The sequence below is a fragment of the Tardiphaga sp. genome (assembly GCF_041424195.1).
GTDB lineage: Bacteria > Pseudomonadota > Alphaproteobacteria > Rhizobiales > Xanthobacteraceae > Tardiphaga.
Map to the genome: position 1 here is coordinate 1 of NZ_JBGMOE010000044.1, position 115343 is coordinate 115343.

The following is a 115343-nucleotide window of genomic DNA, read 5'->3' on the forward strand; positions in this document are numbered from 1 at the left end:
ATTCGCCGATGAACCGGAATCCCTCCAGATTCAATAAATTCGTGAACCGCTCTAGGACCGGTCTTTGGCGCGGCTAGCATAGAGCCCGCGCAGCATGCCGTTCAAACGGCTCGCCAGAACCTGCCAGTTGCGTTGCGCTAGCCATGTGGCCGCATTGGTTTGCATTTCTTTCCTCACGTCGTGATCGCCCAACAATTGCGCGATGCCGCGGTCGATGGCGTCCTGCTCAAATCCATCGAATCGCACGACTGCGGTCCCCAACTCGTCGAAGATGGCCGCGGGCGTGACAACGACCGGAGTGCCGCTGGCCAGCGCAATGCGCACGGCGCCGCTGGCGGATTCCGGGCTCTCATCATAGGGGAGGATCAACAGGTCGCACTCAGTGAGCTGGGCAAGGCTGCTGTTGTCGGTCTGGAATTCCGTCTTCCACTCGATCAGTTCGAACACGCCGAGCGTTTTTGCCAGCGCCTTGCAGTGCGCGATTTCGTCTGTGGATGTCGGCGATTCATACTCGGCGTTGATGAGCCGCAGCCGAATGTTCGGCCATTTCTGTCTGAGGCTGACCAAAGCGTGGATGAGTTTCGGCAGCCCCTTGCCAGGCAGGAAGAAGCCATAGGAGCCGATGACCGGTGCGCTGCTCCCAGTCAGTTGGCGAGCTTCGGAAGCGTTAAGACGCTCCGGCGCGCCATGCGGGAAGTATGTGACGTTGGCGATCAGGCCCCAATCCTTGAGACGATTGAGGTCGGCGATTTGGTGAACGAGAACGCGCGTCGAGCGGCGAAGCGCCGCGATGATCGAATTTCGTTCGTCTTCAGGGAGCTTTGCGAGGGTCGGGACAGAGTGCAGCACGACGACCGTGAGCCGCGTGGCGAGGCGTCTGTCCCGGAGCAGCTTCGCGAGGTCTTGCCATGATATCAGGCCGGGCTGGTGCTGAATGACAAGAACCTCAGGATCGCTGACTGACACGCTGCGCGCCAGACGATCCATGACGCCGCTCTCTTCGAGTATGGTCCATGCGGGAACGGTCTGCGGTCCGGTGGCGCCGTCTTTGATCCGTGTCCGGTCGTCGCTCAGTATCGTGAGCTTGATCGCGTCCGGAGCGGTCTTCTCAATCATTCTGTCGAGCAGGAAGCGCGAATACTCGGCCACGCCGCATTTCACGTCCCAGGTCGATATCCAGCCGACGCGCAGTGCTTTGGAGCGTGTGGAGATGACGTCCACGGCGCCGTTCACCAGACGTTCGACCCAAGGGGCCTGCGCCAGCGAGCGTTTGATATCGGTGGCGGCGCGCCGGGCCTTCTGCCTTGACGCACTGTTGCTGTTGAGACGCTCCCGGTGGATTTCCCGGAAGGCGGCTGTCAGGTCGTCGAGGTCCGGTTCGACCCACAAGGATGAATTGTCGGCGACGTGGCTTGCCGAGCGTGCGAAATGGAATGCCACGAAGCGGCAATTATCCGGTGACGTGAAGTCCACGTGGCCGCCATAGCCGGTGACGATCAAAGGCATGCCCGCCGCCATGGCTTCCGCGGCCGGAAGGTTGAAACCTTCGCCGCGGGTCGGCAGCACCATGGCATCGGCGTCGCGAAACAGCGCGAGCATCTGATCGTCGTTGAAGTCCTGTTCGATCACGGTGATATCCGCGATCTCCGGGTCTTCGCGTCTCAGTCTGGCGACCTGTTCGACGATGTCGTTATGAGAATTGGGGAAGGTCTTGATGACCAGCCGCACCGCGTCTTCCCGGCGAAAAGCTTTCGCATAGGCGGCGATGAGGACATCTGCGCCCTTTCGGGGAAAGCAGGACGACACGTGCAGGAAGGTGAACGGCCGTTCGGCAAGCTTTGCGGATCGCTCGAGGCCGATTTTGCGATAGCCGCTCAAGTCGGGCGCATAGCCGACATCGAGGATCGGACGCCAGACGCCGGAGTCGATCAGCGACTTCGTGACGAATGTAGTTGGAGCCAGGATGGCCTCGAAGTTCTCATTGAGCGTCTGCACGATGGCCGGCGGCAGCAGGGACTCTTCCCAAAACAGCATCGCGAACTTGTGCCCGGGCACGTCCGGCACGTGGATGGGATAATGCTGGCTGATGACGATTTGCGGTTCCGTTGGCGGCTCTTCGCGTGACGCCAGCAATGCGATGATGTTGGCTTGCGCTGGCGACCCACCGCCGAAGTCGGCGACCGAGCCGTTTTCCCAAGGGATGACGCGCTGGTGGCCCGGACGATTAGCTTCCATCGTTGTCGCCATGGAGCGGTTCACGGCGGCGAGGCTGTATGCGCCTTGTACATGGCCGACGAATGTCGTGTGCAGATTGCGGGATATCCCACGCTTCGTATCAGGGTCGAGCGGCAGTCTCGCGCCGGCCACTGCTAGTGCGCGCAGCAGCGCCGGGACATGACGGTCGAGCTCATATCGACTGATGAAAGCGAGCTGGCGTGCGACGACCCGGTCCCGAAAGTCCTGATCTGTTGCGAGTTGCATCAGAGCGTCCGCCACTGCATTGGCAGAGCGTTCCGTCAAAGCAATGGCTGCATCCGCGATCGTATAGGCGATCGCGGAACAGGGCCATGCGATGACCGGCAGGCTGTGCGCCATGGCCTCGATCAGCGGAACGCCGAAGCCCTCGTGGTAGCTCAGGGATACATAGGCGTGCGCCGTGTTGAACCAGCGATGCAGTTCCTCATCGGAGACGGCACCTGTCAGGATAACGTGCTCATCCAGATGATGTTGCGCGGCGCGTCGGCGAATTTCGGCGGGGTAGGCGTCCTTTGTCGAGTCGAAGCGTCCGACGATGACAAGGCGCGATGGCCGGGCATATCGTCGTGCGAATTCCGCGAAGGCGTCGACGAGATCGGCCTGTCCCTTTGACTTCGTCACCCGCCCGACGAAGAGAACCGTAAACGGATCGGCTTCCGTCACGTCCGGTTTGGCAGGAGGCTGCCCGGCGTCACGCGGCCGCAACGTGTCGAGATCGAACAGAAGCGAACTGACCGCGGGGCTCTCGTAGCCGCAACGCTGCAGCTCCAGCATGTTGAACTCGCTGTCCGCAAGCGCGGCCAGCATATGTAGACGCATATCGACCAGTTGCTGTCGGCCTAGTTCGGAATAGGGGATCATCCATGGCACATCGCCGAGAAACTCTGGCGGCGTCACGTTGTGATACATCAGGATCTTGCGGGCATCGAGCGACAGGATGAAGTCGAGAATGCCATGACCCATCGAGTGATGGACAATCAGAACGTAGTCGTCGTGATTGGGCAGGTCGTCCGCCAGAAAAAGCACATCGGACAATCTCGGGTCGCGGTGCTCGACGAAGATTTGGCTCTCATAGCCGAGACCACGCAGAAGACGCTGAACCAGAAACAGCGAGTTCGTCACCGCGTCGCCTACGGCGGATCCGGAATGAAACTGATGCACCGCGCGGATCTGCGTGCGGCCGCCGACATACGGGACGGCTGCCTGCAATGCGCCCGCAGATTTGACCCGCGGATTGACCGGCACCGGTTGCTTCATCAGCCCGGCGCGAACCAGCGCCTTGACCGTAAGGAAACGTGCAAGGCGCGCGCCGCGCTCTGCTGTAGTGCCGCGCCCTGATGCCTTGTTAAGTCGCTGGACAAGGCCGAGCGGAATGCCGGCGCTGATCAGCGCAGCGCCGTAGCGTCGCTGGGCAAGGTTCTGAAAGATGGGTGGGACGCGTCCGAACAACTGAAGATCTCTCAAAGAGCCTTGTCAAAATGTCTGTTGAGGCGGCCAGCCGGACACCGTTTTGGTAGCCATTTGATACCACTGCCGCACTGACGAAGCCAATGCAAGCAAGCCTGAGTAGACGTCGTCAGGCCTCATCCGGAACATTCGCGTCGAGTTCCGCAGTCCAGATCCTGGCCGAGGAATCGCTGGGTGCACGCCAGTCGCCGCGCGGCGATAGTGAGCCGCCTGATGCGACCTTGGGGCCGTTCGGAATAGCCGAGCGCTTGAACTGGCTGATCTGAAAGAACCGGTACACGAAGGTCCGCAGCCACTTCTTGATGATCGCAAGCTCGAAAGCTTTCCTATCCTGGTCCGTCATCCCGGGCGGCCATTCCCCGGCATTGGCGTCTCGCCACGCGTTCCATGAAAGGAATGCGACCTTACTCGGCCGAAATCCAAATCTGGTAAGGTAGTAGAGATTGAAATCCTGCAGGGCGTAGGGGCCGACTATCTGCTCGGTGCTTTGCGCGGGCCGGTCACCGTCTCCAGGCACGAGCTCGGGCGAGATTTCGGTGGCCAGGATCGATCGTAGGATCGCGGACGCGCTGTTGCCGAATTCCTCCCGGTCGGCGACCCAGCGGATCAGATGCTGGATCAATGTTTTCGGGACTGACGCATTGACGTTGTAGTGCGACATGTGATCGCCCACGCCATAGGTGCACCAGCCGAGAGCCAGTTCGGACAGGTCACCGGTGCCGACGACGATGCCGTTGTGAAAGTTGGCGAGGCGGAACAGCAAGGAGGTACGGGCGCCGGCCTGAACGTTCTCGAACGTCACGTCATAATCAGGCAATCCCTTGGAATTTGGATGTGCGATGTCATTCAGCATTTGCCGCGACGCCGGCGTGATGTCGATTTCTTCGGCGCTCACGCCCATGGCTCTCATCAGGGCATGTGCATTGGTCTTCGTGTGTTTGGAAGTCGCAAACCCGGGGAGCGTGTAACAAAGGATATTCTGGCGTGGCAGGCCGAGACGGTCGAACGACCTCGCAGCAACGATCAATGCGTGGGTCGAATCCAGGCCGCCGGAAATTCCCAGCACGACCTTCGTCATCCCGGTCGCGCGGAGGCGCGTGACGAGCCCGTGGACCTGAATATTGAAGGCCTCGTAGCAGCTTTCATCCAGCAGCTTAGCGTCGTCCGGCACGAACGGAAACCGGTTGATGGCTCGGTTCAGGGAGACGCGGTTCTCCACGGGAGGCGCAAGTGCGAATTCGATTTTCCGGAAAGTTGTCACTTTGTCGGACTGTGAGTCCGCACAATCGCCCCACGATCCGACACGCATGCGTTCCTGACGCAGCCGCTCAAGATCGATATCCGCGGTGATGAGTTGGGACTCCTGCGGGAAGCGCTCGGCTTCCGCGAGCTGCTCGCCAAGCTCGAACACAGCTGCCTGTCCATCCCACGCCAGATCGGTGGTGGATTCGCCGGGGCCTGACGCGGAGTAGAGATAGGCGGCAATGCAGCGCGCCGATTGAGAGCGACACAGCATGCGGCGATTGTCGGCCTTGCCGACAGTGATGTTGGAGGCCGAGAGGTTGGCCAGCACGGTGGCACCCGCCAGGGCGCCGAAGGTCGACGGCGGCACTGGTGTCCAGACATCCTCGCAAATCTCGACATGAATCTTGAGATCACGCACATCGCTGGCGGTGAAAATCAGGTCTGAGCCGAAATTGACCTCTTCCCCGGCAAAGGTGACGAGGCGAGGGGTCTGCGGCCAGCCCGGCGCGAAATGGCGCTTTTCGTAAAATTCGCGGTAATTGGGCAAATAGGACTTCGGCACGATGCCGAGCAGGCGACCGCGATGAATGACGAAGGCACAGTTGAAAAGACGCCCTTCAAGCTCGAAGGGGGCCCCGACGATCAGGACCGGCATCAGGTCGCGGCTGCGTTCCATGATCCCGCGGATTTCTGCCGCGGTGGCTTCCAGCAGGGCGTCTTGGTGAAACAGGTCTTCATTGGTATAGGCCGAAATACCCAGTTCCGGGAACAAAGCGAGAGCGCATGATTTCGCATGGGCCTCTTGTGCCAGCCGGAGCGTTTCGGCAGCGTTAGCGGCGGGATCGGCGACCTTCACCTGCGGGATACAGACGGCAACGCGCGCGAAACCGTGATTGTAGATATTGTCGAACATTGATGTGCCTTGTGCTGGGCGGCGGCGTGCCAAGGGCTGGCTGTATCTCTCTACAACATCATCCAGGGCGGTTGGCCAATCCCATATCGGTCACAAATCGCCCGAAGTTCCAGATGGCCCGACGCGAGATAGAGCAGACCCAGATTGCTGGGGATGGCGAGCTGGCCAGTGACGGCCAATTGGCGGAGATCAGGTCCGTTGACGAACAGGGCCTCGACTCCGGGTTCGGTCTGCCGGAATGGTCCGCGGACGAGGGCTGCAAAGCCGTGGAGACGGTTGGTCATTCGGCCGACGTCGGCAAAGCAATCCAGAAGGGCGACTGTTTCCAGAACGACGAGCCCGGTCTCTTCCTCAACTTCCCGGCGAGCGGTCTCGGCGGCGGGTTCATCGCCATCGCGTAGGCCCCCTGGAAACTCAAGCGTCCAGCTATCCACGACCGGCCGATATTGGCGCACAAGCACAACTGAGCCATTTTCGTGCAGGCAGAGCACCTGGACATAGTCCGCCTGACCGATGGCATGATAGACGGATGGTTGCGTGCTGCCCGGCAAGATGGCGGAAACAGCCTCGAGATTGACCCAGGGCGAGATGGCGGTCGTCGTACGCTCTACAATCCGCGCCGCAGGTGTCTCACGATCGTTCGGCAAGACTGGGTCCTTTTTCTAAGAATTTATGCCGATCGACGCGGAGGGCTTGCGAGAAGTCTCGGTCAGGCGCGGGAAGTCATATCTGGTTCAGTTTGACAATCAAGGCAGCGTTGTGAGTAGAAGGAACTGTCTCGGGCGAGATCATCCGTTCGTTAGGAGACCGTACCTGGAACGTCCGAGTTGTGACAGCCTTCGACTTCTGAACGATATACTGTAAAACGGCTGAGAATTTCGGTCCGGGAGCGATTTCTGAATGAATGTACCTTTCTATCGGCACGACCTGACCGCTGATGATGCCGTGGCAGTTGCGAATGTCCTGCAGAGTCCCTTCCTTACATCGGGGAACGTTGGGCGGGACGTCGAGGAACGTCTTTGCGCGTATTTTGGAACCAAACACGCCCTGCTGGTCAATAGCTGGACCAACGGTGCGGCTGCAGTGTTGCTGGCGCTCGACATTGCGCCGGGCGATGAGATCATCGTTCCTGCCCAGACCTTCATCGCCACTGCGAATGTCGCCGAATTGATCGGCGCCAAGGCGGTCTTTGTCGACGTTGATCCGGCGACATTGCTGATGCGGCCGGATCTGGTTCGTGCTGCCGTCACCCGGCGAACGCGCGCGATCATCCCTGTTCATCTGTACGGGCAAATGGTTGATATTGCCGCACTGCAAGAAGTGCTTTCCGATCGCCCGGACATCGTCATTATCGAGGATGCTGCGCACTGTTTCGAGGGCGAACTGAATGGCGAAAAGCCCGGGACGCGCTCCGGCTGCGCCATCTTCTCGTTCTATGCGACCAAGAATGTGACATGCGGCGAGGGCGGCGCGGTCGTGACCAACGACACGGCTCTCTATGAGCGACTGCTGCAGACACGTATGCATGGCATGTCTGCTGGTGCGATCGACCGCTTCAAGCTGGGCGGTTATCGCCACTGGGACATGGAAAAGATCGGCATGAAGGCAAATCTGCCGGATTTGCTGGCCTGCCTCCTCCCGTCGCAGATCGATACGATCGACGCGAGGCTTCCCCGCCGCGATGATCTGTTTGCGGTCTATGAGCGTGCCTTCGCCGATACACCCATCCGGCTGCCGGTCACCATCGGCAACTCACGGCATGCGCGTCATCTGTTTGTCATACATGTCCCGCCGACCATCAGGGACGAGGCCATTCGTGTTTTCGGTGAGAACAGGGTCGGCGTCACGGTGAATTATCGCGCGGTACCAACCGTGACCTACTACAAGAAAAAATATGGCTTTACGCCGGGGAGCTATCCGGTCAGTGAGACGTGGGGCGCCGGCACGATCAGTTTGCCGTTGTTCCCGTCGATGACAGCAGAAGAGCAGGGCCACGTGATCGATACGGTTCGCAGCAAGATCGTGCCGATGATCGAGGCTGCACAGGCCACGGTCGCTCGCTGACGTCGGATGCCTTTAAGATGGCGCCTTTTCGGCGCCGAGAGAAAGAATAGTCGGAGATTACGATGACTGGGGGTACTGGGGTGCAAAAGAGCCGCAAGGTCGTGCTGGTGACGGGAGGCGCCGGGTTCATCGGATCCGCGTTCGTCCGATACATGTATGATCGCTACCCGGACTATCGGATCATCGTGGTCGATGCACTGACTTATGCTGGTTCGATCGATAACCTGCCGGCGGACGTGAATACCGCCGACAATGACCGTTTCGCCTTCTGGTACGGTAACGTTTGCAACGCGGAATTGATGGATACCCTGGTGGGGCAATCGGACATCATCGTCCATTTCGCGGCAGAGACCCACGTTACCCGTTCGATTTACGACAATCTGCTGTTCTTCCAGACTGACGTGATTGGTACGCAAACGATCATGAACGCAGTGCTGAAGCACTCCAAGCGTATCGAGCGGGTCATACATATCTCCACGTCGGAAGTTTATGGCACGGCTGAGCTTCCGGTGATCGACGAGAACCATCCGCTGAATCCGATGAGTCCCTATGCAAGCGCTAAATGCGGCGCCGATCGTCTGGTCTACTCATACTGGGCGACCTACAAGTTGCCGGCCGTCATCGTGCGCCCGTTCAACAATTACGGACCGCGTCAGCATCTCGAAAAGGCGATCCCGCGCTTCGTCACCAACACGTTGACCAAGTCGCCGCTCACCGTCCATGGCGACGGCTCGGCCGCACGCGACTTCGTCTATATGGACGATACGGCCAGCGCGATCGATGTGCTGATGCATGCCCCGGTGACGCAGGTGGCCGGCGAAGTCTTTAACGTCGCCAGCGGTGTCGACCGCGGAATGGGCGATATCGCCGCACAGATCGTTCGCAAGATGGGCGGCGATCCCGGGCTTATCGTTAATATAGGCGATCGCCCTGGACAGGTGTCCAGGCACACTGGCGACGGCACCAAGATGGCCAAGATGTTCGGCTGGAAGCCGTCCGTCGATTGGGACACTGGGCTCGACCGGACGATCGACTGGTTCCGGAGCAACGTTTCCTGGTGGGAAAAGCAGAAGTGGATGCGACAGATTCCGATCAAGACAGCATCTGGCGAGACTGAAATGCATTAACGGGATCAATCGATGCCCCATATTTCCGTTGTCGCCCCCGTATATAACGAGCAAGAAATCACGCTGGCCGCTCTCGCCGACCGGGTGGGGGCGGCGCTCGCCGGGATAACGTCGGACTACGAGATCATCCTGGTCGACGACGGGAGCAGATTGGAGACCTGGACGGCCCTCTGTTCGGTTGCGAGCAAGCATCCACAGGTTAAAGGCCTGCGCTTCTCGCGCAACTTCGGGCAACATCCGGCGATAGCGGCCGGCATCGATCACGCCAGCGGCGAATGGGTGATCGTGATGGATTCTGATTTACAGGATCGACCGGAAGTCATTCCCGACCTCTATCGGAAGGCCCAGGAGGGGTACGATGTTGTCTTCGTTAATCGTCAGGAGCGTCCCGAGACGGCGCTATATCAGTTTTGCGCTGGCGTATTTTACAGGACCCTGAACTTTCTATCAGGACAGAAGTACGAGCGTCGACAGGCCAACTACTCGATTGTGAATAGGAAAGTGGTAGAGGCTTTCCGGGGGGTTCCTGACCGTGATCGGTTTTATGGAGGCACCGTCCGATGGCTGGGTTTCAACAGTACAGCGATCGACGCACTCCACGGGGAGCGCGAATATGGACGTCCGAGCTACAATCTGCTCGGGCGGTTTCGTTTCGCCTTCCGGCTGATCTTTGGCTTCAGTACGCGCCTGCTGTATGTCGCGATCGTCCTGGGCTTGTGTTTTGCCGTCGTCGCGTTTGCTCTCGCGACCGATATTGTTGTCTACAAGATATTGAATCCAACTTTGCCGCTGCCAGGCTGGCCGAGCGTAATGACAGCTGTATTCTTTACTGCTGGCGTCACGAATGTGATGCTCGGGCTCGTCGGGATTTATGTTGGCAATCTTGTCGAGCATACGAAGAATCGTCCCATCTACATCGTCGCGCAAAAGGCAAACGCGAATGACTGACAAGCGCGTCACGATTTGCGCTGTCGGGCTCAAGGGGGCGGTATTTATTGAGAACTTGGTAGCCAGAGGTTTGCGGCCACAGCTGATCATTTCTTATGAGCAGCCTGACGATCACGCTGCGGGTTTTGAAAGAATACGGGCGCTTGCCGAAGAAAATCAGTCCGATTTCGTCAATGACAAGCGGCCGGCCCTTTTGCCGAACGATCTCACGTTTCTCGTGGGGTGGCAGTTTCTTGTGGCCGCGCCTGGGCCTTTCACCATCGTTTTCCACGACTCCCTGCTGCCACGCTATCGTGGGTTTGCGCCGACCGTTACTGCGCTCATCAATGGTGAAGCGCGGATCGGTGTAACGGCGCTGATCCCGAATGCTGGAATCGACGAGGGCGATATTGTCGCCCAAAAAGGAGTCGCGATTTCTTATCCGATGAAGATCGAGCGCGCGCTAGAGATTCAGGCCGCATTAATGGCAGATCTGGCGGTCGACATTCATTCCGATTGGCTCGCTGGACGGTTCTCTTCGCGCGAGCAGGATCACCGGGGAGCGACCTACTGCATCTGGCGAGACAAGCAGGATCACGTCATCGATTGGTCTTGGCCGGCCGAAAGAATTCTTCGTTTCATCCATGCCGTTGGCTATCCGTACTCTGGAGCGCTAACCTACCTTGACCGAGCCGAACTCCTCGTCGACGACGCAACGATGATTGACGATCTCCAGTTTGAAGATCGTCATTGCGGGAAGATCTGGCAGCTTGATGCAGGTCGCCCGGTTGTCATATGCGGAAGCGGTCTGTTGAGGCTCGACGCGGTTCGAAAGGACGGCGAAGTCTATCGGTTCGACAGGTTGAGGCAGCGGTTGGGTTAGGGGAAGTTTCTCTCGCCGCCTGTTGTTGTCGATCTTCATTCTTGGTCCATGCCGTTTGAGGGGCTCCGTGGAAATTCGATCAGACGAACTCTTACGCAGAATTGGGCGGGATATTAGGAACGTGCGCCCAAACTTCTGGACAACCGGTGAAATTGCGCCTGTTTCCTATCCCGGAGAGGCGCATGCTGCACTGGCCAAGGTGGAGGAAGCCTCCTTCTGGTTCAGGCATCGGAACAAGGTAATTGGTAGCGCTGTCGAGCGGTTCTCCAAAGGGAAGACGGTTTTTGAACTCGGCGGGGGCAATGGATTTGTGTCACTCGGCCTCGAAAGGAGAGGGATCCAGACCGTCGTCGTAGAACCTGGGATTGACGGCGCAAACGTCGCAGCGATGCGCGGACTCACAGTTGTGCATGCGGCTTTCACGCCTGATCTGTTTGCTGCAGGGAGCCTTCCTGCAGTCGGTCTATTCGACGTCATTGAGCATATTGCGGATGACCGAGAATTTCTCGCCGGCTGTGCCGCAGCGATGGAGCCCGGTGGCTACATATATATAGCAGTTCCGGCGCACCAGTTCCTTTGGTCTGCCGACGACGAATACGCAGGGCATTACCGGCGCTACGGGCGCAGTCAACTAATCGAAATTCTTAGATCAGCTGGCTTTGATGTACTGCAGGCAACTGCCTTTTTTACCCTCCTCGTGCCACCGCTTTTCGCGCTGCGCACGATACCGAGCAAATTCAAATGGAGAAGCGTGGCATCGACCGATGACGCATTTGATCACCATACCGAGGGCTTTGGCGCTCGCATGATTGAAAAAATGCTCGGCCTTGAATTGCCGATTATCCTGCGAGGCGGGGTTTTACCTTTTGGAACGAGTTTTCTTGCAATCGGAAAAAAGGCGTCGAGATGAGTATTGTGCCTCGGCCGCGATGGCGTTCCTTTGCGAAGACGATTGCGTCTGACGATCGAACGGCTATTCAGGCGGCGCGTTTTCTTCTTACTGGTCTGAAAAGCAATTTTCTCTATTTCATTATTTACTTGATTCTGACGGCGCTAGACGTGGAACCTTTGGTCGCTGTCACGTTAGTGTTTGTGCTTGGTCTGATTTACACATTCTGGTTCAGTAAGAATCTGGTTTTTCGAAACCGTCAGGGCTCGCCGAAGCAGTTCGCTCGATACTCCCTCGTCTATGTCTTAGCTTGGCTTCTAAACTTACTATTGCTGGACACTGCGACCAAGAAGTTTGGCGTTGACCATCGTGCGGCTCAATTCTTGATTGCGATGGCGATCACTGCACCTCTATTCCTCGCACAGAGATTCTTTGTCTTCGCTAGCAGAGGCGATAACCCCGCGTCTGACGTAAATAATGTTGATACAAGGGGATCCAGTTAAATCTCCAGTGTCCGGAATCACTACAGCCAAAAGATGACGGCTGCAGCGAGGAACGGCGCTCATGAAGTTTCTGACATTGCGGTCGAAGCGGGTGGCGATGCATCGCCAGTCCTTGAAACGGCAGAACATGCGCTCGATGACGTTGCGTTGCTTGTAGATCGCACGGTCGTAATTGTATTGGATCTTGCGGGCGGAATGGCGGGCTCGGTGCCATACTCGACCAACCCCTCGCGCAGGGCCTGGCTGTCATATCCCTTGTCACCGACGGGTTCGGTAGGCGGCGGCATCCCTTGATTAAGCTGCTGTGGTTCAGTAGACGCCTAAGCACTGCCACAGCGGCCCATCACCGGATGCTTACCCATCTCACCCCCTCTTCAATGAGGTAGCGAATCATGCTCGGGCCGGCATGGGAATCCAACTATTGGTTCTGAAACTAATCTATGTTACGAGCTGTCATGAAGAAGTAAGTGTAGGGAGGAAACACTCTATGCACGACGTCTCCGGTGGCACGCTCGAAGCTACTTCGCGCCAGAGAAAGATAGCCATCAGGATCACGAACGTGACGTCCTCGATCTATGCTAATTAGAAACTTGGCGATCAAGTTTTGCTTATCAACAAAAACGTTGTCTAGAGTGACGATGCGGCCGCCGGGCTTAAGCGTAGTGCTAAGAAGGGCGAACAGCTCTTTCGCTTCAGAATCATTCATATGATGCAGTACCGCGGAAACGATCGCTATATCGATAGTATTTTCCAAATCTCGAGCTTGGCGTGGTCCGAATAAGCCAACGTTGAAAACACCCCTGTCGCCATAGTCGCGACGGGCTTGGCTAACGTAATGTGGATTGGGTTCCCATCCGATATACTTTACTGGCGGAAGGTGCGCCAACAGGTGAGCCGGGCCGCACCCTATATCGAGAACGACATCTCCTGGCGCAGCGCAAATGTAGTCACGCGCAAACTGAGCGCGGATTTCGTCCACCCTCATTATACGTTGAACCGTGTCGTAAACCGGGGCGTATTTGAGCAGCGAGAAAAGTCCCTTTTTACGTTCAGCCATACCTGTTCCCCATTAAGCCAAAGTAGATGCATTCTATGTTAGAGCGACGGCCTATGAAATGCGCCCTTACATCGCAATCCTAGATATTTGAGGTGTCCAAAAAAACCGAAGTGAAGCCGCATAGATATGAGCTGCTGCCGGTTCGGTGGACGCGATGTTAGGCTAATCTTGCGCTCGAACTCAACAGGGCTGAGGTATCCGATCGTCGAATGGCGCCGGACGGCGTTGTAGAACCGCTTTCGAACGCATCTGCCTTGGCCTCGTTCCTGGTGCGATAGTTTTTGCGTTCTGTGAGCTCGGGCTTCAGGGACGAAAAGAAGCCCTCCATCGCCGCGTTGTCCCAGACATTGCCGGACCGGCTCATGCTGCAGATGATGCCGCTGTCGGCCATCAAACGCTGGAACCGATCGCGGGCATATTAGCTGCCCCGATCCGAGTGATGCATCAGGACGTCCGGCTTGCCGCGCCGCCAGACCGCCATCAACAGAGCGTCAGCAACCAATTGCGCGGTCATGCCGGCGCTGATCGACCAGCCGACCACGGGGCGCGAGTACAGGTCGATCATCGCCGAGACATAGAGCCTGCCCTTGGCGGTCCAGATATAGGTGAAGTCGGCGATCCACCTCTGGTTTGGCTGCGCGGCGGCGAACTGCCGGTCCAGTAGATTGAGCGGCACGTTCGCGATCTCGCGATCACCGTCGTCCTTCGGCAGCCGCCGGCGTCGTGGCCGCGCCCGCAAGGCCTGCAGGCGCATCAGTCGCTCGATCCGGTGCAAGCCGCAATCAATGCCTTCGGCAAGAAGATCGCGCCAGACGCGCCGGGCGCCGTAAGTCCGGTCGCTGGCGAGGAAGCTTGCTTTTACCTGCCGGCCGACCGCATCGTCGCTGCAGGATCTGGCACTGGGGGATCGGTTCAGCCAAGCATGGAATCCTGACCGCGATACGTTCATTGCTTCGCATAGCCATGCCACCGGCCAGATGCTCCGGTGCTTCGCGATGAAGACGAACTTCATGTCGCTTCCCTCGCGAAGAAGGCCGCGGCCTTTTTTAGGATATCCCGCTCGGCCTTCGGCTTGGCGACCTCGCGTCGCAGCCGCTCGATCTCCAACTGTTCGGGCTTCATCTGGCCATGGCCGGGAAAGGCCTGCACCGGGTCAGAGCCAAACTCCTTCACCCATTTGCGCGATACATTCTCATGAACGTCCAAGTCCCGGCCGGCTTGCGCCACCGACACCCCGCGCTCCCGAACAAGCCTGACCGCCTCGACCTTGAACTCTCGACTGAACCTTCGTCTCCGGAAGACTCGCCTCCGGCTTTATGAAACACCCAAACTTGGGGTCCATCAAACCGGCAGCAGCTCAGTACGGGCATCACTCGACGGAGGTAAATTCCCGCAGTTGCGAGATCAGTGGCGCTCTAAGGAGCACGGACCTTGGCCAGTGCGATGTAATAACCTTCTGCTGCATCAGCAAAATGTGCGCGAACGACGCTAGTTGGGTGGGCTGGAAGTGTGCGAAGAGCGGCCAAGCCTGCGTCAATCTCGCCTTCACTACGTGCGATAAGCGCAACGTACTCTTTCTTGCCAACTCGCTCGCGGAAGGCGGGGTCGATCTCCGGCATCGCTAGGCCCCTATAGCTGTGCAATCTGGTGTATCCCCAAAGGAATATGGACTGAACTGCGTTCAGTGTGTGATCGCTTGGCTTGTCGCCGTACCAGAATCCAATGGGCGCCTGAGCAGGAACATGCGTGTTAACAAATTTCTGCAAGAATATTGCCCCTTGATAAACGCCGCGCTCCGTTGCGCCTTGGGTACCGCGGTTTGGCCAAATCGCATAATGGTAGGCCGTGCCAGGCTGCCACTGTACAATCCCGTAAGTCGTTACGCACAGCATAACTAACGCTACCGGAGCAGTTAGACTGCTTGCTTTAATTCGTGACAGCGCCAAGGCACCTACGCAGAAGGTTATCCAACCAACAAGCCATGCCCAGCCGCTAAACGGAAGTTGAACGTCGATGCGATCTCTGGCTAACCAAAGAGCGATCAAGAGTGAGCAGGTTAGTCCGGTGGCAAGCATAATATGTCGTGGAAACTGAGCAGAAGCGATGCCGGCGACGAAGATGAGCACGAGCACGCAACTTGGCAGGAAATACACTTCGTAAAAGAAAAGAGAAACCAGTCCGTGCTTGAAAATGTAGTGGAAGATGAACGTCGCGGCGAGCATGACGCAGACGTATAGGACCGCTGCGCCTGCAAATCGACGTTGTGAATCTCGAAGTGAGCGCGCATGAATCATCAAAACGTATGCGCCGGTGACTGCAAAGATCATCGGAATTAAGAATATAAGCAGTCCCTCATTGATAATTTGCGACATCGGCTTGAACCATGCCGCCGCCGCTCCGCCGAGCAATGAATTGGCCGTTCCAATGGAGGCTGCCTCTAGGAAGGTCGAATAACTTCCAATCGTCGCTGAAAAGGCCGCTTGAAGTATGGCGTAGCCAACGAGAAAGCCGAGAAGGGCGCTTGCGATAAGCAGCAACTTCGTTCGCAGCAAGTCGTGGTAGTTCAGCAAGAACCAGCTGGGTACAAATGCCCCAATAACTACGAGCAGATGTAAATTGCAGTTGGCGGCAAATGAAAATGTTAGTCCGGCCGCAAAGTGCCCGGATTTTCGTCGTTGAGTAGGAGTGAGTAGGAACGCTAGTCCAATTATTGTATAGACCGTCGCGAAACCGTCGCAATACATCCATGAAATGGAACGCAAAAGCCACGGAATTAAGCAGAGCCATGAGATAATGACGATGCCAGCCTTCAGGCCAAAAAAACGTCGGGCGATCTGAAGGGCGGAAAAAGCAGCCAGCGTGAGTAGCGCGATCCGACATAGAAAAGGACCAGCTGTTTGTCCAAATAGCTTAATGAACGCGGCGTCTACGAAAATAAAGGCTACTCGCGACGAGTAGTATGTTTGCCCAAATCTTTGATAGGTTCCAAAGTAATCATTTATGTATGCGGTGTAGACATATGGATCGATGAAGTCAGATTGCAGCAAAGTGACAGATGCGCTCGATAGCATCAGCACAGAAAATGCCAGGCATAGGGAGATTGGAAGAAGCCTGAGAACGAGAGCGCGGCCAAAGTATTGCCGCAGAAACGACGTCATATGGAAATCCATCTTCCTCTGTCTGCTCCGTAGTAAGCTTCTTCAAACTCGTAGAGGAACGTTCGCGCTGTTACGCATGCGCGACTGTGTTGTTCAAGAGCTCCAAGCGATAGTGCTGGCCTAGTTGGAAAGCGCGGGGCAACAGAGCTGAAGAGATTTGTCAGTCGCCAACTGCGCGTCGTCTATGAAGCTCTCCAAGAGACTAGGCGCCGCTTGCGGAGATAGTCTTGGGTGTCGAGTGGTTGCATTAGCGTGACCGTCACGCATCTTACTTGTTACTTGTCTAATGGTCACGCTAATGGTGCCTAACTCAGTTAGCTGACGAAAAGTCGGCTGGACTTTTCGGCCTTTCCGGTCATTTGATCACGGATCCACGCATAGGTTTTCTCCATCCCGTCGTAAAGACGTGTGGATGGCTCCCAGCTCAACTCCTTTAAAATGAGCGCGTTGTCGCTATTTCGGCCTCGCACGCCTTTCGGCGCGTCGAGCTTGTATTTGCGGATCAGTTTGGCGCCAGCAATTTGCTCAACGGCTGATACAAGTTGATTGATCGTAACGAGTTCGCTGGAGCCGAGATTGATTGGATAGTGAATATCGCTTTCCAGAATGCTTTTCGTTCCTGCCACACAGTCATCAATATACATGAAGCTGCGAGTTTGTTCGCCATCGCCCCAAATCTCAATTTCGTTGGTCCCGGCGAGTTGTGCCTGAATAACCTTGCGGCAGATGGCAGCCGGCGCCTTTTCGCGTCCGCCGTCGTAGGTGCCCCACGGGCCGTAAACATTATGATAGCGGGCCACACGAGTTTCGAGACCAAAGTCCTCCGTAAAATGGCGTGCCATGCGCTCAGAGAACAATTTCTCCCAACCATAACCGTCTTCGGGCATGGCGGGATAAGCGTCGTCCTCCCGAAGCGCGGTCACATCGGCATTGGTTTGCTTATCAGCGTTGTACACGCAGGCCGAAGAGGCGTAAAATAAGCGTTGGACGCCGGCATCGCGGGCCGCGACGAGCATATGGGTAGACGTGAGAACGGACAACATGCAGAGCGCCTTGTTGTTCTCGATAAATCCCATGCCGCCCATATCGGCGGCAAGATTGAAAATGGTGCGAGCGCCTTTCGCAGCAATCCGACATGGTTCAAGCAGGCTAACGTCAAGTACGAGGTTCTCGACGTCATCGAAACGCTGATACCATTGGTCAAGAGGTTTCCGATCGACTGCACGGATTTTCTCAAAGCCTCTGTTTCGTAAGTCTGCGACTAAGTGGCCGCCAATGAAGCCACCTGCGCCCGTGACGAGGACTGGTTCGGAAGTATTGAGACTGTATTTAGCCATATTGATCCCTTGGGGTGGCTGAGCCACTTCGCGCGCTGCTAGGCGGCGGGAAATTATGCCATCGGGTCAACAATTGCCATCTTTATTCATCGATCTTTTCTCGACCGGGAGCGCCTTTTGTAAGAATTTCGAGCATGGTTTCTTGCGGACAACTTGCCTTGAACCGAGGCAGTCGTTAAGAGGAGCGCTATCAGGCATGCACTCTGGAACCGGTGCCTTCCGGTCAGGTATTAGGGGTTGAAGATCCATGCAGCGGGACGTTGCGGCGCAGCCGACCACAGATGATGTGCAGGAATACTGGAACCGTAGGCCCTGCAATATTCGCCACTCTCCTAAGGAGTTGGGGTCTCGCGAATACTTCGATGAGGTTGAGCAGAGGAAGTATTTCGTCGAACCACATATTCCTAGTTTCGCTCAGTTTGACCGCTGGAAGGGAAAACGAGTTTTGGAGGTTGGTTGCGGTATTGGAACCGATGCTGCAAATTTTGCACGAGCCGGTGCCGATTATACGGGCGTAGAGCTGTCTGAGAAAAGTCTGGAGATTGCCAGGCAGCGATTCGATGTCTTGGGGTTGAATGGTCATTTTGTTGCGTGTAACGCCGAGGAGTTGGCGTCCCATGTTCAGGGACCTTTTGATCTAGTTTACTCCTTCGGTGTCATACATCACACGCCCGATCAACGGGCGGTTGTCGAACAGATTCGCCGCGTGATCAGTTCTGATGGCGAATTCCGGATGATGCTCTACGCAACCAACTCGTGGAAGACTGCGATGATCGAAGCCGGTTTCGATCAACCAGAGGCCCAGTCGGGATGTCCGATTGCGACCACATACACGGAAGAGACTGTGCGGGAACTTACGCAGGGCTTGTTCGATGTTCTTGAGGTTCGTCAAGCTCATATTTTTCCGTACATCGTCGAGAAGTATGTTCGCTACGAATATGAAGTCCAACCTTGGTTCGCGGCGATGTCACCAGAGATGTTCGCCGCGCTTGAGCGTCGTTTTGGGTGGCACATGCTGATTTCGGCTCGTCCAGTCTGAAAGTCAGTGTGATTAAGTACCTGGTATAAGGGCTGCTGAGCTTAAACGGTCTTGCCCGGTTATCCATTTTGAACGCGCCGCATGATCTGTGCTGGCGCGTTTCCTTTGCAGTGTGGTCCATATGATCTCCATCATTCTCTATGGTCGAAACGACTCTTACGGCTACAACCTGCACAAACGGGCGGCGCTAAGCTTTAACTGCATGGCCGAATTGCTTGCCGACGAGAGTGATGAGATCATTTTCGTTGACTACAACACGCCGGATGATTTTCCGACATTCCCGGAGGCCATTGCAGACACACTTACGGCGCGAGCTCGCCAGAAATTGCGCATACTTAGAGCGCGGCCTCCTGTTCACGAAAGATACCGGGGTAAAACGCGACTGCAGGCTATTGAACCTATCTCGCGCAACATCGCTGTCCGCCGCTCGAATCCTGCGAACCGTTGGATACTATCTACGAATACGGACATGATATTTGTGCCCCGGGACGGCGCAACATCGTTATCAGAAATGGTTCGTGATTTGCCGTCGGGATTTTATCACGCGCCTAGACTCGAAATTCCAGAGACGCTTTGGGAAGGACTTGATCGCAAGGCGCCAATGATTGCCATTGATACTATAAAAAATTGGGGGCGCACGCTGCATCTGGACGAAATCGTTCTAGGCAATGAAACCATCTTGTACGACGGTCCCGGAGACTTTCAACTCATTGAACGGAAGGATCTATTTCAGTACGACGGCTTCGACGAAGAAATGATTCTTGGCTGGCATGTGGATTCAAACATCGCCAAGCGAATGTCTCTAGTTTACGGCCAAGTAGGCGATCTGGGAAGTCGTGTATTCGGTTATCATTGCGACCACACGCGTCAGATTACACCCGCCCATAGTCATTCCCGCACACAGAATGATTGGCTGCGTTTCGTTGATAATGTTGAACGCCCAGAGGTCCCGCGGCAAGCGGCAGTGTGGGGCTGTGCTGCCGATGAAATCGAAGAAATTCGCTTGGCTGATGATCCGATGGGGCGCTACGTAAACGCACTCAGTCAAGCCGTTGGCGCTCCACTGGAGAAGCCGCCAATAGTTAGGTACACGCCGGATTCATACGGATCAGTTGACTATGATCCGAAACACGTTCTGGCCTTCTTGTTGGATATCTTCGTCACAGCTAACACTAGCCAAACAAAGGTCGGTTGGAGCGGGGTTAGAAGAGAAACCTTGGAGATGTTTAGCCAGGTGTGGGCGAGCTTGGGCTTCGTACATCCAATTCTGGTTGATCAATGTTGCTTTGATGTCGGTGAGTTCGACGGAGTCACGAACGTTCTCCCTGTTGATCGAGCTGAGCTCTTCGAGCGAGCTGATGCGTTTGTTTTTGACTTTGGAGCGCCTGAGCTCGGAGCTCAATTGAGCCCGAAATTGAAAGGGGTGCTGACGTATTGCTTTCTTGACGCAATTGGAGCTGAACGTGCGAGCATGGCGAGCGGAAAGGCTCCGCGACGCGTTGTTTCACTGAACGCGATTCACACGCCCTATGAATCTCTTGTGGCAGCCAACGTGGCGGCCGGCTTGACCCCGTTCGCGACCAGAATGCGTCATGGTTTCGTCCTGCCTGACGTTGCGGGACCGCAGGATTGGACCGATCTGCTCCGTCGCACCGATGCGGCCGTTCTCGATGGCAAGGTTATTCGCGTCAAGCCAGATGCGACCGGCATGATCTGTTTTGGTCCGTACAGGCATCTTTCAGCGGGCTGCTACCGCCTTGTTTTCGAGATAGCGGGGATCGTGCCGGGAGTTATACCGTCGCATGCCCCGGTCGGTTTCATCCAACTGGTCGGCAGCGAGTACAATTTCGGCTATGCGCCGATCCGGTTCGAGGATCTCGTCGCAGGAAAGGTGACGATCGAGCTCGAAGTCGACAAGATGTTACTCAGCCAATCGGCGAGCCTGTTGCAAACCCGCGTTGTCTGCTCCCGTACCGTGGGTCTATCGATCTCGTCTTTGACCTGTGAAAAGGTAGACAAGCTTTCGCCCGAACGGCGCCTGTCGCTGCAGGGGGGCTCCGACTGGCTGGCAGCATTCCGGCTCGGAGCGGCAGGTCGCTGGCAGAGCGATCTCAGCGTTGCAATCGCGGGCGGTGCCAAGGACCTGCTTCCGGATGCAGCTCGCTTTCTTGTCGCTGCAGCGCGCGCGAAGTCAAACAAGCGCGATGCGGCCTATGCTGCGCGCAATCTTCTGGCCACGGCGCAAACCTTGATGGCCGGTCCTCGCTCGCTCGTCGGCAACGGACCGCAGGCTTTGCTCATGGCAGGGCGTTACGAATTGCGGATACTGCTGGAAACTGAAGCGCCGGACGATCAGCCTTGCTTATTCGTCGGCCTTCATTCGAAGGGGCGCTTTCGGCGTGCCGACACCATTTCCGGCGGACAGGCCCGTGCGGGCGATATCGTCCGAGAGTTCGAGGTTCATGCCGATGAATCGCCGGACGGTGAGATGCCTGTCGATATTTTCATCCATGCGCTTGGCTATCGCGGGCGGATCAAGAGCTTCCGGATTAGGCGGACCGGCGAAGTGCTTGATGAAACGCCTTGGGTCGATCAGTTCGCCGGCGACTTTAACTGGTTGATGGGCGCTTCCACAGCCGATGTCAGACTGCTCAACGACGCTCCGTTGAGCCGTTTATTGGGGCGATGGACTGCCAAAGGTGAACTCGCGGTGCGGGCAGGTGAGCGCGGGCAGATCGCGGTTTGCGGTCGGCGTGTGCTTACCGCCGGACGTTATGAGGCGAGTGTGCAGTACAAGACGACGGCGGCGGACAAACCGTTCCTGTTCGTGGTTGTTCACTCGGACGGCTTCGTTCGCGGAACCAGCTATGTCGGCGGGCGCGGCCAAGAGACGGAGAGCCGGTTCCATTTTGAAGTTCACGCGGATGAAGTGCCATCCGGACTGCCTGTGGAAGTCAGTTTGAGGGCAGTCGGCGGAGCGCCCGGAACTGTTCGGTCTGTCAAGGTCACACGTATCGGCGATGCGACTCAAGTCGGCTCGTGGGTTGATTTTGTCGACCAGCACTCCAGCTGGCTACCGCTTCTGGCGAGCGGTCCGGCAGCGAAGTGGAACGGCGCGTCTGTGACCGCCGCGGGAGAAGGCGATAACAACGTCGTGCATGGTCCGTATCTGGCATTGCCGCCCGGCGCGTATACGGCAGTGTTTGAACTCGCTACCGAGAGGGGCGGCAAACAGGTCGGCTCGCTCGATGTTGTGGCAGACGGGAAGGTCATCGGCGAGATGGCGATCCACGCGTCGGGGAGCACCGAGACGTTCTCGATTCCATTCGATATCGCGGATGGAATGGGGAAGGATATCGAGACGAGAGTTTGGAGCAAGGGAGCGGGGGATTTCCGCGTGCTCGGCGTAAAGGTCGAAAAGGCGTAATCTAGCGGCTTTTGCGCTCGCTCAGGACGATGAAGCGAGCGTTACGATATTGAAAAGGCGGATCGGCCGATGCCGATCCGCCTCTTTTGTCAGCGCGCGCCGTAGCCCATCCGGGCCAGCTTGGTGCCTTCCGGCACGTCGTCGGCACTGATGACCCGCCAGGGATCGATAATGACCTTCGGCTTCGCGCCAGCCTCAAACAGGCTCTTGCCCTTGAAATGCGGCCAAGGAGTCGTGATGACGATGATGTCTGCCGATACGGCGTCGGCGAGATCGTTAGCAAACAGAACCTTGTCGGTCAGCACGACCTCAGCTCCTGGCATAGCCAGCGGATCGTAGACGGTGACGACATAGCCGGCCGCGCTCAGCCGATCGGCCAGTGCAACGCCCTGGCTCTCTTCGACCACGGGCGTCTCAGGCTTGTATGAGAGCCCAAGCACGGCGACGCGAGTCGGCGGTTCGGCATGGGCCTGCACCGCGCCGATCAGACGTTCGATCTGGTGGTCGTTGATCTTGTCTGTGGCCTCGGCAAGGTCGCAGCGCACACCGATCATGCGCCCCAGCGCCGCGAACGCCTTGTTGTCGCGCGGGAAGCACGGGCCGCCATAGCCGATCGCGCCCTTGATATATTTCGAACCGACGCGGGTGTCCGATCCGACAGCCGTTGAGACGACGTCGACATCGGCGCCCGGAAGCTTGTCACACATCTCCGCCAGCATGTTGGCATAGGAGATCTTGGTGGTGACGTAGGTGTTCACCGAGATCTTCGTCAGTTCCGCATTGACGAAGCTCATGCGGCGAATGATCGGCTCGTTATCGCATGACTTCTTGTAGATGTTTTCCAGGAACTCGCCGGTTGCCGTATCGGACTCGCCGATCAGGATAAAATCCGGGCGGAGCATGTCGCGGACGACGGTGCCGAGCGCGATGAACTCCGGATTGTAAGCGAGACCGAGCTGTGGGCCGACAGTACGCCCGGAAGCCTCCTCGAGTTCCTTGCGAAGCTCGCCGCCCGTCGAACCCGGCATGACGGTCGAGGTCACGACCACTACATGACGGTCTCTCTTGGACCGCAGCGCTTCGCCGATCGAACGGATCGCGGCGATCATGAACTTGTTCGAGAACAGCTTGTCGTTGCCACTCGGGGTCGGGACGATGATGAAGGTAACATCGGACTGCTGCACCACCTCGTCCCACGAATGGGTTGCGCGGAGACGGGAGCGACCCTTGTCGATATATTCCTGCAACTGCGGCTCGTCGACCGGCGCCTTACCCTGATTGATGGCAGAGACAAGCTTATCGTTCAGATCGAGCCCGATCACGTCGAAGCCCTTTGCAGCCATGACGGCCGCCATGGGTGACCCGAGCTTGCCGAGGCCGATAATGGAGATACGCGGAGACGAGGTCACAGAGTTCATTTGAATCTCATCAAAGCTCATCTCGCGAGGCTCTAACAGTTTGCGAGACGACGGGTGGAAGATGCAGGAAAATCTATCCGTGGCGGGAATCCGCCGGTGGTGGTGTTTGGAACGGAGTTGGCCAGCAACCGCGGATTTCGGACGTAGAGCCGAGTGCGCGCCGGACGCGAGCCCTTATAATGATCTCTGGTATTAAGTCCATATGCTTTCACGTCATTCGGCTGTCATGACGCGATGCAAATAGTGCTGGATTTTAAACGGCTTCCGTCAACTGCGCATATGCATTGCGCACCAGTGCGGCGCTGTGGTGCCAGCTGAACTTGCTGGCCTGCGCGCGCAAGCTAGCGGACGCCTCCGCCGTCGGGACACTCCCTATCAGAGAGCGAAAGGCCGCAGCCCAGGCGTCGATATCCAGGGCCGCCACCTTGATCGCGAGACCATCGGCGATCTCGTCCATGGACGTTCCCAAACTATGGACCACCCGTGTTCCGCATGCCATGGCTTCAACAACCGGCATGCCGAAACCTTCATAGATCGAAGGGAACATGAGGGCGATGGCACCCTCATATAGGCTCCGGAGCTGTGCATTGGACACGGTGCCGAGAAACCGGAGCGCGCCGGCGGCGCGCATGGCATCGGTTTCAGGCGGAAGGTCGAGTTCGCCCCAACCGCCGCCCCCGACGACGACCAGCGGCGCACGCGCACGGTCTGCCTCCGATAGCAGGCCAAACGCCTGAATCAGAGTGCGTAGGTTCTTGCGCGGCTCCAGCGTGCCGACGGCCAAAAAATAGTCTTGCGGGATGTCAAGCTCAGCCAAATCTGGGCGAACAGCGGCTGCGCCGAGCGGACGAAAGATGTCGCTCGCCGCAGGCGGGGCCACGAAGATCTTCTCGCGCGGATAGTTGAAGACGGTCGCAATCTCGTTGCGACTGAACTCCGAGATGGTCTGAACGAGCGGCGTGCGCCCGAGCAATTCTGGGAGCTTCTCAAGCCTGCGCAGACGTTCCTGCGGATGCGTTTCAGGGAATCGGACAAATGACAGGTCGTAGATTACCGGAAGGGTTACAACGCCGGGGTCGGCAAATGGTAGGAAGTTGAAAGCGTGAAAGATGTCGAAGGATTGTCGCTTCACCGTGCGCTGAAACTGAGCGCGATAGATAGCTGGCGCGAGACTCGATTGTCTGAGGGCGGCAACCAGCCTCTTCTTCATGCCGACGGCGCCTCCGGCAGCCGGCTGGTTCGCGCGCTGGCTCTCCTTAGCCGCGCTCAATCGATCCAACGCGGTCCTGTCGAGCGACGCCCACGATGTCAGGCCGAAACCGGAAAAGCGGAGCTCGGGATTGTCCTTGAGGAGCGCCTCAATGAGATGAAACGAGTAATTGCCGATCCCGGTCATCTGGCCGGCCATCACTCTCATTTCAATGCCGATATGAATGCTCTCTAAATCCAAAATTCATCCGCCCATAAGCGATTTGCGTTTCACGAGAGGTGTTCCTGAAATTCGCGAGGAACTTCTGCTGCGCTCTTGCTCATCTACAAGATGCTATATACGGAATTCAACGTTGATGCGACTTTCGTTTTGTGGATGCACATCTGGGCCGCGAGAAGGCGATAACCCAATCCCTTCACTGTCGAGCGCTGCGAGCCGGCGGCTGTTGCAATCTCAAGAGCGCCTAAGCGTAACTTGTCTCCTCCGGTTATCCTATGTACTGATTGGCCACTCGCGCGCCTCGCCGATCCTCGCTACACTGGGGCGGCGGCCTTGCAGTTTGTGCTACGATCATCGACACGGGTGTTTGAGCGCCTCTAATAATTCAATCGTTATGAGCTCCTCGGTTGATCTGTGCCCCAAAATCCTTTGCAAGAGTCTTTGGGAAGACGAGGCCCTGAGCAGCGCACAAACCTGGGGACGGCAATGACCGAGAGAGATAGCGTGACACATTATTCGACGAGTACAGACATCGTTTCTGCGCTTAAGTCCAAAATGATCACCGATGCCTTACCCCTTTGGTCAGGAGCGGGCTGGGATTCGAAATCAGGCGGTTTCATTGAGCGCCTTGACCGCGACGGGCGCGCTGACCTCGTCGCCCCCCGCCGTGTCCGCGTGCAAGCCCGCCAGATCTACTGCTTCGCCAAGGCCGCGGAGCTCGGCTGGTATCCTGAAGGCGCCGAGATTTCGCGCCAGGGTCTCGATTACATGCTGGCCAGGGCGAAGGCGCCGGATGGCAAGCCGGGCTTCGTGCATATTCTCGCGCCCGATGGTTCGGTGCTGAACCCGCTGCGTGATACCTATGACCATGCTTTCGTCCTGCTGGCACTGGCGACGGTCTATCAACTGGATCGCGATGCAAAGGTGCGCGCCGAGATCGATGAATTGATGCAGTTCATCGATACGCAGTTGCGCTCGCCCGATGGCGGCTATGTGGAGGGTGTGCCGGCGTCGATGCCGCGTCGGCAGAATCCGCAGATGCATCTGCTGGAGGCGTTCATCGCCGCCTTTGACGCGACCCATGACCAGGCGTTCCAGGCCCGGGCCGGCGATCTGTTTGGTCTGTTCTCGTCGAATCTGTTCGACACGAAAAAGGGCGTGCTCGGCGAATATTTCGAACGGGACTGGTCGCGGATCGAGCCGGTCAGCGTCGAGCCAGGCCATCAGGCCGAATGGGTCTGGCTGCTCAAGGGCTTCGAGCGCATCACCGGCTGCCCGACCGGCAGGCAGCGTGCCGCGTTGCTCGAATCCGCGCTGCGCTATCGCGATGCCACCGGTTGTCTGGTGGACGAAGGCGATGCCCAGGGCAATATCGTCAAATCGTCGCGGCGGTGCTGGCCGCAGACCGAGATCGTCAAGGCCTTCGTCGCGCAGGCGGAGTCTGGTGTCGAAGGCGCTGCCGAGGAAGCGCGCGCCGCGCTGATGCGGTTGGACAAATATTATCTGCAGCATCCCGTCAAAGGCGGCTGGTACGATCAGTTCGACGGTGAGGGACGCTCGCTGGTCGATACGATCCCGGCGTCATCCTTCTATCACATTCTATGCGCGGTCGCCGAAGCCGAACGGGTGCTCGGCGCCTGACTGCCTTGCGATCTAGCGGGTGGCTTCGTTCGGATCCGTCGGCTTGGTCCGGAACACGACGAAATGCGACATGGTGAAATTGACCACGAAGCCGGCAAGGATTGACGCAAGCTTGGCGGCATAGACCGGGATGAAGTTCGACAGCACCACCAGCGTCGTTGTGGTGGCGATGACGCCGAGAATGCCGGAGGCGACGAAACTCAGATAATCCTTGCGTCGCAGCACGCGGCCGGATTCGGCGCGGAACGTGATCATGGTGTTCATGACGTAGGAGCACGACACCGCAACCAGCCAGGCCATGACATTGGCCGGCACCAGCGCCAGTCCGAGCACCTTATAGGCGAGGGTGAAGATGGCGAGATCGATCACGGTGTTGCCGAGGCCGATCACGCCGAAGCTGATCATCTTCGATACCGTCGGGCGCGACAGCCAGGTCTCGACAATTTGTGGTAAAATCAGTCTCACGGCAGCAGCCATCCTCGATCTGGGCGGCTGCATAGCAGGATCACCCAGGGAAGTCCGACTTTTTATGATGCGCCGCGGCAGGCCTGATCAGTCAGTTCCCGCGCTCGTCGGCGATGACCTTGCCGTCATTGGGCAGCGAGGCCGGCGCCACCAGCTCCACGGCCCCGCCGAGCTTGCTGACGGCCCTGAGAGAGGCCGTGACGGCCTCCAGAAGGCCAGGCGTATTCGGAGCGGTCGTTTCGGCTTTCAGTACCATGGCGTCATTCTCGCCGTCCCGCGACACCACCAGCCGTAGCCGGCCGAGTTCCGGGTGCCGCTTGCCGATTTCGGCGACCTGTTCGGGCCGCACGAACATGCCCTTGACCTTGGTGGCCTGGTCGGCCCGGCCCATCCAGCCCCGGATGCGCATATTGCTCCGGCCGCAGACGCTGGGGCCGGGCAGGGCGGCCGTCAGGTCGCCCAGCGCCAGCCGGATCCACGGGTGGTGAGGATCCAGCGAGGTCACCACGATCTCGCCGACATCGCCCTCGGCCACGGGTTCGCCGGTGCCAGGAGTCACGATTTCCAGGATCAGGTCCTCATTGACGATCAGGCCGTCCCGGGCCGTGCTCTCATAGGCGATGAAGCCTAGATCGGCCGTGGCGAAGGCCTGATAGGCGTCGATGCCGCGCGAGGCGATCTCGGCCTGCAACGATGGCGGGAATGCTGCGCCGGACACCATGGCGCGCTTGATGGACGAGACGTCGCGATTGGCCGCCTTGGCGGCATCGAGCAGGATCTTCAGGAAATCCGGCGTGCCGCTATAGGCGGATGGCCGATAGGCCTCGATCAGTTCCAGTTGTTGTTCGGTATTACCCGGCCCAGCGGGGATCACGGCACAGCCGACCGCCCGCGCGGCGCCGTCGAAGATGAAGCCGCCGGGGGTCAGGTGATAGCTGAAAGTATTCAGCACCACGTCGCCTGCGCGGAAACCTGCGGCATAGAGCGCACGCGCGCCGCGCCAGGGATCGGCCTGTTTCGATTCCGGCTCGAAAATGGGCCCCGGCGAGGTGAACAACCGGCCGAACGAGCCGGTCGCGCCTGACACGAAGCCGCCGAATGGCGGGCTGGCCTTGTGCAGGGCCGGCAGGTCGGATTTGCGCAGCACCGGCAATTGCGCCAGCGCGGCGCGGTCAACGATGGCTGCGGGATTGATGCCCTTGAGATGCTCCGCATAGGCCGGCGCCTGCATCGCGTGGCGCAGCACATCCGGCAGGCGCGAAAACAGATTGGCCTGGCGCTGCGACGGATCGCAATTTTCGAGTGTGTCGAAGTGGCGCATCTGGGTGTGTCCTGGTCGTTTGACGTCGTTACGTTGTTCCGGTGCTCTGTCATGCCGTGCTAGTGGGACATCATGTCGTCAGAACGCATTGTCCAATGGCTCGAAAGCTTCGGCCAACTCGATTGTCCTGCTGCCGTCGTGCTGGCCGCGCTGGTGGTTGCCTCTTCGTTCTTGCCGGTCCCGCGAACATTCGTCGTGCTCGGTGCCGGTGCTGCATTCGGCTTGCGCTCTCTCGTCGTCATTGTTCCAGTCGCCGTGGCTGCATCCATTCTGGCCTTCATGCTGGCGCGCTCCGTTCTGCGCGGTTGGGTGGAACGGCAGACCGGGAAACGCGCGGCCTGGCGCCTCGTTGCCCAAGCCGTCGATGACGAGGGCTGGCGCATCGTCGCACTGATGCGGTTCGGCGGACCATTGCCCAATTCGGTGCAAAATTATCTGTTCGGTTTGACAAATATCGGACTGCTCCCGTTCGCCCTGGTCACTTTCGTGTTCACGCTGCCGCAGATCGTGCTGTACGTGTATCTCGGTGCGTCCGGACGGGCGCTGCTGCTCGATGATGGACCGATGCCGCTCAACCGTGTGCTGATTGCCATGGCCCTCGTCATTGTGCTCGTCATCCTGTTGCTCGTGTCGCGCCGTATTCGCGCGATCCTCGCGCGCAAGACCGGCATCGCGACCTGCGGGGCCGTGAGCAGCTAAAGCCATCGCTTCCTGCGCTTGAAGCTCTTCAGGTTCTTGAAACTCTTGCGCTGGTCGCCGGCGCCGCCGAGATAGAATTCCTTCACGTCCTCATTGTCGCGCAGTTCATCCGCAGTGCCGTCGAGCACCACCTTGCCCTGTTCCATGATGTAACCGTGGCTGGCGACGGAGAGAGCGGCGCGCGCATTCTGCTCGACGAGCAGAATGGTGACGCCGAGATCGCGGTTGATCTTCTTGATGATGGCGAAGACCTCCTTCACCAGCAGCGGCGACAGCCCCATGGACGGCTCGTCCATCAGGATCATTTTCGGCCGCGCCATCAGCGCACGCCCGATCGCCAGCATCTGCTGCTCGCCGCCGGAGAGATAGCCGGCGAGGCCGGTGCGCTCCTTCAGGCGCGGGAAATAATCGAACACCATATCGATATCAGAGGCGACCTCGTTGTCGCGCCGGGTAAAGGCGCCGAGGCGGAGGTTCTCCAGTGACGTCATGTCGGACACGATGCGGCGGCCTTCCATCACCTGGAAGATGCCGCGGCGGACGATCTTGTCGGGGTCGATGCCGTCGATGCGCGCGCCATCGAACAGGATCTCGCCGCGCGTGACCTCGCCGTCTTCGGTTTTCAGGAGCCCGGAGATCGCCTTCAGCGTCGTCGACTTGCCGGCGCCATTGGCGCCGAGCAGCGCGACGATCGCGCCCTTCGGCACCTCCATGCTGAGACCGCGCAGCACCAGGATCACGTCGTCATAGACGACCTCGATATTGCGGATGTCGAGGAGCGGGGCGGTGGCGGGCGCTGTTGAAACTTGCGCGCTGGTGTCGATAGCTGTCTGCATCAATGACGCTCCTGAGATCGGCTGGTGCTAACCTCTCCCCGCCTGCGGGGAGAGGTCGACCCGGCGTAGCGCGGCGAAGCCGGGGCGGGTGAGGGGGACTCTCCACTTGCTCCGAGCCCGCGGAGGCTCCCCCTCATCCGTCGCGGACTGCGTCCGCGCCACCTTCTCCCCGCCTAGCGAAGCTTCGCTTCGCCTTGCGGGGAGAAGGAAAGAATTACCACCCATGCCATTCCGGCTTGCGTGGCAGCTCGACTGTCTTCACCTTCTCGAGCTTGATCGTGCCCTTGGCCATCAGGTCGTTGAGATCGCCGTCGGTCGAGCCGGAGACCTTCGAGCGATACAGATCGACCTTGGTGGTGGGACGGTGATCCTTGTCGGTCCAGGTTGAGGGATTGCAGACGCCGTCCATGCCGGCCGGCACCCAGTCCTTCTTCTGGTAGAAGCCCTTGGCGACGTTCTCACCGGTGGCGCCGCCGTTCTTCGCGGCCCAGTCGAGCGCTTCTTTCATATAGAGCGAGGTGCAGACCGCGGCGATGTAGTGCACCGGGCGATAGATCTTGCCCGACGGGTCGGAGATCTTGGAGATTTCCTGCACTGTCTTCATGCCGGGCGCGTTGCCGCCCCAGCTCACCGCCGTGCGCAGCGGGAAGATCACGCCATCGGCAGCATCGCCTGCCGCCTTTGCGGCGTTTTCATCCATGCCCCACACATTGCTCATGAACTGCACGTCGACACCTGCTGCCTTGCAGGCCTTCATCACCGAGATGTTGGAGGCTGCGGTGTTGCCCAGATACGCGTAGTTGGCGCCGGCGCTCTTCAGGCTGAGGCACTGCGCGCTGTAATCACCGGGCGTGAGTGCGAAGACCAATGGCGGCAGCACTTCAAAGCCGAGTTCGGCGGCGAGTGCTTCACCCGCAGCCTTTGGTGCGTTGGGGTAGGGATGATTGGCGCCCATATGGACATATTTGGGCTTGCCACTCTTGCCCTTCGCCTTCCAGTCTTCCGCCGCCCAGGTCAGCTCGGCGCGCAGCGCGTCCGAATAGGACGGGCCGTAAAAGAAATTATACGGCGCAGGTTTTGCCTTGCCGCCGGCGCCGGTCGGATCGGTCAGCGCGGCCGAGTAGGAGCCCGAGATATCCGGGATCTTGTCCTGCGCGAGGAAGCCGGTGAGCGCCTCGGTATCCGCTGTGCCCCAGCCCATGATCGCCGCGACCTTGTCGGCGCCCGACCATTTCTTGTACAGCGCGATGGCGCGCGGCACCTGGTAGCCGTAATCGTTGCTATCGAGATTGACCTGCTTGCCACCGATGCCGCCGTTCTTGTTGATCCAGGCATAGGTATCGACCACGCCCTGGCCATAGGGCGTGCCGACATCGGAGGTGCCGCCGGAATAATCGGCGAGATGGCCGACGGCGATCTGCGCCTGCGCACTGGCGGACGCGCCGGCGATGAGCAGGGCAATGGACGCGGACGCAAGATATGATTTCATCGTCATGAGCATTCTCCCGTTGGATTTTAGTTTTTATCGTTTCGTCTAGTCATCCCGTCCTCAATGCGAGAACGGGTAGAGTTTCCAGTAGGTCTTGATCTGCCGCCAGCGATGCGCGAGCCCGTCGGGCTCGAACACCAGGAACGCGATGATGATGAGGCCGATGGCGATCTCGCGCAGGAATGTGAGGTTGTTGTTGAGCGCGAGCGCCTTGTCGATGACGCCGCCTTTCAGCTCCATGCTGATCCATTCCATCGCTTCCGGCACCAGCATCACGAAAGCCGTGCCCATCAGCGTGCCCATGATCGAACCGGTCCCGCCGATGATGACCATGGCGAGGAACAGGATCGAGCGCTCGATGCCGAAGCCTTCATTGGAGACCACGAGCTGGTAATGCGCATAGAGTGCGCCGGCGATTCCGGCGAAGAACGCGGCCAGACCAAACGACAGCGTACGATATTTGGTGAGATTGATGCCCATGATCTCGGCGGAGAGATAATGGTCGCGCACCGCCACCAGCGCGCGCCCATCGCGTGAGCGCATCAGATTGGTGACCAGCAGATAGCTGACGACCACATAGGCCAGCACGACGTAGAAATACTTCCGGTCGCCGCGCAACTCATAGTCGAAGATCGAGAACGGCTTGGCCATTGCCGGCACCGAGCCGCCGGAGAACCATTCGGCGCGCGAGAAGAAGTCGATCAGGATGTATTGCGCAGCAAGCGTGGCAATGACGAGATAGAGCCCCTTGAGCCGCGCCGCCGGCAGGCCGAAGATCAGGCCGACAATGGCGGTGACGATGCCTGCCAGCGGGATCGCAAAGAACACCGGGATCGGCGTCTTGTTGGAAATATAGGCCGAGGTGAAGGCGCCGAGCAGGAAGAAGGCGGCATGGCCGATCGAGATCTGGCCGGTAAAGCCGACCAGGATGTTGAGCCCCAGCGCCGCGATGCCGTAGATGCCGATCACGATCATCTGGCTGAGCCAGTATTCGCTGAGTAGTTGCGGCGCGAAGCAGATCAGCACCACGCCGAGGATCGCGAAATTGCGGCCGGTGGTGGTCGGGAAAATCGTGGTGTCGACCGCATAGCTGGTGCGGAAGTCGCCGGCCGGGATGAGGGAGGGACTGGCCATGATGCTTATACCCGCTCGATGTCTTTGGTGCCGAACAGGCCGTAAGGCTTGATCATGAGAATGATGATGAGCACGTAGAACGGGGCGACTTCGTAGAGATTGCCCCAGTGCAGATATTCGCTGTCGACGAATTGCGCGAAGTTCTCGAGCAGCCCGATGATGATGCCGCCGACCACGGCGCCGCCGATGGAGTCGAGGCCGCCGAGGATCACGGCGGGGAACACCTTGATGCCGTAGATCGACAGGCCCGATGACACGCCGTTGACCACGGCAACCACCACACCCGCGACAGCGGAGACCATCGCCGAGATCGCCCAGGCCATGGCGAACACGGTCTTCACGGAAATGCCGAGTGACTGTGCCACCTGCTGATTGAAGGCGGTGGCGCGCATCGCCAGACCCCACTTCGACACCTTGAAGAACCAGGCCATGCCGAGCATCATCAGCACCGACACCACGAGGCTCATGACATAGACGGTCTGGATCTGCAGGCTGCCTATCGTCACCGACTGGCTGGTGAAGACGCGCGGGAACGGCTGCGGGTTGACGCCGTAGATCCATTTCAGCGCCGCCTGGAACACGGCCGACAGTGCGATGGTCACCATGATGACGGATATAATGGGCTCGCCGATCAGCGGCCTGAGGATGACGACCTGCACCAGAATGCCGAAGGCGAACATGAACACCAGCGTCATCGGCATGCCCAGCCAGAACGGCACCTGATATTTGGTCAGCAGCGTCCAGCACACCCAGGCGCCGATCAGCAGCAATTCGCCCTGCGCGAAGTTCACGACCTGCGTGGCCTTGTAGATCAGCACGAATGACATCGCGACCACGCCATAGAGCGTGCCGACCACGAGGCCGTTGACGAGAAGCTGAAGAAGGAACTGCGTGTTCATTTTTGGCGCCGGAGTGCTAACCTCTCCCCGCTTGCGGGGAGAGGTCGGCGCGTAGCGCCGGGTGAGGGGGAGCTTCCACATGCGCAAGGCCAATGCGGTCAGAACCACACGTGCCAGAAGGCTGCGGCGAGATTCGACCGATGCCGAGAATGCGCTTTGGTATCGCCTTCGCGCACGTTCCCTGGACGGGCACAAGTTTGTGCGACAAGAGCCGATCGGCAACTACATCGTCGATCTGATCTGCCGGGAGCGGGGCCTGATCGTCGAGGTGGATGGTGGGCAACATGCTAACAATGTGCGCGATGCTGCCCGTGACCAGTGGCTGGTCGAGCATCATTACCGGGTGCTCAGATTCTGGAACCATGATGTCCTGAGCAATATTGATGGCGTGCTCGAAGTCATTGCGACAGCGCTTGCGGAGACTCCCCCTCACCCGGATCGCAAGGGCGATCCGACCTCTCCCCGCAAGCGGGGAGAGGTTAGCTAGACCCGGGACGCCGCCGTTTCCTGACCTCGCCCCGCTTGCGGGGAGAGGTCGACCGGCGAAGCCGGGCGGGTGAGGGGGAGCTTCCACATGCGCAAGGCCAATGAAGGTCGAACTGCGCGGTCGCGACACTTGAGACAGACGTCCACGGATGCCGAGACCAAGCTTTGGAACCGGCTGCGCTCGCGGCAGATCGACGGCTGCAAATTCGTCCGGCAGGAGCCGATCGGGCCTTACACGGTTGATTTCGTGTGCCGCGAGAACCGGCTGATCATTGAAGTCGATGGCGGCCAGCACGCCGACAATGCGGCAGATGTCGTTCGCGACAACTGGCTGGTCGATCATCGCTACCGCGTGCTGCGCTTCTGGAATAACGACGTACTCGGCAATATTGATGGCGTGCTCGAAGTCATTGCGACCGCGCTTGCCGAGACTCCCCCTCACCCGGATCGCAAGGGCGATCCGACCTCTCCCCGCAAGCGGGGAGAGGTTAGCTAGAACCGGGACGCCGCCGTTTCTTGACCTCGCCCCGCTTGCGGGGAGAGGTCGGCAGGCGCGCGTTAGCGCGCGTGCCGGGTGAGGGGGGCTCTCGGCGAAACGCAGACCTGTCAAAGCGCGTAGTCCCATCATTCCGCCGCCTCCATCACCTTGTCCCGCGCCATGTCCACCACGACCAATCTCGTGCGGATGCGCTGGGAGGTGCCGTCCTGGAAGCGGATGGTGGTGTCGACGGGGATATCCCGCGCACCGCCATAGATGCCGTCGATGATATCCGCGTACTTCTCGTTGATGACGCTGCGGCGGACCTTCCGCGTGCGGGTCAGCTCGCCGTCGTCGGCGTCGAGCTCCTTGTAGAGCAGGAGGAATTTGGCGATGCGTTGGGCAGGCGGCAGCGTCGCATTCACCGTCTCGACTTCCTTGCGGATCATCTCATAGACCTCCGGGCGCGACGACAGGTCCGTATAGGTCGTGAAGGAGATGCGGTTCTTCTCGGCCCATTTCGAGATGATGGAGAAGCGGATGCAGATCATCGCCGCAAGCGCGTCGCGGTTGTCGCCGAGCACCACGGTCTCGGCGATATAGGGCGAGAACTTCAGCTTGTTCTCGATATATTGCGGCGAGAAACGCTCGCCGCGCGCGGTCTGCGCCAGATCCTTGATGCGGTCGATGACCACGAGCTGCTTGTTATCGTTGAAATAGCCGGCATCGCCGGAATGCATCCAGCCATCGCGCAGATCGGCGGCGGAGGCTTCCGGTGCCTTGTAATAGCCGAGGAACATGTTGGGGTGCCTGACCACGATCTCGCCGACACCCTGCACATCGGGATCGCGGATTTCGATCTCGATGCCGCCGCCCATGGCAATGCCGGTGGTGTCGGGGTCGACGGCATCCGGCGGATGCAGCGTGAAGGCGCCAAGCGTTTCGGTCTGGCCGTACAGGGTGCGCAGCGGCACGCCCATGGCGCGGAAAAACTTGAACGTATCCGGCCCCAGCGCCGCGCCGCCGGTGGCGGCCGAGCGCAGCCGTGTGAAGCCCAGGCGATCGCGGAGCGCGCGGAACAGCAGCGTATCGGCCACGGCCGAGCGCTTGCCCTGTGCGAGTGCGGACAGGCCCGACTTCATGCCGAGCTGATACAGGCTCTGCTTCAGCGGCGATGAATCCATCACCCGCGCGCGCACGTCGGCGGCGATGCCTTCCCAGACGCGCGGCGCGAACAGCACGAAGGTGGGCGCGATCTCGCGGAAATCATTCATCATGGTGTCGGCCTGCTCGACGAAGTTGACCTTCATCCGGCTCAGCAGGCCTTTGCCGAGCGCATAGACCTGTTCCATGATCCAGGGCAGCGGCAGCACCGAGACATACTCGTCATCCGGTCCCTTCGGGTCGAACGACAGATACACTGCGCAGTGGCCGAGCACGCGGCCGGCCGCCAGCATCGCCAGCTTGGGATTCGACGTGGTGCCGGAGGTGGTGCAGAGGATCGCCACATCCTCGCCCCTGGTTGCATCGACGAGCTGATCGTAGAGACCGGGCTCGCGTGCCGCACGGTCGCGGCCCATCTGCGCGAGCCTGTCGGCTTGCAGCAGACGCGGGTCGTCATATTTCCGCATGCCGCGCGGATCGCTGTAGATGATGTGCTTCAGCGCCGGCACGCGCTCGGCGAGGGTGAGCAGCTTGTCGACCTGTTCTTCATCCTCGGCGAACACGATCTTGGCTTCGCCGTAGTTCAGCAAATAGGCGGCTTCCTCATCGAGCACGTCGCGATAGAGACCGAGGCTCATGCCGCCGATGGCATGGGCGGCGATCTCGGCCGCGACCCAGTCCGGCCTGTTGTCGCCGATAATGCCGATAACGTCGCCACGGGCGATACCGAGTTCGGCCATGCCGAGCGTGAAGTCCTTCACGCGCGTGTGGTAATCATTCCAGCTGAACTCCCGCCACAGGCCGAAATCCTTCTCGCGCAGCGCGATCTCCCGGCCATGTTCCCTGGCGTTGAGGCGCAGCAGTTTCGGATAGGTGTCTGCCTGTTTGACGCGCCCGGCGTAATCCATCATGCCGCATTCTCCGCAGCGATGGGCGCATGGTCGGGATCGATCAGCGCTTCGTCTTCTTCACCGAGATAGGCGCGCTTGACGTGGGGATCGGCCAGCACGGCGGCCGGATCGCCCTCGGCGATCTTGCGGCCGAAATCCAGCACCATCACCCGATGCGAGATGTCCATCACGACGCCCATGTCGTGTTCGATCATCATCACCGTCATCCCGTACTCTTCGTTGAGGTCGACGATGTAGCGGGCCATGTCCTCCTTCTCCTCGAAGTTCATGCCGGCCATCGGCTCGTCGAGGAGGATCAGGTTCGGCTCCAGCGCCATCGCGCGCGCCAGTTCGACGCGTTTGCGCAGACCATAGGGAAGGGTGCCGGCGGTGGCCTTGCGGACGCTCTGCAGGTCGAGAAAGTCGATGATCTCCTCGACCTTGCGGCGATGCTCAAGCTCTTCCTTGCGCGCGCCGGTCAGCCAGTACAGCGAGCCGGTGAGGAAGTTGTTCTTCAGGAGGTGATGGCGGCCGACCATGATGTTGTCGAGCACGCTCATATGGTGGAACAGCGCGAGGTTCTGGAAGGTGCGGCCGATGCCGAGACCGGGGCGGGCGTTGGGATTGAGACCCGTAATGTTTTTGCCGTGATAGAACAGCTGGCCTTCGGTGGGGCGATAGCGACCCGAGATGCAGTTGACGATGGAGGTCTTGCCGGCGCCGTTCGGCCCGATGATCGAGAACAGCTCACCGTCATTGACAGCGAAACTCACATCGGTGAGCGCGCGAACGCCACCAAAGCGCAGTGAAACCCCGCATACGTCCAGAGCAACCGCCACGCAAATCCTCCCAGATACGGCGCTTGTCGCGCTCTTTATCCATGTTCCTCGGATGGTCCCGAGCCTACATCGCCCGGTCTCGCTAAGCCATTCTACTAATGACCTTTCGCGGTGGTCTTCCCTACGTCAAATCGGTATCCTGAATTGTCTCGCGGCGGACAATCTGCCTGCCAATTTGTCGCGCGAGCGTTCTTTTGCGCCGCAACATTCAAAGTGAAGCCGGACCCTATGATTGCTGCAGATCATCTCAAGCGCATCGCGGCGTGGGCGCGGGACCTGAACGAGAAGGAGATCGAGGTCGCCCGCGCGGGCATTGTCGAGAAGTCGTTCAAGGCGAATGAATTTGTCTCCATGCGCGGCGATCAGTTCGACTACTGGACCGGCGTGGTGAGCGGTCTGGCGAAGATCGGAACCATCTCGCGCAGTGGCAAGGAAGTCAGCATCACTGGCCTGACGGCCGGCACATGGTTTGGCGAGGGCAGCGTGCTGAAGAACGAGCCGCGCCGCTACGACATCGTCGCGCTGCGCGACTCGCGGCTTGCGCTGATGGAGCGCTCGGCCTTCCTGTGGCTGTTCGAGAACAGTGTCGGCTTCAACCGCTTCCTGGTCTCGCTGTTGAACGAACGGCTCGGTCAGTTCATCGCGCTGACGGAATATGGCCGCATGCTCGATGCTACCGGGCGCCTTGCGCGCTGCATTGCCTCGCTGTTCAACCCCATCCTGTATCGCGACGCGACCCGCCATCTGGACATCACGCAGGAGGAGCTCGGCTCCATCACCGGCATCTCCCGGCAGAAGGCCAACCAGTGCCTGCAGACGCTGGAAAAGGAAGGTCTGCTGCGGCTTGAATATGGCGGCGTGACAGTGGTCGATCTTGAAAAGCTGGGCAGCTACGGCGAGTAGCATTTTCCCTCGCCCCGCCCGGGCGAAGCGAAGCTTCGCTAGGCGGGGAGAGGTCAGGAAGGTCGCCACTACACTTCCAGCCATTCCTTGCGCACGGCGTCATTGGCCTTGAGCTCTGCCGGCGTGCCCTCGAATACGATACGGCCGTGGCCCATCACATAGACCCGGTGCGAGATGCGGAGCGCGATCGACAGCTTCTGCTCGACCAGCAGGATCGCGACGCCGCGGCGCGCGATCTCCGCGATGAGATCGCCGACCTGCTGCACGATGATCGGTGCCAGGCCCTCGGTCGGCTCGTCGATCATCACCAGCTCGGGGTCGCCCATCAGCGTGCGGCAGATCGTCAGCATCTGCTTCTCGCCGCCGGACAGCACGCCCGCGGCCGTGTCCGCGCGTGCGGCGAGATTGGGAAACATGCCGAGCATGTCGTCGAGCTTCCACTTGCCGGGATGGCGCGGATCCTTGACGCCCAGCATGAGATTTTGGCGCACCGTGAGGCCCGGGAAGATGTCACGATGCTCCGGCACATAGCCGAGGCCGAGATGCGCGATCTTGAAGCTCGGCACGCCGGCGATATTGGCGCCCTTGAAGGTGATGGTGCCGTGCGGCGGCACTTCGCCCATGATGGCCTTCACCGTGGTCGAGCGTCCGACGCCGTTGCGGCCGAGCAGGCTGACGACTTCGCCGGCATCGATATGCAGGTCGACGCCCTGCAGGATGTGGCTCTTGCCGTAATAGGCGTGCAGGTCCTGAACATTAAGCATAGGGCCTTGGAGCATCACACCACTTCCTCGCCGAGATAGGCTTCCTTGACCTTCGGATTGCCGCGGATTTCCTCCGGCGTCCCTGAGGCGATGATCTGGCCATAGACGAGAACCGAGATGCGGTCGGCGAGGCCGAACACCACGCTCATATCGTGCTCCACGATCAGCAGCGTTCGCCCCTCGGTGAGCCGCCGGATCAGCGCCACGGCGCGCTCGGTCTCGGCGTGACTCATGCCGGCGGTGGGTTCGTCCAGGAGGATGACGTCGGCGCCGCCTGCGACGGTGATGCCGATTTCGAGCGCGCGCTGTTCGGCATAGGTCAAAAGGCCGGCGGGCACGTCGCGGCGCGACACGAGGTTGATATCCTGCAGGATCTGCGCGGTGCGGTCGCGCACCTCGGGCAGGTTGTCGACATTCTTCCAGAACGCGTAGCGATGGCCGGTCGCCCATAGCACGGCGCAGCGCAGGTTTTCCCACACGCTCATCTTGGCGAACACGTTGGTGACCTGGAAGCTGCGGGACAATCCGCGGCGGTTGATCTGGAACGGCGGCAGGCCGGAGATCACCTGATCGCGCAGCAGGATGCTGCCGACTGATGGCTTCATATAGCCTGATATCAGATTGAACAGCGTGGACTTGCCGGCGCCGTTGGGACCGATCAGTGCATGGCGCTCGCCGTGCGCGACCGTCAGGTTGACGTTGCGGATGACGGAGGTGATGCCGAAGGTCTTCTCGACACCGCGGAGTTCAATGGCGGTGCTCATGCGGCCACTCCCTTCTCGCGCGCGGCGGTGAGGGCGTCGTCCCAGCTTGCCGCGACCCGTGCCCATGTCTTGCGCGCAAGCAGGAAGCCGCCGATCAGCAGCACGGCCGCAACGGCCCAGATCGCGGGATTTGCCGCATCGAACGGGATGCCGAAGGCCTTGATGTGCGAGTCCTCATTGGGATTGACGGTGAAGTGCACGGTGGTCTCGATCATCAGCATCAATCCGGTGATCATTGCCAGCGTCGGTAAGAAGGCGACGAGATAGCTCGGCAGCACGCGGCTGAGCGTACCGCCCTTCAGCAGGGGACGGTGCATCATCAGCAGCCCCGTGATGCCACCGGGCGCGAACATCACCACGGCGATGAAGATCAGGCCGAAATAGAGCTGCCAGACCTGCGTAAGGTCGGACAGGCCGAGCGACAGCAGCGTGACGAAGATCGCGCCGACGATCGGGCCGATGAAGAAGCCGACGCCGCCGATATAGGTGGCGAACAACACGGTGCCGGACTGCACGGCGCCGAGATAGGCGGAGTTGGCGATCTCGAAATTGATCGCGGCCAGTGCGCCTGCAATGCCGGCGAACAGGCCGGAGAAGCAGAAGGCGATATAGCGGATGATGTGCGGATCGTAGCCGACGAATTGCACGCGCTCGGGATTGTCGCGCACGGCATTGCACATGCGCCCCAGCGGCGTGCGGGTGAGGGCGTACATGGCGATCACTGCGATCAGCGTCCAGGCCGCGACGAGATAATAGATCTGGATCTGCGGACCGAAGCTCCAGTCGAACAGGCGCAGGACCTTGGTGCGGTTGGCGGAGACGCCGGCCTCGCCGCCGAAGAAGGTACGCAGGATCAGCGCCGACGACGCCATTAGTTCTGCGACTCCGAGCGAGATCATCGCAAAGGCGGTGCCGGAGCGCCGCGTCGAAACCCAGCCGAGCAGCATGGCGAAGATCAGGCCGGCCGCACCGCCGACCAACGGGATGACAGGCAGCGGAATGGCAAACTTGTTCCTGGCGACGATGTTGATGGCGTGGATCGCGAGGAAGCCGCCGAGGCCATAATAGACCGCGTGTCCGAAGGACAGCATGCCGGTCTGGCCGAGCAGGATATTGTAGGACAGCGAGAAGATGATCGAGATGCCGATCAGGCTGAAAGTGGTCAGCGACCCGCCCGATGAAAACAGCTTCGGCAGCACCAGCAGGAGCAGCGCAGCGGCGATCCAGATGCCGTAGAATTTCATCCGGTCGGAGGCGGCGGGGCGCGGCGGCGCGATGGTTGCGGTAGCGTCGCTCATGTGTCGCGTGTTCCCAAGAGGCCCATCGGGCGGAAGATCAGGATCAGCACCAGCAGCAGATAGGGCATGATCGGTGCGATCTGGGCGACGGTGACGTTCCAGATATCGGACAGCCATGTGGTGGCGTAGTCGGGACCAAGCGGGCCAAAGGCGCCGGCCAGTGAGCCATCCATGGAGACCGCGAAAGTCTGTATCAGGCCGATCAACAGCGAGGCGATGAAGGCGCCGGGCAGCGAGCCCAGGCCGCCGACCACCACAACCACGAACAGGATAGGTCCGAGCAGCCCGGCCATATTCGACTGCGTGACAAGGGCAGGGCCGGCAATGACGCCGGCGACGGCGGCCAGCGCAGTGCCGACGCCGAACACCAGCATGAAGATGCGCCCGACATTGTGGCCGAGATGGCCGACCATATGTGGATGGGTCAGAGCTGCCTGGACAATGAGGCCGATCCGCGTGCGCTTCAGTACCACCAGCAATCCCACGAAGATCACGATCGACACGGCGAGCATGAAGATCTTGAAGGCGGGGTAGTTGGTCGAGAACAGCGTGAAGGCCGGGAAGTCGAGCAGCGGAGGCACGCGGAAATCGACGGGATTCTTGCCCCAGATGATCTGGACGATTTCCTCGATGGCGAAAGCAAGCCCGAAGGTAAACAGCAGCTCGGCGACATGGCCGTTCTTGTGGACGTGGCGCAGGCCGTAGCGTTCGACGGCGGCGCCGAGCGCACCGGCGAGCAGCGGCGCGACGATCAGCGCCGGCCAGAAGCCGAACCAGCGGCTGATCTGGAAGCCGAAGAACGCGCCGAGCATGTAGAAACTGGCATGGGCGAAGTTCAGCACGCCGAGCATGCTGAAGATCACCGTCAGGCCGGAGGCCATCAGGAACAGCAGCATACCGTACAGCACGCCATTGAGCGTGGAGATGACGATCAGTTCAAGCACGTGTGTGCCTCTCGGGTGAGGTCAATGCGGAGCGCTGGTCTTAACCTCTCCCCGCCTGCGGGGAGAGGTCGGATTGCGCAGCAATCCGGGTGAGGGGGACTCTCCGCGGGCTTATCAGCTTGCGGAGAGTCCCCCTCATCCGACCCGACCTTGCTTCGCAAGCTCGGGTCACTTTCTCCCCGCCTAGCGAAGCTTCGCTTCGCCGGGCGGGGAGAAGGAAAAGCTTACGGGCGTTCCATCTTGCAGGTCGTCGGCAGCATGGTCTGTGCCGTGTCGACCTTGGCGACCGTCTTCCAGCCCCAGCCGGTCTTTTCCTCGTCGAACGGTTCCTTGTTCTTCAGCTCGCCGAATTGCGCGATATACATCGGCTGGAAGAACTGATGATCGTCCTTGCGCATGGTGGCTTGCCCGCCATTCAGCACTTCGAATGTCATGCCTTCCAGCGCCGCGGCGACCTTCACGGGATCGATCGACTTCGCTTTCTCGGCGGCGGCGGCGAACATGCGCATTTCGTTGACGGCGCGGGGATACACATTCGTCTGCCCGTCGAACTTCGCACGGAATGCCTTTTCGAAGGCCTGCGCTTCAGGCGTGCTTCCGTTCGGAAGCCCTTCGACGATGCCGTATACCTGGTCGTTGAGACCCGCCTGCTTGATCGCGGTGGGGCCGCCGGCGCCACCGGCATAATAAGTGTACCAGTTCACCTTCAGGCCGGAATCAGCCGCTGCTTTCAGCAGCAGCGCAATGTCCTGTCCCCAGTTGCCGGTGACGACACTGTCGGCGCCGGAGGCCTTGATCTTGGCAACATAGGGCGCGAAGTCAGTGATCTTCAGCAGCGGGTGCAGTTCGTCGCCGACGATCTCGACATCCGGGCGCTTCGTTTTCAGCATGGCGCGGGCCTGCGTGCGGACCGACTGGCCGAAAGAGTAATCCTGGTTGATCAGGTAGACCTTCTTCACGCTTGGCGTGGTCTTCATATAGTTGGTGAGCGCTTCCATCTTGATGTCGGAGCTCGCATCCCAGCGGAAATGCCAGAAGCTGCATTTCTCGTTGGTCAGAACCGGGTCGACGGCGGCATAGTTGAAGTACAGCACTTCCTTGCCGGGATTGCGGTCATTGAACTTGGTGACGAAGTCGGACAGAGCGCCGGCGACCGACGAGCCATTACCCTGGGTCAGATAGCGCACGCCGCTATCGATCGCCTTTTGCGCCTGGATCAGGCTTTCCTGCGGATTGGTCTTGTTGTCCAACGGGACGATCTCGACCTTCTTGCCGAGAATGCCGCCCTTGGCATTGAGCTCGTCGGCCAGATACTGGAAAGTCTTGAGGCCGACTTCGCCGACGCTGGCGCCACCGCCGGACAGTGGATCGATGTAGCCGATCTTCACGGTGTCCTGCGCCATCGCCGTGCCGCCGAGCAATGGCAGCGCAATGGACGCAATGAAGGCTAGTTTGCGCATGGTGTTTCTCCCTGGAAGCATTTGTGCTGGCCGTTGTCGCGACGCCGAATCTTGTGATCCATCCGTCGCTGGCCTTATGCCGGGAGTGTGAGCCAAGGCAGCAGAAGCTGCAAGCCTCAGTTGCAGTATCAATTAGACTTGGATGCTGCTTTCGCCTTCTTGGATATTGCTGTGTCGCCAATGATTTCCGCGGCGCGCAATTCGTCGATTTCGGTGGCGCTGAGGCCGAGGACGTTGCGCAGGACTTCGTCATTGTGTTGGCCGAGCGTGGGCGCGAGACGGGTGATCGGATAGGGCAATCTGGCACTGCCTTCGCGATAGGCAACGGAGGGCAGCAGATGCGGGCCCATGAAGACCTTTGTCACCGGCTGCCAGTGGCCGACGGCGAGCAGATGCGGATCGCCGGCCAGATCCAGCGGCAGTCGCGCAGTACCGGCGGGCACGCCGGCATCCTGCAGCGTCACCATGGCAAGGTCAGGCCGCACGGTCGTCGTCCAGTGCCGGATCGCGACCTCGATACGGTCTTCCTCGGCCCGGCGGCCGTCAGCCGTAGCAAGCGCGGCGTCATCGGCCAGGTCAGCACGATGCATGACTTTGCACAGCGCCTGCCATTCGTCGTCGCTGCGCACGGCAATGGTGATCCACTGATCTTCGCCGAGACACGGGAAGCAACCGTTCGGCACGAAGCGCGGATGCCGGTTGCCGATGCGCGGGCCCGATTTGCCGGTGGCGGATTGCTCGATAATAGACGGCGCGACCAGCGGCAGCAGGGCTTCCGTCGCGCTGAGGTCGATGTGCTGGCCGAGACCGGTGTTCTTCTGATGCATGAAGCCGAGCATCAATGCTGCCGCAGCACTGACGCCGCCAAAGGGATCGCCGAGTGCCGCATGCAGCATGGTCGGCGGATCGCCCTCGCGGCCAGTGACAGAAGGCAGGCCGGAGGCCTGTTCCAGCGTCGAGCCATAGGCGCGCACGCCGCTCCATGGACCGGTCATGCCGAAGGCGGGCATGGTCACGACAACGAGACGCGGATTGATCTTGTGCATAGCTGCGGCGTCGAGACCCATGCGCGGCAGCACATCGGCGGCATAGTTGTCGATCACCGCATCCGCGCCCGCGAGCAGTTGCTTGAGCAGATCCTTGCCGCGGGGATTGGTGAGATCCAGCGTGATGCCGCGCTTGTTGCGGTTCATCTGCTGAAACCAGTAGATCTTCTCGTAGGTGCGCTCGGGAAAATACGGCCCGCGCGGATCGGTGCCGCGAAACCAGTCGGGATACTGGCAGGACTCGACCTTGATGACGTCGGCGCCGAGATCGCCCATCTGCCGCGTCGCCGAGGGGCCGGCCCAGCCCATGGTGAGATCGATAATGCGCAGCCCCTTCAGCGGCTGCGGATCGTCCGGCGTGGCCTGTCGTGTCGCCACGCGCTGATGCGCGGGCAGGGCGCCCATCGTGTCATCGCCGGCAAATGGCGCGCGGCCATTCGGTTTGGGGCGCGAGCCCGTAAGTGTTTGCGGCAGCACCGGCGCATCGAATGATGCGGTTCCGATCTCGACTTTCGCGAAGGCGCCGCGATCGCGATAGTATTGCTGCTTCAGCAGCGTCTCCATGTCCGGCACGACAGCGAGGGGAAGGCGCAGTTCGATGCCCATCTCGAACCATTCATGTGCGCTCTTGTGCATCAGGATGGGCTGGAAGATGTCGAACAGCGCTTTGGAATTATTGGTGCGCGCGAGACCGTCGTTGAACTCGGGCTCGGTTTCCAGTTCGGGAAGGCCGAGCATCACGCAGAATGCAGCCCATTGCGCCGGTGTCACGACAGTGATGCCCAGCCAGCCGTCCTTGGTTGGAAAATTGCCGACGGGATAGCCGCGGCCGAATCGGTTGATGGCCATGCGTGGCCGGGTGAAGCCGACCTCCAGCGCGAGTCCCGTGTCGAACTCGCTGATCTGCAGCATCGCTTCATGCGCGCTCACGGCAAAGCGCCGCGCGCCGGTCTTGCGATCATACAGGCCGGCCAGTGTCGGAATGAAAGCGGTGAGGCCGGCCATGACGGCAATCTGACCGTCGCGCGGCAGCACCGGCGGGCCTTCCTGCGCCCCGACCAGCTTCACGCTACCCGCGAGACTGCGACAGACGGAGTCCGTTGCCTGATAATTGCTGTAGAGACCGTGCTCACCGAACCACGAGATCGCGGTGATCGCGAGGCCCGGTTGTTCCTTGCGCAGATCATCATGCGTCAGGAGCGATGTTGGAATCTCGGCGGGCGCTCGCGCATCGATCAACAGGTCGCAGTTCTTCAGCAACTCACGAATGCGCGCGACATCATCAGCCTTGTCGAGATCGGCAATGACGCTGCGCTTGTTGGTATTCAGCCACGCGAAATATCCGCTCTCGCGGCGGCCGTTGCCGGCATCCACCAGCGGCGGATAGTGCCGCGCAGGATCGCCGCCGGGCGGTTCGATCTTGATGACCTCGGCGCCGAAATCGGAAAACAGTTTGCCGCAGTAATCCAGCGTATCGCTGGAACCGATTTCCGCGACACGCAAATCCGATAATGGCAAGTTTGGCATTTCCGCCCGATCATTTTTTATGTGTTCGGGCATCATGTCGAGATGTGTGCGGGCGTCAAGTCATTCGGCGCGCGCTGCAGACTTCTCGAGTGCGACTGACATCGCCGAGATCAGCGGCTTCATGAAGAACGCATCATTCGCCGGAGTGATATCGGCCTCGAGGCCGTATGATTTCAATTCGTCCGACACGACCGGACCGACGGACGCGATCGGCGTCTTCGCAAGTGCACTGCGCAATTGATCCTCGCGGCCATGCGCCTTCGCAGCATCGACGAGACGACGCACTTGACCCGAACTCGTCAGCGCGATGGCATCGACGCGACCTGCCTCCATCTCGTCGATGGCCGAGAGGATGTTCGCTTCAGCGGCCTTTGAGTCATAGACGTAAGGCAGCACGGTATCGACCTCGGCACCGCAGTCCCTGATCGCCGATATCAGAACACCGTGATCCTTCTCGGGATAAAGCTGCAGGCCGAGGCGATGACCTTTGATGTCGAGTCGCGACAGCATCTCGGCAACGCCTTCGGAGGTCGGCTTCTCCGTCGTCACGTCAGCTTCCAGTCCGATCTCGCGCAGGGCACGTCCGGGTTTCGGTCCGCGTGCGAATTTGCGGGACTTGCCGACAGCCGCCACGAACTCTTTTTCGATGCCGCTTTGACGCACGATTTTCATGATCCGGCGGAGACCTTCGCCGGTCATCAGAACGAGGTCGTCGAACGGATTGGCGATAAATCGACCAATCCAGGCCTGGACCGGGGCGGAATCCGGCGCGTCCTCGATGGTGAACATCGGACATTGCAGCACATCGGCGCCCTGTTCGGTCAGCAGACGGGAGAATTGCGCTTCCTCGCGGGTCTCCAGGATCAGGATGCGGTAACCGTTGAGCTTGTCAGCCATCTCTGTTTTCTGCCTGTTTTCGCACGTTAATTCGTTGGCAATGACGTCCATATTGCAGCGCGCAATTGGATTGGCGCGAGGCCGCCGCGGATGATAGAGCAGGGCCTCGATTTCCGGTCCCCTTGAAGCAGATCAGCCCGCCCATGTCCGTTCAAGCCATGTCTCATCAATATGTTCTGACCCTGTCCTGCCCCGACCGCCCCGGCATCGTGTCCGCGGTATCGACCTTCCTGGCCCAAAATGGCCAGAACATTCTCGATGCCCAGCAATTCAACGATGTCGAGACCGGCCACTTCTTCATGCGCGTCGTATTCAACGCCGCGGATGTGAATGTCGAGCTGGCGGCGCTGAAGACCGGCTTCGGGGCCATCGCCGAGCGCTTCAAGATGGAGTGGCAGATGCGGGACCGGGCGACCCGCCGCCGGGTCATGCTGCTGGTGTCGAAGTCCGATCACTGCCTCGTAGATATCCTGTATCGCTGGCGCACCGGCGATCTCGACATGATCCCCACCGCGATCGTCTCGAACCATCCGCGCGACGCCTTCAAGGATCTCGATTTCGGCGACATCCCGTTCCACCACATGCCGATCACGAAGGAGACCAAGCGCGAGCAGGAGCAGGCGATCTGGGATCTGGTCGGCACGACCGAGACCGAGCTCGTGGTGCTGGCGCGTTACATGCAGATCCTGTCCGACGAGATGTCGGCGAAACTGTCCGGCAAGTGCATCAACATCCACCACTCGTTCCTGCCGGGCTTCAAGGGCGCACGGCCCTATCACCAGGCCCATGCGCGCGGCGTCAAGCTGATCGGCGCAACCGCGCATTACGTGACCAGCGATCTCGATGAAGGTCCGATCATCGATCAGGATGTCGAGCGCATCAGCCACCGTGACACGCCGGAAGAACTCGTGGCCAAGGGCCGCGACATCGAGCGCCGCGTGCTGGCGCGCGCCGTGCGCTATCACCTCGAGGATCGGGTGATCCTCAACGGCAAGAAGACCGTCGTTTTCATGAACTGAGGTTTGCTTCCCTCGCCCCGCCTAGCGAAGCTTTGCTTCGTGGCGGGGAGAGGGTGGCTTGAAGGACCGGAGGTCATTCGAGCCGGATGGGCCAGAGATTTACTCGCTGGCTCCCCCTCAACCGACCGGCTTCGCTGCGCTTTGCCGGTCGACCTCTTCCCACGAGCGAGGCGAGGTGAAAGAAGTCCGCGATTAGTGAACGGCTTCTGCAGAAGGCGACGTGGCGGGGTCAGGCCCCGTCGTGGCGCCGGACTGCTGTTGCTCATGCCGTTTCGCGTAGGCCTCGTATTCAGGAGTACCCGGACGCGGCGGCGCGTCGGCGGGGAGGCCGCCAGCCCATGCCGGGATCAAATCTCCCATGCCGCCCGCCAGGAATGAACTGATCGAGCCGCAACCGCCAAGGCTGCTGGACAGCAGCACGACACAGACAAAAGCGGGGACGCGTCGGGATACTGGCATGGCGGCAACATGGTTTGATGGGGTCTTCGGAATATAGCAGATCGCGACGGGTTTTGCCGACAATTGAAGGCAAATCAATGGTCAAATATTACCGAGCGTGGCGGGGCGGCCTCGGCGCTCCGTGCATGAACTCACCGCGCTCTCTGCGTAAGATGGCGCGCTACGGGCCCGGCCATGGTGCGACCGGCGCCGCGTTCGTCGGCACGTCCGGCGTCGCCAGATATCTGAAAATAGTCCTTGACGCTATTTCAGTCCAGTATATATTCCCACGCATCCCGCTCCACTTGAGGGAGCGTTACCGGGACGCCGACTGGCGCGGGGCGGGATGTGGCGCCTGCGGGCGGGAGGGAGACGTTCCCTCACGCACTCGGGAGGCCCTGGGTCACCGTCCGGCCCCACTACGGGGGTCTGCCACTCATGCTGGCTGGACGTGGCATTGGTGAACGGCGGGAAACCGCCGGGATAAGCGGAGTGCGGAGCTCTGCCCTTTGCCCGGAAGAACGGTCCCGGGGACAGAAATCGCCACGATGGAGCGTCGAAAGGCGTTTCCGCGGCCTCTGATGTCCGGCGATCCGGACAGCACGCTGCGGCACTGTACCCAAGTCGCGCCTTTCGGCGCTTCATCTCCCTCATTGCGAGGGAGACCCCTGGGACCGCCACGCACGCGCTTGAGGCGCGGGCAAGGACGGCGCGTGGCCGCCTCGCCTCACCGGCACACGGTCTTCATCACCATCGTCACGGGAGATCACATGCACCTCAGTCGCACGCTTCCGCGGTTCGCGTCGGCAAATTCCACCGTGCGGCAGCAGGTTTTAGCGGCCTTTCGTCTACTTCCCCCGTTACCGCGCGATGCGGTAACCTGCATGCGGGACTCTGCACACACGACATCCGTCGCGGCGCAGAATGGGCAGACAACAAGAAGAACGGTCTGCAATCCGAGGCAAGCGCTACGGCGCTCCCGCTGCATCGGATCGCACCGGCAGTTGAGGAATTGAAATGATCAAGAGCTTCGTCCGCGCCGTGAGCGCATTCGCCATCATCGCTGCCTGCGCCGGCAGCGCACAGGCGCAGAGCTGGCCGAACCGACCGATCCGCATGGTCGTGCCCTATACGCCGGGCGGCTACACTGACCTGATGGCCCGTCTCGTCTCGGAGAAGATGGCGATCGCGCTGGGCCAGCCGATCGTCATCGAGAACAAGCCCGGCGCCAATGCAGCGATCGGCACCGACGCCGTCGCCAAGGCGGCGCCCGACGGCTACACCTTCGGCACCGTGATCGCGGCCCATTCGGTGAACCCGACGCTCAATCCGAAGCTGCCCTATGATGCGATGAAGGACTTCACCTATGTCTCGCTGACATCGGTCGCGCCGCTGATCCTGATCGCGACGCCGTCATTGCCGGCCAAGGACATGAAGGAATTCATCGCGCTGGCCAAGGCGAAGCCCGGCTCGCTCAATTTCGCCTCGTCAGGCATCGGCTCGGCGGCGCATCTGACCATGGAAATGCTGAAGAGCCGCGAAGGCATCAATCTGCAGCACATTCCCTACAAGGGCACGTCCGGCGCGCTGCAGGATACGGTCGGCGGCCAGATCAATGTGATGTTCGACGTCATCGGCCCGCTGATGTCGCAGGTGAAGTCCGGCAATGCCAAGGCGCTCGCCGTGGCCGCCAAGGAGCGCGTACCGGCGGCCGGCGACGTGCCGACCATGGCGGAGGCCGGCGTGCCGGATTTCGTCTCCGGCACCTGGTCCGGCATCATCGCCCCCGCCGGCACCCCGAAGGACATCGTCGACCGCGTTGCGCTCGAAGCGAAAAAGGCGCTCACCGATCCCGACCTGAAGAAGAAGCTCGACGATCAGGGCATCGTCCCCATGGGCACCACCCCGGATGAATTCCGCGCCTTCGTCACCGACGAAATCGCGCGCTGGAAGAAGGTGATCACGGACGCCGGGATCAAGATGGAGCAGTAAGACTCCTGCATGCACGCGTCATTCCGGGGCGCGCTGATCTGCGAAGCAGACCGGCGCGAACCCGGAATGACAGAGCTGCGTCACCCTTCGCTGCGCGTTTTCAAAATCGCCAGATGCACGAAATGCAGCTTTCCCCTCACCGCCTGTGTGAGATGAAACGGATAGGCGTCGCTCATGCCCATCGAACGATTGAGTTCGTTCATGCTGTAGGACACAGCGTCCCACAACGAGAGCAAGGCCTCGAAATCGCGCTCCAGATAGGGATCGTCCAGCGTGTGACGCGAGCGCTCGTCCAGTGACAGCGGCAGCGACGATGCCGTATCCAGCGTCGAGACGATGTGCAGGAAATGCGCGAAGGTCTCGGCCCAGTCTTCCCACGGATGCGACGTCGCATATTCGCTGATGAAGGCGTCGCTATTCCACAAGCGATCGGCGCGATTGTGATAGGCCGCAAGTGCCTCGCCATAGTCGCGCGTTTCATCGCCGAAGATCATCCGGAACGGACCGATGAGCTGCGACTGGTCGACCAGCGCTTCCCAGTAGAAATGCCCGACCTCGTGGCGGAAATGGCCGAGCAATGTGCGATACGGCTCGCGAAACGCCGCGCGGCGCGCCTCGCGCTCGGCATCGTCCGCTTCCGAGAGATTCATCGTGATCAGCCCCGACAAATGCCCGGTCATGATCGGATGTCCGGCTGTCTCGTCCGAGAGAATGTCGAACGCGATATGCGCACCGCTCGAAACGGCAAGGGGCAGCCTGAGCCGCATCAGGTCGTAGGTCAGGCGCCGCTTGGCCTGCTCGACCCGCTTCCAGAGCGCGACATTGCGATCGGATGCCAGATTGGGGATCGTCCGCGTCAGACGGCAGGACGGACAGAACGGATCGCTCTCGTCCGTGGCCCAGTTGCACGCGATCAGATCGCGATTGGCACAGGCCATGGCCGACGCGACGCTGACGACATTGGACCGCGCGGTGTCGAAGATCAGCGCCTCGCCGCATTGCGCGCAATCGCTCTGCTCGAAGAACACGCGCGTCTGGCAATTGGGGCAGATCAATTGTTTCATGGATGAAGTCTAACCCGAAATGACCGCGATGGTTCAACGCGCTCGCAACATTCGCCGCCCGGCCGTGCCTGTTATGCGCGATGCCGGCATGCAGGAATTGTGCTTGAGCCATCGGCCCAAATCGCGCTTCAATCCCGGCGTGCAGAGGAACCAATAAAAATCAGACCGGGAGGCCATCATGAAGACGCTCGCAGGTGCCGTCTGCGCTCTGGCGCTATTTGCAGGGAGCGCGCAAGCGCAGACCGTCAAGGATTTCCTCGCGCAGGCCATGGTCAAGTGGACCGCCCCCTTCGAGCCGTTTCAATTGATCGACAACATCTATTACGTCGGCACCGATGGCATCGCGGTCTATCTCATCAAGACATCCGACGGCCTGATCCTGATGGATACGGGCGTCCCGCAATCGACCGGGATGATCAAGGAGCACATCGCAAAGCTCGGTTTCAAGGAAGCCGATATCAAGATCATCCTCAACAGCCATGCCCATTTCGATCACACCGGCGGTTTTGCGGAGATCAAGAAGGACACCGGCGCGCAGCTGATCGCAGGCTTACGGGACAAGCCATTGCTCGAGAGCGGCACCTATCCGGGCGATGAAAAGAACACCGATATCGGTTTCCCGCCGGTCAAGGTGGATCGCACCGTCACCGAAGGCGACAAGGTCACGCTCGGCGGCACCACGCTGACGGCGCATGCGACGCCCGGCCACTCGCCGGGCTGCACGAGCTGGGAGATGACCGTGAAGGACGGCAGCGAGAACCGTGAGGTCCTGTTCTTCTGCAGCGGCACCGTGGCGCTGAACCGGCTTGTCGGCAATCCAACCCATGCCGGCATCGTCGACGATTACCGGTCGACCTATGCCAAGGCCAAGGCCATGAAGATCGACGTGCTGCTTGGGCCACATCCGGAAGTCTATGGCATGCAGGCCAAGCGCGCAGAGATGAAGAACGGCGCGCCGAACCCGTTCGTCAAACCCGGCGAACTCGCCGCTTACGCCGCGACACTCGAACAGGATTTCGACAAGCAGCTTGCCAAACAAACCGCGGCGCTGCAGAGCGGCAAATAGCGCCGAGGTTTTTCCTCGCTAGGGCAATGCCAGCAGGCCTCCAGCAACAATCATGGTCGCCAGCGCCGACAGCGCCAGTGACCAGTGGATGCCGATCATGCTGCCGATGACGCCGACCGAGATCCCGCTGAAGGCGCGCAGCCCGAGGCTCGCCATATTGAACAGGCCGATGACGCGGCCCCGCTTGTCCAGAGGCGCGTCGAGTTGCACGAGGCTCTGCGCCATCGCGTTGAACGATAGTTCGAGGAAACCCGCCGCAAACAGGAACACCAGCGCGAGGGCGTAATGACCGGTCAGCGCGAAGATCGCCAGCGCGCCGCACCAGAGCAGCGCCAGCAAGATCGCCGTGCGCGGCTTTGGCGCCAGCAACTGCCTGCCCTCCAGCGCCAGGCCGGCAAGCAGGCCACCGGCTGCGTCGGCCGCCAGCAGCATGCTGTAGGACATGCCGGGATCGCCGTGGCCCAGATCATGGGCGAAGCCCGGCATCTGCGAACTATAGGCATTGCCGACAAAGAACGAGGCTGCGCCGGCCAGTGCGATCATGGAGACGATCACCGGCCGATGGCTGATATCGCGCATGGTCTGGACGATGTCGGCGAAGCCGCGCACGGCGCGCTGAGGCACGGGCGCGCCGGTGCGAAAGCGCGGACCATAGGGCGCGTTGATCAGCCACAGCACCAGCGGCAGATAGAAAATGGTGTTGAGCATGATGCCATAGGCCGGGCCCAGCGCGAGCAGGATCACGCCGCCGACCGCAGGCCCGACCATCACGCCGAGATAGCGCGCCATGGCGTTCAGACGCACCGCGCTTGGCAGGTCCGCCGGGCCGACGACATCGTAGAGCAGCATCTGGTTCGGCGTCTGCCAGAGCACGCCGGCACAGCCATGGATCACCAGCAGCACCATGGCTTGCCACATCTGCAGCGTGTCGGTGACGAAGAAATAGCCCCAGCCCAGTGAGGCGAGAATGAACAGCGCCATGCCGCACTGGATCACGCGCCGCGGGTCGAACCGCTCCGCCAGCGCGCCGGACGTGACCGAGAACAGCAGGAACGGCAGCCAGTGCGAGACGATGGCGAAGCCACCGAGCGCGGGCGACTGGAATTTCTGAAACACCACCCAATAGCTGATCACATGCTCGATATTGTCGGCCATCATGGCCAGCACATAGGTGATGAACTGGGCGCGAAAGCCCGGGTGATGGAGCGCCGCGAAGGATCGTTTGGTCGGCGGTGCACCGACGGTCTGCGCTGGAGTGTCGCTCATCGGGAGGGGAATCTTCGCAAGCCGGAGAATCCCGCCATCGGCAGCGACGGCGGTGCGGACTCGTTACATCCCATGTCTCCGCCGGGTGCAAGGCAGGCCTCCATCCCAGCATGCATCGCTGCCTTGCATGCAGATGCATTCAACCCTACCTGTCCCCGACAACCAACCCTGCCCCTTTTCCGGAGCCAGCCCCACATGACCGACGCCCCTTACGAGCCCGCCAAAGTCTGGACCTGGGACAAGGAAAACGGTGGCAAATTTGCCTCGACCAATCGGCCCATCGCCGGCCCCACCCATGAGAAGGAGCTGCCGGTCGGCAAGCATCCGTTCCAGCTCTATTCGCTGGCCACGCCGAACGGGCAGAAGGTCACAATCATGTTCGAGGAACTGCTCGCTGCCGGCCATACAGGAGCGGAATACGATGCCTGGCTGATCCGGATCGACGGCAACCAGTTCGGTTCGGGGTTCGTCGATGTGAACCCTAATTCCAAGATTCCAGCACTGATCGACCGTAGCGGCGACAAGCCGTTCCGCGTGTTCGAATCCGGCGCGATCCTGCTGCATCTCGCCGAGAAATTCGGCGCCTTCATCCCCAAGGATAAGGCCGGCCGCGCCGAGTGCCTGTCCTGGCTGTTCTGGCAGATGGGCAGCGCCCCCTTCCTCGGCGGCGGCTTCGGCCATTTCTATGCCTATGCACCGACCAAGATCGAATACGCCATCGATCGTTACGCCATGGAGACGAAACGTCAGCTCGACGTGCTGGACCGTCGCCTCGCCGATAACGATTATCTCGCCGGCAAGGATTATACGATCGCCGACATGGCGGTATTCCCCTGGTATGGCGGCCTCGCAGAGAGTGCGATCTATGGCGATGCCGGCACTTTCCTCGATGTGCAGAGCTACAAGAACCTGCAGCGCTGGACCAGGACCATCGCGACACGACCTGCCGTGAAGCGCGGTCGCATGGTCAATCGAACCTCGGGCGACCCGGCCGGCCAGTTGCGCGAACGCCATGACGCCAGCGACTTCGACACGAAGACTCAGGACAAGCTCGAAGCGAAGAATTGAGTCGAAGGTTCAATCGTTTGGGCTGAATCCTGTTGCTTGCACGATCCCTTTCCATCGTGTCGATTCCGATGCGAGCAGCTGCGCAAAGTTGTCCTTCGAGATCGAGTCAATCTCGACTGACAATTTTGCGAGCCCCGACGCTATCCCGCTTGTTTGCAGGGCACCCTGAATAGCCCCGTTCAGGCTTTCAACGATATCGCGGGGTGTCTTCGCCGGAACGAAGAAGCCAAACCATGTGACGTCCTTGAGCAAGGGATATCCGGCTTCCACCATCGTCGGCACATCGGGAAGAAACGGGCTGCGGGCTGGACCGGTGGTCGCCAGTGCGCGCAGTCCGCCAGATTGGATGAGACCCAAGGAACTGTCGATCGGCATGATGGCCGATGCGATCTCGCCCTTGAGGACATCCTGGATTGCCGCTCGGCCTTGATATGGGACGTGAAGAAACTCGAAGCCGGCTGCGCGCCCCAACGCAGCACCGATCAGGTGCATACTGGTTCCGACTCCTGGCGTGCCATAGGACGCATCCTTTGCGTTGGCACCGCACCATGAGACGAAATCGGCGAGCGTCCTTACCTCTCCCGGCACTCGCGGCCCTGTCGTCAAAACGCCAGCCAACGACGCAACAGTCGATACCGGGGCAAAATCCTGCGGCCCGTATCTCAGCGTCTTGTAGGTGTGAGGAAAGAGGGTGAGGAATCCGGTCGGGGCAAACAGAATGACCGATCCATCCGGAGCAGCGGCCTTGACGGCTTCCACGGCGACACGACCACTCGCCCCTGGTCGCGGTTCGACGACAATAGACGCTGCATAGGTCTTCATCTGGTCCGCAAGGAGCCTTACGACAGCGTCTGGCAATCCGGCCGTGAAGCCTGTCAGGACATGAGCCGTTTTCATACGCGGTTCGGCAATGACTTGCCGCATGGGGCCAGTAGCGGAAAACGCGACACCAGCCGCCGACATGATCAGGAAGTCACGACGCGTCCTCATAGCCGTCTCCGTGGTTCACCGCCATTCCGCAACGTGTTCCCGGCCGCAAGGGCCAGACATTCGACTTCCGATACGCATCAACCAAAGCGTGCATCACGCGGACATATCTGTCCAATTCTGATATTTGATCATTCGATAACCGATTTGGCAGGTTCGTATCATGCAGTGGGTCGATCGCATTGGACGCCGCCTGAAGCTGCGCGACCTCCATATTCTGCTCACGGTCGTAGAGCGCGGCAGCATGGCAAAGGCTGCAGCAGAGCTGGCGATCTCGCAGCCTGCCGTATCGAAGGCAATCACCGACCTGGAACACACCTTCGGTCTTCGTTTGCTCGACCGCAGTCGAGGCGGGATCGAGCCGACGGTGTACGGTCGCGCTCTGGTCGCGCGAGGCCGAGTGATCTTCGATGAGCTCAAACAAGGGGTCGATGAAATCGCATGTCTCGCCGATCCGTCTGTGGGCGCGTTGTATATCGGCAGTACTGAGAGTATTGCGGCCGGCCTCTTGCCGGCAGTCATCGAGCGCTTCTCACGCGAGCAGCCCCGAATTCATCTGGACGTCGCGCAAGCTGTCATCAGCAAGCTGCATTATCGTGAATTACGTGAGCGCAGCATCGATCTTATGCTGGGCCGCATTCCGACGCCATTCAAAGAGGCCGATCTAAAGGCGGAAGTCGTGTATGACGATCAGGTGGTCGTGGTGGCGGGCCGTCAAAGCAAATGGGCGCGAGTGCGCAAACTCAAGCTTGCCGATCTCACCGGCGAGCGTTGGATCCTGCCTCCCGCGGGTACCATGCACGGCTCACTGACCGCTGAGTTGTTCCGCGCAAGTAGCGCAGAGTTGCCACAAGCGCCCGTTACGACGCTCTCAATGCATCTGTGCTGCCGACTGGCAGCGAGCGCACAATTCGTGACGATGCTTCCCACATCGATTCTTCGCTTTGGCAGCCACGACCGGTTTCTCAAAGTCCTTCCAGTTCGGCTTCCCGCGCAGTCGCGGCCTGTCGCAATCGTGACGCTCAAAAGCCGCGCTCTCAGCCCGGCCGCAAAGCTCTTCATCGAGTGCGTTCGTCGAACCGCGACTGGATAGCAAGGATTCAACGACCTGACTCCAGCGATTTCCTTCGTCGGAAGCATGATCCTGTCCGAAAGCCCGGATCCACTTTTCGGGATCGTGCCCCATGTCGGCTTCGGGTCATTCGCGACCGGATTGTTCAAAAAGAAAGGTGGAATCGCCATTTTTGGCGATTCCACCTTTCGACCAAGTGCTGGCGCCCGAACGGGGCTTTCTGCTGTTGCGTGACGGACGACGCGCCTGCGCGCTCAGCCCTTCATGCACTTGTTGACCGATGAGGTCTTGGCGGCGCCGGCCAGTGGCTTGCCCTCGGCACTCTTGGCGTTGTCCTCGCAGCACTTCTTCATGAAGCTCTTCTTGGCAGCGCCCGCTAGCGGCTTGCCGTCGCCGCTGACGGCGTTGCAGGATTGCGCCATTGCGGGTGCAGCACTGAACAGGCTCAAGAGAACAAGGACAGACAGGCGTTTCATGGACCGACTCCCGGTTTGTTGGAGTCGCAGCCTAGCGCAACGGCCGGCTCTCGCAAGACCCGCTATGCATCACACATCACGGGCCTACCGCTTTAAACGCTATGTCGCGGCGCAGCGATCTTGCCGCGCACGGAGGCAACGCCCATCTCGAAACTGTCAGCGATACGGCGCGCACGAATCATGAAGGCCTCGGTGACCTCAGCCGGAAATATCTCGCGCGCGGTCTGTTCGAACAACAAGAGCCAGCGATCGAAATGTTCGCCCTTCAGCGGCAGCACGAGATGTGGACGCATCGGCCGGCCATTATAACGGCCGGTCTTCAGCATCATCGACGACCAGAAATCGCTGATCTGTGCGATGTGATGATCCCAGTCGGTCACTGCGCCGTTGAAGATCGGCCCGAGCAAATCATCCTCGCGGGCGCGGCCGTAAAAGGTCTGCACCAGAAGCGAGATATTTTCCTCATTCAGGGAGGGCTGGAAGCTCGTGAAGCCGATTTCAGAGGTCTGCGTCATGCGCCCTGATGTAGGCGACGGCGGCTGCCGCGGCAACCGCCTTTCCTTGCGGAATTGATCCAGCGCAAACTCAATTGCGACCACCCGCCGTCCGCGGCGGTTCCGTCGGATCCCCTTCCGAGCGGACACCATAAAACGCCTGCAGGAGCATCCCCCGAAACCATTTCTCGGGTGCGATGGAGCGGCACCCAAAATTCTTATAGAGCTTGCCGAACTCCTCGCAGAGATCGCCCAGCGTCACACTCGCCAACTCCCGGTTCTCTCCGGCTTTTTGCGATAGGATGACGCTGATGACCGGGACCCGAAACCACAAGGACACCTTCACTTGCCCGAAGCCCTCCTCTCCGCCCGCCCCGGCGAGTTTCCGACCTTTGAAACCTCGGATTTCGCGGGCGAAGGCTCTTTCTACTTCGATCTCGTGCGGCTGCAGGACCGCGACGACATCCCGCGCGGCTTCCTGCACCGGCACAACTACTACCATCTGCTCTGGATGACCCGGGCGAGCGGCACGCACACGCTCGACTTTGCGCATTTCGACGTGCGCGACCACTCGGTGTTCTTTCTTTCGCCGGGCCAGGTCCATGCCTGGAGCTCATCGATCAAGCCTCACGGCTACGTGCTGAACTTCAGCACCGACTTCTTCGCTCGGATGTTTCCGCGCGCCGACGATGTCGCGAAACTTCCATTCTTCCACCCTGCCCGCGGCAACAGCGTGCTCTATCTCACGCAGGCCCAGCATGACGGCATGCTGCCGCTGCTCGGCGAGATGGAACGCGAGGCACGCGATCGCCGGCCGGGATTCCCCGACGTGGTGCGGGCCTGCCTGCTGATCCTGCTCACGCGCCTGCGCCGCCTCTGTCCTGACAACGAGCCCGCCGGCGGCGTTGGTCCGCACCAGACGCTCGCGCGCCGTTTCGCGATGCTGGTGGAAACGCACTACCTGCACTTCGAAACCATCGGCCAATACGCCGAGGCGCTCTGCGTGAGCGAACGTCAGCTCAACGATGCGGTCAAGCGAACTGTGGCGCGCACAGCCAGCCAGGTGGTGCAGGAACGCGTGGTGCTCGAAGCCAAGCGCTGGCTCAGCAACACCGAAACGGGCATCGCCGAGATCGCGTTCCGCCTCAATATCGAGGATCCGGCCTACTTCGCGCGCTTCTTCAAGAAGCAGACCGGCCTCACGCCGGGCGACTTCCGGCGAAAGCATTGCCGTCCGCTGGACTGACACGCGAAAAAGTCCAACACAACGTCTGATCCGTCCTAGCGCCGCCGTCGCGCGGCTGCATAGAGTGTTCCGCATGAACGTCTGACCGGGCGTTGCCGTCGCCACTTGCGCGTTCGCATGCGCATGTCGGCACGGCATGACGCCCACCGCCACGACCGCCCGGCATCTGCGGAGCGCGCCGTCGGCAGGACACAAGAACCAGGGGCAGAAGAAATCAAATGTACAAAGCAATCATGCCGTTGCGGAGCCTCGTCTTGGCCGCAGCATTGGCCCTCACGTCTGTCAGCGCGATGGCCGATTACCCGGATCGTCCCTTGCGCGTCATCGTGCCGTTCGCCGCCGGTGGTGCCACCGACGTCATCGCGCGCACCGTGGCGCAAGCCATGTCGGTCCGGCTCGGCCAGTCGATCGTGGTGGAAAACAAGGCCGGCGCCAACGGCAATATCGGCGGCGCCGCCGCTGCGCGCTCGGAGCCCGATGGCTACACGCTGCTGATGGCCACGTCGAGCCACGCGATCAACGCATCGCTCTACCAGAAGCTCAGCTACAGCCTCACGCGCGATTTCGTGGCCTTGTCGAACCTGGCGTCGGTGCCCCTGCTGCTGGTGGTACACCCGTCGGTGCCGGTCAATTCGGTGAGCGAGCTCGCCGCTTACGCCAAGGCCAATGCCGAGCGCGTCAACTATGCGTCGGGCGGCGTTGGCACCGCGTCCCATCTGTCCGGCGAGCAATTCAGCACACTGGCAGGTGCGAAGATAACGCACGTCGCTTACAAGGGCGGCGCGCAGGCGCTCAACGATATGATCGGCGGCCAGGTGCAGATCATGTTCGCCAACCTACCCGAAGTTCTCTCGCTGGTGCAGAGCGGCAAGCTCAAGGCACTCGCGGTGACGGGCAGCACGCGCCACGCCGCCTTGCCTGACGTGCCCGCTTTCTCAGAAACGCCGTATCCCGGCATGAACTTACGCTCGTGGTTCGGCCTGTTCGTACCGGCCGGCACGCCCCCCGCTATCGTCGAGAAGCTTTCGCAGACCATCGTTCAGAGCGTGGCCGACCCCGCCGTCCAGGAGCGGCTAAAAGGGCTCGGCGCCGACCCTGTCGGCGACGATCAGGCGACATTCCAGAAATACGTGAACGACGAGGTGGCGCGCTGGGCCGTGCTTGTCGAGCAGTCCGGCGCCACCGCCGACTGACCCTGTTTCATTGGAGCATAATCTTATCCGAAAACCGCCGTCCACTTTTCGGGATCATGCTGTGATCCACCACCGCACGAGGAAACCCCATGCTGCTTGATGTTCGCACCTACACTTGCCGCCCCGGCACGATCAAGAAACACCTGGCGCTGTATGCCGAGCACGGCTACGAGATCCAGAGCCGCCATCTGGGCAAGCCGCTCGCCTACGCGCAAATTGAGACCGGCAACGTCAACAGCTACATGCACATCTGGGTCTATGACAGCGCAGCCGATCGCGAAGCCAAGCGCCAGGCGCTGCAGAAGGACCCGGCCTGGGCCGGCTACCTGAAGATCAGCGCCGAGGCCGCCTATCTCATCAGCCAGGACAACCAGCTGATGACGCCGGTCTCGTTCTTCAAGCCGTAGACCAACCTTCAGTCGCGGCCTCTGACTGCCGAACCTGTAATGCGCCGCATTCTTGATGCTTCGCATCCCTTCAGTTCATCAGGTGGCTGCCACGCCTGCGAGCCCGGCAGTCGCCGAGCCTGCCAGAGCATGATCCCGAAAAGTGGATACCGGTTTTCGGACAAGATCATGCGCTCATAGAGAAAATAGCTAGAGTCTGATCCACCGAAGATGGATCAGACTCTAGCGCAAACTCAGTTGCGATAGGACGGATCGACCCGGTCGAGCTTGCGCAGCAGTGCCGGCCAGGCGAGTTCGCCGCTGAGCCCCGGGACATTGTCGCGCGGTTTCATGCGGTCATAGGTATCCTGCAGGACCTTCTGTGGCGGCGTGATGAGCTTGGTGTTGCAGGATAGTGCCGCTACCTGCACCTGGCAGGCGCGTTCCATCCGGAACAGCACGTTGAAAGCGGCGGCGATGGTCTTGCCGACCACCAGCAGGCCGTGATTACGCAGCACCATCGCCTCGTGATGGCCGAGATGCGCAATCAGCCGTTCGCGCTCCTCGGGATTGTCGGCGATCCCTTCGAAGTCATGATAGGCGACATGAAGGAAGCGCATGCAGGTCTGCGCCACCGGCAGCAACCCGCATTCCATCGCCGACACGGCCATGCCGGCCACCGTATGGGTATGCGCGACGCAATCGACATCGTGACGCGCCATGTGGATGGCGCTGTGGATCACAAAGCCCGCGGCATTCACGGCGTAGTCGGACGCGTTGAACAGCGTGTTGCCGTCGAGGTCGATTTTCACGAGGCTCGACGCATCGATCTCTTCATAGAGCATCCCATAGGGATTGATCAGGAACTGGTCTTCCGTTCCCGGCACGCGGCAGGAGATGTGGTTGGCGATCATCTCGGTCATGCCATACATCGCGGTGAGGCGGTAGCAGGCGGCGAGATTGACGCGCGACTGCCATTCCTCGGGGCTGACCTGATCCTGCACCGAACGGACGACTTTCACGGCGGGTGAGCTGACGGCTGCATTCATTGATGTTCTCCCTTGATCTTGTTCACGCGGTCAGTCGACCGTGATGTTGGCTTCGCGAATGAGCTTGCCGAGACGGTCGCGCTCGCTCTTCACATGGGTTTCGAGTTCCGCCGGCGTCATCGGCCATGGCTGATTGCCGATCGGCTCCATCTTCTTTGCAAATTCCGGTGTCCTGACGATGCGGGTGATGGCAGCGCTGAGCCTGTCCAGAACAGGCTGCGGCGTACCCGCGGGCGCGAAGACCGCGAACCACGTCGCGCCGACGATGCTGGGAAAGCCAAGTTCCTTGAAGGTCGGCACATCAGGCAATTGCGGCAGGCGCTCCTCGGACAGGACCGCCAGCGCGCGGTACATGCCGGCCTTGTGGTTCGGCACCGTATTGGTCAGCGCCTCCACGTTGCTGTCGACGATGCCCGCGAGCATGTCGTTCATGGCCGGCGCAGCACCGCGATAGTGAACATGCTGCAGCTTCACGCCAAGCCCGCGGGCGACGATCTCGCCCATCAGATGCACGGTGCTGCCCGGCCCGTTGGTGGCGTTGTTGACCTTGCTCGGATGGGCAAGCGCATAGGCACGAAACGCCGCGACGTCAGCGGCCGGAAAGTCCTTCTTCACGACGAAGGCGAACGGCACCTTCACCACCATCGCAACAGGCGCGAAGTCCTCCAGCTTGTATTTGATGGAGGCCAGCAGATGCGGGTTTGTCGTGAAGGTCGTCGCGCTGGCGAATAGCAGCGTGTAACCATCCTTGTCGGCACCGGCCACGACTTGCGCACCGATGGACGTGCTGGCGCCGCCGCGATTCTCGATCACCACCTGTTTGCCGAGTGCGGTGCTGAGCTGTTCGGTGAGGATGCGCGCGACGATGTCGGTCGTTCCGCCGGGCGGAAATGGCACGACCATCGTGATGTTGCGATCGGGATATTGCTGCGCCTGCCCTGGTGCTCCGGCGAACAGCGATGCGGCAAGGGCCGCGGCGACGGCAGACCATCGTCCCTTCTTGTTGTTGCTCACGTTTTCTCCCTTTGCGCCGGTCCATTGGGCTTTCGCCTGGAACGGCATTTTCGGGAAAGGCTAAAACAAGAGCCCAGCCGATGCGACGACTAAATAAGCCGGGCAGCTATCGGATTACACGGGACGTGCAGTCGACGAAGGGGACGCTGCGCGCTATCTCCTGATAGTCCAACACCAAGAGAGTCCCGTGACCGCTCCGATGCCACCTACTTTCGCGCTCGATGCATCCTTCTTCAAGCTCCTCGCCGGGAGTTATCTCCGCACTGTCGGGAAGCCCCTGTTGGCGCCTGGGCAAGATGTAGCGTGGCTCTACAGCGACGCACCATTCGCAGTGCTCGCACATAACACCGACGCCGATCCGATGTTCGTCTATGCCAATCGCACCGCGCAATCTTGCTTCGAATACAGCTTCGACGAATTCGTCACCATCCCCTCGCGCCTGTCGGCAGAAGCGCCGAACCGCGACGAGCGCCAGCGCCTGCTGGATGCCGTCGCGCGCAACGGCTTCATCGACAATTATCGCGGGTTGCGGATCGCAAAATCCGGCCGGCGCTTCTGGATCGAAGGCGGCATCGTCTGGGAACTGAGAGACGAGAACGGCGAGCGACGCGGTCAGGCAGCGCTGTTCACGTCATGGACGGATCTGTGAGCGCGGCAACTAAGACGCCGCCAGCGCCTCACGCACCGGCCGGCGCAACTGTCCGTTGGCATCGGCAAGGCTTGCGAGATAGTCGGCGGCTTCGGTGATATCGGCGACGATCTCGCGCTCGGCGGCATCGGCGTCGCCTGCGACGATGGCCTTGAGCGCCGCCGTGTGGTGATCCCAGCCCTTCAGCAGCACGACATATTCGGGGATCACGAAAGACAACACCGGGCCGCAGCGCAGCCACATATTCTCTATGGTCTCCACAAGGATCGGAACGCCCGACATCGCATAGATCTCGAAGTGAAACTGGCGGTGATAGTCGAGATAGCTTTCGAGATTTTTTGCCGATATCAGCGACTGCATCGTCGCCAACAGTGACTTCAGACGTTCGAGTCCCGCCGCGTTGCGCCGGGTCGCGGCTTGCCGCGCCGCCTGCCCCTCCAGCGCACAGCGCACCACGGTCAGATCGGCGAGCTCGCGCGCCGTCAGACGCGGGACGATCGCCGCATTGCGCGGCCCCTGCTGCAACACGCCCTGTGCAACCAGCCGGGTGACTGCGTCGCGCACGGGCGTGATCGACGTGCCGAAGCTCTCCGCGAGGGCTCGGAGCGTCAGCACCGTGCCCGGCGCGAAACGGCCAGCCAGTAGCGCGTCCCGGAGCTGCGCATGCGCCAAGTCCCAGAGCGGTTCGCGTTCGATCCGTTTCAGTGCGGTCATTCTGTGCTCGCTACCTCACCCCATTGAGTCCCGCAAATTCATGTCCCGCAACCGCGGTGAATTGTTCCATTGACCCATCAAGATGTTTGTTATAACAAACACCAAAAATGGGAGGAAAACAATGTTTGTTCAACGCGTCAGCTTTGCCGCGCTCGGATTGGTATTGGGATGCTGGTCCCTGCCTGCTCACGCGCAATCCAACTTTCCGCAGAAAGACATCACGTTCATCGTGCCGTGGAATGCCGGCGGCTCCAACGACGTCGCCGCCCGTGCGCTGGACCCCATCCTGCGCGAGCACGGCATCAAGATCGTGATCGAGAATGTCGTCGGCGCAACAGGCGTCATCGGCATGAAGCGCGTCGCGAGCTCGGCGCCGGATGGCTACACCATCGGTATGGGAACCAGTTCGACGCTGGCGCTGATCGCCCAGAACAAGGCGAACGGACTGACCAACGGCAACTTCACCCACATCGCGCGCGTCTCGACCGATCCCCTGATGCTGCTTGTCCCCTCAACCGGCACGATCAAGGCCCTCCCCGACTACATCGCCAACATGAAGGCCAAACCGGGCAAGGTCACCATTGGCACGCCCGGCAACTACAACCTCAACCACATCTTCGCCTCCATGACCGCGCGCGCGGCCGGCGTCGATTATGTCAACGTCCCCTATACCGGCGGCTCGAAAGTCGTTGCCGATCTGATCGGACAACATGTCGACTCCGGCGTGCTCAAGCCGTCGGAAACGCTCGGCCAGATCCAGGACAACCTGCTCAAGCCCATCGGCATCTTCGCCAACGAGCGGCTTGAGATGTTTCCGGATGTCCCGACCTTCAAGGAAAAGGGCATCGACGTCTTCCCCTATGGCCCCGTCGTGCAAATGGCCTACGTGGTCGGCCCCGCGAACCTGCCTGACGATGTTCGTACCAAGCTGACCACTGCGTTCCGCGCCGCCATCCAGGACCCGCGCTTCAAGGAATTCGCCAAGAAGAACGTCTTCCTGGTCGACGACGTGACCGGCGACGCGCTCGCCAAGGAAGTTGACGGCGTCGCTGCCGCAATCGGCAAGGTCGCAGCGCAAACTTTCCCGAAAGAATAAACGCGACCGGCGTCCGCCGGCCGCACCTACCTGATTGATCTCGACGAGGACACCACATTGAATATCAAGAAAATCACCTGCCATGTCGTCGCCGCTCCCGTGCAGCGTCCGTTCACGTCGTCACGCGGCTGGCTCTACAAGACGCGCGGCACCTGCCTCGTCGAGATCGAAACCAGTGACGGCGTCGTCGGCTGGGGCGAATGCTACGGCCCTTCCGCCGTCGCCAAGGCCTTCATCGACACCCAGCTTGCGCCGCGCGTCATCGGCCGCGATCCGTTCGACGTCGAGGTGATCTGGGAAGACCTCTATAACCGCATCAAGGACTACGGCCCGAAAGGCATGTCGATCGCCGCCATCAGCGGCATCGACATCGCGCTGTGGGACATTATCGGCAAGTCCTGCAACAAGCCGGTGCACAAGCTGATCGGCGGTGCCTTCCGCACCGAAGTCGATTGCTACGCGACGGGTCTCTACTTCACCGACATGGAACGTCTTGTCGATGAAGCCGTGGAGGAAGCCGTCGGTTACAAGAAGGCCGGCTTCAAGGCGATCAAGATGAAGATCGGCCTCGGCTCCATCAAGCGCGACTATGAGCGCGTCAAGGCCGTGCGCGAGGCGATCGGCTCCGACATCAAGCTGATGGTCGATGCCAATCACTGCCTCACGGTGCCGGCAGCGATCAGGCTCGGCCGCAAGCTCGAAGAACTCGACATCGAATGGTTTGAGGAGCCGATCTCGCCGGAAGACATCGACGGTTATGTCGAAGTTACCCGCGCGCTCGACATGGCAGTTGCAGGTGGCGAGAACGAATTCACCCGCTGGGGCTTTCGCGATGCCATCGTGCGCAAGGCGATGGATATCGTGCAGCCGGACGTCTGCGCCGCCGGCGGCATTACCGAATGCAAGAAGATCGCAGCACTCGCCAGCACCCATGGCGTCGAATGCGTGCCCCATGCCTGGGGGTCGGCGGTGGGCCTCGCCGCCACGATCCACTTCCTCGCCTCGATCCCGAACCAGCCGCCCAGCCTGTTCCCGATGCCGCCGATGCTCGAATTCGAGCAGGAGGAAAACCCGTTCCGCGACCACCTCGCCAAAGAGCCTATCAACCAGGTCAATGGCGTGATTGCGGTACCGACCGGTGCCGGCCTCGGCATCGAGGTCGATCGCGCGGTCATCGACAAGTATCGCGTCGCGTGATGGCGAGGCCGCAGTCATGAAGTTCGTCACCTTCGTCGAGTCCGGCCTGACGCGCGCCGGCGTCCTGGTCGGCGACGCCACACTTTCGACCGACGTCGTTGTCGATCTGGCTCACCCGGCGATGCGGCCGGGCCTGAACGGCATCGCGCCGCAAATTCAGGCCTTTCTCGACGCAGGCCTCGGTAAGATCGTCAGTTGCATCACGGCGCACGGGCTGGCCGATGCCGCGCGGCTGACTGCGGACCGCGTGACACGGCTGGCGCCACTCCCCGCACCACGCCGCATTTTCGGGATCGCGCACAACTATCACGATGCGATTGCCGAGCGTGGCATCGCCGCGCCAACCGAGCCCGTGCTGTTCATGAAAGCGCCGCGAACGGTCATCGCCGCAGGCCGGTCGATCGTCCTTCCCGCAGGGATCGGCGGCGTCACCTATGAAGCCGAGCTCGCCGCCGTGATCGGCAAGCGCGCCGTGAATGTCTCGAAGGAACAGGCGCTCGAACATGTCGCCGCCTATGGCTGCTTCAACGACATCAGCGCCAGCGAAATGATCAAGGCCGACGGCCACTTCGATCGCGGCAAGAACATTTCGAGTTTTGGCCCGTTCGGACCGTTCCTCGCCTCATCCGATGAGATCGCCGATCCGCAGGCGCTGAAGGTCTCGCTCACTATCGATGGCAAGACGCTGCAACAGGGATCCACCAAAGACATGATCTTCGACGTCGCCGATCTCGTATCCTGGCTGTCGCATCGCGGTCCGCTTGAGCCCGGCGACGTCATCGCGACAGGAACGCCCGCCGGCGTGGCGGCGATGCACAAGCCGCCGGCGTGGCTGAAACCCGGGTCGACCGTGACCGCCAGCGTCGAACGACTTGGCCAGCTCGCCAATCCCATTACCGAAGGACCGGCTTTTGATGCCTGACATGCCCACAGTTCTGCTGACCAATCCGATGCATGCCGATGGCGAAGCGATCCTGTCGCCGCATGCGCGGCTGATCACGGCGCCCGATACCAGGCCGGACACGTTGCGCGCATGGGCGAAAGACGCCGATGGAATCATCGTGCGCGCAAAACTGCCTGACGATATCGTCGATCACGCGCCGCGCCTGAAGGGCATGGTCCGTCACGGCGTTGGTCTCGATTTCATCCCAGTCGATGCTGCCACCGCGCGCGGCGTTGCAGTGGCCAACCTGCCCGGCAGCAACACGTCCGCCGTTGCCGAATATGCGATGTCGGCACTGCTGCATCTGCGGCGCCCGATCCATCACATGAACGCACTGATGCGCAGCGACGGCTGGGGCGCTTCGCGCGCCACCGCCGAGAGCTTTACCGAGCTGAACGGCTCGACGCTCGGCATTCTCGGTGTTGGCACGATCGGTCGCCGTGTCGCGCAGATCGCCAGGCACGGTTTTGGCATGAATGTCGTCGGCACATCGCGGCGCAAGGGATCGTTGCCTGCAGACGTCGAGGAAGTCTCGCTGGATCAGTTGTTCGCGCGCAGCGATGCGCTGGTGATCTGCTGTTCACTGACCGATGAGACGCGCGGCCTCGTCAATGCCGCGCGCATCGGCCAGATGAAGCCCGAGGCGGTTCTGGTCAACGTGTCGCGCGGCGCCGTCGTCGAGAATGCACCGCTGATCGCCGCGCTCAGGGCCGGCAAACTCGGCGGCGCGGCGCTCGATGTGTTCGACATCCAGCCCCTGCCCGCGGACGACGCATTGTTAGACTGTCCCAATCTTTTGCTGACGCCGCATGCGGCGGCGATCACCGCGAGCAGCAGCCGCGGCATGGCCGTTGGCGCCGCCGAAGAAATGCTTCGCATCCTGCGCGGCGAACAGCCGCTCAATCTCGTCAATCCCGGTCACAAGGCAGCGTGAGGTGCCCATGAAGATTACTGCAATCAAAGCCGTTCCGATTTCCTACCGCGTCCCGCAGGGCCAGAACGTCCGCCTGGGCATCGGCCGCGCCGTCAAGCGCGACGCCGTGCTGGTGAAGGTCACGACCGACGAAGGCGTCACCGGCTGGGGCGAAGCGCATCACGGCCGCTGCCCCGGCGCCATCGCCAAGCTCATCGACACGACGATGGCCGAACTCGTCATCCGCATGGACGCGATGAATGTCGTCGGTGTGTGGCAGCGCGTCTATCAGATGCAACTGTCCAGCCACGGCATGGGCTATGCCGCGGCGATGGCGCTGAGTGGTCTCGACCTCGCGCTGTGGGACATCCGTGCCAAGGCGGCCGGCTGGCCGCTCTACAAACTGCTCGGCGGCGCATCGAAGCCGATCAAGGCCTATGCCGGCGGCATCTCGCTGGGCTGGCAGGCGCCGGAGTCACTCGCCGAGGAAGCGCAGGGTTACATCGCGAAAGGCTACCGCGCGGTGAAGCTGCGTGTCGGCGACAATCCGCGTGACGACGTCGCCCGCGCCACCGCCGTCCGCAAGGCTGTTGGCGATGCCATCGAAATCCTCGTGGACGCCAACACCGGCTACACGCTGGACGACGTGCGCCGCGTGATGCCGGCCTATGACGATCTGCAGATCGGCTGGCTCGAGGAGCCGTTCCCCGCACTCGACTATCGCTCCTATCAGGCCGCCGCCGCGATGGGCTCGACGCCGCTCGCAGCCGGCGAGAACCACTTCACGCGCTTCGAGTTCAACCGTCTGATCGAGGATCGCGCCGTGAGCTTCGTGCAGCCGGATCTGTCGAAGACCGGCGGCGTGACGGAATCAATGCGGATCGCCGGCATGACCCAGGCGTGGAAACTCTCGTTCAATCCGCATACATCTGCGACCGGCATCAACATGGCGGCAACCATCAACGTTCTCGCCTCGGTCGAGGACCCCGGCTATTTCGAAGGCGATGTCGCCAAGCACAACCCGTTCCGCGACGAGGTCGGCGGCATTCCTTACAAGCTCGATGCCAACGGTTGCGTCGCCCCCTCGGAGACCGCAGGCCTCGGCGTCGAGATCGACGAGGCCTTCATCAACGCCCATCCGCTGATCGAGGGTCCCTGCTATGTCTGATCCGCGACGGGTTGAAGTCGTACTGCGCGCCTCGCGTCTCGTTCACTTCGCCTGCCGCGCACTCATCCTCGTGCTGGCCGGAACAGCCTGCGCTCATGCGCAGGCGACCGCGCCAGCGGGCGAGACCTATCCTAGCAAGACGATCAAATACGTCGTCCCCTATCCGCCCGGCGGCTTCAACGACACGCTCGGGCGGATCTTCGCGCAGAAACTGCAGGATGCCTGGGGCGTCCCCGTCGTGGTCGAGAACCGGCCCGGCGGCGGCACGCTGATCGGCACAGAAGCGGTCGCCAAATCCGCGCCCGATGGCTACACGCTGCTCGGCGTCGCCTTCCCGTTCGGCTCCAATCCGAGCATCTACAAGAACCTGCCCTATGACACCGTGAAAGACTTCACGCCGCTGGTCTTTGCAGGACAAACACCGAACCTGCTCGTGGTCAAACCGTCGCTGCCGATCAATACGGTCAAGGAGCTGATCGACTACGCCAACAAGAATCCCGGCAAGGTCAGCTACGGCTCGACCGGCATCGGCTCGTCGAACCATTTGTCGATGGAACTGTTCAAGAGTCTCGCAGGCATCGACATCGTGCACGTTCCCTACAAGGGCAGCGCGCCGATGGTGAACGACATGCTCGGCGGCCATATCGATGTCGCCTTCGACAACACGCCAAATGTGTTGCCGCAAGTGAACGGCGGCAAGCTTCGCGCACTCGGCGTCAGCAGCAAGACGCGCTCGGCGTTGGCGCCCGACGTGCCCACGGTCTCCGATGCCGGCGTCGCCGGCTACGAGGTCAATGTCTGGTTCGGCGTCGTCGGTCCCGCGGGCATGCCCGCGGAAATCGTGCGCAAGCTCAACACCGAGATGAATGCGATCCTGAAACAGGACGACGTCAGGCGTCGCTTCATCGACCAGGGTGTCGAACCCGTTGGCGGCACACCCACGCAATTCGCGAACCAGATCAAGACGGAGATCCAGAAATGGGCCCGGGTCGTGAAGGATGCAGGCATCAAACCGGAATAGACGGCCCCGGTGATCCGCCACCGGTGTTGCCATTGACCACGTTTAAAATGCGCCGCTACGACCGACGCGTTTCGCCATGTTGCCGATCACGCTTTCGTCTATAGCGGCTTGCGCAATCACTCTGCCATTAAACCACCACATGACTTCAGCTATAGAAGATCATGACGGTTTTGCGACAACAACGACTCCAATGGCGATTGATCGCTCCGCTGCCGGGATTTGCAGCGTTGCTGCTGGCACCCGGCCTCGCCATCCACTGGGGGTTTCTGCCGTTCGAATATCGCATTCCCGCGCTGCTGCTGGTCTCCGTGCTGTGTATAGCGCTGTGCCTGCTGGCCGGCTTTTCTGTTGCGGAACTGGGCCTCAGCCGTCCCTCTGACATCAGCCACTGGTTGTTATGTGCCGCGATCACGACAGGCATTGCCGCGATCATGGTGGCGCAAACGCGGTTCCTCACCTTTGACCACAAGCCACCGGTCTGGCTCAGCTTCGCGCCGTTCTATGTACTGGTCTCGAGCCCTTGCCAGGAAGTCGTGTGCCGATCGATTCCGAAACTGATGACTGATCGGTTGCAGGTCCGGCCCTGGACCTATGTGATCTATTCCTCGGCGGTGTTCTCGCTGATCCACGTCGCCTATGGCGACAGCATCCTGATGCTCAACACGTTTCTGGTCGGCATCGTCTGGGGCGTTGCCTATCTGAGAATGCGGAACATCTGGCCGGTGATCCTGTCGCATGCCGCCATCGGTACGCTCGCGTTTTCACTCGGCCTCGCCTGAGGCTTTCCTCTTACAGCATGATCTCTCGACAAACGAACTCGTTTGTCGGCGAAAACCGGCATCCACTTTTCGGAATCATGCTCTACCGGTTATACCCGCCGCCGAAGCTGCTCTTGATCTGGTGCAGCAGCGTCAGCACCCAGCACAGCGCGAAGGCCCCTGCGAGTCCGTAGCCCGTGCGGCGATCAATCACCGACAGGCCGGTCCACAGCCAGATACGATAGAGCCAGAGGCCGGCAAGACCCACGCCGAGCAGGCAGACCAGCAGCTTGACGAAGCGCGCATTGGCCACGCCCACCGCGGCAAACAGGATGGTCAGCGGCACCAGAAACAACTGGCAGATGGCGATCAGGCTTTCATTCACAGGCGGCTCCAGGGAATCGCAAAACGCGTCTCAGCACCGGGAGCTTAGGCATCCAATTTGAAACAAATGGTTGCCGATGAACAAGCCGCGAGAGATCGTTCAGAAGCACATATTGGTGACGACGTTCCCGCGCTTGTCCTTGACCACATAGGGACACTTGATGCGTTCCAGCGCCTTCTTCGCATCATCGTCGCCGAGGGCTGCGGCTTTCTCATAATATGCCTTCGCGGCATCCTTATCCGACGCGCCACCGCGGCCGTTTTGCGCGAACGCGCCCATGCGCTCCAATGCGCCCGCATGGTTCTGCGCCGCAGCCTTTTCGAACAGGCCGCGCGCCGCAACGTCATCCTTCGCGCCGCCGATGCCTTCCGACAGCATCATGCCGAGTTGATACTGTGCCTCGGCATTGGCCTCCGCAGATTTCGCCAGCAACTGCCGCGCGCGCACCGGGTCTGATCCGGCGCCCGCGCCGCCGGATAGCGCTGCAAGATTGCTGACGCCGCGCGGATTGCCGGCCTCGGCTGCGCGCTCGAACAGCTTGCGCGCCTGCGCCTCGTCGCGCGCAACGCCGGTCCCGTTGCCATAGGCAACGCCGAGTTCGACCATGGCCGAGGTACTGCCCTTGTCCGCCGCCTTGCGCCACGCCGCGAGCGCCTCCGCAACCTGCGCATTGGCCGCGTAAGCGCGCCCAAGCTGGAACATCGCACGGCGCGAACCGCCGGATGCGGTCCGACAGAACTTGATGGCCGTGGCGATATCGGCTTTGGCGATCTCGGCCAAGCCCTTCACATCGGCAGGCTTGTCGGGATCGGCAGGATCGGCCGCGAGACGATCGCACAGAACCAGATCGGCGGACTGGGCCTGCACACGTGACGGCGCGGATAACACAGCCAGTCCGGCGGCGAGGCCGAGGAGACAGATACCGGACGTTTTGCGGGTTCGCTGTGCCATGGATATCGCCATCACCAGTGTCATATCGCTCTGACAGTAAGGACAGACACGCAGGCCATCAAGCCGCACTCGGATCGCAGGATGGGTAGAGCGTAGCGAAACCGATCTGTTTCATAGGTGAGAATGATGGGTTTCGCGAAGACGCTCGACCCATCCTACGATCTAAACAGCCTTGCGGATCAGTTTCAGCACGGCCTGCAACCGCAGGCTCCGCTTGCCGGCCAGCGCTGTAGCTTCCAGTTCGGCACCCGTCTCGTCGCAAGTGCCGGAAAAGCCGATACCGATTTCATGGCCGCCGAAGACCGGGTTCTCGCCTTTTGCCGGCGTGTGCTCCTGATTGAGCATCTCGCCCTTCCAGCGCCCGTCGGCCGAGGAATAGGCGCCGAGATAATAGAAGAACGCGTCGCCGCCGAGGATGCGGCCATCATGCAGCAACATCACGCCGTTGAGCCCGCCATCGATGCCGTCGAGCGTGCGCAGATGGATCGAATACAGTCCGTTGGCGATGCCACCCGCACCGATCGGTCCGGCCGGAGGCATCTCGCCGTCGTCGATCGTCGTCATGACGGACTGGAATTTCGCACCCGGCATTTGCGGCGACGAGCCCTGAAAACGATAGGTATCGCCATCGGGCCGGCCGATAACGCTGATAGTCGCCACGTCCTGACCGAGCAGCGAGGGATAGTTCGGATCGTTCATGTGGCGGCGGCTCTCGATCTCCGCCACGACCTCGTGCCCCCGGAGCTCATAGCTGCCGATATGGGCAAAGGCCGAATTGCCCCCGAGCATGCTGCCATGCTCGACAAACATCACGCTGCGACCGACCGCCTCATCAACCCGGTATTCGCATTTGTAGAAACCCGTCCGCAACCCGTCATTCCTCCGCAGCGCCTTTCGCATTCTAGCGGAAGATATGCAATGGAGGAAAGCGCACCGGGCCAGTTGGCTGCGATTTCCAACAGTCCTGAACACAAGGCGCGCAGTTCCTCTCCATGGAATGGATCGAAACCGCGCGAGCGTGGACTAACAGCCCCCGCCAGGCGTTACCTTATGCCTCCCCGCGTCACGAATGCGACGTCGCATGCGGGCGTGGCTCGGCTTCGTGCGATACAGGTGCCAGCGGCGCCGCCTGATCGACCGTCGCCTCGCCATGCTGGGTCAGCGGACGGTTGCCTGCCATGGCACGCAGCAGCACGTAGAACATCGGCGTGAAGAAGATGCCGAAGGCCGTGACGCCGATCATGCCGGCAAACACCGCGACACCCATGGCATGGCGCATTTCGGAGCCTGCGCCGGTCGACGTCACCAGTGGCACGACGCCCATGATGAAGGCCAGCGACGTCATCAGGATCGGTCGCAACCGCAATCGGCTGGCCTCAATCGCGGCCTGGATCGGCGTTCGCCCGGCGAATTCCAGCTCGCGGGCAAATTCCACGATCAGAATGGCGTTCTTCGCGGACAGGCCCACCAGGACGATCAAACCGATCTGGGTGAAGACGTTGTTGTCGCCTTTGGTGATCCAGACGCCGAACATCGCGGCCAGCAAGCCCATCGGCACGATCATGATGATCGACAATGGCAGCGTCAGGCTTTCGTATTGCGCGGCGAGCACCAGGAACACCAACAGCATCGCCACCGGGAACACGATCAGCGACGAATTGCCGGCGATGATTTCCTGATAGGTCAGTTCGGTCCATTCGAAGTCGATGCCCTTGGGCAACGTCTCCTTGGCGACACGCGCCACGGCGTCCTGCGCCTGGCCGGTGGAATAGCCGGGCGCCGCACCGCCATTGATATCGGCTGACAGGAAACCGTTGTAGCGCATGGCGCGCTCCGGCCCTGCACTTTCCTTGACGCGCAGCAGCGTCGAGAGCGGGATCATCTCGTTGCTGTCGGAGCGAACTTTCAACTGGCCAATATCGTCGGCCCGCGCCCGGAATTTGGCGTCAGCCTGGACGCGCACGGAATAGGTACGACCGAATTTATTGAAGTCGTTCACATAGAGCGAGCCGAGATAGATCTGCATCGTGTCAAACACCGAGGTGACGGGCACGTTGAGCTGTCGCGCCTTGGTGCGATCGACATCCGCATAGAGCTGCGGCACATTGATCTGATAGCTCGAGAACAGGCCAGCCAGCTCCTTTTGCTGCATCGCCTTGCCGATGAAAGCCTTGGTGGCGTCGTTCAGCGCCTCATAGCCGAGACCGGCGCGATCCTCGATCTGCAGCTTGAAGCCGCCGATCGTGCCAAGACCCGACACCGGCGGCGGCGGGAACATGGCGATGAAGGCGTCCTGAATGCCGGCAAATTTCTTGTTGAGCGACAACGCAATGGCATTTCCGCTCAGGTTTGGATCCTTGCGTTTATCAAACGCATCCAAGCCGATGAAAACGATGCCCGAATTCGACGAGTTTGTGAATCCGTTGATCGACAGACCCGGGAACTGGATCGAATTCTCGACGCCGGGCTCCTTTTGCGCGATCTCGCCCATGCGACGGATCACCTCTTCGGTACGATCCAGCGTGGCACCGTCGGGGAGTTGCGCAAAGCCGACCAGATACTGCTTGTCCTGCCCGGGCACGAAACCGCCCGGGACTGCGTGGAACAGATAACCGGTGACGCCGATCAGCAGAACGTAGATTCCCATCACCGCCGCGCGGCGCGAGACCACGCGTTTCACGCCTCCGCTATAGGCGTCGGAGCTTCTGGCAAAGAAGCGGTTAAAGCGGACGAAAAACCAGCCGAGCGTCTTGTCCATGAAGCGCGTCAGCGCATCCTTCGGCGCGTCATGGCCCTTTAGCAGCAGCGCGGCGAGCGCCGGCGACAGCGTCAGCGAATTGAAAGCCGAGATCACCGTGGAGATCGCCACCGTCAGTGCGAACTGCTTGTAGAACTGGCCGGTCAAACCGGTGATGAAGGCGAGCGGCACGAACACGGCGACCAGCACAAGCGCGATCGCGATGATCGGGCCAGTCACTTCGCGCATGGCCTGATAGGCCGCGCTCTTGGGATCGAGGCCGCGCTCGATATTGCGCTCGACGTTTTCCACCACGACGATGGCGTCGTCGACGACGATGCCGATGGCCAGCACGAGGCCGAACAGCGTCAGCGCATTCACCGAGAAGCCGAACACGTGCATCACGGCGAAAGTACCGACGACCGAGACCGGCACAGCGATCAACGGAATGATTGACGCGCGCCATGTCTGCAGGAACAGAATGACGACGAGCACCACCAAGGCGATGGCTTCCAGCAGCGTGTGGATCACCGCCTCGATCGAGGCGCGGACGAATTGCGTGGGATCGTAGACGATGTCGTAGGTGACACCGTCCGGCATATTCTCCTTCAGCTCCTTCATGGTCTTGCGGACATTGTCGGAGATCTGGATCGCGTTGGAACCCGGCGACTGGAAGATCGGTACAGCCACCGCCGACTTGTTGTTCAGCAGCGAGCGCAGTGCATAGTCGGCAGCGCCGAGCTCGATGCGCGCGATGTCGCGCAGCCGCACCACTTCGCCGTTGTCGCCGTTCTTGACGATGATCTCGCCGAATTCCTCTTCGGTCTGCAGGCGCCCCTGTGCATTGATGGAGAGCTGTAGATCAAGGCCCGGCTCATTGGGCGAACCGCCCACCTGCCCCGCTGCTGCCTGCACGTTCTGCGCGCGGATTTCGCGCACGACATCGCCCGGCGACAGGCCGCGCTCGGCGACCTTCTGCGGATCGAGCCAGACGCGCATGGAGTAATCGCCCGAGCCGAACAGCTGCACCTGACCGACGCCTTCAATGCGCGCGAGGCGATCCTTGACGTTGAGCACGGCGTAATTGCGCAGATAGGTCATGTCATAGCGGTCGTTCGGCGACAGCAAATGCACGACCATGGTCAGGTCAGGCGCGCTCTTGATGGTGGTCACGCCAAGCGCACGCACTTCCGCAGGGAGGCGCGGCTCGGCCTGCGAAACCCGGTTCTGCACCAGCTGCTGCGCCTTGTCGGGATCGGTGCCGAGGCGGAAGGTGACGTTCAGAGTCATCCTGCCGTCGGTGGTCGCCTGGCTGCTCATATAGAGCATGTTCTCGACGCCGTTGATCTGCTCTTCGATCGGCGTCGAAACCGTTTCCGCAATCACCTTTGGATTGGCGCCGGGATAATTCGCAGTCACCACCACGGTCGGCGGCGCGACTTCCGGATATTCGGAGATCGGCAGCACCGGCATCGACAGCAGACCGGCGAGGAAGATCACCGTCGACAGCACCCCCGCAAAGATCGGTCGATCAATGAAAAACTTGGAGAAATTCATGGCTTGTCTCGTCAATACAGGATTTCGCGATAGTGCTGTCTCCCCGTTCTGTGCGAAGCGAAGCTTCGCTAGGGGAGACGATAGTGCGGACGCAATTGGCGTCGGATGAGGGGGCGCCGCCACAGACTCGCAGAAAGTGAAGAGTCCCCCTCACCCGCCGGCTTCGCCGGACGAACTCTCCCCGCTGGCGAAGCTCTGCTTCGTGCAGCGGTGAGAGATTAGTAGGAGCCGTTAGTTCTGCGCGACAGCCTTGCTCAGGGCGAGAGACGCCGCGTTCATCGCCACCATCTCGGGCTTGATGGTCACGCCGGGCCGCACGCGCTGCAATCCATTGACGACGATCCGCTCGCCGGCTTTCAGGCCGTTGAGGATCACGCGCATGCCATCGACCGACGGCCCCAGGATTACTTCGCGATATTGCGCCTTGTCCTTCGCATCGACCACCATGACGAACTTCTTGTTCTGGTCGGTGCCGACCGCACGCTCGCTGATCAGCAGCGTTTGCTCGGCCTTTGGCTGGCCCATGGTGAGCCGCGCGAACTGGCCGGGCATCAACCGGCCGTCGGCATTGTCGAACATGGCGCGCACCCGCACCGTGCCGCTGCGCGGATCGACCTGATTGTCGATGAACTGCATGCGGCCCTTCAGCGGTACGCTGTCGGTGACGGTCGTCATGTGAACCGGAATCCGGTCGATTTCGCCCGGCGTCTTTTCATCGGCCAGCGTCTTCAATGCGCGCGACACCACCTGTTCGTCGGCATTGAAGCTTGCATAGATCGGATTGACCGAGACCAACGTTGTCAGCAGCGGAGCAGACGGGCCGGCCGAAATCAGGTTGCCGACGGTGATCTCCACCTTGCCGACCCGGCCCGCGACCGGCGCGCGCACTTCGGTGTAGCTGAGATTGAGCTCGGCGGTCTTGAGCGCGGCTTCTGCAGCCTTGAGGTTAGCTTCCGCCTCACGATACGCATTGATACGATTGTCGAGGTCGCGCTGGGTGATGCTGGAGCTGGTCAGTTGCTGACCGCGGTCGAAATCGGCCTTGGTGAGGATCAGGCGCGCTCGCGACGCGGACACCTGCCCTTGGGCGCGATCGACGTCGGCGGCGTAGAGCGCCGGATCGATCAGCACGAGAAGGTCGTCCTTCTTGACCAGCGCGCCTTCGCGAAAGTGGATCTCCTGAACAGCGCCGGCGACGCGGGACCTGATTTCCACCCGCTCGATCGCCTCAAGGCGGCCCGAAAACTCGTCCGACGGCGCCGTCGCCTTGGCTTCGACAACGGCGACCGAGGCCTGGACGGCGGCGGGAGCAACCGCGCCGGACTCGGCTTGAGCTGCCACGCTGGAGAGATTCATCAGCGCCGCACCGCCACCGACGGCGACCGCGACCAGCGCGATTCCGGCGCCTAGGGCGATCCTGCGAGGGAGATTAGTTGCCATTGTGAACCCCATTTAATCTGTAAGGGCTTGTAAAGCCCTGTCATTTCAGTAGCTAAAAGGTGCATCCCGCGTCTGGCCGGTTCCCGCCGGCATTTCGCTGCAACGCACACATTCGTAACGTCCGGTATAGATGGACTATCGACATCCACTGTCAAGAGACTTATCTACTGAACGGTAGAAAACTTTGGAGAGCCCGTCGTGGCACTGGGACGTCCTCGTGAATTCGATACCGACACAGCCCTCGACCTCGCGCTGCACGTGTTCTGGCGCAAGGGTTACGAAGGCGCGTCGATGACCGACCTCACCGAAGCCATGGGCATCACCAAGCCCAGTCTCTATGCCGCGTTCGGCAACAAGGAAGATCTGTTCCGCAAGGCGCTGGATCGCTACGTCGATGGCCCCGGCGGTTATTTCCGCACCGGCCTGGAGAAGCCCACGGCCCGCGAAGCGGTCCAGCATATCCTGTACGAGTCCGTCGAAGCGGTGACCGATCCCAAGAATCCCGGCTGTCTCGCGGTCCAGGGCGCGCTCTGCTGCGGTGACGCCGCGGAGACGATCAAGCAGGAACTGACGGCGCGCCGCTCGAAGAGCGAGGACGATCTGCGCATTCGCTTCACACGCGCCATCGCCGAAGGCGATCTGCCAGCCGATGCGGATGCCGGCGATCTCGCGCGCTACGTGTCGGCCATCCTGCAGGGCATGGCCGTGCAAGCCGCAGGCGGCGCACCGCGCGAGCAATTGCGAAAACTCGCCGACATGGCCATGCGCAGCTGGCCTCCGATCTAGGCCGTCCTCCCGCATTCGCGCCGAGATCGCCCAGTCAGCGTATTTTCGGCTGACAGCCGTTCCATCGAATCGCCTCTCGACAGTTTGATGACCGAGACGCGCAATGCTGCCTCCCCCGCAAGGCGGTCGCCAAATCGCTGAGGTCGTGACACATCTCCTGATATTGCATCGCAATATTTCCGCTCAGGAGAATACCCATCCGACTTTCCCTTCCTATTCTCGCGCTGGCTGCGGCTTCCTTCGGCATCGGCACGACTGAATTCGTCATCATGGGCCTGCTGCCGGACGTCGCGCGCAGCCTGTCCGTGACCATTCCGCAGGCCGGCTATCTCGTCTCGGGTTACGCCATGGGCGTCGTGATCGGCGCACCGATCGTGGCGATGGCGACCGCGGGCATCCCGCGCAAGACGGCTCTCCTCGCGCTGATGACATTGTTCACCATCGGCAATCTCGGCTGCGCCCTTGCGCCGGATTACTGGCTGCTGATGCTGGCGCGTGTGGTCACGGCTTTCGCCCATGGCGCCTTCTTCGGAATTGGCGCCGTCGTTGCCAGCAATCTGGTGCCACGTGAGCAGCGCACGCAAGCAGTGTCATTGATGTTCGCGGGCCTGACGCTGGCCACTGTGCTGGGCGTTCCGTTCGGCACAGCCCTCGGACAGGCCGCAGGCTGGCGCGCGGCGTTCTGGGCCGTGGTGGCGATCGGCATCATCGCGTTCCTCGCAATCACGCGTTTCGTTCCATCGGGCATGCCGGGCACACGCGGCGGACTGGCGAAAGAGTTTCGCGCGCTCGGCCGCTGGCCGGTGCTGCTGCCGATGCTCATTTCGACCATCGCGTCGGTCAGCATGTTCAGCCTCTTCACCTACATCACACCGCTGCTCGAAGAGGTCACCGGGCTCACGCCGCATGGCGTCACGGGGGCATTGCTGGCGATCGGCGTCGGTCTCACCATCGGCAATCTGATCGGCGGTCGCCTAGCGGACCGCAACCTGCTCTCGACCATCATCGGCGCCTTCATTTGCCTCGTCGTCGTGCTCGGCGCACTTGCGCTTGTGGTGCACATGGCGCTCCCGACGCTGGTGCTGCTGATCCTGTGGGGCGGCATCGCCTTCGCGCTGGTCTCGCCGCTGCAGATCTGGGTGGTCGATGCGGCCACGGATGCGCCGAACCTGGCCTCGACCCTGAACCAGGGCGCATTCAATCTCGGCAACGCCACCGGCGCATGGATCGGCGGCGTCGCTCTCAATGCCGGCATGCATTATGCGCAGCTGCCGCTGCTCGCAGCGCTCGTCGCCATGGTCGGGCTTGGGCTCACGCTGAGCAGTCTCATTGACCGCCGGATCTTGCCGGCGCAGATCAGTCCGGCAGAATAGAGCATGATCTCGAAAAGTGGATGCCGGTTTTCGGATAAGATCATGCTCCGGCAGAGATAAATGCCGCGACCGCATAGGCATTTTTCGCATTTTCAAGGAATCGATTTTGGCCCTCAGGCGCGACAGTTTCGCCTTCACCGCCTTTCTGGGCACATTGACCGCACTGCCACCGCTATCCATCGACATGGGATTGCCGGGCCTTCCGGCGATCGAGGCGAGTTTCGCTGACGCCGCGGGACGTGGGCCGCTGACGCTCAGCCTGTTCCTGGCGGGCTTTGCGATCTCACCTCTGATTTGCGGTCCCTTGGCTGACCGCTTCGGGCGTCGCGCAACCCTGCTGGATGGGCTGCTGCTGTTCTCGATCGCGGCCGGTGCCTGCGCGCTCGCGCCGTCCTTCACCGTGCTGCTTGCGTTTCGATTGCTGCAGGGCCTCGCCGCGGGCGCCTGTGCCATCCTGCCGATTGCCATCGTTCGTGATCTCTTCCAGCACGCCGTCGCACGGCAGAAATTATCGCAGATCGCCGCGGTGCTCGGCATCGCACCGATGATGGCGCCGGTGCTGGGCGGCTGGGTCATGGCGGTGAGCGACTGGCGGAGCATCTATGCCGTGCAGGCTGCCATCGGCTTGGCCCTCCTCATCGTCGGCGGCTTCGGTCTTGCGGAATCTCAGCCGGTGGAGAACCGCCGCTCCCTCAATCCGCGGCAGCTCGCCGAGAGCTATCGCTTCGTTCTCGGCGACCGCGGCTTTGTCGGTTATGCCCTGCTCTATGCCTGCGCTTTCGCCTGCATGTTCGCTTTCATCTCGGGCGCGCCGTCGGTTTTGATCGGCAGCCTTGGCCTGTCGACGACCAGCTTCTCGCTGCTGTTCGGTCTGACCTCCTGCGGCGTGCTGGTGGCATCGCTGATATCAGGGCAACTCAGCCGTCGTCACGTCGCCTCGCGCAAGATCATCGCCTTTGGCCTGCTGGTGATGATCGCGAGCGCCGTTGCAGCACTCGCTCTGGTGCCTGCGGGCGCGGTGACAGTGTTGTCGCTGACGCCGCTGATGGCGCTCACGATCTTTGCCTTCGGCCTGCTCGCGCCGAGCACCAACCACGAAGCCTTGCAGAACCTGCCGCATGTCGCAGGTGCGGCAGCCGGCGTGATGCGATGTACGCAGATGGTCATGGGCGCTTTCGCCAGCGCCATGATCGCCGTTTTCGAGCCTTTCGGACAGCCGGCGCTGGTCATGACCGGATTGATGGCCGGTATGGCGCTCGCCGCCGGCGCGATCTATCTGTGGCTATTGCCCAAGGCCAGTTCCGGGCAGGATCATCGCGCGTAACAGGAGTTGCCCATGAACGGAAAGATCGTCGTCATCACCGGAGCGTCCGGTGCGCTGGGTCAGGTCGTGCTCGAACGCGCCGTCGCAGGCGGAGCAACGGTGGCCGCCATCGACCATTCCGCCAAGACGCCAGCATCAACGCCAGATCGTTTGCAGATCGGCGGCGTCGACCTCTCCGATGCCGCGCAAGCCGACGCAGCCATCGCGGCGGTGATCAAGCAGTTCGGCAAGATCGATGTGCTGATCAATATCGCCGGCGCGTTCGCTTTCGAGAATGTTGCCAACGGCAGCAACAAGAGCTGGGAGACGATGCATCGGCTCAACCTGCTCACCGCCCTCAATGCGTCGCGCGCGGCAATCCCGCATCTGACGTCGTCGAAGGCCGGACGGATCATCAATATCGGTGCGATGGGTGCGCTGCAGGCCGGTGCCGGCATGGGGCCTTACGCCGCCTCGAAGGCTGGCGTGCATCGGCTGACGGAAACGCTCGCCGCCGAGCTGAAGGGCAAGGTCACGGTCAATGCCGTATTGCCTTCGACCATCGATACGCCGGCAAACCGGCGCGACATGGCTACTGCAGATTTTTCGAAATGGGTCACGCCGGATGAACTCGCCAGCGTGATCCTGTTTTTGGCCAGCGATGCGGCGAGTGCGTTGACCGGCGCGCTGCTGCCGGTAAGCGGACGGGTTTAGCCACTATTTGTCCCACGCTCCGCCCTCATCCTGAGGAGCGGCCGCTTGGCCGCGTCTCGAAGGATGATTGCATATCACCAACTCATGGTTCGAGACGCGCGCTAAAGTAGCGCGCTCCTCACCATGAGGTCGGAGCCCAGACTACCCGGCGTTGCCCCAGATCTTTTTCTTCTTGCCGAAAGCCGGCTTGGCAGCTGGCGCACCGCCATCCCGCTTGGCCTTGGCGACGTAAGGCGGCTTGTCCGCGCGTGGTTTCTTTTCGAACTTCGGCTTGCCTTCGTAACGCGTGTCTTCGCTGCGCGGCTTTGCATAAGCCGGCTTGTCGGCGCGCAGCGGATCGTATTTCGGCTTGCCTTCATACTTCGGCTTGTCGTCGAAACGCGGTTTGCCCTCGTAGCGCGGCTTGTCACCCTGATAAGGCTTGTCGCTCTTCGGCTTGTCCTTCCAGGACTTCTCCTTATAGGCACCCTTGTCCTTGAAGTCCGGACGGTCGCCATCGGATCTGAAGCTCGGCTTGCGCGGGCGCTTGTTGGAATAGTCGCGATCTTCCGGCGCCGTGCGGCTCGATGCGACCGCGCCTTCCGGACCGTTCGCCAGCGGCTCGATGTGGATATTGTCTTCCTTGTCCGGACGCTTGATCATGGTAGCGAACTTCTCGGCCGCGGCTGCCGAAATCTCGAATTCCGAATTGCCGTCATAGATCTTGATCGCGCCGATATCCGCCTTCTCGATGCCGCCGCGACGGCAGATCATCGGCAGCAGCCAGCGCGCTTCGGCATTCTTCTGCCGGCCGATGGCGACGCGGAACCACTTGGCGCCCTCGCCCATCGGTTCGCTCTTCTTCGGGGTCTTGCGGACCGGCGCACCTTCCTCGTCCCGGCGACGGCTGCCTGGGCGATCCTCGCGACCGCGGAACGTGCCGGGATCCTGCACATCTTCAGGCGACGGCAGACGCGAACGATACAGCCGCGCCAGCGCCGCTGCGATCTCCTCGGCCGAACGCTCGGCCAGCATCGCGCGTGCCAGCGTCAGATCGTCTTCGGTGGACTCTTCGGTGAACAGCGTGTCCTGCAGCATGCGCTGTTGATCGAGCACCCGGATTTCCTCGACGGTCGGAGCCGATCCCCAGACTGCATCGGTGCCGGCGAGATTGAGCAGCATCTCGGCGCGGCGACGGCGCGACGGCGGCACCAAGAGAACGCTGACGCCCTTGCGGCCAGCGCGGCCGGTACGGCCCGAGCGATGCTGCATCACTTCCGGATCGTTCGGCAGATCGGAGTGAATGACGAGACCGAGATTGGGAAGATCGATGCCGCGCGCAGCCACGTCGGTAGCGACGCAGACACGCGCGCGACCGTCACGCAGCGCCTGCAGCGCATGGGTGCGCTCGTTCTGGGACAGTTCGCCCGAGAGTGCGACAACCGAGAAGCCGCGCTCCAGCAGCACCGTCTGCAGATGGTTCACCGCATTACGCGTGTTGCAGAACACAATGCTGCTCGGCGATTCAAAATAGCGGAGCACGTTGACGACGGCATGTTCGACATCGTTCGGCGAAATCCGGATCGCGCGATATTCGATGTCGGAGTGGCCACCTTCGGTGCCAGCGACTTCGACGCGGAAGGCCTGCTGCTGATATTGCTTGGCCAGATTGGCAATGCCGCGCGGCAGCGTTGCCGAGAACAGCAGCGTGCGACGGGTTGCAGGCGTCGTCTTGAGGATGAACTCCATGTCCTCACGAAAGCCCATGTCGAGCATTTCGTCGGCTTCATCGAGCACCACGGCCTTCAGTTCGGAGACGTCGAGACGGTTGCGACGCAGATGGTCACAGAGGCGGCCAGGCGTACCGACAACGATATGCGCACCTGCCGCCAGTTCGCGCTGCTCCTTGCGCGGATCCATACCGCCCACACAGGAAACGACACGTGCGCCGGCATATTGATAGAGCCAGGTCAGTTCGCCATGCACCTGCAGCGCAAGCTCGCGCGTCGGCGCGACGATCAGCGCCAGCGGCGATCCAGCCTTCGGCAGCTTCTCCGCGCCTTCGAGCAGATTGTCGGCGATCGCCAGACCGTAGGCGACCGTCTTGCCGGAACCTGTCTGCGCCGACACGAGAAGATCGCGGCCAACAGCATCGTCAGCAAGGACGGCGGCCTGGACGGGGGTGGATTCATTGTAGTTGCGCTCAGCCAACGCGCGGGCGAGCGACGGACCAGTCGAAAGAAATGACACAGATATAAACCTTGGTTGCAGCGGACCGCGTCGCGGTCGGACTCATTGGGATCCACGGGATCAATACTTGGGACCAAACGGAAACGAATCTGCCGCCCTTCAGTTGGCGGTCACGTCGGGTCCAGGAGTCCGGTGCGTATCGGGATCGAAGGAGCTTTACGCTGCTTCGCAGCAAAAGGCCAATCATTGCTGCCATGTGCCGGAAAAATCGGGCGATTCGAGGTTAAGCCTCACAGAATTGCGCCAGCACCGGTATTTTGTCGCTCATATTTCACTGTGAGGCTTCGTGGTGCCCTCTTCGGTCTTCAGACCCTCCTGCTTGAAAGGCACCAGGAGCCACAATGTGAGGAACGTGAACAGCGAGATGACGACCGCTACATCGTAAGCACCGAGGCCGACCGCTGCACCGGTCGCGCCGGTGGCCCATAGACTGGCCGCTGTGGCGGTACCGCGCACCGAACCGTTATCCTTCAGAATGGCGCCGCCGCCGATAAAACCCATGCCGGTCATCAGGCCTTCGATGATGCGCGCCGTGCCTTCGGGATGACCATTCAGAACGCCTTCGGTGGCCTGAACAATGCCGCAGGTGGCGAGCGCCACCAGCGGAAAGGTGCGCAGCCCGGCGCTGCGCTCGGCACGCTCGCGATTCCAGCCGATAGGTAGCGCCAGCACATAGGCGATCGACATCGCGGTCAGATGCGGCAACAGATGAAAGCTGTCCGATATTTCCAGAAGGGTCTTCACCGAGGTCTCCGATCGCTCAAAGGGATTGGGCGCCTCGGGTGTCGCCGCGGGCCAACCCGGATAAACTCGGCCGGTGAGTCGCGGTTGCAGCGGCGCATCGTCTCATGAACCTCGACTCGGAAGTTCGATTTTGGAAACCTCGCTCTACCTTCCGGTGAAACGCTTCCTCGAAGGCCTTGGCTTTACCGTCAAAGGCGAGATATCAGGCTGCGATCTTGTGGCGCTGAATGGCGACGATCCGCCGCTCGTTGTGATCGGCGAGCTCAAGCTCAGCTTTAATCTCGAGCTGATCCTGCAGGCTGTCGACCGCGCCGGCGCCTGCGACGAAGTCTGGGTTGCGGCCAAACTCTCCATCCGCGGCAAGGGCCGCGAAAGCGATGCGCGCTACCGCAACCTGTGCCGCAGACTCGGTTTCGGCATGCTGGGAATTACCGAAGCCGGCGGCGTCGAAGTTCTGGTCGCGCCTGCCACCGTCGCACCACGACGCAATCCGAAGAAACGTTCACGCCTGATCACCGAGCACAAGAAACGCCAGGGCGATCCAGCGCTTGGAGGCAGCACGCGCGCCCCGATCATGACGGCCTATCGTCAGCAAGCCTTGGCCTGCGCGGCGATGCTCGTCGTCGGCCCGCGCAAGGTACGTGAGCTCACGCCGGACTATCCGGATGCGCAGAAAATCCTGCATCGCAATGTCTATGGCTGGTTCGAAAGTCCCGCGCGCGGGACTTATGCGCTGACCGATGCAGGCCACGCAGCGCTGAAACGCTGGCCGCAACCCAAACGAGATACCGCCCCGCCCTCCACTTTGTCATAAAGCTACTAAGCGAACTCTTCTCCATTTCTGGGGAACAAGTTTGCATGGCTGCTTTGTCGCAGAAGTTCCATATTGCAATGCAACAATTGCTCCCGTAGGTATCGCAAATCAACACTGAGGCGAGCGATGAGCGAAGACTGGAATACAAAATATGGAACGCGGCGTGTGCGACGCGATCCCCCCACCCTTGAAGAAGCCATCTTCGCCGCGATGGGTATCACCGAGGATCTCGATCAGCAGGCAGAGATCGCTGCGTCGCTGATGGGCATGCCGTTCGACGCCGTGCAGGCCGAAGTGAAGAAGGCCAATCGCTCGACCGGTACGCTGCGCGTGACCCGTGTCATCGCAGGCGAACAAGGTGCTCAGCGTTCGGTGGTCGTGGAGCGTCGCGTGACGCGCAAATTCGGCAACGACAAGCGCATCTGATTTTGAGGGCGCTTACAGCCCTCCCCGCAGACGCAAAAAAGGCCTCGTTCATCACGAGGCCTTTTTCTTTGTCGCAATGTTTTTTGGCTCAGGACGATTTGCCCCATCCCGCCAGCTTGAACCACAGACCCCAATAGGCCCGGTTATAATCGGCGACCGCGCGCGCCACATCCAGCGCCGAAGTCTTCGGCTGCGCCACAACGCCAGCGCCCGTGGGGTCGCGCAGGTCTATGATTCCGGTGGATTCGCCGTGGCGGAATGACAGGTGCGCACCGAACTTGTTGGCCAGTGCACGCATCGCGTCGTTCTGTGCGCCAGTGGTGATGCGCAGCTTGGCGTAGCCCATCGACCGCGCCTTCGCGATCAGCTTGGTGAACAGGATGCTGCCGACGCCCTTGCGGCGCACCAACGCCTCAACGCTGAAGGCGATCTCGGGAAGCGAGTCCGGCGACAGATCGGCCTGATGCAGTTCGGCGGCGCCGCGCACGACGCCATCCTCGAAGTAAACGAGAATGACGGTGCCTGTATTGACGGATTTCTCGGCGTAACGCGCAACCCATTCATCGTCGAGCGAACCGTTGAAGCGATCGCGGCGGCTCTCCCGATCCAGCCTGAGAAGATGGTCGCGGAACAGCGGCAGCTCGCGGGCTGCAAGGACACGCACATGTCCGCGGGCCGGAGCCCTGGTCGAAATAGCGATGGTAGTGGCGGCATCTAACATGGTTCAAATCCTCAAGTTGCCCTCGAGGAAAGGCGTCAATTCCCTAGACACCCCATATTGTGCGTCGCAGCATAAAATACAAGGGCGCTGATGTCGCACCTGCCAGCGCTGTCCGCAGGTAAGCCATGCAATTTTCCCAGGACTAACAAAGTCTTAAGGTGCCAGGCGCCGCCTTACAGCACCAGTTGGGTCTGCGTCACGACGCCCACCAGTCGACCCTCCTCAGTCTCGATCCGGGTCTGCCACACCTGCGTTCTGCGCCCCCGATGAACCGGCGTTGCGATCGCGCGCACGGTGCTTCCAGCTTTCGCCCCGCCTGTGAAATTGGTCTTGCTCTCGATGGTCGTCGTTCCCTTGGCGCCCTCCGGCAGATTGATAACGGTGGCCGCCGCACCAACCGCATCGGCGAGCGCCATCACCGCCCCGCCATGGATCGTATGGCCGAGTGTGCACAGGTCCTCGCGCACCAGCATGGTGGCAACGACGCGCTCCAGATCTGCGTCGGTAAAGGTCACGCCCATCGATACAGAAAATGGCATCGCGAGGCTGTGGATCTTGTCGAGTGGCGTCATGCTGGCATCGTCTCCCTGCAACCTGTCTTACCCATCGTCGTGCGGGCTTGATGAAACTTCACGACACAACACCATGCCGTGACAAGTCCTTTGTTAACAGGCATATCGGCATCATGCGCCACTTCCCGCCACGCCGGATCGTCTGCCTCACGGAAGAGACCGTGGAGACGCTGTATCTGCTCGGCGAACAGGCTCGCATCGTCGGCGTTTCCGGCTATGCGGTACGACCGCCGCAAGTGCGGCGCGAGAAACCGCGGGTGTCTGCGTTCATCTCGGCCGATATGCCGAAGATCCTCACACTCGATCCAGATCTTGTGTTGTGCTTCTCCGATCTGCAGGCCGAGATTGCCGCAGAGCTCATACGCGCCGGCGTTGCCGTCCATGTGTTCAACCAACGCGACATCGCCGGCATTCTGGCGATGATCCGCATGCTCGGCGCCATGGTCGGCGCGAGTGAGCGCGCAAATCAGCTCGCTACGCAGTTTGAGCTGCGACTTTCCAGCGTCAAGGCTGCGACAAACTTGCGGCAGACCAAACCGCGCGTCTATTTCGAGGAATGGGACGATCCGCTGATCACCGGAATCGGCTGGGTGTCCGAACTGATCGAGATTGCCGGCGGTGAAGACGTTTTTCCGCAGATGCGCTTTCAGAAAGCCGCAAAGGATCGCATCGCGATGCCAGCCGACGTGATTGCCGCAGCACCGGACGTGATCCTCGCGTCGTGGTGCGGCAAGAAAGTCGTGCCCGATAAAATCCGGCAGCGTCCGGGCTGGAGCGAGATTCCCGCGATACGCTACAATCGCATCTATGAGATCAAATCGCCGCTGATCCTACAACCAGGACCAGCGGCGTTGACGGATGGACTCGACGCCATCGTCGCGGCGCTGTGGCCGTAACCGGCACGAGCACCGACGGCGTCATCCTGAGATCTTCGCCCCTTACCCCTTTGGGTATTGCAGAAAATAGGCATCTGTCAGCGCGTCTTCGAGCAGCCGGCCTTCCGAATAGGCTTGCAAGGACGCCGGTCGTTCGACACCGGGCAACAGCCGCGGGCAAGGCTCCGGCGCACCAATCACCGTCTTCACCGGAATACGTTCGGCATAGATCGGAAGCTCGTAATCCTCGTCGTCGTCGGCGACGCCCTTGGCGCGGATCTTCGCCGATGCTTCCTCAATCTCCATGGCGATGAACGACGTCGCCTTCATCTCCTGCGCCGTGGTTTCACGCAGACTGGCCGTGCGATCCGGGAAAAACCGGTCGACCATCGCGATGCCCGCCCGCTCCTTCTCGTCGGGATCGGTGACGAGATAGGCATTTCCGAATGCCATCACCGCACGGTAGTCCGCCGAGTGATTGAAGCCGCAGCGTGCCAGCACGAGGCTGTCGAGAAAAGCCACCGTCAGACAGACGCGCTGCTGCGCCGTCTGGTTCTTCAGCATGCGGCTGGCGCTGCTGCCGTGCCAGTAGAGCCTGGTGCCCTCGCGCCAGAAAAAGGTCGGCGTGCAATAGGGCTGACCGTCGATCACATAGGAGACATGGCACATCATCGAGGCATCGAGAATTTTGTGCACGGTCTCGTGGTCGTAAAATCCGCGATCGTGGCGTCGCTTCACGCGGTTGCGCGCTGTGAGCGGATAGGACGACGTGGTGTCGGTTCCCGTCGATTCAGTGGTCTTCAATTCGGCTGTGCTCACGGTAATTCCCTGTCGATTGGCAGTGTTCGAAACTGTTGTACCCGCCCATTTGGCCTGCGATAGTGCCAATTCCATGCGAAAAATTCCGACCAATTCAGCGAGGCCAATTTCGAAGAACGAGCTGCCGCTCGATCTCGCCGGCGCGCATATCGCTGAGGGCGCTTCGTCGCAGGACCGGCTCTATCAGGCGCTCCGTCATGCGATCACCGGCGGTGTCGCCAAGCCCGGCGCAGCGCTGCCGCCGTCGCGTAGTCTCGCAAAACAAACCGGCTTTCAGCGCAATGCTGTCACCAATGCCTATGAACGTCTGATCGCCGATGGCTTTGCCGTCGCACGCGTCGGCTCCGGCACCTTCGTCGCGGCGCGAATCCCAACGCGGGTCGACAGCAGACCGAGCAAGGCGATCGCCATCGAAGCGCCGCAACGTGGCACGCTGGCGCTCGGTTGCACCCATATTGACGAGCAAGCGCTGCGCCGTTTTCGCGCTTTCGCCGGCCGCCGCCTGCGCGCTTTCGGCGCCGAGCATCTGCATTATGGCGATCCGCGCGGCAGCCATGAGCTACGCACCGCCATTGCCAATCACCTTCTGTCGGCGCGCGGGCTGCGCTGCGATCCCGACCAGATCATGCTGACATCGGGCACACAGCATGGGCTGCGCATCGTGCTGTCAGCCATTCTCAAGCCGGGTGAACAGATCTGGTGCGAGGACCCCGGTTACCCCGCCGCACGAAAATCGATCGAACATTGCGGCGCGCGGCCCGTCTCCGTGCCGGTCGATGACTTCGGCCTGATCGTCGCCAAGGGCCGCACGGCCGCACCAGATGCGCGCGCGGCCTATGTCACGCCGTCGCACCAGTTTCCGCTTGGGGTACAAATGGCGATGCCGCGCCGGCTCGAACTGCTGGACTGGGCGAAGGACGCAGGCGCCTGGATCTTCGAGGACGATTACGACAGCGAGTTTCGCTATGACGGCGCGCCGTTGCTATCGCTCGCCGGCATCGATCATCTGCAGCGCGTGATCTATATGGGCACGTTTGCGAAGACGCTGTTTCCCGGTCTGCGCATCGGCTACTGCGCCCTGCCCGAGCGCCTGATCGGCCCGGTCACGACGGCGCGCGCGGCGATGGACCGCTTTCCCGGCACATTGATGGAAGGCGCCGTCGCCGACATGCTGAATTCCGGCGCCTTTGCAGCCAACCTGCGCAAGATGCGCAACGTCTATCGTGAAGCACGCGACGCCTTGGCAACGACATTGACCCGGGCCTCGGATGGTCAACTCACTGTCCCGGTGCCGTCACAAGGCCTGCATCTGGTGGCGAAGTTCGCAGCCAGGACACCGCTCGAAATCGCCGCAGAGGCCAGGGCGGCGGCCGGCGTCGAGGGCTGGTTGCTCGCCGATACCTATCTGCGCGCCCGCCCCGCGCCAGGCTTCGTGCTCGGCTTCGCCGGCCATCCTGTTCGTCAGCTTGTCCCATCGGCCGAGAGGCTGGCGAAAGCTTCGGCGGCAAGTTTACGCGCCCATCGCCACGCTGCGGCCAAACCGCGTGGAACCCGCGCGGGGGGCTAGCACTTGAAGCTGGCTGGCACTTGAGGCTGGCGACCGCTGCGCTTCTAGAATCGGACGCGCATCCCTACAGTTCGGACCGACAAAATGCCCGCAGGCTTATCTGCCCCAACGGAGACCTCATGTCCGGCAATCGCAACGTGCTCTATCTGATCATCGGCGCGCTCATCGTCGGCATCGGCGTCCTCGGCTACAATCTCTACCAGACCAAGAAAGAACCGAGCGGGCTGCAGATCAATGTCGGCCCCGACGGTCTCAAGATCCAGAACAAGTAACAAAGGTCACACAATGCGCTCGGCAATCTGGCTATCAGGACTTCTGGCTTCTCTTGTGGTGGCCACGCCGGCGCTGGCGATCGATCAGGTCAATCGCGAACAGGATATTGTTGACGTCCGCCTCGGCCAGCGCATTCTGGTCGATGATGGCTCCTGCCCCACCGGCCAGATCAAGGAAGTGTCCGGCACAACGCTGACCACGTCCGGTGTGACGCGCGTTCGCAAATGCGTTCCCCGCGCCGGCACCAAGTCACGCTAGTCCAGGACATGCTAGTCTAAGACATGCTCATCAATGCCGCAGCGGCTCGCTAGGCGGCACCGGTGACCCGGTCTGGCCCACACTCGCACCGCCATCGATCGCCAGCGTGATCCCTGTGATCCAGCGCGCTTCATCGCTGGCAAGAAACAAGACGCCATAGCCGATATCCCAGCCGGTCCCTTCTGTACCGAGCAGCGTGTCCGCTGCGCGCGCCTTGCGCATCTCATCGCTCATGCCACGCGACGCAACCATCGGCGTATAGACCGTGCCGGGCGCGATGCAGTTGACGCGAATGCCGCTGCGACCGTGATGTGCCGCCATCGCCCTGGTAAGGCCGATCACCGCCGATTTCGACGTCGGATACAGCAGGCTCGGATGGCCACCGCGCAGACCGGCGATCGATGTCAAATTGATGATGGAGCCGCCGCCGGACTTCATCATTTCCGGAATGGCATATTTCGCCATCAGCATCATCGAGGCGACGTTGACGCGCATGGCGCTGTCCCAGGCGAGATCGTCGACCTCGACGGCGTCGCCGCGCGGCCCGGTGAGGCCGACATTGTTGACGAGGATATCCAGCCGCCCGAAGCCTTCGACTGTCCGTTCGACGATCGCCTCACATGACGCCCGGTCACTGACATCGCCGTCATAAATCTGCGTGACGCCGCCTTCCGCGGCGATCAAACGCGCGGTTTCCTCGGCGGAGTCTACGTCGGTATCGACCAGCGCGACGCGCGCACCATGCCGCGCCAGCAGCACTGCTGCGGCACGTCCGTTGCCGATGCCATCGCCGCGGGACCCCGCGCCGGTGATGATGGCGACCTTGCCTTTCAATCGATCGTCACGCTGGGGCCGGGCCATATCCATCAGAACATGCCGTTGCTGTTGGCGGACTGTTCCGGGATCGGCTGAATGGCATCCCGATGCTCTACGACGACGACAATTTTCTTGTTTGTGTCCCGGTTGCTGGTGTCTGCGGCCAACGCCGCGCCGGATGGAAATATTGATACACAAGAAAAACAGATCGAGACAAATCGCATAAAAACCCCTCGTTCCCCGCCGAACTAACGATGACGAAGCTAAACGGTACCATCAGCGGTGATGGGATGACGAGAGGGAAAGACAGAAATCCGTGATCATCTCAGCGCGACAATGCTACGCAAAACGATCACTTGATATCAACCATTGCTGAATATCGATCGGTCCTAATCCAGCGGTGCCGGATCATACATGCATTGCAGGGTCGGCTTGGCGATCTGCGTGAAGGTTGCGCTGATCATCGACTGCTTCGATGCCGGGATCCAGTCTTTCTCGATGGTAGGCACGCCGCGCTCGCTGATGCCCCGCAACAGTGCCTCGCGCAGATCGGCGTCTTCCACGGTCGCTATGGCATGGTCATGCAGGCAGCCGCACACTTCTTCCGGATGCGCCCAGCGTCCGACCATATGTGGTGAGCACAGGCGCACGAATTCGCCGCGCTGGTCCGGCAATTTCCGCCACGACCAGATCTGCGCCTGCGCTGCACTTCCCGTCATGGAACCTGCAAGGGTGGCAGCGACAGCAATGCCGGTCAGAACACGCAGTCGAGTCATTTCAAAACTTTTCTTTTCGTTTCGCAGTAATCCGCCCGCTGCCCGCCGCGTCGTTGGCCAATAGATACCCAATGCGGGTTTCGGCACGTCTGCGGCCCAAGAGGAAAATGGTTTCGTCGCCCTGCTGAATTGTTTCGTGGCGCCCATGCCGACGACACAATCCGGGCGGAAAATCTGCAAACGTCTTGGAAAGGATGCTTTGAAAGATCGTCTGGCTGTCGCACGCCCTTAACAAAACTGAACCGAAACGCGGCTAAAGCGACTTCAGGAGAGCGTATGCAACCTTTTCAGGCGACTGCGCGTTTCTGTTCACCTCGAAGAGAAGGAATGCAGTCGTGGGAACCGGCAACAACGACGTTGGCAAGGATACCCCGATCAGCGCACCCGGACGGCCACTGATCTCCACAGTCCGCCCGCGTTCCAACTGCCAAGGCGCCATGTCGCAGCAGGGCTACGGCTCGCACGGCAACGAGTGCTATCCACAGCAGCTTGTCCAGCTCGTGGGCCACCGAGACCCGCAGCCCCGACAGTCCTGGGACCGCCTTCGCACGAAGCGTGCGATTACTCACCCGGTCGACTAGCGACAGCCGATCGATCCGGATCGACCGACGCTGCTATTTGATGAAGTCGCCGCACTTCTCGATGGCAGTATCCGTCTGCCCCCAGGGCATGATCGGGACCGATGACGTCGAGTTCTTCGGCGAACCTTCGATGATCCTGTCCGAATAGACCATATAGACCAACACATTTCGCTTGGCGTCGCAGCCACGGACGATCTGCATTTTCTTGAAGAAAAGGCTCCGGCGCTGGCGGAACATGTCCTCGCCCTGATCGCTCTTGGTCCTGAACTTGATGGGGCCGATCTGCCGGCAGGCCAGCGAGATGTCCGAGACCTCTTCGGCCAGACCGAGCCATCCCTTGAAGCCGCCCTTTTCAGGCACCGTGAAGTGGCAGGCGACGCCTTCGACTTCGGGATCATCGACTCCGTAGGTCGCCAGCTTGTCGTTGGGACTGAGCCATTTGAACACGGTGGAGCGCCGGAAGATCAGATCCGGCTCATCCGCAGCCTGTGCCGGGATAGAAGCGAACACTGTCAGTGCCGACAGCACCAGAACGCTGCGCCGCAGCGCCTTGGCCAGTGCGCCAGATCCATTAAATGTCATGCAACTCTCCGTGAGCGATCCGAAATATGTAGGCATTCCAACCGGATTCGGAAGCCGCGATAGGCCGTTGTTAATTCAATGTGAGGCTTTTTTGCTACCCTGATCCCGACTCAGCGGTAGCCAGATCACTCATGCTGGTGAACCCATCTCGCGTCTGCGAGACTAATGTTTTGAGATGGATTCGAGGATACTGGCGTGGCCGCATTTCATTTATCGCGTGAACCAGCGGATAGGAGCCGTTTTCTGAGCAGCACGATTTTTTCCGGCAGCCTCCTGCGGATCGCGCTCGTCGCCATGGCCGGCATTGCCGCTGCAGTGCCTGCCGATGCCGCGGTGTTCTGGACCGACGAAAACCCGATGATCATGCGGGAGATCGAGCCGCCGGCGCCACAACCGCAGCAGCGCCAGAAAAAGCTGAAGCGGCTCGGCACCAAACTTGAAAAACAGGTCAAGGAACACGCCAAGCCAGTCGGCCCGCTGGTGATCAACATCTCGATCGAGCGGCAAACGCTGCGGGTATTCGACGCCAACGGTCTGTTCGCGGAGACGCCGGTCTCCACCGGCATGCGCGGCCATTCCACCCCCATGGGCGTGTTCAGCATCATCCAGAAGAACAAATGGCACCGCTCCAACATCTATAGCGGCGCGCCGATGCCTTACATGCAGCGTATCACCTGGTCGGGCATCGCGCTGCACGCCGGCGCCCTACCTGGCTATGCGGCCTCCCACGGCTGCATCCGCATGCCGATGGCCTTTGCGACGAAGATCTGGGGTTGGACCCGCATGGGCGCCCGCGTGATCATCACACCCGGCGAAATCTCGCCTGCGGAATTCTCCCACCCCCTCCTCGCCGTGCAGAAACCTGCACCGGTTCCGGTCGCAGCGGCGGCACCTCAGAACGTCCCGACGACGCCCGCAGCCGACAAGGTCTCTGTGGATGCGAAGCCCGAGGATCTCGGCCTGAAACCGTCTGCCACCGACCGCGCCAAGACCCAGACCCAGACCGCCGATGCCAGCAATGCGCTGGCAAAACCGGCGCCAAAGACCGTGATGACGGACGCGACACCTGCAAAGGTCGAAGGCACCGTCAAGGCCGCCGAACCCGAAATCATGACGCGCCGCGATCTCGACGCTGCCATTGCCAAAGTGGTCGAACTGCCGACGCCCGAGGTCAAATCGGCTGAGACCGTCGCGGAAGCACCGGCCAGGATTGAGGCTGCCAAGACGGAAGCACCGAAGACTGAAGTCGCAATGTCTGGCACGGCGCCGGTCGCCGCCCCTGCGCCCGACGCCAAAAAGGACGAAACGCGCCCCGCCGATTCAGCCAGGGCCGAGATGCCTGCGGCGCTTGCCGCCGATGCGCCGCCGAAGCGTATCGGTCAGATCGCCGTGCTGGTCAGCGGCAAGGACGGCAAGCTCTATGTGCGGCAGAATTTCGCGCCGCTGTTCGAGATGCCGATCGCGATCAAGCCCAGCGACCGCCCCCTCGGCACGCATGTGTTCACGGCCCGCATCGACAAGGATGACGCCAAGGCGTTCCACTGGACCGCGGTGTCGCTGCCTGCCGTCCCGCGTCGCGCCGACGAGGACGACAATGTCTCGCGTCGCCGCAAATCCACCGGTGCGGTTGAGGTCAAAACCCGCCCGCTGCCGAACAGCGCTGCCGAAGCGCTCGACCGCCTGACAATTCCGGCAGACGCCATGGCGCAGATTACCGAAGCGCTGGCGACCGGCGGCTCCATCGTTGTGTCAGATCAGGGCATCGCCGCCGGCGGCGAAACTGGCCAGGGCACCGAATTCGTGGTGCCGCTGCGCTAGCCTCGCAGCTCCCGCCCTGTAACAGCTTGTTGAGTGCGTCATCGGCGAGATGCCGCTACTCTGCTCGCGAAACAGGATGGGCTACGACAAATGGCGATGATTAATCGCAGACAGGTACTGACGACGGTATTGGGCGCGGCAAGTGTCGCTGCGCTGCCACGTCATGCATCGGCGCAAGGCGCCGTAAGCCGTATGACTGCCTATGGCTTCGTGTTTCCCGGCCTCAAGGGCGGCGACATCAAGCTCTCCGATTACGCGGGCCGTCCGATCATGGTGGTCAACACCGCCTCGCAATGTGGCTTCACCCCGCAATATGCCGGACTTCAGACGCTGTGGACCGAGTTCCGCGATCGCGGGTTGATGATCATCGGCGTGCCCTCGAACGACTTCGGCGGGCAAGAGCCAGGCGGAACCAAGGAGATCGCCGATGTCGCCGAGGGACATTTCGGCATCGGCTTCCCGATGGCGGCCAAGACCGTCGTGAAGGGGCCGAACGCGCATCCGTTCTACAAATGGGCGGCAGAGGCACGGCCGCGCGACCTGCCGCGGTGGAACTTCCACAAATATCTGGTCGGCCGCGACGGCTATCTCACCGACTCCTTTGCCTCCGAATTCGAACCGACCGATACTCGCATCAAGACCGCCGTCGGACGTGCCCTTACCGCGGCCTGAACCGTTCGATGTCGATCCAGGCGCTGACTGGGGATAAGGTCCGTTGCCATAGCGGTACTGCCGGAAATCGCGCTAGAATTGCAGCCACGACCATCTGGATCAGCCCTGCCATTTCGCTGGCGACGCTGATGGCAGTTCAAGGGGAACAAGATGCGCAGTGCGGCAAGTCTGATTTTTGCGAGCGCGGTTTCATTGTGGGCAGCAGGCGCACAGGCGCAGGCGCCCAAGGCCGGTGTTGCAGCCCCGGCCCCTGCGGCAACGCCCGCACCGCCACCCGCGGCTGCACCTGCCCCCGCCAAATCGACCTGCGCCAATCCCGATGCGCTCGGCGTCAGCCGTATCGTCGAGATCGACACGACGGGTGGTCCGGGCTTCGGCTTCGAACATTTCAAGCAGCTCGACTTCCTGCGCGACAAGGAAGTGGTGCTGACCTTCGATGACGGCCCATGGCAAACCACGACGCCGACCGTGCTGAAGACGCTCGCCGACGAATGCGTCAAGGCGGTGTTCTTCCCGATCGGCAAGCACGCCACCTATTATCCGGAAGTGCTGAAACAGGTCGCGGCCGCCGGCCACACCATCGGCGGACACACCTGGGCCCATATCGCGCTGACCAGCAAGAAGCTGACCCAGCAGCAGCGCATCGATGAGATCGAAAAGGGCTTCAGCGCCGTGAAGTGGGCACTGGGCTCAGCCCCCGCGCCGTTCTTCCGCGCGCCGGCGCTGCAGCACCCGCCCGAAATCGTCACCTATCTCGGCACCCGCAATATCGCGATCTTCTCCTGCGACATCGACTCGTTCGACTTCAAGACGCGCAAGTCCGAACAGGTCGTGACCAATGTGATGACCAAGCTCGACAAGCTCGGCAAGGGTATCATCCTGATGCACGACTTCCAGAAGCATACCGCCGAAGCGCTGCCGACCCTGCTGCGCAAGCTCAAGGCCGGTGGCTACAAGGTCGTGCATATGCGCGCCAAGGCGCCCGTACAGACCATCGCGTCCTATGATGAAGCGATCGTCAAGGATGCCAAGCTGCCGACGGTCAGTAGCCGTCCTGTGAACAGCGTCGTCCAGACGATCTCGGAATGATGAGGACTCGTCGACGCCCCTGATGCCCGCATTTCGATTCAACGGCTACGTCATCGTCTCGGCGGACGGCATGCTCGCCGACGCCAGCGGCGTGATGCCCGATACCCTCAAATTTCCCGGCGACCTCGCCTTTTTCACCGCTGGTCTCGACCGTGCTGACCTTGTCGTGCACGGCAGGCATTCGTTCGAGGATCAGCCGAACTCACCGAAGCGGAAGCGCATCGTCGTCAGCCGCAGCATCGTTGCAGTAGAGCCCGATCCCGCGAACAACAAAGCCACGCTGTGGAATCCGGCCGGCGCATCCTTCGAAGACGCTTGCGCATATGCTGATATTCATGCCGGGACCGTCGCCGTCATCGGCGGCCCCAGCGTATTCGAGATGTTCCTTGATCGCATGGACGTGTTCTGGCTGTCGCAGGCGCCGCATATCCGCCTGCCCGGCGGCGAGGGATGCTTCCCGGGCGTCCCCGAACAATCGCCGCAGGACATTCTCTCCAATCACGGCTTGCAAGCGAGTGAGGTTCAGATCCTCGACGCCGCGCATGACGTCAGCGTCACCGCGTGGCGGCGAGTGTCCTGAACGAGGACTACACCTCCGTGTAACCGCCCGGCAGTCGCGCGCTGCGGCCGATACCGGCGATCATGAAGAGGCCGCCGATCAGCGACAGGTTCTTCAGCGCGTGGATCATCTGGTTCTTGGCCTCAGGACCAGTCAGGTTCCAGAAGTCATGGAAGTAGAACGTTGCGGCCATCACGAACAGCACCAGCACCAGCGCGAAGAAGCGCGCGCCGAAGTTCAGCGCGACGAAGATACCGCCGATCAGCTCCAGTGTTGCAACGGCGATCGCGAGGATCTGCTTCAATTCCATGCCCGCCAGCCCTTCGAGCTGCGTCGCATAGGGCGTCACGACCGCAGGGATCGTCGGAATAACCTTGTTCGCGATCGCATCTGCCGTTGCACTGAGGTCGAGAAACTTGGATGCGCCAGACGCAATGAAGATCACGGCAAAGAGAATGCGCCCAAAAGTAATAAACGCTGGCATTGGTCGGCCTCGCTGGACTGCAATGGATACTCATCGAAATAGATGACGAGTATGATCATTCCATCGCATTTTTCAAACGAACAAATGGATGACCTCGTTCAAGCCATCCATTTATCGCGAGCCCGTTCAGATCGGCGAACTATCCAAAAACGCAATGGCCAGGAATCGTCCAGTCAGCGCCAGGCTGCTGAACGTACTAGCCGAACAGACTCGCCTGCGGACGCCCAGCCCGCTCCTGCGCCTCGACCGCGGCCACCGCCGTCATGTTGAGGATACCACGCGCCGTCACCCCCGGCGTCAGGATATGCGCCGGACGCGCCGGGCCGATCAGGATCGGGCCGACCGGGAGCGCATCGGCCAGCGTCTTGATCATCTGATAGGCCACATTGGCGGCATCGAGCGTCGGCATAATGAGGACATTCGCCGAGCCTTCGAGCTTCGAATGCGGGAGCACGATCTTGCGGGCCGCTTCCGACAGCGCGGTATCGCCCTGCATTTCGCCATCGGACTCGATTTCCGGATGCTTCTCGCGCAGTAACGCTGCGGCGCGGCGCATCTTCTTCGATGAATCGGTATCGTAGCTGCCGAAATCCGAATGCGACACGAAGGCAACTTTCGGTTTCATAGCGAAACGCTGGACGTGAATCGCCGCCAGCGCCGCGACCTCAGCAAGTTCTTCCGCACTCGGATTCGGCCGCACCTGCGTATCGGCGATGAAATGCGCACCTTTGCTGGTAATCATCAGTGCGAGTGCTGCAAAGTCGGTGACCCCCGGCAGGAAGCCGATGATCTCGCGGACATGACGCAAATGGCTCATGTAACGGCCTTCGACGCCGCAGATCATGGCATCGGCTTCGCCGCGCACCACGGCGAGCGCCGCAATCACCGTCGCATTGGTCCGCACGACCGTGCGCGCCGCATCCGGCGTCACGCCATTGCGGCCGGCCACGTCGATGTAAGACTGCACGTAAGAGCGATAACGCGGATCGTCCTCGGGATTGATGAGGTCGAAATCCTTGCCGGCCTGGATCGCCAGACCGAAACGCTTGATGCGCGCTTCCACCACCGACGGGCGACCGACCAGGATCGGACGCGCCAGCTTCTCTTCCAGCACGACCTGCGTCGCACGCAGCACGCGCTCGTCTTCACCTTCGGCATAGATCACGCGCACCGGCTGGGTCTTCGCCTTTGCAAAGACCGGCTTCATCACCAGTCCCGAACGGAACGCAAAGCGTTCAAGACCCGCGGTGTAGTCATCGAAGTTTGCAATTGGCCGCGACGCGACGCCGGACTCCATTGCGGCCTTCGCCACCGCCGGCGCGATGCGCAGGATCAGGCGCGGGTCGAACGGGCTCGGGATCAGCGAGCCCGGACCGAAGCCCTGAGTCTCGTTGTCGAAGCCGGCCGTCACGGCGTCCGACGGCGGGTCTTGCGCAAGCTGCGCGATGGCATCGACGGCGGCGATCTTCATCGCCTCATTGATCGCCGTCGCACCGCAATCGAGTGCACCGCGGAAGATGAACGGGAAACACAGAACGTTGTTGACCTGGTTTGGGAAGTCCGACCGTCCGGTGCAGATCATCGCGTCAGGGCGAACCTTCCGAGCCTCGTCCGGCATGATTTCGGGCGTCGGATTGGCGAGCGCCAGCACCAGCGGCTTGTCGGCCATCTGCTTGACCATCTCGGGCTTCAGCACGCCCGGCGCGGAAACGCCGAGGAAGATGTCGGCGCCGGCGATCACGTCGCCCAGCACGCGCGCATCGGTCTTCTGCGCATAGACCGCCTTCCAGCGATCCATCAGCGTGTTGCGGCCTTCATGGACGACACCGTCGATATCGCAGACCCAGATATTCTTCTTCTGCGCGCCGAGCGACACCAGAAGATTGAGGCAGGCGATCGCCGCAGCGCCAGCGCCGGAGCAGACGATCTTGACGTCCTTGATGTTCTTGCCGTTGAGCAGCAGCGCGTTCTTGATGGCGGCGCCGACGATGATGGCGGTGCCATGCTGGTCGTCGTGAAACACCGGGATCTTCATGCGCTCCTTGAGCTGCGCCTCGATCTCGAAACACTCCGGACCCTTGATGTCCTCGAGATTGATGCCGCCGAAGGTCGGCTCCAGCGCCGCGACGGTCTCGACCACGCGCTCGATGGTGTCGGCGGCGATCTCGATGTCGAACACGTCGATGCCGGCGAACTTCTTGAACAGAACCGCCTTGCCTTCCATCACCGGCTTCGAGGCCAGCGGGCCGATATTGCCGAGACCAAGCACCGCCGTGCCGTTGGAGACGACGGCTACAAGATTGGCGCGCGAGGTCAGTGACGCCGCTTCATTGGGGTCAGCAGCAATCGCGAGACACGGCGCCGCTACGCCGGGCGAATAGGCCAGAGCCAGATCACGCTGGTTGGCGAGCGGCTTGGTGGCCTGGATTTCGAGCTTACCCGGCTTGGGAAGACGGTGATAGGCAAGCGCCGCGCGCGAGAGATCTTCTGAGGATGATGACATGCGTACTCCCGCGCGTCGAAACCGAACATGTGAAGGGCTGGACGGATGAGTTGTTCGACAGATTCAGTGGGATGTCTATCGTGCGGGGGGCCTTGGACGCAACCGCTTCCATGGCATGTCAGACGCTCTCCCCAGCTGCAAATTAGCGGCTTCCGCCTCGAACCGATCGTTGCGAGGTGCCGTCTCAAGGGGATGAGCTGCCTTGCCCGGTCGCGCGAAAAGGGGTAATTTGATGCCGTCGCAGCCAGATGGCCTCCGCCGGCGCCGCGGCGCCTGCCATTTCGCCTTCAGCCTGTGGCACCGCTCCCCGTCCCGATCTCCGATATTTCAGCAGCGGCGATCAAGATCGCCGATGCAGCGGCAAGCTTCATTGAGACGCCGCACGGCACGCTGACCGTGAAGATCACGCCCCGCGCCAAGCTGCCAGTGATGCAGCTCGTTCAATTGCTGAAGAGCGACCCCGCCGCGGAGCTGTCGCTATTCCAGATCGACGTGCAGAGCACCAAGTAAGCGCGCGCCTGCCGGAAATTACTTCTCCGGCAGGTTCAGCCTGATATGTGCCTCACGCAGCTGCTTGGGTGTCGCCTCAGAAGGCGCGCCCATCAACAGATCTTCGGCGCGCTGGTTCATCGGGAACAGCGAGATCTCGCGCAGGTTGTTGGTGCCACACAGCAACATCACGATGCGATCGACGCCCGCTGCCATGCCGCCATGGGGCGGCGCGCCATACTGGAAGGCGCGATACATGCCGCCGAAGCGCTCGACCACAGTCTCCTCGCCATAGCCGGCGATCTCGAACGCCTTCACCATGGCTTCCGGCTTGTGGTTGCGGATGCCGCCCGAGGCGATCTCATAGCCGTTGCAGGTGATGTCGTACTGGAACGCCTTGATGGTCAGCGGATCCTGCCCGACCAGCGCATCCATGCCCCCCTGCGGCATCGAGAACGGGTTGTGCGAGAAGTCGACCTTCTTGTCGTCCTCGTTGTACTCGTACATCGGGAAGTCGACGATCCAGGCCAGCTCGAACCGCTCCTTGTCCGTCAGGTTGAGCTCTTCGCCGAGCTTGTTGCGCGCAAGCCCCGCGAACTTCCAGAATTTCTCGGGATCGCCGGCAACGAAGAACGCCGCATCGCCCTCCTTCAGGCCGAGCTGCGCGCGGATCGCTGCCGTACGCTCTGCGCCAATGTTGTTGGCGAGCGGGCCCGCTCCCTCGCCGCCTTCGCGCCACATGATGTAGCCGAGGCCGGGCTGGCCCTCGCCCTGAGCCCAGGAATTCATCCGGTCGCAGAAGGCGCGCGAACCGCCGCCCGGTCCAGGGATGGCCCAGACTTCGTTCTTGGTGTCTTCGAGCATGCGCGCGAACACCTTGAAACCCGAGCCTTTGAAGTGCTCGGAGACGTTCTGCATCACCAGCGGATTGCGCAGGTCCGGCTTGTCGGAGCCATACTTGCGCAGCGCCTCGGCGAACGGGATCCGCGGCCAGTTCTTGGTCACCGGCTTGCCCTTGGCGAAGTCCTCGAACACGCCTGTGATCACAGGCTCCATGGCTGCGAACACGTCGTCCTGGGTGACGAAGCTCATTTCCACGTCGAGCTGATAGAACTCGCCGGGCAGACGGTCGGCACGGGGGTCCTCGTCGCGGAAACACGGCGCGATCTGGAAGTAGCGGTCGAAGCCCGACATCATCAGCAGCTGCTTGTACTGCTGCGGCGCCTGCGGCAGCGCGTAGAACTTGCCGGGATGAATGCGGCTGGGCACCAGAAAGTCGCGCGCGCCTTCCGGCGACGACGCCGTCAGGATCGGCGTCTGGAATTCGAAGAAGCCCTGCTCCTTCATCCGCTTGCGCATCGAGTCGACGATGGCGCCGCGGGTCATGATGTTCTGGTGCAGCTTCTCGCGACGCAGGTCGAGGAAGCGATACTTCAGGCGGATGTCTTCCGGGTATTCCTGATCGCCGAATACCGGCAGCGGCAATTCTGCAGCGGCGCCCAGCACCTCGATGGCATTGATGTAAATTTCGACGTCGCCGGTCGGCAGGTCGGCGTTTTCGGTGCCGCCGGGACGGCGTCGCACCAGACCGTCGATCTTGACCACCCATTCCGAACGCAGCGTCTCGACCACCTTGAACGCCGGCGAGTCCGGGTCGGCGACGCATTGCGTCAGGCCGTAATGGTCGCGCAGATCGATGAACAGCACGCCGCCATGGTCGCGGATACGATGGCACCACCCCGACAGGCGAACGGTCTGGTCGATATGGCTGTCGCGGAGCGCGCCGCAGGTGTGAGACCGGTAGCGATGCATGGGTATCCTGGAAATACGTCAGAGGGCGGAATCGGGTTCGCGATCAAGCGCGAAGCGCAGGGTTTACCCGACCGCACCCGACGCGGCAACCAAAGCTCGGTGATCGGACCGCCCGAATTTGCGGACCGCGACTGCGTCACCGGAGGGGGGCCAGCCGAGAAATTTGAGATCCTTATTTCCAAACGCAATCGGCGACAAGAAAACCTCCCGCAGCGCGGGAACTACATGATTGTACAAGAAATAATCAGCCACCCCAGATCGTGCACAACAGGTACAGGATATACAGCGTCGGTATTTTCGCACCAATCTCAATTACTTAGGGTGGTATTTACGTCAGAATTTACCGAACGTTGACGACCGCCATTCACTGTCATGCCGTGAACCCTGCCCGTTTTGAAGGCAGACCCTTCAACTGGAACTTGCTGCTTATTGCTCTGCCGCAACCCAAGGCAGCCGTCGTTTCGGCTGACCAGCGTCGCAGCCTTAGAACCGCCGAGGAATACATTCGTGCTCGCAAGATACTCGATCAGTACCAAGCTGTTTGTCATCGTCGCTTTTCTCTTCGCGGTGATCGCGGGCATCGGCGCCCTCGCCTTCATGCAGATGCGAGCCATCAACGCAGCGACCCAGGACATCCAGACACAGTGGCTCCCCAGCGTCCGCTGGATTGGCGAAATGCGCGTTCAGTCGGCGCGCTATCGCGCCGTGCTGCGCGACCACCTGATCGTCGCCGATGCCGACCGTCCGGATGTCGACAAGAACCTCATCGCCCGCAAGTCGGACTTCGACAAGGCCGCGAAGGCCTACGCCCCGCTCGTATCGTCGCCGGCCGAACGCGAATTGGCCGACAAGCTCGACGCCGAATGGAAGGCCTTCATTGCCGCAGGCAATGACGTCCAGGCCCTCGCCAACAAGGGCGACGTGACGGCAGCCAAGGAGATCAACGCCAGGAAGGTGGTCCCGACCGGCCGCGCCATGGATGGCACGCTGGCCAAGCTCGTCGAGTTGAACGACAAGGGCGCCGAAGCTTCCGGCAGCAATGCGAACGCGACCTATGCCAACGCGATCTGGATGATGGTGATCATTCTCGGCGCCTCGGCCGTGCTCGGCCTCGGCGCTGCCATGTATCTGGTGCGCGACATCTCCGGCGGCATCGCTTCGATCCTGAAGCCGATGGGCCAACTGACCGGTGGCCAGCTCGAGGCCGTCATTCCGCATCAGGGCGAGAGCACCGAGATCGGCCGCATCGCCAGCGCGCTGCAGATATTCAAGGACGCCCTTATCGCCAAGCGTGCCGCGGATCAGGCCGCCGGTGCCGAAGCCGCCATCAAGGCCGCCCGTGCGGAAACCATCACGAAGGCAACCAGCAACTTCGAGTCGATGATCAGTGAGCTCGTTGGCTCGCTTTCATCCGCCTCCACCGAACTCGAAGCCTCCGCCACCACGCTGACCCGCACGTCGGATATCACCATGACCCTGTCGGGCTCGGCGGCGTCAGCATCGCAGGTCGTGTCGAACAATGTGCAGTCGGTGGCTGCGGCGACGGAAGAGATCACGTCCTCGGTCAATGAAATCGGCCGCCAGGTCCACGAGTCCAACCGCATCGCCTCCACCGCCGTATTGCAGGCCGAGAAGACCAATGAGAGCATCGCCAAGCTCTCGCAGGCCACCGCACGGATCGATGACGTCGTAAAGCTCATCACCGCCGTCGCCGAACAGACCAACCTGCTGGCGCTGAATGCCACCATCGAAGCGGCACGTGCCGGCGAAGCCGGTCGTGGCTTTGCGGTCGTCGCCGCCGAGGTGAAGGCACTGGCCTCGCAGACCGCCAAGGCCACCGATGAAATCAGCATGCAGATCGCCGGCATGCAGGCGGCCAGTGCGGAGACTGTCGAGACCATCAAGGAGATCGGCTCGACCATCACGCTGATTTCCGAAGTCTCGTCGGCGATCGCAGCGGCCGTCGAGGAACAGGGTGCCGCAACGCAGGAAATCGCGCGCAATGTCCAGCAGTCGGCGCAGCTCAGCACCCAGGTCGCCAGCGAGGTCACCGAGGTCAATCGCGGCGCCAGCGAGACCGGCTCGGCCTCCACGCAGGTGCTTGCTGCAGCGCAGTCGCTATCGCTCGAGAGCAATCGCCTGAAGGGCGAAGTCGACCGGTTCCTCGACACGGTTCGCGCTGCCTGAGACCGTTTTCAGCAGTTGCCTAACACGTCATGGCCCCCCATCTTGGGGCCATGACAGTCCACTTTCCGTTCGACAACAGCTATGCCGCCCTGCCCGCGAATTTCTTTGCCCGCGTCGCGCCGACGCCGGTGGCGGCGCCGCGGCTGATCAAGCTGAACCGCGCGCTCGCTGAACAACTCCGCATCGATCCGGACTGGCTGGCCAGCCCCGAGGGCGTCGACGTGCTTGCCGGCAAGCGCGTGCCCGATGGTGCCGATCCTCTCGCGATGGCCTATGCCGGACATCAGTTCGGACATTTCGTGGCGCAACTCGGCGACGGCCGCGCGATCCTGCTTGGCGAAGTCATCGACCGCGACGGCATACGCCGCGATATCCAGCTCAAGGGCTCCGGTCCGACGCCTTTCTCGCGCCGCGGCGATGGTCGCGCTGCACTCGGGCCGGTGATCCGGGAGTACATCGTCAGTGAAGCCATGGCGGCCCTGGGCATTCCCACCACACGCTCCCTCGCCGCGGTTGTCACCGGCGAACGCGTCCAGCGTGAGACCATGCTGCCCGGCGCTGTGCTGACGCGTGTGGCGTCGAGCCATATCCGCGTAGGGACATTCCAATTCTTCGCCGCGCGCGAGGATATCGCCGGGGTGACGCAGCTCGCCGACCACGTGATCGCGCGGCACTATCCCGATGCGGCGAGAGCCGAGCACCCCATTCGCGCGCTGCTCGATGCGGTGATCCGCCGTCAGGCAGAACTCGTCGCGCGCTGGCTGCATGTGGGCTTCATCCACGGGGTGATGAACACCGATAACTGCTCGATATCCGGCGAGACCATCGATTACGGCCCCTGCGCCTTCATGGACGCCTACGATCCTGCAACCGTGTACAGCTCGATCGACGAGATGGGCCGTTACTCTTATGCGAACCAGCCGCGCATCGCGCTGTGGAATCTGACTCGCTTCGCCGAGACGCTGCTGCCGCTGATCGACAGCGACGAGAAGACCGCCATCGAGATTGCGCAGGCCGCATTGGGCAAATTCTCCGATATTTTCGACACGGCCTATCAGGCCGGTCTGCGCCGGAAGCTCGGCCTGTTCACCAGTCGGCCGGACGATGCTGCATTGGCGCAGGATCTGCTGACCGCCATGAGTGCCAATCAGGCCGATTTCACGCTGACCTTTCGCCGCCTCGGCAGCGCCGCGGTTGACGCAGACAACGACGAAGCCGTGCGCGGCCTGTTCATCGATCCGACAGCGTTCGACGCCTGGGCGGTGAACTGGCGGCAGCGACTCAGCCAGGAGCCGCAAGACGCCGGTACCCGCTATCAGGCGATGCAGACGGTCAATCCGGCCTTCATCCCCCGTAATCATCGCGTCGAGGCGGTGATCCAGGCGGCGCTGGCCGACAACTACACGCCGTTCAAAGAATTTCTGGCCGTGCTGGCGAAACCCTATGAAGATCAACCGGAGATGGCGGATTACGCCGAGCCGCCGGAGCCGGGTCAGCGCGTGCTGAAGACCTTCTGCGGCACCTAAACACCCTTATTCTGTCCGAGCAGACCTTCAATCTGCCCGAAACACCTTGACTCAACAGGTTTTTCGGCCGAACGCCTTGGCAAAAGCGTTATGGACCATCCATGGAACTGATCACGACCACTGCCCAGCTGACCGCCGCCTGCGAGCGACTTGCCAAGCACCCCGTCATTACGGTCGATACGGAATTCCTCCGCGAGACCACTTATTACCCGCTGCTCTGCGTGGTTCAGATGGCCAGCGCGGAAGACGCTGTCGTGGTCGATACGCTCGCCGAGGGCATCGACCTCACGTCGTTCTTCGACCTGATGGCCAACGAGGCCGTGCTGAAGGTCTTCCACGCTGCCCGGCAGGACATCGAAATCATCGTGCACCGCGCCGGCGTGGTGCCGCATCCAATCTTCGACACCCAGGTCGCGGCCATGGTGCTCGGTTATGGCGACAGCATCGCCTATGACCAGCTCGTCGAACGCGTCACCGGCCACCGCCCCGACAAGACCCACCGTTTCACCGACTGGTCGCGCCGCCCGCTGACCGAAGAACAGCTGCATTACGCCGTCTCCGACGTTACCCATCTGCGCGACGTCTTCGCCAAGCTCGATGCCGATCTGAAGAAGCGCGACCGCAGCGACTGGGTCAGCGAGGAAATGGAAATTCTCACCTCGCCAAAGACCTATGATTTCCATCCCGAGCGCGCCTGGGAGCGGCTGAAGACCCGTGTCCGCAAGCCGAAAGAGCTCGCGGTGCTGATGGAAGTCGCGGCCTGGCGGGAACAGGAAGCGCAGAGCCGCGATGTACCGCGCTCGCGCGTGCTCAAGGACGATGCCGTCGGCGATATCGCGACCCACGCGCCGACCTCACTCGAGAAGCTGGCCAATCTGCGTTCGCTGCCGAAGGGCTTTGATCGCTCCAAATGGGGCAGCGACATTGTCGCCGCCGTCCAGCGTGGCGTCGCCCGCGACCCCGCCACATTGCCAAAGATCGAGAAGCCGCGCGGCAATTCCAACGGCGCAGCCACCGTCGAACTGCTGAAGGTGTTGCTGCGGATGACCTCTGAGCGTCACGCCGTCGCCAGCAAGGTCATTGCGACCGTGGATGATCTCGAGCAGATCGCCACCGACGACAATGCCGATGTGGGCGCCCTGCACGGCTGGCGGCGTGAGCTGTTCGGCGAGGCTGCACTGGCGCTCAAGCATGGCCGCCTTGCCTTGGCGATGGAAAAAGGCCGGGTGATCCGGGTGGATCGCCCCTAATATTCTCATTCATCCCTCACCCTGGGGATGGCGCAAACATCTCATGGTTCGAGACGCGCGAAGTCGCGCTCCTCACCATGAGGACTCTCCCCTTTCCAACGACCGCCGAAGTAGTGCAGAAATGCGCTGCAGCCGGTCAACGGCCATTGTTCTGGGGAAGCGTCATGAAATTCGTCACGATCTCTGTTGGTAACGCAGCACATCTGGGCGCCGTCCTGAAAGACGGCCGCATCCTCGATCTGGCGAAAGCAGCAGCGGGCGATGGCGCGTTCAAGGATCTGATTGCCTTGATCGAGGCGGGTGACGTTGGACTGAAGATTGCAGAGCGACTGGTCGCCTCAGCTGACAGCGGCGAGTTGCCGAATGCAGTCATCAGCGCGGCAGATGCGACACTGCTGGCGCCGATCCCCTCACCGCGCAAGAATGTCTTCTGCGTCGGCAGAAACTATATCGAGCACGTCAAAGAGGGGTACCGTGCGCGCGGCACCGAGGTGAAGCTGCCGGAGTATCCGCAGATCTTCACCAAGCCGCCAACTGCGGTGATCGGTCCCGGCGCCAATATTCCGCTGCATGCCGGGATCACCGAGGTGCTCGACTATGAGGTCGAACTGGCCGTGGTGATCGGCCGTCGCGGCGTCAATATTTCCATGGACGATGCGCTCGACCATATCTTCGGTTACACCATCATCAACGACGTGACCGGCCGCGACCTGCAGCGCCGTCACGACCAGTGGTTCAAGGGTAAAGGCCTCGACGGCAGTTGTCCGATGGGACCTTGGGTCGTGCACCGCGACGATATCCCGGACCCGCAGGCCCTCGACATCTCGCTGACGGTGAATGGCGACCTGCGTCAGAACTCCAACACCAAACACATGATTTTCCCGATCGCGCGGATCATCCACGATCTCTCCCTTGGCATGACCCTGGAGCCTGGCGACGTCATTGCGACCGGTACGCCCTCTGGCGTCGGCTACGCCATGACGCCACCGCAGCCGCTCAAGGCCGGTGATGTGGTGAAATGTCAGATTGAGGCGATCGGCACGCTGGAAAATCGCGTCAGTCAGTAACTCGGCGCCCTGCACGTAGGTGGCTCCGCAAATTGTTCGGCGAAGCAGCACGGGCGCTCAAACTCGTCAGACGCGCACCGGCGATGGGAGCGCCGCGCTGCAATCAGTAGCATCATTCAGAATGAGCGGCGGTGGCTATCGCCTGACGATCGAACCGGACTTCCCGACCAGTCGCGCCAGCTGCTTGAAGCGGCTGCCGACACGATCGGCGACGAGATCGACCATGCGATGCTCGAAGACGAGCATCATCTTGCGATCCTTGGTGGCGAAATGCGTGGCGGGCAGCACGCCCGGCCGCGCCGCCGAAATGAGATGCGCGACCCTGAACAGCGCACCGAGCAAGCGCGCACGTTCAACCTGTGCCGGCGAGACAAGCGAGCGGACCAGCTCCGGGGGCTCGTTCTCGGTGCTGAATCCTGCGTAGCGGTAGTACACACAGAGCGCGAGAAACGCGCGGCCGTGATGATCGACCGAACCGAAATTGCCGTTAGTGATCAGACTGAGCGTCTGCTCGCCGCGATGATCCGGATGGACGCGCCAGCCGATATCAGACAACAGACATGCCACCCGGCGTAGCCGACGATCCTCGTCGGTCTCTTTGAGCTTGGCAACACGGACGAACCGATCACTCCACTCACTCAGCTCCTGCGCGTGGCGCGCCGAACGCGACAACAACTCGTTCATGGTCTGCGCGGCGCCGACCAGACCGTCTTGCATACGCTGCGCTTGCGGCAGCATTTCGTACAGCAAGCCTTCACGGACGCCATAGGTCGAGAACACGATGGTTTTCGGCTTGGCAGTGCGAATGACATATTCAAGTACGAGTGCGGCGTAGACCAGCAGCGGCTGGCGCTGTTCTGCGATGGCTTCGATATTGGCGAGAATGTTGGCTGTTGCGAGCCGGCGCAAGCGGCGTACGAAATCGAGCGCCTCATTGGCCGGGATCGAATAGCCATGCATCACACGAAGCGGGTAGCCGCTCTGGATGATGTGCAGCCGCGCCAATGCACGCCAGGTACCGCCGACCGCATAGAAATTTCGGCCCACGCCCGCCTTGAGTTGCGCGACGTCAGCCAGCGCCAGCCTGACGATGCGTTCGGCCTTCTTCGGTGATTTCTGTGAGGCATCCTGCAATGCGAGACTACCGAGCGGCAGCGTCACGCCCTGCCGAACCGCATTGCCTTTGACATCGATCAATTCGAGCGAACCGCCCCCGAGATCGCCGACAAGGCCGTCGGGTTTGTGCACACCCGAAATCACGCCCAGCGCCGAGAGCTTCGCTTCGCGTGGCCCCGATATGATCTGGATCTCGCAGCCACAGATTTTTTCCGCTGCTGCAATGAATGCAGGTCCATTGCTCGCATCGCGCGCCGCAGCGGTTGCGATCGCATAGACGCGACCAACCTTCATGACCCTGCACAGCGCATGGAAGCGCCGAAGGGCCGTCAGCGCCTTGTCGACGGCATCCTTGGCCAGCAGCCCGGTGCTCTGCACTTCGCGGCCGAGACCGCACAGCGCCTTTTCATTGAAAAGCGTGACAAGGCTTCGCGTCAGCGTCTCGTAGACAACGAGACGCACCGAGTTGGAGCCAATATCGATGACGGCGACGCTGGTCGCGCGTTGATTGACACGCGCTACCACGCTGCTGGTTCCTTACGAGGATTGGTGACGCTCCGAACGGCGGGTGAGCCGGCGCGGGGATGATTTCTCAAGCGACTTTCCACGGCCAGACAGACTCGGATTCGTCATGAAGTAATTGTGCACATTGAAGGGTTCCTCGCCCTTCGCTGCCTTCATACGCGTTGACGATCCATCCGGCAACAATTGCCAGCTCTGTTCCGTGTCCTTCAAATTGGCCACCATGATCTGCTCAAGCACCTGGGTATGCACCGTGGGGTTCTGTAGTGGACACAGAACCTCGACACGGCGATCCAGATTGCGCGGCATCATGTCGGCCGACGAGATATATACCGCCGCCTTCGGGCTCGGCAGGCCATAGCCCATGCCGAAGCAGTAGATTCGACCGTGTTCGAGGAAGCGGCCGATGATTGACTTGACGCGAATGTTCTCGGACAGGCCGGGGACCCCAGGTCGCAAACAGCAAATACCACGCACGACCAGTTCGACCGATACGCCGGCATTCGACGCCTCATAGAGCGCGTCGATGATTTCGGGATCGACCAGCGAATTCATCTTGAGCCAGATCGCACCGGGCTTGCCGTTGCGGGCAAACGCGGCCTCACCGCGGATGTGTTCGAGCATACGTCCACGCAAGGTCAGCGGCGACACGGCCATCTTCTCGATGTCGCTCGGCTCAGCATAGCCGGTGATGTAGTTGAACACGCGAGCGGCATCGCGGCCGATGATCGGGTCGGACGTAAAATATGACAGATCGGTGTAGATGCGCGCGGTGACCGGATGATAGTTGCCGGTGCCGGTGTGGACATAGGTCGTGAGCGAGCCGCCCTCGCGGCGCACCACAAGCGACAGTTTCGCATGAGTCTTCAATTCGAGGAAACCGTAGACTACCTGGACACCGGCGCGCTCGAGATCGCGCGCCCAGCGGATATTGGCCTCTTCGTCGAACCGCGCACGCAGTTCGACGAGCGCTGTCACCGACTTGCCGGCTTCCGCAGCTTCGACCAGCGTGCGCACGATCGGCGAGTTGTTGGAGGTCCGATACAGCGTCTGCTTGATCGCAACGACGTCCGGATCGCGCGCGGCCTGCTGCAGGAACTGCACGACGACGTCGAAGGACTCATAGGGATGATGGACGATGAGATCCTTCTGGCGGATCGCCGCGAAGATATCACCGCCATGGTCGCGGACGCGTTCCGGGTGGCGCGGCACATAGGGCACGAATTCCAGATCGGGCCGATCGAGGCGCGTGAGCTGCGAGACCTCGTTCATGGCGAGGATGCCATCGACCAGCAGGATTTCGTCGTCAGACGTAGCCAGCGCGCGCTGCACGAAGGCACGCAGTTCGGCCGGCATGCTGGCTTCGATTTCGAGCCGGATCACCGATCCCCTGCGCCGACGCTTGAGCGCCGTCTCGAACAGCCGGACCAGATCCTCGGCCTCTTCTTCGACTTCAAGTTCGCTGTCACGGATGATGCGGAAAGCACCCTGCCCCTGCACGGTGTAACCCGGAAACAGCCGCGCGATGAACAGGCCTGTGGCCTGCTCCAGCGTGATCAGGCGAACCGCGCCATCCTTGCCGGGGGTCGGCAGGCGGATAAAGCGATCGATCTTGCCGGGCATGCGGATCAGCGCGTTCATCGTCTTCCCGTCGGACACCCGCGACAGATGCAGCGCGATGGTGAAGCCGAGGCTGGGGATGAACGGGAACGGATGCGCCGGGTCGATCGCCAACGGCGTCAGCAGCGGGAAAATATTGTGGAGGAAATGATCCTCGATCCAGGTCCGGTCGGCCTTGCTGACCTCCTTGCCGTCGAGCAGCACGATTCCGACATCGGCCAGCATGCCGCGCTGGTCGCGCCAGATCGCCTGCTGGTCGCTACCGAGCTTGGAGACCGCGCTGTTGATCAGCACCAGTTGCTCGGCCGGGGTCAGGCCGTCCGGGCTGCGCTCGCTGATTCCCTCGCGGACCTGCGCCTTGATGCCGGCGACACGGACCATGAAGAATTCATCAAGGTTGTTTGCGGAAATCGACAGGAAGCGGACCCGCTCTAGCGCCGGATGGCCCGGATTAACGGACTCCTCAAGGACGCGACGATTGAAGTGCAGCCAGGACAGTTCGCGATTGATGAAGCGCTCGGGACCTGATGCGACCACCTCTGCCGGTTTCGCTTCACCCTTTTTCTCTTCAATAACAATCTCTTCTGCAGAGTCCATGAGACAGCAATCCATCCAGTTCAAGCAGCGCTATAGTGCCGGCAAATCACAGCGGACATTGCGTCAATCGCGTGACACTTCAATGACATTGAGGAACCAGCCCGCTTCGCCGTCAAGCATGGTTTGACGCGCTTCGTGAGTTCAAAGGCTAAGTCAGGCGTCGCGAAGCAGTTCCGCGGCCAATGCGCGCGTTACCGGGCGGCCGAGCCGAAGCGCCTCGCTATCCAGCAATTCCACGGTATTGCGGGCGGCGGCGAATGTGCGCTCGATGCGGCTGGCGACATAGCTGACCACCCCCTCATCGATGCTGAGCTGGCGGTCGGCGCAGAATTTCACGATTAGCGCCCGAAACAGCCCGTCATCCGGCGGCATCAGATTGACCACCGGGATTGCCCGAAGCCGCGACCGCAGATCGCGCAATTCGACCTCCATCGCGGCGGGGGCGACCCGAGCCGTGATCAGCACATAGGCGTTGTCCTGACGTGCCAGATTCAGCAGATGGAACATCGCCCGCTCATCGAAAGTGCCGGCGTTGAGATCCTCCACCACCAGCGCGTTGGTCACCAGCTCGGCCGGAACCGTCGCGGCAGTCAGACTGTGCGCCATGGTGGAGCGCGCCCCGGCCTCCTCGGCCCAGATCGCCGCCAGATGGCTCTTGCCGGAGCCCTCGGGGCCCACTAGCAGCATCACCCGGTTCGGCCAGTCGGGCCAACAGTCGATCAACCCCAGCGCCTCGGCATTGGCCGGGCCCTCAAGGAAGTTGTCGCGGGACAGGCTCTCCGCATGGGGCAGCGCGAACGCCAATTGACGGGGTTGGACGCGGGCGACCACGCAAATACTCCTGCCGGCTGCGCCGGCGAATGTCACGAAATACTGGTTACTGGGGCTCTTGGCCGGGTTCGATGGTGCTCATGTGTCGCATCCACTCGACGAGATAAAAGGACACAGAGAGCAACGTCAAGACGGTCACAAAACCCATCAAAATCAAATCGTAAGGCGAGGATTTGAAACCAAATCCGAGGGCGGCAAGGACCAGGGCTGCGAAGGCCACCTGCGCCACCGTATTGAGCTTCGATACCATCAGCGGCTTCATCGGCATCGGTTTGCCAAACAACCACGACACAATGACGGCGCCGACGATCATGATATCCCGCGACACTACGAGAATCACGATCCAGCGCGGAACTGCCCCCCATATCCCCAGGGACACGTAGATCGAGACCAGCAGCGCCTTGTCGGCCAAAGGATCAAGCAGCGCACCGAGTTCGCTGGCCATGTTGAAGCGCTTGGCAAGAAAACCATCGATTGCATCGCTGACCCCGGCAATCACGAAGATTGCAAAGGCGACCTCCATCTGGCTC

General features: G+C 61.2%; 100 protein-coding genes and 2 pseudogenes (1 of these 102 running past the window's edge). 48 read left to right on the forward strand and 54 right to left on the reverse strand.

Annotated elements, in window-relative coordinates; translation table 11 throughout:
* Positions 1-51: 51 nt before the first annotated feature.
* From ACEK02_RS06090 to ACEK02_RS06100, 3 genes are all read right to left on the reverse strand, one after another.
* Positions 52-3705, reverse strand: a complete 3654-nt coding sequence (locus tag ACEK02_RS06090; RefSeq protein WP_371420906.1) for a glycosyltransferase — start codon at positions 3703-3705, stop codon at positions 52-54.
* A 127-nt stretch (positions 3706-3832) separates the two neighbouring features.
* Positions 3833-5881 (reverse strand): NAD(+) synthase, encoded by a 2049-nt coding sequence (locus ACEK02_RS06095; protein WP_371420907.1) that lies wholly within the window; start codon positions 5879-5881, stop codon positions 3833-3835.
* 50 nt (positions 5882-5931) lie between these two features.
* The gene (locus ACEK02_RS06100; protein ID WP_371420908.1) at positions 5932-6528 is read right to left on the reverse strand and encodes an NUDIX hydrolase; all 597 of its coding nucleotides are present in this window, start codon (positions 6526-6528) and stop codon (positions 5932-5934) included.
* A 253-nt stretch (positions 6529-6781) separates the two neighbouring features.
* Here ACEK02_RS06100 and ACEK02_RS06105 point away from each other — a divergent pair, with 253 nt between their 5' ends.
* From ACEK02_RS06105 to ACEK02_RS06130, 6 genes are all read left to right on the forward strand, one after another.
* Positions 6782-7945 (forward strand): DegT/DnrJ/EryC1/StrS family aminotransferase, encoded by a 1164-nt coding sequence (locus ACEK02_RS06105; RefSeq protein ID WP_371420909.1) that lies wholly within the window; start codon positions 6782-6784, stop codon positions 7943-7945.
* Between the two features lie 62 nt (positions 7946-8007).
* Positions 8008-9072: a dTDP-glucose 4,6-dehydratase gene (locus ACEK02_RS06110; protein WP_371420910.1), complete on the forward strand. Its 1065-nt coding sequence runs from the start codon at positions 8008-8010 to the stop codon at positions 9070-9072.
* A gap of 12 nt (positions 9073-9084) precedes the next feature.
* Positions 9085-10020: a glycosyltransferase family 2 protein gene (locus ACEK02_RS06115; protein ID WP_371420911.1), complete on the forward strand. Its 936-nt coding sequence runs from the start codon at positions 9085-9087 to the stop codon at positions 10018-10020.
* A complete protein-coding gene (locus ACEK02_RS06120) occupies positions 10013-10882 on the forward strand; it encodes a formyltransferase family protein (protein WP_371420912.1) in 870 nt (289 codons plus the stop codon). The genes ACEK02_RS06115 and ACEK02_RS06120 overlap by 8 nt, the downstream gene beginning before the upstream one ends.
* 121 nt (positions 10883-11003) lie before the next feature.
* Positions 11004-11792, forward strand: coding sequence for a class I SAM-dependent methyltransferase (locus ACEK02_RS06125; protein WP_371420913.1), 789 nt, complete (start codon positions 11004-11006; stop codon positions 11790-11792).
* Positions 11789-12274 carry a GtrA family protein gene (locus tag ACEK02_RS06130; RefSeq protein ID WP_371420914.1) on the forward strand — a complete coding sequence of 162 codons (486 nt, stop codon included), beginning with the start codon at positions 11789-11791 and terminating at the stop codon, positions 12272-12274. Before ACEK02_RS06125 ends, ACEK02_RS06130 begins: the two co-directional genes overlap by 4 nt.
* 433 nt (positions 12275-12707) lie before the next feature.
* Here the strand turns inward: ACEK02_RS06130 and ACEK02_RS06135 are convergent, their stop codons facing one another.
* From ACEK02_RS06135 to ACEK02_RS06150, 4 genes and pseudogenes are all read right to left on the reverse strand, one after another.
* Complete coding sequence (locus ACEK02_RS06135; RefSeq protein WP_371420915.1) at positions 12708-13331, reverse strand: class I SAM-dependent methyltransferase; 624 nt, start codon at positions 13329-13331, stop codon at positions 12708-12710.
* A 158-nt stretch (positions 13332-13489) separates the two neighbouring features.
* Positions 13490-14627 (reverse strand): annotated as a pseudogene (locus ACEK02_RS06140) (IS3 family transposase); the annotation flags it as partial.
* 119 nt (positions 14628-14746) lie between these two features.
* The gene (locus ACEK02_RS06145; RefSeq protein ID WP_371420916.1) at positions 14747-16489 is read right to left on the reverse strand and encodes a hypothetical protein; all 1743 of its coding nucleotides are present in this window, start codon (positions 16487-16489) and stop codon (positions 14747-14749) included.
* 314 nt (positions 16490-16803) lie between these two features.
* The gene (locus tag ACEK02_RS06150) at positions 16804-17826 is read right to left on the reverse strand and encodes an NAD-dependent epimerase/dehydratase family protein (protein WP_371420917.1); all 1023 of its coding nucleotides are present in this window, start codon (positions 17824-17826) and stop codon (positions 16804-16806) included.
* 247 nt (positions 17827-18073) lie between these two features.
* Between ACEK02_RS06150 and ACEK02_RS06155 the strand changes: the two genes are divergently transcribed.
* Both ACEK02_RS06155 and ACEK02_RS06160 read left to right on the forward strand, forming a co-directional pair.
* Positions 18074-18865, forward strand: a complete 792-nt coding sequence (locus ACEK02_RS06155; protein ID WP_371420918.1) for a class I SAM-dependent methyltransferase — start codon at positions 18074-18076, stop codon at positions 18863-18865.
* A gap of 121 nt (positions 18866-18986) precedes the next feature.
* Positions 18987-22292, forward strand: coding sequence for a hypothetical protein (locus ACEK02_RS06160; RefSeq protein WP_371420919.1), 3306 nt, complete (start codon positions 18987-18989; stop codon positions 22290-22292).
* A gap of 89 nt (positions 22293-22381) precedes the next feature.
* On the opposite strand, the gene ACEK02_RS06165 is transcribed toward ACEK02_RS06160, so the two are convergent.
* Together ACEK02_RS06165 and ACEK02_RS06170 are read right to left on the reverse strand one after the other, a co-directional pair.
* Entirely contained in the window at positions 22382-23710 is a 1329-nt protein-coding gene (locus ACEK02_RS06165; RefSeq protein ID WP_371420920.1) for a UDP-glucose/GDP-mannose dehydrogenase family protein, read from the reverse strand.
* Between the two features lie 253 nt (positions 23711-23963).
* Positions 23964-25160, reverse strand: a complete 1197-nt coding sequence (locus tag ACEK02_RS06170; protein WP_371420921.1) for a glycosyltransferase family 4 protein — start codon at positions 25158-25160, stop codon at positions 23964-23966.
* Positions 25161-25625: 465 nt separating this feature from the next.
* Between ACEK02_RS06170 and ACEK02_RS06175 the strand changes: the two genes are divergently transcribed.
* Positions 25626-26780, forward strand: coding sequence for an AGE family epimerase/isomerase (locus tag ACEK02_RS06175; protein ID WP_371420922.1), 1155 nt, complete (start codon positions 25626-25628; stop codon positions 26778-26780).
* Positions 26781-26792: 12 nt separating this feature from the next.
* Here the strand turns inward: ACEK02_RS06175 and ACEK02_RS06180 are convergent, their stop codons facing one another.
* Both ACEK02_RS06180 and ACEK02_RS06185 read right to left on the reverse strand, forming a co-directional pair.
* A complete protein-coding gene (locus ACEK02_RS06180; RefSeq protein WP_371420923.1) occupies positions 26793-27245 on the reverse strand; it encodes a GtrA family protein in 453 nt (150 codons plus the stop codon).
* Between the two features lie 91 nt (positions 27246-27336).
* Positions 27337-28566: a phenylacetate--CoA ligase family protein gene (locus tag ACEK02_RS06185; protein ID WP_371420924.1), complete on the reverse strand. Its 1230-nt coding sequence runs from the start codon at positions 28564-28566 to the stop codon at positions 27337-27339.
* Between the two features lie 72 nt (positions 28567-28638).
* Here ACEK02_RS06185 and ACEK02_RS06190 point away from each other — a divergent pair, with 72 nt between their 5' ends.
* Entirely contained in the window at positions 28639-29265 is a 627-nt protein-coding gene (locus ACEK02_RS06190) for a TVP38/TMEM64 family protein (protein WP_371420925.1), read from the forward strand.
* Here ACEK02_RS06190 and ACEK02_RS06195 read toward each other — a convergent pair.
* The 4 genes from ACEK02_RS06195 to ACEK02_RS06210 all read right to left on the reverse strand — a co-directional run bounded on the left by ACEK02_RS06195 (position 29262) and on the right by ACEK02_RS06210 (position 33623).
* Positions 29262-30101 carry an ABC transporter ATP-binding protein gene (locus ACEK02_RS06195; RefSeq protein WP_371420926.1) on the reverse strand — a complete coding sequence of 280 codons (840 nt, stop codon included), beginning with the start codon at positions 30099-30101 and terminating at the stop codon, positions 29262-29264. The genes ACEK02_RS06190 and ACEK02_RS06195 overlap by 4 nt on opposite strands.
* A 214-nt stretch (positions 30102-30315) precedes the next feature.
* A complete protein-coding gene (locus tag ACEK02_RS06200) occupies positions 30316-31596 on the reverse strand; it encodes an ABC transporter substrate-binding protein (protein ID WP_371420927.1) in 1281 nt (426 codons plus the stop codon).
* A gap of 54 nt (positions 31597-31650) precedes the next feature.
* Positions 31651-32724 carry a branched-chain amino acid ABC transporter permease gene (locus tag ACEK02_RS06205; protein ID WP_371420928.1) on the reverse strand — a complete coding sequence of 358 codons (1074 nt, stop codon included), beginning with the start codon at positions 32722-32724 and terminating at the stop codon, positions 31651-31653.
* Between the two features lie 5 nt (positions 32725-32729).
* On the reverse strand, positions 32730-33623 hold the full coding sequence (locus ACEK02_RS06210; RefSeq protein ID WP_371420929.1) for a branched-chain amino acid ABC transporter permease: 894 nt from the start codon (positions 33621-33623) through the stop codon (positions 32730-32732).
* A gap of 79 nt (positions 33624-33702) precedes the next feature.
* Here ACEK02_RS06210 and ACEK02_RS06215 point away from each other — a divergent pair, with 79 nt between their 5' ends.
* The gene (locus tag ACEK02_RS06215; RefSeq protein WP_371420930.1) at positions 33703-34110 is read left to right on the forward strand and encodes an endonuclease domain-containing protein; all 408 of its coding nucleotides are present in this window, start codon (positions 33703-33705) and stop codon (positions 34108-34110) included.
* 87 nt (positions 34111-34197) lie between these two features.
* Positions 34198-34605 (forward strand): endonuclease domain-containing protein, encoded by a 408-nt coding sequence (locus tag ACEK02_RS06220; RefSeq protein WP_371420931.1) that lies wholly within the window; start codon positions 34198-34200, stop codon positions 34603-34605.
* Between the two features lie 128 nt (positions 34606-34733).
* Here ACEK02_RS06220 and ACEK02_RS06225 read toward each other — a convergent pair whose 3' ends face one another.
* Together ACEK02_RS06225 and ACEK02_RS06230 are read right to left on the reverse strand one after the other, a co-directional pair.
* The gene (locus tag ACEK02_RS06225) at positions 34734-36662 is read right to left on the reverse strand and encodes a long-chain fatty acid--CoA ligase (RefSeq protein WP_371420932.1); all 1929 of its coding nucleotides are present in this window, start codon (positions 36660-36662) and stop codon (positions 34734-34736) included.
* Positions 36659-37480, reverse strand: coding sequence for an ABC transporter ATP-binding protein (locus ACEK02_RS06230; RefSeq protein WP_371420933.1), 822 nt, complete (start codon positions 37478-37480; stop codon positions 36659-36661). Before ACEK02_RS06230 ends, ACEK02_RS06225 begins: the two co-directional genes overlap by 4 nt.
* 228 nt (positions 37481-37708) lie before the next feature.
* Here ACEK02_RS06230 and ACEK02_RS06235 point away from each other — a divergent pair, with 228 nt between their 5' ends.
* The gene (locus tag ACEK02_RS06235) at positions 37709-38383 is read left to right on the forward strand and encodes a Crp/Fnr family transcriptional regulator (protein WP_371420934.1); all 675 of its coding nucleotides are present in this window, start codon (positions 37709-37711) and stop codon (positions 38381-38383) included.
* A gap of 68 nt (positions 38384-38451) precedes the next feature.
* Here the strand turns inward: ACEK02_RS06235 and ACEK02_RS06240 are convergent, their stop codons facing one another.
* The 7 genes from ACEK02_RS06240 to ACEK02_RS06270 all read right to left on the reverse strand — a co-directional run bounded on the left by ACEK02_RS06240 (position 38452) and on the right by ACEK02_RS06270 (position 47083).
* Complete coding sequence (locus ACEK02_RS06240) at positions 38452-39147, reverse strand: ABC transporter ATP-binding protein (RefSeq protein WP_371420998.1); 696 nt, start codon at positions 39145-39147, stop codon at positions 38452-38454.
* A 14-nt stretch (positions 39148-39161) separates the two neighbouring features.
* Positions 39162-39911 carry an ABC transporter ATP-binding protein gene (locus ACEK02_RS06245; protein WP_371420935.1) on the reverse strand — a complete coding sequence of 250 codons (750 nt, stop codon included), beginning with the start codon at positions 39909-39911 and terminating at the stop codon, positions 39162-39164.
* Positions 39908-41209, reverse strand: coding sequence for a branched-chain amino acid ABC transporter permease (locus tag ACEK02_RS06250; protein WP_371420936.1), 1302 nt, complete (start codon positions 41207-41209; stop codon positions 39908-39910). Before ACEK02_RS06250 ends, ACEK02_RS06245 begins: the two co-directional genes overlap by 4 nt.
* Complete coding sequence (locus ACEK02_RS06255) at positions 41206-42153, reverse strand: branched-chain amino acid ABC transporter permease (protein ID WP_371420937.1); 948 nt, start codon at positions 42151-42153, stop codon at positions 41206-41208. The genes ACEK02_RS06250 and ACEK02_RS06255 overlap by 4 nt, the downstream gene beginning before the upstream one ends.
* 224 nt (positions 42154-42377) lie before the next feature.
* Positions 42378-43613: a branched-chain amino acid ABC transporter substrate-binding protein gene (locus tag ACEK02_RS06260; RefSeq protein WP_371420938.1), complete on the reverse strand. Its 1236-nt coding sequence runs from the start codon at positions 43611-43613 to the stop codon at positions 42378-42380.
* A gap of 128 nt (positions 43614-43741) precedes the next feature.
* A complete protein-coding gene (locus ACEK02_RS06265) occupies positions 43742-46186 on the reverse strand; it encodes a CaiB/BaiF CoA transferase family protein (RefSeq protein ID WP_371420939.1) in 2445 nt (814 codons plus the stop codon).
* Positions 46187-46246: 60 nt separating this feature from the next.
* Complete coding sequence (locus ACEK02_RS06270; RefSeq protein WP_371420940.1) at positions 46247-47083, reverse strand: uroporphyrinogen-III synthase; 837 nt, start codon at positions 47081-47083, stop codon at positions 46247-46249.
* Positions 47084-47226: 143 nt separating this feature from the next.
* Between ACEK02_RS06270 and purU the strand changes: the two genes are divergently transcribed.
* Positions 47227-48102, forward strand: coding sequence for a formyltetrahydrofolate deformylase (gene purU, locus ACEK02_RS06275; protein ID WP_371420941.1), 876 nt, complete (start codon positions 47227-47229; stop codon positions 48100-48102).
* A 192-nt stretch (positions 48103-48294) separates the two neighbouring features.
* On the opposite strand, the gene ACEK02_RS06280 is transcribed toward purU, so the two are convergent.
* On the reverse strand, positions 48295-48561 hold the full coding sequence (locus ACEK02_RS06280) for a hypothetical protein (RefSeq protein ID WP_371420942.1): 267 nt from the start codon (positions 48559-48561) through the stop codon (positions 48295-48297).
* Between the two features lie 996 nt (positions 48562-49557).
* Here ACEK02_RS06280 and ACEK02_RS06285 point away from each other — a divergent pair.
* Positions 49558-50532 (forward strand): Bug family tripartite tricarboxylate transporter substrate binding protein, encoded by a 975-nt coding sequence (locus tag ACEK02_RS06285; protein ID WP_371420943.1) that lies wholly within the window; start codon positions 49558-49560, stop codon positions 50530-50532.
* 80 nt (positions 50533-50612) lie between these two features.
* On the opposite strand, the gene ACEK02_RS06290 is transcribed toward ACEK02_RS06285, so the two are convergent.
* Positions 50613-51596, reverse strand: a complete 984-nt coding sequence (locus ACEK02_RS06290) for a putative zinc-binding metallopeptidase (RefSeq protein WP_371420944.1) — start codon at positions 51594-51596, stop codon at positions 50613-50615.
* 178 nt (positions 51597-51774) lie between these two features.
* Between ACEK02_RS06290 and blaBJP the strand changes: the two genes are divergently transcribed.
* Positions 51775-52662: a BJP family subclass B3 metallo-beta-lactamase gene (blaBJP, locus tag ACEK02_RS06295; RefSeq protein ID WP_371420945.1), complete on the forward strand. Its 888-nt coding sequence runs from the start codon at positions 51775-51777 to the stop codon at positions 52660-52662.
* 18 nt (positions 52663-52680) lie between these two features.
* Here the strand turns inward: blaBJP and ACEK02_RS06300 are convergent, their stop codons facing one another.
* Positions 52681-53928 (reverse strand): MFS transporter, encoded by a 1248-nt coding sequence (locus ACEK02_RS06300; protein WP_371420946.1) that lies wholly within the window; start codon positions 53926-53928, stop codon positions 52681-52683.
* Between the two features lie 195 nt (positions 53929-54123).
* On the opposite strand from ACEK02_RS06300, the gene yghU reads away from it, so the two are divergent.
* On the forward strand, positions 54124-54996 hold the full coding sequence (gene yghU / locus ACEK02_RS06305; RefSeq protein WP_371420947.1) for a glutathione-dependent disulfide-bond oxidoreductase: 873 nt from the start codon (positions 54124-54126) through the stop codon (positions 54994-54996).
* Positions 54997-55005: 9 nt separating this feature from the next.
* Here the strand turns inward: yghU and ACEK02_RS06310 are convergent, their stop codons facing one another.
* Complete coding sequence (locus ACEK02_RS06310) at positions 55006-55986, reverse strand: Bug family tripartite tricarboxylate transporter substrate binding protein (protein WP_371420948.1); 981 nt, start codon at positions 55984-55986, stop codon at positions 55006-55008.
* 160 nt (positions 55987-56146) lie between these two features.
* Between ACEK02_RS06310 and ACEK02_RS06315 the strand changes: the two genes are divergently transcribed.
* Entirely contained in the window at positions 56147-57076 is a 930-nt protein-coding gene (locus ACEK02_RS06315; protein WP_371420949.1) for a LysR family transcriptional regulator, read from the forward strand.
* 233 nt (positions 57077-57309) lie between these two features.
* Here the strand turns inward: ACEK02_RS06315 and ACEK02_RS06320 are convergent, their stop codons facing one another.
* The 3 genes and pseudogenes from ACEK02_RS06320 to ACEK02_RS06330 form a co-directional block, all read right to left on the reverse strand.
* The gene (locus tag ACEK02_RS06320; RefSeq protein WP_093758344.1) at positions 57310-57531 is read right to left on the reverse strand and encodes a hypothetical protein; all 222 of its coding nucleotides are present in this window, start codon (positions 57529-57531) and stop codon (positions 57310-57312) included.
* A gap of 92 nt (positions 57532-57623) precedes the next feature.
* On the reverse strand, positions 57624-58046 hold the full coding sequence (locus ACEK02_RS06325) for a group III truncated hemoglobin (RefSeq protein ID WP_371420950.1): 423 nt from the start codon (positions 58044-58046) through the stop codon (positions 57624-57626).
* 115 nt (positions 58047-58161) lie between these two features.
* Positions 58162-58284: pseudogene (locus tag ACEK02_RS06330) on the reverse strand (IS5/IS1182 family transposase); the annotation flags it as partial.
* Positions 58285-58371: 87 nt separating this feature from the next.
* Here ACEK02_RS06330 and ACEK02_RS06335 point away from each other — a divergent pair.
* The 3 genes from ACEK02_RS06335 (at position 58372) to ACEK02_RS06345 (ending at position 60871) form a co-directional block, all read left to right on the forward strand.
* Entirely contained in the window at positions 58372-59271 is a 900-nt protein-coding gene (locus ACEK02_RS06335) for a helix-turn-helix domain-containing protein (RefSeq protein WP_371420951.1), read from the forward strand.
* Positions 59272-59489: 218 nt separating this feature from the next.
* On the forward strand, positions 59490-60464 hold the full coding sequence (locus ACEK02_RS06340; RefSeq protein WP_371420952.1) for a Bug family tripartite tricarboxylate transporter substrate binding protein: 975 nt from the start codon (positions 59490-59492) through the stop codon (positions 60462-60464).
* Between the two features lie 89 nt (positions 60465-60553).
* Positions 60554-60871, forward strand: a complete 318-nt coding sequence (locus ACEK02_RS06345; RefSeq protein ID WP_371420953.1) for an NIPSNAP family protein — start codon at positions 60554-60556, stop codon at positions 60869-60871.
* Positions 60872-61104: 233 nt separating this feature from the next.
* On the opposite strand, the gene ACEK02_RS06350 is transcribed toward ACEK02_RS06345, so the two are convergent.
* Both ACEK02_RS06350 and ACEK02_RS06355 read right to left on the reverse strand, forming a co-directional pair.
* Positions 61105-61899, reverse strand: coding sequence for a class II aldolase/adducin family protein (locus ACEK02_RS06350; protein ID WP_371420954.1), 795 nt, complete (start codon positions 61897-61899; stop codon positions 61105-61107).
* 30 nt (positions 61900-61929) lie between these two features.
* Complete coding sequence (locus tag ACEK02_RS06355; RefSeq protein ID WP_371420955.1) at positions 61930-62913, reverse strand: Bug family tripartite tricarboxylate transporter substrate binding protein; 984 nt, start codon at positions 62911-62913, stop codon at positions 61930-61932.
* Positions 62914-63112: 199 nt separating this feature from the next.
* Between ACEK02_RS06355 and ACEK02_RS06360 the strand changes: the two genes are divergently transcribed.
* Positions 63113-63562, forward strand: a complete 450-nt coding sequence (locus ACEK02_RS06360; protein ID WP_371420999.1) for an MEKHLA domain-containing protein — start codon at positions 63113-63115, stop codon at positions 63560-63562.
* A gap of 9 nt (positions 63563-63571) precedes the next feature.
* On the opposite strand, the gene ACEK02_RS06365 is transcribed toward ACEK02_RS06360, so the two are convergent.
* On the reverse strand, positions 63572-64276 hold the full coding sequence (locus ACEK02_RS06365) for a GntR family transcriptional regulator (RefSeq protein ID WP_371420956.1): 705 nt from the start codon (positions 64274-64276) through the stop codon (positions 63572-63574).
* A 121-nt stretch (positions 64277-64397) separates the two neighbouring features.
* On the opposite strand from ACEK02_RS06365, the gene ACEK02_RS06370 reads away from it, so the two are divergent.
* The 7 genes from ACEK02_RS06370 to ACEK02_RS06400 all read left to right on the forward strand — a co-directional run bounded on the left by ACEK02_RS06370 (position 64398) and on the right by ACEK02_RS06400 (position 71393).
* The gene (locus ACEK02_RS06370; RefSeq protein ID WP_371420957.1) at positions 64398-65372 is read left to right on the forward strand and encodes a Bug family tripartite tricarboxylate transporter substrate binding protein; all 975 of its coding nucleotides are present in this window, start codon (positions 64398-64400) and stop codon (positions 65370-65372) included.
* Between the two features lie 57 nt (positions 65373-65429).
* Positions 65430-66569, forward strand: a complete 1140-nt coding sequence (locus ACEK02_RS06375) for a mandelate racemase/muconate lactonizing enzyme family protein (protein WP_371420958.1) — start codon at positions 65430-65432, stop codon at positions 66567-66569.
* Positions 66570-66585: 16 nt separating this feature from the next.
* Complete coding sequence (locus ACEK02_RS06380; protein ID WP_371420959.1) at positions 66586-67491, forward strand: fumarylacetoacetate hydrolase family protein; 906 nt, start codon at positions 66586-66588, stop codon at positions 67489-67491.
* A 1-nt stretch (position 67492) separates the two neighbouring features.
* The gene (locus tag ACEK02_RS06385; RefSeq protein ID WP_371420960.1) at positions 67493-68446 is read left to right on the forward strand and encodes a hydroxyacid dehydrogenase; all 954 of its coding nucleotides are present in this window, start codon (positions 67493-67495) and stop codon (positions 68444-68446) included.
* Between the two features lie 7 nt (positions 68447-68453).
* Complete coding sequence (locus ACEK02_RS06390; protein ID WP_371420961.1) at positions 68454-69593, forward strand: mandelate racemase/muconate lactonizing enzyme family protein; 1140 nt, start codon at positions 68454-68456, stop codon at positions 69591-69593.
* Entirely contained in the window at positions 69586-70614 is a 1029-nt protein-coding gene (locus tag ACEK02_RS06395; protein WP_371420962.1) for a Bug family tripartite tricarboxylate transporter substrate binding protein, read from the forward strand. Before ACEK02_RS06390 ends, ACEK02_RS06395 begins: the two co-directional genes overlap by 8 nt.
* A gap of 227 nt (positions 70615-70841) precedes the next feature.
* Positions 70842-71393 (forward strand): lysostaphin resistance A-like protein, encoded by a 552-nt coding sequence (locus tag ACEK02_RS06400; protein ID WP_371420963.1) that lies wholly within the window; start codon positions 70842-70844, stop codon positions 71391-71393.
* 82 nt (positions 71394-71475) lie between these two features.
* On the opposite strand, the gene ACEK02_RS06405 is transcribed toward ACEK02_RS06400, so the two are convergent.
* The 5 genes from ACEK02_RS06405 to ACEK02_RS06425 form a co-directional block, all read right to left on the reverse strand.
* Positions 71476-71757 carry a hypothetical protein gene (locus ACEK02_RS06405; RefSeq protein WP_371420964.1) on the reverse strand — a complete coding sequence of 94 codons (282 nt, stop codon included), beginning with the start codon at positions 71755-71757 and terminating at the stop codon, positions 71476-71478.
* Positions 71758-71856: 99 nt separating this feature from the next.
* Positions 71857-72708: a tetratricopeptide repeat protein gene (locus ACEK02_RS06410; RefSeq protein WP_371420965.1), complete on the reverse strand. Its 852-nt coding sequence runs from the start codon at positions 72706-72708 to the stop codon at positions 71857-71859.
* A 162-nt stretch (positions 72709-72870) separates the two neighbouring features.
* Positions 72871-73578: a GrlR family regulatory protein gene (locus ACEK02_RS06415; RefSeq protein ID WP_371420966.1), complete on the reverse strand. Its 708-nt coding sequence runs from the start codon at positions 73576-73578 to the stop codon at positions 72871-72873.
* A 193-nt stretch (positions 73579-73771) separates the two neighbouring features.
* Positions 73772-77002 (reverse strand): efflux RND transporter permease subunit, encoded by a 3231-nt coding sequence (locus tag ACEK02_RS06420; protein WP_371420967.1) that lies wholly within the window; start codon positions 77000-77002, stop codon positions 73772-73774.
* A 231-nt stretch (positions 77003-77233) separates the two neighbouring features.
* Positions 77234-78442, reverse strand: a complete 1209-nt coding sequence (locus tag ACEK02_RS06425) for an efflux RND transporter periplasmic adaptor subunit (RefSeq protein WP_371420968.1) — start codon at positions 78440-78442, stop codon at positions 77234-77236.
* Positions 78443-78640: 198 nt separating this feature from the next.
* Here ACEK02_RS06425 and ACEK02_RS06430 point away from each other — a divergent pair, with 198 nt between their 5' ends.
* From ACEK02_RS06430 to fabG, 4 genes are all read left to right on the forward strand, one after another.
* Positions 78641-79228 carry a TetR/AcrR family transcriptional regulator gene (locus ACEK02_RS06430; protein WP_371420969.1) on the forward strand — a complete coding sequence of 196 codons (588 nt, stop codon included), beginning with the start codon at positions 78641-78643 and terminating at the stop codon, positions 79226-79228.
* Positions 79229-79425: 197 nt separating this feature from the next.
* Positions 79426-80601 carry an MFS transporter gene (locus ACEK02_RS06435; RefSeq protein WP_371421000.1) on the forward strand — a complete coding sequence of 392 codons (1176 nt, stop codon included), beginning with the start codon at positions 79426-79428 and terminating at the stop codon, positions 80599-80601.
* A 106-nt stretch (positions 80602-80707) separates the two neighbouring features.
* Positions 80708-81925, forward strand: a complete 1218-nt coding sequence (locus tag ACEK02_RS06440; RefSeq protein ID WP_371420970.1) for a multidrug effflux MFS transporter — start codon at positions 80708-80710, stop codon at positions 81923-81925.
* Between the two features lie 12 nt (positions 81926-81937).
* Positions 81938-82618, forward strand: a complete 681-nt coding sequence (gene fabG, locus ACEK02_RS06445) for a 3-oxoacyl-ACP reductase FabG (protein WP_371420971.1) — start codon at positions 81938-81940, stop codon at positions 82616-82618.
* A 141-nt stretch (positions 82619-82759) separates the two neighbouring features.
* Here the strand turns inward: fabG and ACEK02_RS06450 are convergent, their stop codons facing one another.
* Together ACEK02_RS06450 and ACEK02_RS06455 are read right to left on the reverse strand one after the other, a co-directional pair.
* On the reverse strand, positions 82760-84847 hold the full coding sequence (locus ACEK02_RS06450) for a DEAD/DEAH box helicase (protein WP_371420972.1): 2088 nt from the start codon (positions 84845-84847) through the stop codon (positions 82760-82762).
* A 264-nt stretch (positions 84848-85111) separates the two neighbouring features.
* A complete protein-coding gene (locus tag ACEK02_RS06455) occupies positions 85112-85591 on the reverse strand; it encodes an MgtC/SapB family protein (RefSeq protein ID WP_371420973.1) in 480 nt (159 codons plus the stop codon).
* Positions 85592-85721: 130 nt separating this feature from the next.
* On the opposite strand from ACEK02_RS06455, the gene ACEK02_RS06460 reads away from it, so the two are divergent.
* Positions 85722-86405: a DUF2161 domain-containing phosphodiesterase gene (locus ACEK02_RS06460; protein WP_371420974.1), complete on the forward strand. Its 684-nt coding sequence runs from the start codon at positions 85722-85724 to the stop codon at positions 86403-86405.
* Positions 86406-86531: 126 nt separating this feature from the next.
* Positions 86532-86831, forward strand: coding sequence for a hypothetical protein (locus ACEK02_RS06465; RefSeq protein ID WP_089263988.1), 300 nt, complete (start codon positions 86532-86534; stop codon positions 86829-86831).
* An 88-nt stretch (positions 86832-86919) separates the two neighbouring features.
* Here ACEK02_RS06465 and ACEK02_RS06470 read toward each other — a convergent pair whose 3' ends face one another.
* Together ACEK02_RS06470 and ACEK02_RS06475 are read right to left on the reverse strand one after the other, a co-directional pair.
* Positions 86920-87552 carry a GNAT family N-acetyltransferase gene (locus tag ACEK02_RS06470; RefSeq protein ID WP_371420975.1) on the reverse strand — a complete coding sequence of 211 codons (633 nt, stop codon included), beginning with the start codon at positions 87550-87552 and terminating at the stop codon, positions 86920-86922.
* A 173-nt stretch (positions 87553-87725) separates the two neighbouring features.
* The gene (locus ACEK02_RS06475) at positions 87726-88124 is read right to left on the reverse strand and encodes a PaaI family thioesterase (protein WP_371420976.1); all 399 of its coding nucleotides are present in this window, start codon (positions 88122-88124) and stop codon (positions 87726-87728) included.
* 113 nt (positions 88125-88237) lie between these two features.
* Between ACEK02_RS06475 and ACEK02_RS06480 the strand changes: the two genes are divergently transcribed.
* Positions 88238-89020 (forward strand): cobalamin-binding protein, encoded by a 783-nt coding sequence (locus ACEK02_RS06480; protein WP_371421001.1) that lies wholly within the window; start codon positions 88238-88240, stop codon positions 89018-89020.
* Positions 89021-89062: 42 nt separating this feature from the next.
* Here the strand turns inward: ACEK02_RS06480 and ACEK02_RS06485 are convergent, their stop codons facing one another.
* Positions 89063-89818, reverse strand: a complete 756-nt coding sequence (locus ACEK02_RS06485; protein ID WP_371420977.1) for a pyridoxamine 5'-phosphate oxidase family protein — start codon at positions 89816-89818, stop codon at positions 89063-89065.
* Positions 89819-89891: 73 nt separating this feature from the next.
* On the opposite strand from ACEK02_RS06485, the gene ACEK02_RS06490 reads away from it, so the two are divergent.
* From ACEK02_RS06490 to ACEK02_RS06500, 3 genes are all read left to right on the forward strand, one after another.
* Entirely contained in the window at positions 89892-91385 is a 1494-nt protein-coding gene (locus ACEK02_RS06490) for a PLP-dependent aminotransferase family protein (RefSeq protein ID WP_371420978.1), read from the forward strand.
* Between the two features lie 119 nt (positions 91386-91504).
* Complete coding sequence (locus ACEK02_RS06495; RefSeq protein ID WP_165826841.1) at positions 91505-91657, forward strand: hypothetical protein; 153 nt, start codon at positions 91505-91507, stop codon at positions 91655-91657.
* Between the two features lie 13 nt (positions 91658-91670).
* On the forward strand, positions 91671-91916 hold the full coding sequence (locus ACEK02_RS06500; protein ID WP_371420979.1) for a DUF6719 family protein: 246 nt from the start codon (positions 91671-91673) through the stop codon (positions 91914-91916).
* A gap of 30 nt (positions 91917-91946) precedes the next feature.
* Here the strand turns inward: ACEK02_RS06500 and ACEK02_RS06505 are convergent, their stop codons facing one another.
* From ACEK02_RS06505 to ACEK02_RS06515, 3 genes are all read right to left on the reverse strand, one after another.
* Positions 91947-92783, reverse strand: coding sequence for an SDR family NAD(P)-dependent oxidoreductase (locus ACEK02_RS06505; protein ID WP_371420980.1), 837 nt, complete (start codon positions 92781-92783; stop codon positions 91947-91949).
* A 338-nt stretch (positions 92784-93121) separates the two neighbouring features.
* Positions 93122-93451: a hypothetical protein gene (locus tag ACEK02_RS06510; RefSeq protein WP_371421002.1), complete on the reverse strand. Its 330-nt coding sequence runs from the start codon at positions 93449-93451 to the stop codon at positions 93122-93124.
* A 671-nt stretch (positions 93452-94122) separates the two neighbouring features.
* Positions 94123-94671 carry a CreA family protein gene (locus tag ACEK02_RS06515; RefSeq protein WP_371420981.1) on the reverse strand — a complete coding sequence of 183 codons (549 nt, stop codon included), beginning with the start codon at positions 94669-94671 and terminating at the stop codon, positions 94123-94125.
* A gap of 195 nt (positions 94672-94866) precedes the next feature.
* Here ACEK02_RS06515 and ACEK02_RS06520 point away from each other — a divergent pair, with 195 nt between their 5' ends.
* The 4 genes from ACEK02_RS06520 (at position 94867) to ACEK02_RS06535 (ending at position 98830) form a co-directional block, all read left to right on the forward strand.
* Positions 94867-96489 carry a L,D-transpeptidase gene (locus ACEK02_RS06520; RefSeq protein ID WP_371420982.1) on the forward strand — a complete coding sequence of 541 codons (1623 nt, stop codon included), beginning with the start codon at positions 94867-94869 and terminating at the stop codon, positions 96487-96489.
* Positions 96490-96585: 96 nt separating this feature from the next.
* On the forward strand, positions 96586-97161 hold the full coding sequence (locus ACEK02_RS06525; RefSeq protein WP_371421003.1) for a glutathione peroxidase: 576 nt from the start codon (positions 96586-96588) through the stop codon (positions 97159-97161).
* A gap of 150 nt (positions 97162-97311) precedes the next feature.
* On the forward strand, positions 97312-98250 hold the full coding sequence (locus ACEK02_RS06530) for a polysaccharide deacetylase family protein (RefSeq protein WP_371420983.1): 939 nt from the start codon (positions 97312-97314) through the stop codon (positions 98248-98250).
* 22 nt (positions 98251-98272) lie between these two features.
* Entirely contained in the window at positions 98273-98830 is a 558-nt protein-coding gene (locus ACEK02_RS06535; protein WP_371420984.1) for a dihydrofolate reductase family protein, read from the forward strand.
* 7 nt (positions 98831-98837) lie between these two features.
* Here the strand turns inward: ACEK02_RS06535 and ACEK02_RS06540 are convergent, their stop codons facing one another.
* Complete coding sequence (locus ACEK02_RS06540; RefSeq protein ID WP_371420985.1) at positions 98838-99293, reverse strand: DoxX family protein; 456 nt, start codon at positions 99291-99293, stop codon at positions 98838-98840.
* Between the two features lie 196 nt (positions 99294-99489).
* Complete coding sequence (locus tag ACEK02_RS06545) at positions 99490-101796, reverse strand: NADP-dependent malic enzyme (protein ID WP_371420986.1); 2307 nt, start codon at positions 101794-101796, stop codon at positions 99490-99492.
* A 294-nt stretch (positions 101797-102090) separates the two neighbouring features.
* Between ACEK02_RS06545 and ACEK02_RS06550 the strand changes: the two genes are divergently transcribed.
* Positions 102091-102306 carry a hypothetical protein gene (locus ACEK02_RS06550; RefSeq protein WP_371420987.1) on the forward strand — a complete coding sequence of 72 codons (216 nt, stop codon included), beginning with the start codon at positions 102091-102093 and terminating at the stop codon, positions 102304-102306.
* Positions 102307-102324: 18 nt separating this feature from the next.
* Here ACEK02_RS06550 and aspS read toward each other — a convergent pair whose 3' ends face one another.
* The gene (aspS, locus tag ACEK02_RS06555; protein ID WP_371420988.1) at positions 102325-104097 is read right to left on the reverse strand and encodes an aspartate--tRNA ligase; all 1773 of its coding nucleotides are present in this window, start codon (positions 104095-104097) and stop codon (positions 102325-102327) included.
* Between the two features lie 507 nt (positions 104098-104604).
* Here aspS and ACEK02_RS06560 point away from each other — a divergent pair.
* From ACEK02_RS06560 to ACEK02_RS06575, 4 genes are all read left to right on the forward strand, one after another.
* Entirely contained in the window at positions 104605-106284 is a 1680-nt protein-coding gene (locus ACEK02_RS06560) for a methyl-accepting chemotaxis protein (protein WP_371420989.1), read from the forward strand.
* Between the two features lie 50 nt (positions 106285-106334).
* Positions 106335-107810, forward strand: a complete 1476-nt coding sequence (locus ACEK02_RS06565; RefSeq protein ID WP_371420990.1) for a YdiU family protein — start codon at positions 106335-106337, stop codon at positions 107808-107810.
* Between the two features lie 101 nt (positions 107811-107911).
* Positions 107912-109060 carry a ribonuclease D gene (rnd, locus tag ACEK02_RS06570; protein ID WP_371420991.1) on the forward strand — a complete coding sequence of 383 codons (1149 nt, stop codon included), beginning with the start codon at positions 107912-107914 and terminating at the stop codon, positions 109058-109060.
* Between the two features lie 164 nt (positions 109061-109224).
* On the forward strand, positions 109225-110127 hold the full coding sequence (locus ACEK02_RS06575) for a fumarylacetoacetate hydrolase family protein (RefSeq protein ID WP_371420992.1): 903 nt from the start codon (positions 109225-109227) through the stop codon (positions 110125-110127).
* A gap of 135 nt (positions 110128-110262) precedes the next feature.
* On the opposite strand, the gene ppx is transcribed toward ACEK02_RS06575, so the two are convergent.
* From ppx to ACEK02_RS06595, 4 genes are all read right to left on the reverse strand, one after another.
* Positions 110263-111768: an exopolyphosphatase gene (gene ppx, locus ACEK02_RS06580; RefSeq protein ID WP_371420993.1), complete on the reverse strand. Its 1506-nt coding sequence runs from the start codon at positions 111766-111768 to the stop codon at positions 110263-110265.
* 12 nt (positions 111769-111780) lie between these two features.
* Entirely contained in the window at positions 111781-113982 is a 2202-nt protein-coding gene (locus ACEK02_RS06585) for an RNA degradosome polyphosphate kinase (protein ID WP_371420994.1), read from the reverse strand.
* A gap of 153 nt (positions 113983-114135) precedes the next feature.
* Entirely contained in the window at positions 114136-114813 is a 678-nt protein-coding gene (locus tag ACEK02_RS06590) for a chromosomal replication initiator DnaA (RefSeq protein WP_371420995.1), read from the reverse strand.
* 46 nt (positions 114814-114859) lie between these two features.
* Positions 114860-115343 carry the 3' portion of a CDP-alcohol phosphatidyltransferase family protein gene (locus ACEK02_RS06595; protein WP_371420996.1) on the reverse strand. The gene runs 71 nt beyond the window's last position, so only the last 484 of its 555 coding nucleotides appear in the window; its start codon lies beyond the right edge, outside the window; its stop codon occupies positions 114860-114862.

Bases quoted from the DNA above. Each gene is read 5' to 3' on its own strand.
- ACEK02_RS06095 (WP_371420907.1), bottom strand. From the start codon at position 5,881: ATGTTCGACAATATCTACAATCACGGTTTCGCGCGCGTTGCCGTCTGT.
- ACEK02_RS06105 (WP_371420909.1), top strand. From the start codon at position 6,782: ATGAATGTACCTTTCTATCGGCACGACCTGACCGCTGATGATGCCGTG.
- ACEK02_RS06110 (WP_371420910.1), top strand. From the start codon at position 8,008: ATGACTGGGGGTACTGGGGTGCAAAAGAGCCGCAAGGTCGTGCTGGTG.
- ACEK02_RS06115 (WP_371420911.1), top strand. From the start codon at position 9,085: ATGCCCCATATTTCCGTTGTCGCCCCCGTATATAACGAGCAAGAAATC.
- ACEK02_RS06120 (WP_371420912.1), top strand. From the start codon at position 10,013: ATGACTGACAAGCGCGTCACGATTTGCGCTGTCGGGCTCAAGGGGGCG.
- ACEK02_RS06130 (WP_371420914.1), top strand. From the start codon at position 11,789: ATGAGTATTGTGCCTCGGCCGCGATGGCGTTCCTTTGCGAAGACGATT.
- ACEK02_RS06135 (WP_371420915.1), bottom strand. From the start codon at position 13,331: ATGGCTGAACGTAAAAAGGGACTTTTCTCGCTGCTCAAATACGCCCCG.
- ACEK02_RS06145 (WP_371420916.1), bottom strand. From the start codon at position 16,489: ATGACGTCGTTTCTGCGGCAATACTTTGGCCGCGCTCTCGTTCTCAGG.
- ACEK02_RS06150 (WP_371420917.1), bottom strand. From the start codon at position 17,826: ATGGCTAAATACAGTCTCAATACTTCCGAACCAGTCCTCGTCACGGGC.
- ACEK02_RS06155 (WP_371420918.1), top strand. From the start codon at position 18,074: ATGCAGCGGGACGTTGCGGCGCAGCCGACCACAGATGATGTGCAGGAA.
- ACEK02_RS06160 (WP_371420919.1), top strand. From the start codon at position 18,987: ATGATCTCCATCATTCTCTATGGTCGAAACGACTCTTACGGCTACAAC.
- ACEK02_RS06165 (WP_371420920.1), bottom strand. From the start codon at position 23,710: ATGAACTCTGTGACCTCGTCTCCGCGTATCTCCATTATCGGCCTCGGC.
- ACEK02_RS06175 (WP_371420922.1), top strand. From the start codon at position 25,626: ATGACCGAGAGAGATAGCGTGACACATTATTCGACGAGTACAGACATC.
- ACEK02_RS06185 (WP_371420924.1), bottom strand. From the start codon at position 28,566: ATGCGCCACTTCGACACACTCGAAAATTGCGATCCGTCGCAGCGCCAG.
- ACEK02_RS06190 (WP_371420925.1), top strand. From the start codon at position 28,639: ATGTCGTCAGAACGCATTGTCCAATGGCTCGAAAGCTTCGGCCAACTC.
- ACEK02_RS06195 (WP_371420926.1), bottom strand. From the start codon at position 30,101: ATGCAGACAGCTATCGACACCAGCGCGCAAGTTTCAACAGCGCCCGCC.
- ACEK02_RS06200 (WP_371420927.1), bottom strand. From the start codon at position 31,596: ATGACGATGAAATCATATCTTGCGTCCGCGTCCATTGCCCTGCTCATC.
- ACEK02_RS06205 (WP_371420928.1), bottom strand. From the start codon at position 32,724: ATGGCCAGTCCCTCCCTCATCCCGGCCGGCGACTTCCGCACCAGCTAT.
- ACEK02_RS06210 (WP_371420929.1), bottom strand. From the start codon at position 33,623: ATGAACACGCAGTTCCTTCTTCAGCTTCTCGTCAACGGCCTCGTGGTC.
- ACEK02_RS06215 (WP_371420930.1), top strand. From the start codon at position 33,703: ATGCGCAAGGCCAATGCGGTCAGAACCACACGTGCCAGAAGGCTGCGG.
- ACEK02_RS06220 (WP_371420931.1), top strand. From the start codon at position 34,198: ATGCGCAAGGCCAATGAAGGTCGAACTGCGCGGTCGCGACACTTGAGA.
- ACEK02_RS06225 (WP_371420932.1), bottom strand. From the start codon at position 36,662: ATGATGGATTACGCCGGGCGCGTCAAACAGGCAGACACCTATCCGAAA.
- ACEK02_RS06235 (WP_371420934.1), top strand. From the start codon at position 37,709: ATGATTGCTGCAGATCATCTCAAGCGCATCGCGGCGTGGGCGCGGGAC.
- ACEK02_RS06240 (WP_371420998.1), bottom strand. From the start codon at position 39,147: ATGCTTAATGTTCAGGACCTGCACGCCTATTACGGCAAGAGCCACATC.
- ACEK02_RS06245 (WP_371420935.1), bottom strand. From the start codon at position 39,911: ATGAGCACCGCCATTGAACTCCGCGGTGTCGAGAAGACCTTCGGCATC.
- ACEK02_RS06250 (WP_371420936.1), bottom strand. From the start codon at position 41,209: ATGAGCGACGCTACCGCAACCATCGCGCCGCCGCGCCCCGCCGCCTCC.
- ACEK02_RS06260 (WP_371420938.1), bottom strand. From the start codon at position 43,613: ATGCGCAAACTAGCCTTCATTGCGTCCATTGCGCTGCCATTGCTCGGC.
- ACEK02_RS06265 (WP_371420939.1), bottom strand. From the start codon at position 46,186: ATGCCAAACTTGCCATTATCGGATTTGCGTGTCGCGGAAATCGGTTCC.
- ACEK02_RS06270 (WP_371420940.1), bottom strand. From the start codon at position 47,083: ATGGCTGACAAGCTCAACGGTTACCGCATCCTGATCCTGGAGACCCGC.
- purU (WP_371420941.1), top strand. From the start codon at position 47,227: ATGTCCGTTCAAGCCATGTCTCATCAATATGTTCTGACCCTGTCCTGC.
- ACEK02_RS06280 (WP_371420942.1), bottom strand. From the start codon at position 48,561: ATGCCAGTATCCCGACGCGTCCCCGCTTTTGTCTGTGTCGTGCTGCTG.
- ACEK02_RS06285 (WP_371420943.1), top strand. From the start codon at position 49,558: ATGATCAAGAGCTTCGTCCGCGCCGTGAGCGCATTCGCCATCATCGCT.
- ACEK02_RS06290 (WP_371420944.1), bottom strand. From the start codon at position 51,596: ATGAAACAATTGATCTGCCCCAATTGCCAGACGCGCGTGTTCTTCGAG.
- blaBJP (WP_371420945.1), top strand. From the start codon at position 51,775: ATGAAGACGCTCGCAGGTGCCGTCTGCGCTCTGGCGCTATTTGCAGGG.
- ACEK02_RS06300 (WP_371420946.1), bottom strand. From the start codon at position 53,928: ATGAGCGACACTCCAGCGCAGACCGTCGGTGCACCGCCGACCAAACGA.
- yghU (WP_371420947.1), top strand. From the start codon at position 54,124: ATGACCGACGCCCCTTACGAGCCCGCCAAAGTCTGGACCTGGGACAAG.
- ACEK02_RS06310 (WP_371420948.1), bottom strand. From the start codon at position 55,986: ATGAGGACGCGTCGTGACTTCCTGATCATGTCGGCGGCTGGTGTCGCG.
- ACEK02_RS06315 (WP_371420949.1), top strand. From the start codon at position 56,147: ATGCAGTGGGTCGATCGCATTGGACGCCGCCTGAAGCTGCGCGACCTC.
- ACEK02_RS06320 (WP_093758344.1), bottom strand. From the start codon at position 57,531: ATGAAACGCCTGTCTGTCCTTGTTCTCTTGAGCCTGTTCAGTGCTGCA.
- ACEK02_RS06325 (WP_371420950.1), bottom strand. From the start codon at position 58,046: ATGACGCAGACCTCTGAAATCGGCTTCACGAGCTTCCAGCCCTCCCTG.
- ACEK02_RS06340 (WP_371420952.1), top strand. From the start codon at position 59,490: ATGTACAAAGCAATCATGCCGTTGCGGAGCCTCGTCTTGGCCGCAGCA.
- ACEK02_RS06345 (WP_371420953.1), top strand. From the start codon at position 60,554: ATGCTGCTTGATGTTCGCACCTACACTTGCCGCCCCGGCACGATCAAG.
- ACEK02_RS06350 (WP_371420954.1), bottom strand. From the start codon at position 61,899: ATGAATGCAGCCGTCAGCTCACCCGCCGTGAAAGTCGTCCGTTCGGTG.
- ACEK02_RS06360 (WP_371420999.1), top strand. From the start codon at position 63,113: ATGCCACCTACTTTCGCGCTCGATGCATCCTTCTTCAAGCTCCTCGCC.
- ACEK02_RS06365 (WP_371420956.1), bottom strand. From the start codon at position 64,276: ATGACCGCACTGAAACGGATCGAACGCGAACCGCTCTGGGACTTGGCG.
- ACEK02_RS06370 (WP_371420957.1), top strand. From the start codon at position 64,398: ATGTTTGTTCAACGCGTCAGCTTTGCCGCGCTCGGATTGGTATTGGGA.
- ACEK02_RS06380 (WP_371420959.1), top strand. From the start codon at position 66,586: ATGAAGTTCGTCACCTTCGTCGAGTCCGGCCTGACGCGCGCCGGCGTC.
- ACEK02_RS06385 (WP_371420960.1), top strand. From the start codon at position 67,493: ATGCCCACAGTTCTGCTGACCAATCCGATGCATGCCGATGGCGAAGCG.
- ACEK02_RS06390 (WP_371420961.1), top strand. From the start codon at position 68,454: ATGAAGATTACTGCAATCAAAGCCGTTCCGATTTCCTACCGCGTCCCG.
- ACEK02_RS06395 (WP_371420962.1), top strand. From the start codon at position 69,586: ATGTCTGATCCGCGACGGGTTGAAGTCGTACTGCGCGCCTCGCGTCTC.
- ACEK02_RS06410 (WP_371420965.1), bottom strand. From the start codon at position 72,708: ATGGCACAGCGAACCCGCAAAACGTCCGGTATCTGTCTCCTCGGCCTC.
- ACEK02_RS06420 (WP_371420967.1), bottom strand. From the start codon at position 77,002: ATGAATTTCTCCAAGTTTTTCATTGATCGACCGATCTTTGCGGGGGTG.
- ACEK02_RS06425 (WP_371420968.1), bottom strand. From the start codon at position 78,442: ATGGCAACTAATCTCCCTCGCAGGATCGCCCTAGGCGCCGGAATCGCG.
- fabG (WP_371420971.1), top strand. From the start codon at position 81,938: ATGAACGGAAAGATCGTCGTCATCACCGGAGCGTCCGGTGCGCTGGGT.
- ACEK02_RS06465 (WP_089263988.1), top strand. From the start codon at position 86,532: ATGAGCGAAGACTGGAATACAAAATATGGAACGCGGCGTGTGCGACGC.
- ACEK02_RS06470 (WP_371420975.1), bottom strand. From the start codon at position 87,552: ATGTTAGATGCCGCCACTACCATCGCTATTTCGACCAGGGCTCCGGCC.
- ACEK02_RS06475 (WP_371420976.1), bottom strand. From the start codon at position 88,124: ATGACGCCACTCGACAAGATCCACAGCCTCGCGATGCCATTTTCTGTA.
- ACEK02_RS06480 (WP_371421001.1), top strand. From the start codon at position 88,238: ATGCGCCACTTCCCGCCACGCCGGATCGTCTGCCTCACGGAAGAGACC.
- ACEK02_RS06490 (WP_371420978.1), top strand. From the start codon at position 89,892: ATGCGAAAAATTCCGACCAATTCAGCGAGGCCAATTTCGAAGAACGAG.
- ACEK02_RS06495 (WP_165826841.1), top strand. From the start codon at position 91,505: ATGTCCGGCAATCGCAACGTGCTCTATCTGATCATCGGCGCGCTCATC.
- ACEK02_RS06500 (WP_371420979.1), top strand. From the start codon at position 91,671: ATGCGCTCGGCAATCTGGCTATCAGGACTTCTGGCTTCTCTTGTGGTG.
- ACEK02_RS06505 (WP_371420980.1), bottom strand. From the start codon at position 92,783: ATGGATATGGCCCGGCCCCAGCGTGACGATCGATTGAAAGGCAAGGTC.
- ACEK02_RS06510 (WP_371421002.1), bottom strand. From the start codon at position 93,451: ATGACGGGAAGTGCAGCGCAGGCGCAGATCTGGTCGTGGCGGAAATTG.
- ACEK02_RS06515 (WP_371420981.1), bottom strand. From the start codon at position 94,671: ATGACATTTAATGGATCTGGCGCACTGGCCAAGGCGCTGCGGCGCAGC.
- ACEK02_RS06525 (WP_371421003.1), top strand. From the start codon at position 96,586: ATGATTAATCGCAGACAGGTACTGACGACGGTATTGGGCGCGGCAAGT.
- ACEK02_RS06530 (WP_371420983.1), top strand. From the start codon at position 97,312: ATGCGCAGTGCGGCAAGTCTGATTTTTGCGAGCGCGGTTTCATTGTGG.
- ACEK02_RS06535 (WP_371420984.1), top strand. From the start codon at position 98,273: ATGCCCGCATTTCGATTCAACGGCTACGTCATCGTCTCGGCGGACGGC.
- ACEK02_RS06540 (WP_371420985.1), bottom strand. From the start codon at position 99,293: ATGCCAGCGTTTATTACTTTTGGGCGCATTCTCTTTGCCGTGATCTTC.
- ACEK02_RS06545 (WP_371420986.1), bottom strand. From the start codon at position 101,796: ATGTCATCATCCTCAGAAGATCTCTCGCGCGCGGCGCTTGCCTATCAC.
- aspS (WP_371420988.1), bottom strand. From the start codon at position 104,097: ATGCATCGCTACCGGTCTCACACCTGCGGCGCGCTCCGCGACAGCCAT.
- ACEK02_RS06565 (WP_371420990.1), top strand. From the start codon at position 106,335: ATGACAGTCCACTTTCCGTTCGACAACAGCTATGCCGCCCTGCCCGCG.
- rnd (WP_371420991.1), top strand. From the start codon at position 107,912: ATGGAACTGATCACGACCACTGCCCAGCTGACCGCCGCCTGCGAGCGA.
- ACEK02_RS06575 (WP_371420992.1), top strand. From the start codon at position 109,225: ATGAAATTCGTCACGATCTCTGTTGGTAACGCAGCACATCTGGGCGCC.
- ACEK02_RS06585 (WP_371420994.1), bottom strand. From the start codon at position 113,982: ATGGACTCTGCAGAAGAGATTGTTATTGAAGAGAAAAAGGGTGAAGCG.